We start from the raw sequence: 110,918 nt of genomic DNA, 5'->3' as shown, positions 1-110,918 counted from the left end.
GGTGGAATCCGAGAACGAATGCTTCTTCCTGCGGATCCTGCAACCGGGCGACTACCGTTACGAAGGGGCCGATATCGGCATCCTGGTGACGCGCGGCCGGTCGATGACGAAGAACTTCCAGCTCAACGACCGGGCCAAGAAGTGGATCCACGGCATCAAGAAGGAGGTCGCGGGCAAGGCCCTGCCGGTCGCCGGTGCCGGTCCCGTTACGGCCGATCCGCCCTTCAAGATCATGTAGATGCTTTGGCGCGCGCTTTCAGAAGATCAGCCCGGCCCGCAATGGGCCAGGCTGTTCGCCGAATATTGGCCGGCCTACGACGACTGGTGGAGCCGCGAGGGCCTGCACGCGCGTGCGACCTACACTGAATCCCGTCGCGCCCTGACCCGGCACATGCCCGAACTGGTGCCGCTCTACGACCGGTTGTGCGACCTTGCGGGCGGCGGCGACCGGGCGGCGCGCTTCCTGTCGTTCTGGAACCCGCCTGCCTATCTCTCGGGCTGCAGCCAGGCGATCTGGCCAGGGCCGGAACCGGTCATGGTGCGCAACTACGACTACGACAGCCGCTACTTCGACAGCCTGATCCTGCGCACCGCCTGGGACGGGCGGGTGGTCATGGGAGTCTCCGACGGATTGTGGGGGCTGGTCGACGGGATCAACGACGCAGGGCTCGCCGTGTCGCTCACCTTCGGCGGGCGCAACGTGGTGGGCCGCGGCTTCGGCGTGCCGCTCATCCTGCGCTACGTTCTGCAGACCTGCACCACCACGGCAGAGGCCGCCGCGGCCTTGGCGCGGATCCCCAGCCACATGAGCTACAACGTCACCGTGCTCGATGCGGGGCGCCATTACGTGACCGCGATGATGGGTCCCGGACGCGAGACGGTCATCACCAACAACGCGGTCGCGACCAACCACCAGGAAAACGTCGAATGGATCTCTCATGCGAGGTTCACCGCGACGGTCGAACGCGAACGGTTCCTGCTGCAACGCCTGACCCTGCACCGCGAACCGCAGGACGCCTTCATCCAGGCGTTCCTGAAGCCGCCGCTCTACTCGACGTCCTTCTCGAAAGGGTTCGGCACGCTCTACACGGCCGTCTACCGCCCCCGCCTGCGCGAGATGGAGATCCGCTGGCCCGGGACGGTCTGGCCCATGTCGATGGACGCCTTCGTGAACGCGGGCCGCCGGATCACGATCCCCGAAGCTTCGTAAGGCCCCCCGTCCGGCATCCACCCGGATTTCGACCGGACGCGCGCGCGGCTCCTCTTCATCTGGCAAGTTAAACTCTGGGGAGCCGACGCATGGCGTCGGCGGGGCGAAGCCCCGACCGGCGGCACGCCGGTTCCGCCATGATTGCAAATCTGTATAGCGCCCGACAGGTTCCCGACAGGCGGCCCGCCTATCTACGCTTCAGAACAGATCACTGGAGCATCCCATGACACGCACGAAATTCCTCGCCGGCACCACCGCCATCGCGCTTCTGCCCGCCACGGCCTTCGCCGTGCCCGAAGGCGGTTACGGCGACCTCGTCGAGCGGCTGAATCCCGCCGTCGTCTTCATCGAGGTGAGCGGCACCACCGGCGGCCCCTCGCTGGAAGAGAGCCTGCCCGAAGGTTTCCCGCGCGAGGAACTCGAACGCCGGTTCGGCCCGCTCTTCCCCGAACGGGGGCAGGAGCGCGCACGGCAAGGCCTCGGCTCGGGGTTCATCATCGAAGAGGACGGCCTGATCGTCACCAACAACCACGTGGTCGAGAACGCCGACACCGTCACGGTCAAGCTTGCCGACGGTACCGAGTACGAGGCCGAGGTGCTGGGCACCGACCCGTTGACCGACCTGGCCGTCCTGGACATCGAGGCCGAAGATCTGACCACGGTGGAATGGGGTACCAGCGCCGACGTGCGTCCTGGTGACGAGGCCCTGGCCATCGGCAATCCCTTCGGGCTGGGCGGGACCGTGACCTCCGGCATCGTCTCGGCGGTGTCGCGCGACATCCGCTCGGGGCCCTACGACGACTACATCCAGACCGACGCCGCGATCAACCGGGGCAACTCGGGCGGTCCGCTCTTCAACGCGGATGGCGAGGTGATCGGCGTGAACACGATGATCTTCAGCTCCGGCGGCGGATCGGTGGGCATCGGTTTCGCTGTCCCGTCGGACCTGGCGCAGGACGTGGTGGCGGACCTTGTGGACGATGGCAGCATCGCGCGTGGCTGGCTGGGCGTGCAGATCCGCCCGATGACCGAGGAGATCGCCAACGTGCTGGGCTATGACGGCCCGACAGGCGCGGTGATCGAGATGGTCTCGAACGACAGCCCCGCCGCCGAGGCCGGGTTGCGGGAAGGGGACATCATCCTCGACTTCGCGGACACCGAGATCATCGACGTGCGCGACCTGACCCGCGCCGTGGCCGATGTCGCACCCGACACCACGGTCGAGGCGGTGGTCCTGCGCCGCGGCGACGAGGAAACCATCGAGGTGACCGTCGGCGACATGACCGACCGCACCATGTAAGCCATTCGCGGCGGCTCCTGCGCCGCCGCGTCCTCGGCCCGCCCCCCAGATGCACTGACGCGGGCCGAACTGGCCCCGGCGCGCCCTCGCGGGCCTGCGCCGGGGCCTTTTTCTTGGCTTTTCGCCCAGGCTCCCCCATCTAGACGTGACGGACATGCACGGGACGGACATGAAAATTCTGGTGGTCGAAGACGATCCCACGACAGGATCCTACATCGCGCGCGGTCTGCGCGAAGAGGGGCACAGCGTCGATCACGTGGACAACGGACGCGACGGGCTGGTGCAGGCCACCGGGTCGGACCACGACGTGTTGATCGTCGACTGGATGCTGCCCGAAATCGACGGTCTGACGCTGGTGCAGACCCTGCGCGGCGCGGGCAACCGGACGCCGGTCCTGTTCCTGACGGCGATGGGCCAGGTCGAGGACCGGATCGCGGGCCTGAACGCGGGCGCCGACGATTACCTCGTGAAACCTTTCGCCTTCGGCGAGCTTTCCGCACGTATCAACGCGCTGGCCCGCCGCCCGCGCACGCTGGCGCAGGAGACCGTGCTGACTGCCGGCGATCTTTCGATGGATCTGGTCACGCGCGAGGTCACGCGCGCGGGCCAGCGGATCGACCTTCTGCCCCGCGAATTTGCGCTGCTCGAACACCTGTTGCGCCGCAAGGGTCGGGTGCAGACGCGAACCATGCTGCTGGAGGCCGTCTGGGACATCAGCTTCGATCCGCAGACGAACGTGGTGGAAACCCACGTCAGCCGGTTGCGTGCCAAGGTCGATCGGCCTTTCGAGACCGAGCTGATCAAGACCGTCCGCGGCGCGGGCTACCGGATCGAGGCGTGAGGCAGCGCATCGCGAGCCTTCTGCGCGCCTCTCCGGTGAGGTTGGCGCTGGGACTGGTCGCCCTCTTCGCGCTGATCAGCGCGGCCTCGCTCGCGGCCAGCTACACCGCCACCGCGCGGGCACTCGACCAGCAGATGCGGCAACAGTTGCGGCAGGACCTCGCCGGTTTCCGGGCCGCGCCCTCGGCGCCCGCACTGGCGGCGCTCGTCGCGGGCGAGGCGCGGGCCACGGATCCTGCCCGGGTCGTGCTGTCCTACGTCGCGCCGAGCGGCCGGCATTTCGGCAACGGGCGGCTCGACCGCGACGAGGAAGGCTACGTTCTGACCACGCTGGAGGACCCGGTCACGCCCATCGACGGCAACTACCTCGCGCTCACGACGCGCGAACACCGCGGCCTGCTGACCGTCGCGCGCAGCCGGGCCGAAATCGACCAGCTTTTCGGCACTTATCGCACCATTGCCCTGCTGTCGCTTCTGCCGACGCTGGTGGTAGCGCTTGGCGCGGGGCTGGTCATGGCCCGCCGATCGGCGCGCCAGGTGGACCGGGTGGGGCGGACGCTGGACCGGCTGACCTCCGGCGATCTGTCCGCGCGGGTGCGCCCGACACCGGCCTGGGTCGAGGACCTTCGCCGGGTGGGTCACGGCATCGACCGCATGGCCGCCGCCCAGCAGACCGCGCACGAAAGCCTGCGGCAGGTGTCCTCCGACGTGGCGCACGATCTCAAGACGCCGATCCAGCGGATCTCGGTCCGGCTCGACGAGCTGGGGCAGACCGACCTGGACCCCCAAGGGCAGGCGCTGGTCGAACTGGCGCAGGCGGATGTCGCCGGGGTGGTCTCGGTCTTCCAGTCGCTTTTGCAGATCGCGCAGATCGAGGCGGGCACGCCCCGGTCCCGATTCCGCACGGTTGATCTGGTGCCCTTGGTCGAGACCTTCGCGGATCTCTATGAACCCGCCGCCGCGGAGAGCGGTCAGACGCTCGAAACCGATATCTCCATCGACGACGCGAAGGTGACCGGGGACCCCGACCTGATCGGCCAGATCCTTGCGAACCTGATCGAGAATGCGCTCAGACACACGCCGCCGGGGTCCCGTATCGTGCTGGGTCTGCACCGAAGGGACGGCCGCACGGTTCTTGGCGTCTCGGACGATGGGCCGGGCATCCCGGACGACGAACGCGAGAAGGTCCTTCGCCGCCTCTACCGCCTGGACCGCAGTCGCAACAAGCCGGGCAGCGGGCTGGGGTTGAGCCTCGTCTCGGTCATCGCGGACCTGCACGACGCCCCGCTGCGCCTCGAAGATGCCAACCCGGGATTGCGGGTCACGGTGTCGTTTCCCCCGCAAAGGAAGGGCGAGGAAACAACCCGGTAGATCGGGAATGAGGCCGTGGTCGATCTTCGGTTGAGCCCGGAGCGTTTCGCAGGGGTTCCATAGGTAGTCCGTGCTGACGGACTGCGCCCAAGACCGATACGGGGGGCGATCGGACGTCGTCGCGTTATCGGCGTCGGCAAAGTGCTATAACATCAAAAGAATGAGTGGTGGGCGACCCTGGAATCGAACCAGGCGTGCGTCTCCGCGAGGGAGTTACAGTCCCCTGCCACACCTTGCGGCCTGTCGCCCACTGGCGGCGGGAATAGCTGCCCGGTTTTGGGGCGTCAATACCCGAATGGCGGGAAAGCGACCCGGGCTTGTGAAGGCGGGTCCGAAGCGCCAGATAGGGCGCAAAGAGGGGTCCGGACATGAAGAAACCGAAGTGGGTAATTGCCAAGGAACAGGACAAGCGGGCGGCAGCGGCCGAGACCGTCTGGCTGTTCGGCCTGCATGCCGTGCGCGATGCCCTCGCCAATCCGCGACGCGTGAAGTTGCGGCTCGTGGTGACGCGCAATGCGGCCGCCCGGCTGGAGGAGGCGATCGCGCAAAGCGGGATGGAGCCCGAGATTTCCGACCCGCGCAAATTCGCGGCGCCGATCGATCCGGGCTCGGTCCACCAGGGGGCCGCGCTGGAGGTGAAGGCGCTCGATTGGGGAAGCCTGGCCGACATCGCGCTGGGGGAGGGGCCTTTGCCCGCGCGGATCGTCCTTCTGGACCGCGTGACCGATCCGCATAACGTGGGGGCCATCCTGCGCTCGGCCGAGGTCTTCGGCGCGCGCGCCGTGGTCGCGGTGCAGCGGCACGCCGCCCCCGAAACCGGGGCGCTGGCCAAGACCGCCTCCGGCGCGCTGGAGCGGCAACCTTACCTGCGGGTGCGTAACCTGGCCGATGCGATGGTCGAACTGCGGGACATGGGGTTCCTGGTTCTGGGGCTGGACGGAGAGGCCGAGACCGACATCGAGACGGCGGTCGAGGGCAAGCGGGACCGGCCCATCGCGCTGGTGATGGGCGCGGAAGGCCCCGGACTGCGCGAGAAGAGCCGCGAGACCTGCGATGCGCTGGTGCGGCTTCCCGCGGCGGGGGGATTCGGATCGCTCAACGTGTCGAACGCGGCGGCGGTGGCGCTCTACGCGGTGCGCGGATGAGCGGAACGAAGATCGCGACCTGCTGCTATTGCGGCACGCGGGCGGCCTTGGTGCTGCGCGGAGAAACCCGGCACGAGTTGGCCTGCGCACAATGCGGCGCGCCCTTGCATGATCTGAAGATGATGCCCAGCGGGGCCGGGGGGACTCCTGCGCGCACCGCAAGCCCCGCCCACCCCGCGCGCACCGCAAGCCCCGCCCACCCCGCGCGGACCTTGCGCGCGACCCACCAGAAGCCGCGCAAGACCAAGCGTAAGAAAGGCCTTGGCTGGTACGTGATGAAGGGCCTCAGCGAGGTGATCGACGAGGTCTTCGACTGAGGCCGTTTCACCTCTTTGCGAGGGGGGTGGCGCAATCGCCCGCTCTGCGGCAGGATGTCGCGATCTGGATGGGGGACGATGCATGCTGAACCGGCGCAAGGCCTTGGGACTAGGCGTGGCGGCCTGCCTTCTCCCCGCGCGGGTCCTTGCCGCGACGGACGTCGTGATGGCGGTCGACGGGGTGGCGCTGGGCGGTATCGACCCCTTGTCCTACTGGCTCGACGGGGAACCGCGGCTTGGCGATCCCACCCATCGTATCCTGTGGCGGGACGCCATGTGGCATTTTGCCGACAGCGACCGGCTTGCGGCCTTCGAGCGCAACCCGAGGGGACTTTCCCCGGCCTACGGCGGATATTGCGCCTACGCCTTGTCGCAAGGTATCGTCGTCGCGTCAGATCCGGAGGTCTTCAGCATGGTCGAAAATCGCCTGTTCCTGAACCAGACCCATCTGATTCGCCAGGCCTGGCTGTCGGACGTGCCCGGACATGTCGCCTCCGCCGATGCCAACTGGCCGCAGATCCTTGGTTGATTTGACCGACACCGCGCTGCGCGACCTGCTCACGTCGGTGAAGACCATCGCGGTCGTCGGGGTCTCGGCCAATCCGGTGCGGCCCAGCTATTTCGTCGCGCGCTATCTGCAACTGCGCGGCTACCGGGTCATTCCGGTCAACCCCGGTCTCGCAGGGCAGGAGCTGTTCGGGGAAAAGGTGCGGGCCACGCTGTCCGATTGCCCGGACGAAGTGGACATGGTCGACATCTTCCGCAAGCCGGAGGCGGTGCCGGCCCTCGTGGACGAGGCGCTGGCCCGCTGGCCCGACCTGTCGGTGATCTGGATGCAGATCGGCGTCACCCACGAGGCGGCGGCCGAGACCGCCCGCGCCCGCGGCGTCACCGTGGTGCAGAACCGCTGCCCGAAGATCGAGTACCAGCGCCTGTTCCAAGAGTTGCGGATGGGCGGCTTCAACACCGGACGCATCTCGTCGAAGCTGTCATGAAAAAGGGCGACCCGACGGCCGCCCCCTGATCCGTTCACAGGTCCGCTTTACTGAACGCGGACCCAGTTCTGGCTGGCGCAGATCAGACCGCCCGCGACGCAACCCTGAAGCCGCAGCGCATTGCCGGACACCTGCATCTTGCCGGTATAGGTCTTGCCGTTCGACGGCCGGAAGACCTGTCCCGCGTAGGTGCCGTCACCGTTTGGCGCCATGTTGCGGACGATCTGGAGGCCGATGTTCGGCGATTCGTAGGGCGTGCCGTCGGCCTGGTAGCTGCGCACGATGGTGCCGCAGACGGCGCCGCCGCAGGGGACCACGTCGACATGGGCGAAGGCGCCATCGTCGACTTCGGTCTGCCAGGTGCCGAGGGCGGCGTCCTGGGCCTGGGCGGCGGTGGCGATCAGAAGGGCCGCGGTGGCGGCGATCAGGCGGTGCATGGTGGGTCTCCTCCCCGGTGTTGCCGGTCAAGCAAAGGCCAACCCCGCGAGTCGATCAAGCGTAACGTGGGGTCGGTTGCATTTCCGCCTTGCGCGGGCCAGAAGCAGCGCGACTGGACAAGGGCCTCAGCTATGATCCTCTACCCCGCCATCGACCTCAAGGACGGGCAGGCCGTGCGGCTTGTCCACGGCGAGATGGACCGCTCGACCGTGTTCAACGACGACCCCGCGGCCCAGGCCCGCAGCTTCGTCGAGGCGGGTTGCGAATGGCTGCATCTCGTGGACCTCAACGGCGCCTTCGCGGGCACCCCGGTGAACGCCGCCCCGGTGGAGGCGATCCTGGCGGCCTGCAAGGTGCCGACCCAGCTTGGCGGTGGCATCCGCGACATGGCCACGATCGAACGCTGGCTGGACCGCGGCCTGACCCGCGTGATCCTGGGCACCGTCGCGGTGGAGGACCCGGACCTCGTCCGCGAAGCCGCGCGCACCTTCCCGGGCCAGGTGGCGGTGGGGCTCGACGCGCGCAACGGTCTCGTCGCCACCCGCGGCTGGGCAGAGGAGACGGACGTGCGCGTGACCGATCTTGCCCGGTCGTTCGAGGACGCGGGCATCGCCGCGATCATCTACACCGACATCCTGCGGGACGGCGCGATGAAGGGCCCGAACGTCACCGCGACGGCGGACCTGGCCCGGGCCGTGGATATCCCGGTCATCGCCTCGGGCGGCGTGTCGTCGCTGGCGGATCTGCAGGCCCTGCGCGACACCGGCGTCATCGCAGGCGCGATTTCCGGCCGCGCGCTCTACGACGGGGCGCTCGACCTTGGCGACGCCCTGTCGGCCCTTCGCGCCGCTCAATAATTCGGCAGCTGCCGGCCCTCGGCGGCCGCCTCCGCGATAAGAGCGATGCGCTTCTTCCGGGTTCGTTCGGTCTTCGCGGCCTTGAGAAACCGCAGGACATTGCGGCGGTAGGACGGGGCGGCGGCGGCGAACCACGCGGCGGCGTCTCGCGCCTCCAGATCGGATTGCAGGTCCGCCGGAATGACGAGGGCATCGACGTCCGCATCGGCCATCCATGTAGAGGCGTCTTATGCAGCCTTGACCGCGGCAGGCCCTGCGGGACGCATCCTGCCCGCCTCCGTCAGACGTGCGACGCGCTTCCGGTAGGTCCGGGTCCAGCGCTGGTGACGACGTGGAGAGATAAGCTGCATGGTGCGCCCGTCGTCGCGCGCCGCGCGACGCCCGTCGATCCAGCCATAGGCGAGAAGGGCGTCCAGGACAGCATCACGGCTGAGATGGGGGCCAGCACCCTTCTTCCAGGTGACCAGCCAGACGCTGTCGTCCTGCCCATGATGACGGTCGAGCCAGTCGTGCAATTGCGCCTCTGTCTCGAGCGGGACCTGCGCGAAGCGATCGGGGTCCACGGCTATTCGAAGGCCTGGTCCGTCAACGAAAGCAATGCGCTTTCCATGGTATTGACGTAGTCCGCCAGGGGGTCGATCCCGAAACCTTCGAACATGTCCGAGACGTCCTCGTAGGCCACATGGACGTCACCGTCGGGGCCCTCGTAGACCAGTACGCGCAGCGGCAGGACGAGGCCTGCCTGAATATCGTCCTGCATCGCCTGCGTGCCAAGCTGGGGATTGCCGAAGATCAGCAGCTGCGACGGGACCAGTTCCATGTCCACGGCCTCTGCGCCGGCGGTATGATCGACACGGGCGAACACGGTTGCGCCGGCCTCTTCGACGGCGGTCTCCAGCGCGTCCATCGTGTCGGGCACCGATTTCAGCGACTGGACCGTCCGGATTTCCGCGGCGGCGGGGCTGGCGAGGGCGAGAAGCAGGGCGGTTGCACGAAACATGGCGTATCCTTTTCAATCTTACGGCGGACCAACCCCGGGGGAGATGCGGGGTTCCTCTCGGGCGGGGTGCGCGCTATGACGCACCCATGCTGAAGACACGCATCATTCCCTGCCTCGATGTCGCGAAGGGCCGCGTGGTCAAGGGCGTGAACTTCGTCGGCTTGCGCGACGCGGGCGACCCGGTGGACGCCGCCATCGCCTACAACGCCGCCGGCGCGGACGAGCTGTGTTTCCTCGACATCATGGCCACGGAAGAGAACCGCGGAACCATGTTCGACCTCGCCACCCGCACGGCGGAGGCCTGCTTCATGCCGCTGACCATCGGCGGGGGGGTGCGGACCCATGTTGACGTGCGCAACCTGCTGCTGGCGGGGGCCGACAAGGTCAGCTTCAACTCCGCCGCCGTGGCCAATCCCGACGCCGTGACGGAGGCCGCCTTGCGTTTCGGCAGCCAATGCATCGTGGTCGCGATCGACGCCAAGACGGTGGAACCCGGCCGCTGGGAAATCTTTACCCACGGCGGCAGGCGGGCCACCGGCATCGACGCGGTGGAGTTCGCGCGCAACATGGCCGAGAAAGGTGCCGGGGAGATCCTGCTGACGGCGATGGACAACGACGGTGTGCGCGACGGCTACAACCTGCCGCTCACCCGCGCGGTCTCGAGCGCGGTGGACATTCCGGTCATCGCAAGCGGCGGGGCCGGGACGCTCGACCACCTCGTCGAAGGCGTGACCATGGGCGGGGCCAGCGCCGTGCTCGCCGCCTCCATCTTCCACTTCGGCACCTACACGATCCAGGCCGCGAAGGACCACATGGCCGCCGCCGGTATCCCCATGAGGCTGCAATGACGCTGGACGACCTTTACGCCACCATCCTGTCCCGCAAGGGAGCCGACCCCGAGGGGAGCTGGACCGCCAAGCTCCTGTCGAAAGGCCCCGCGAAGACGGCCGAGAAATTCGGCGAGGAGGCCATCGAGGCGATCATCGAGGCCGCCCGCGGCGACCGCGCCGCCCTCACGACCGAGGCCGCCGATGTGCTCTACCATTTCCTCGTGATGCTCGCCGCCAGCGACGTGGCGCTCGAGGACGTCATGGCCGAGCTCGACCGCCGCCAAGGCACCTCCGGACTTGCCGAAAAGGCCGCGCGCCCGAAAGTTTGACGCGCGCCCCGGATCGCGGATCCCCGGCTTCTTCTGGCCAGAAATATCCCGGGGGAGCCGTCGCGCAGCGGCGGCGGGGGCAGAGCCCCCGATCCGGCCGCAGGCCGGACCCGGTCCTCCCGCTCAGCCCTTGCGCAGCCCGGTTTCGACCAGCATGCCGCGCCGCTTGGCCTCGTAGTAGTAGCCGCGCGAATACCATTTCACCGCTTCGGCTTCGGAGCCGTCGGACAGCAGCCACGCGCCGCGCAGGTACTTGCCTGCGTAGGTCAGGTTGGTCTCGGCATCCAGAAGGTCGGTGGGCGCGCCGGAAAAACCCATGGCCCGTGCGGTGGCGGGCAGGATCTGCATCAACCCGTAGTAGGGGCCGTTGCGGGCGCCGGGGCGGTGGGTGCTTTCGCGGATGATGACGCGGTGCAGCAGGCTGCGGGGGATCTCGTAGCGCTCCGCCGTCGCGTTGATGAGCGCCCGCAGTTGCGGTGTCTCGTTGGGGTGAAGCGGGATCGTCGAGGCGGGCACCGACGTGGCGGGGGATTCGGCGAATTGCATCGCGGCTTCGGGGGCGGGGGCGGCACAGGCCCCCAGGGCCGTCAGTCCAAGGCCGATCAGGGCCGCTGTGGTCACGCGCATCTGGGCACTCCGGTTGTTGCGCGTTCACTTAGCCGCCGGTGTGCCACGGCGGCAACAGGCGGGGTTCCGCTCGGCAAGATTCGGCACAAGCCGCGAACTCGGGGGGAACAGGTCGTTCCAAGGTCGGATCGCACGCGGCGGACGGGGCCGTCCCGCGCGCCTCACCCGAAGACCGACCACCCCGTGAGGGTGGCGAACATGTCCAGCGCCTCGGTCCCCAGCTTGGAGTTGCCCTGGGCGTTCAGCCCCGGCGACCAGACGGCGATGCCCGCCCGGCCCGGGGCCGCCACGAGGATACCGCCGCCGACGCCGGACTTGCCCGGCAGGCCGACGCGGAACGCGAAATCCCCCGAGGCGTCGTAGTGCCCGCACAGCATCATCAGCGAGTTGATCCGCTTGCGCCGCGCCTCCGAGACGAGGTTCGGAACGCCGGGGCCACCCGCGAAGGCCAGCGCCGCCCGCGCCAGTTGCCGGCAGTTCATGTGGATCGCGCATTGGTGGAAGTAGGTGCCGAGAACCTTTTCGACCGGGTTCGACAACCGGTCGTGCGAGGCCATAAAGAACGCCAGCGCCCGGTTGAGATCGCCGGTCGCCTTCTCCGAATCCGCGACGGCCTGATCGATGTGGATGTCCTCGTCCTCGGCCGCGGCGCGCACGAAGCTGAGCAGTTCGGCAAGGAACACCTTGGGTTCGTGGTTCGCCATGGCCGCATCCGTGGTGGCGATGGCGCCCGCGTTGATGAAGGGATTGCGCGGCAGGCCCGCCTCGTGTTCGAGCTGCAGGATGGAATTGAAGGCCTGCCCCGACGGCTCGCGGCCCACGTGGCTCCAGAAGCCTTCGCCCAGGCGGCCCAGGGCCAGCGACAGCGTGAACACCTTCGAGATGCTCTGGATCGAGAAGCCGGTCGCGGCATTGCCGGTGGTCAGGGTCCGTCCGTCGGGCAAGGCCACGGCCATGCCGAACTGCATCGGATCGACGCGGGCCAGCGGCGGGATGTAGGACGCCACGCGCCCCCGGTCGGTGCGCTCGGCCATGGTCAGCCCGATCCGGTCGAGGACGCCCTGCAGATCGCTCACGGGGTCCAGCGCAGGAAATTGGCGATCATCCGAAGACCGGCCGCCTGGCTCTTTTCGGGGTGAAACTGCGCGCCGATGACCGTGTCGCGGCCCACCACCGCGGTGACGGCGCCGCCGTAATCGACGTGTGCCAGCAGGTCGTTGGGATTTGCCGGCTGCATCGCGTAGGAATGCACGAAGTAGGCATGCTCGCCGGTCGCGATCCCTTCAAGCACCGGGTGCGGGCGATCGATCACCAGGTCGTTCCAGCCCATGTGCGGGATCTTGAGCGCGCCGTCAGAGGGCCGGATACGGCTGACGTCGCCCGGGATCCAGCCGAAGCCCGGGGTAGCTGCATATTCATGGCCCGTCGTGGCCAGAAGCTGCATGCCGACGCAGATACCCAGGAAGGGCACGGCGCGCCGTTCCACCGCCTCCACGATGGCCTGCGCGAGTGCTGTCCGTCCGAATAGCTGGTCGCGGCAATGCGGAAAGGCCCCGTCGCCGGGCAGCACAAGCCGGTCTGCCCGGGCCACGTCCTCGGCCCGGTCCGAAACCAGCACCTCGCCCGCATCCACCTCGCGCGCCATGCGCTCGAAGGCTTTCTGCGCGGAATGTAGATTGCCGCTGTCGTAGTCGATCAGAACGGTGGTCACAGTCGGCCCTTGGTAGAGGGGATGGCGTCCGACCGGCGGGGGTCGGGTTCGATCGCGGCCCGCAGGGCGCGGGCGACGGCCTTGAAGGCCGCCTCCGTCACATGGTGGCTGTTGAAGCCGTGCAGCCGGTCGATGTGCAGCGTGATCCCGCCATGCGTGGCGAGCGCCTGGAAAAATTCGCGCACCAGTTCGGTGTCGAAGGTGCCGATCTTGCCGTGCGGCAGGTCGAGGTTGCAGATCAGGTAGGGCCGTCCCGACAGATCGAGCGCGGCGCGCACCTGTGCGTCGTCCATCGCCAGGTGGCAATCGCCGTAGCGGCGGATCCCGGTCTTGTCGCCCAGCGCCTGGGTGAGGGCCTGCCCGATGGCGATGCCCACGTCCTCGACCGTGTGGTGGTCGTCGATATGCAGATCGCCGGTCGCCTTCACGTGCAGGTCGATCAGCGCATGCCGCGCCAGCTGGTCGAGCATGTGATCGAAGAAGCCGACGCCGGTGCGGTTGTCGTAGGACCCCGTGCCGTCGAGGTCGATCATGACGGTGATGTCGGTCTCTGCGGTCTTGCGGGTGATCGTGGCGTGGCGCATCGCGGGCTCCTGTCGTTTGGGCGCTTCTATAGGCCCGGTGCGCGGCTGGGCCAAGGTGGCGATTGCGCAAGCCCGCGCCCTGGTGCAGGTTTGCCCCGACCCGCGAACAGGAGCCTTCTTCCATGACGACCTGCGTCTTCGTCCAGATCCGCTGCCGCCCCGGCACAACCTACGACGTGGCCGAGGCGATCGCCCTGCGCGAGCTACACTCGGAACTCTACTCGACGAGCGGGGAGTTCGATCTGCTGATGAAGGCCTACGTGCCCGAAGATCAGGACGTCGGCCATTTCATCAACGACGGCGTCGCGGGCATCGACGGGATCGAGCGGACGTTGACGACGCTCACGTTCAAGGCGTTCTGACCGAAAAGCGGTCGGCCGTCCCGGCCGGAGACAGGCGCGCACCTTTCCGGATCGGTGCAAGACGCTGCTGGAGCACGATAAATCAGGAAGAGCCAAGGGCCATATGTACGATCTGGAGCGGGCGATGAGATTCGAACTCACGACCCTAACCTTGGCAAGGTTATGCTCTACCCCTGAGCTACGCCCGCGCGCCAGATCTGTCTCACTTGATGGAGCGGGCGATGAGATTCGAACTCACGACCCTAACCTTGGCAAGGTTATGCTCTACCCCTGAGCTACGCCCGCATCATCAAGTGAGGGAGGCTTTACCGTCCCCGCCTTGGGGCTGCAAGGAGATTTTTCGCGAAATGCGACGGCGCGCGGCACCCTGTGCGGCAGGCCCCGAAGGGACCCCGCCTGACGCCCCCCGCAGATTGGTGGCGGGTCCATCGGGAATTGCTGTTGCCCGGTGGGCGTCCGCGTCGTGTGACGCGGCGCATGGCTTTGCGAGATCGCATCTCGAACAATATCGCAGGGGTTGCTAGCCTCTCCGCGACGTCGCGACCGAAGGATCCGTCATGCACATTCCGTTGCCCCTCATCCCGTTGCCGTGCGCCCTTTCGAAAGCGCCGTGCTGATGGATCGCTGCGAGATCGTGCACGCGGCGGTCCTTGCGCGCGCGGCGGCGGGGGATCTGCCTCCGGGCCGGGCGCCGGACGGCCCGCTTTCGCCTGAACTGGCCGAGGCTGCCTTCCGGGCGGGCTGCCTCACCCGGGCGCTGGACCGGCAGAGCCGGGCGATGCAGCGGGCGGGGCAGGGGTTCTACACCATCGGCTCCTCCGGGCACGAGGGGATGGCGGCCGTCGCCCTCGCATTGCGGCCCGACGACATGGCGTTCCTGCATTACCGGGATGCCGCGTTCCAGATCGCGCGCGCGGGGCAGGTGCCGGGGCAGACGCCGGCCTGGGATATGCTCCTGTCCTTCGCGCTGTCGTCGGAGGATCCGATCTCGGGCGGGCGACACAAGGTGCTGGGCAGCCGCGATCTGATGATCCCGCCGCAGACTTCGACCATCGCCAGTCACCTGCCCAAGGCCGTGGGCGCCGCCTATTCCATCGGGGCCGCGCGCCGCCGTCGACCCGAACACGCGATCCTGGCCCCCGACGGGATCGTGGTCGCGAGCTTCGGCGATGCCTCGGCCAACCATTCGACGGCGCAGGGCGCCTTCAACGCAGCCCAATGGGCCGCCTACCAATCGGTGCCGATGCCGCTTCTGTTCGTTTGCGAGGACAACGGGATCGGCATTTCCACCAAGACCCCAAGGGGCTGGATCGAGGCGACCTTCGCCCAGCGACCGGGGCTTGCCTACTTCAAGGCGGACGGTCTGGACATCTACGACACCTTTCGCGCGGCGGCGGAGGCTGCGGCCTACACCCGCAGGACCCGAAAGCCCGCCTTCCTGCATCTGCGCACCATCCGCCTTTACGGTCACGCGGGCGCGGACGTGCCGACGAGTTACCTCACGAAGGCCGAGGTCGAGGCGGAAGAGGCGCAGGACCCGCTTTTGCACAGCATGCGTCTGATGGATGCGGCCGGGGTAATGACACCTGACGCGGCGCTGGGCCTCTACACCGACACCTGTGCGGAGGTGGCCACCCTGGCCGAACGCGCCGTGACGCGGCCCCGTCTGGTGACGGCGCGGGACGTGATGGCAAGCCTCATCCCGCACGCGCGCGCGAACCGTGCCGCGAACGGGCCGGTGCCTGCCGATCGCGCGGCCACCTTCGGGACGGACCTTCGCGCGATGGACGCGCCGCAGCCGATGTCGCGGCTGATCAACTGGGCACTGACCGACCTCATGCTGGCCCACCCCGAAATCGTGCTCATGGGCGAGGACGTGGGCCGCAAGGGTGGCGTCTACGGCGTCACCCAGAAACTGCAGGCGCGCTTAGGCGCGGACCGGACGATCGACACGCTGCTGGACGAGCAGTCGATCCTGGGGCTGGCCATCGGCATGGCGCACAACGGTTTTGTCCCCATGCCCGAGATCCAGTTCCTCGCCTATCTCCACAACGCCGAGGACCAGATCCGGGGGGAGGCCGCGACGCTGCCGTTCTTTTCCAACAAGCAGTTCGCCAACCCGATGGTGCTGCGGATCGCGGGGCTGGGCTACCAGAAGGGCTTCGGCGGGCATTTCCACAACGACAACGCGTTGGCGGTGCTGCGCGACATCCCGGGCGTGATCCTGGGCGTGCCCTCGGACGGGGCGGAGGCCGCGATGATGCTGCGCGAAGCGGTGCGCCTCGCGCGCGAGGAGCAGCGCGTGGTGGTCGTGGTCGAGCCCATCGCGCTCTACCCGATGCGCGACCTCGCCCAGGAGGGGGACGGCGGCTGGATGCGCCGCTATCCCGATCCCACGCGACGGCTCAGCATGGGCGAGGTCGGGGTGAGCGGAGACGGCACGGACCTTGCCATCGTCACCTTCGGCAACGGCGTCTACCTGTCCCACAAGGCGCGCGCGGCGCTCGAGGCGGCGGGGATCGGCTTGCGGATCGTCGATCTGCGTTGGCTCTCGCCCCTGCCGAAAGAGGCTTTGACCGCCGCCGTGGCGGATTGCAAGCATGTGCTGATCGTGGACGAGACCCGACATTCGGGCGGGGTGGCCGAGGCGGTGATGGCGCATCTGTCGGAAACCGGCACGGCGCGGCTCGCACGGCTGACGGCGCATGACAGCTTCATCGCGACGGGTCCGGCCTATGCCGCGACCATGCCCTCGGTGCCGGATATCGTGCAGGCCGCGCGCGCGCTGACGGGGCGCTGAGGGTCAGCCCAGAAGCGTGCCCACGAGCACCATCATCAGCCCCAGCATCGCGGCGAAGAACGAGGCGAGGTTCACCGGCATCATCCTCGCGATCCGCGCGCGCAGCTCCGCGTCGGGAAGCTTCGCCTTCTTCGCGCGGCTGACGCCGACGATGGAATAGACGACGCCGCTCAAGCCGATCAGCGACAGCACGATTCCGGCCCAGATCAGTATCGTCATGGATGCACCTTCCAAGTTGCCGGTCCTTCCGCTACCCGCTTGGCCTGCACCTTGCAAGGGTCGGAGCGGCCCGCTAGGACCCTGTCCCGAACCCAAGCCCGGAGAGTCCCCGATGTCCGATACCTCGACCAACCCGACCGAAAACGTCGCCGGCGAAGAACTGCGCCAGTTCATCGAGCGCTACGAGCGCCTCGAGGCCGAGAAGAAGGACATCGCCGACGGCCAGAAGGAGATCATGGCCGAGGCCAAGGGCCGCGGCTACGACGTGAAGGTCCTGCGCAAGATCATCAGCCTGCGCAAGCGCGACAAGGACGACATCGCCGAGGAAGAGGCCGTGCTCGAGATGTATATGGCCGCCCTGGGGATGTCCTGAACGACGCGCGCTCTAGGTGCCCTTCCGATTGATCCTTTCGGAAGACACGACATGACCGCCACCTCCTCTTCGGGCCGCCAGTTGATCGGTGCCGATCTCGCCCTCGCGGGCATCGGCAAGATCGCCCGCGACCAGCACGTCCCCGCCATCGAGACCAGCGAGGCGTTCACCCTCGCGGCGACCGTCAGCCATTCCGGCGGGCTGGACGGGATGGAGAATCACGCGGAAATCGAAGACCTGATCGCCGATCGACCCGACATCGGGATCGTCAGCCTGACCATGCCGCCCCTGCCGCGTTTCGACTACGCGATGAAGGCGCTGGCGGCGGGCAAGCACGTCATGCTGGAAAAGCCTCCCGGGGCGACCCTGTCCGAGGTGCACAAGCTGCAGCGGCTGGCACAGGCCAAGGGCGTGACGCTCTACGCCTCCTGGCACGTCAAGCATGCGCCGGGGGTGGCCGCGGCGCGGGCCTGGCTGCGCGATCGCACCGTGACGGGAATGCGCATCACCTGGCACGAGGACGTGCGCGTGCATCACCCCGGCCAGGACTGGATCTGGGAGCCCGCGGGCCTCGGCGTCTTCGACACAGGCGTGAACGCGCTGTCGATCATGGTCGAGATCCTGCCGGTGGAGGTGCACCTGCGCGAAGCGGACCTGAAGGTGCCCGGCAACCGCCAGATGCCCATCGCAGCCAAGCTCGACTTCGCGGGGCCGGGCGACATGAAGGTCACCGCAGATTTCGATTTCCGCCACGAGGATCCGCCCACCTGGGACATGGAGATCGACACCACCGACGGGCCGCTCAAGCTTCTGGATGCCGCGACGAAGATGATCGTAAACGGCCAGGAACAGGCGCTGCCCGACCAGACCGAATATGGTGGCGTCTACCACCGCTTCGCCGAGCTGATCGAGACCGGCCAGTCCGACGTCGACCTGCGTCCCTTCCGGCACGTCGCCGACGCGATGCTGCTGGGAACCCGAGAGACGGTCGCGGATTTTCACCACGAGGACTAGGTCACGGCGTTTGACATTTCCGCCCCGCCGCGTTGACTGACCCCAACGGGAAAGGGCGGACATGGCGGACGGCATACGGTTGGGCGTGGACATCGGCGGCACCTTCACCGACGTGGTGCTGGAAGGGGCCGGGCCCCGGCAGTCGACCAAGGTTCTGACGACCTACGCCGCACCCGAGGATGCCATCGTCGAAGGGATGCACCGGGTCTGTGCCGCGGCGGGGATCACCGTCTCCGCCATCGGTCAGATCATCCACGGTACGACGCTCGCCACGAATGCGCTGATCGAGCGGCGGGGCGCGCGCACGGCGCTTATCACCACCGAAGGCTTCCGCGACGTGATCGAGATGCGCACCGAGTCGCGTTTCGAGCAATACGACCTGAACCTGACGCTGCCGGAACCGCTGGTGGCGCGTCATCGCCGTTATACGCTGCGCGAGCGGATGGACGCGGACGGCGGCGTGCTGATCCCGCTCGCGCGCGCCGATATAGAAGCCCTGGCCGACGATCTGGCGCATGGGGGGTACGACAGCATCGCCGTGGGCTTCCTGCATTCCTACGTGAACGCCGCCCACGAACGGCTGGTCCGCGATGTGCTGGCCGAGCGGCTGCCGGGGGTCATGGTCTCGCTCTCCTGCGAGGTCAGCCCGCAGATGCGCGAATACGAGCGGTTCAACACCACGGTGGCGAACGCCTACATCAAGCCCCTGATGAAATCCTACCTCGACCGGCTGAAGACGCGCCTGCGCGACGAGGGGGCCGATTGCCCGGTCTTCCTGGTGCACTCCGGCGGCGGGATCATGGACCTTCGGACGGCGGCGGACTTTCCCGTCCGGCTGGTGGAATCGGGCCCGGCGGGGGGCGCCGTCTTCGCCGCCGACATCGCGGCCCGGCACGGGCTCGACCGGGTGCTGTCCTTCGACATGGGCGGGACCACGGCCAAGATCTGCCTGATCCGCGACCAAAGCCCCAAGACCGCGCGCGTCTTCGAGGTCGCGCGCACCTACCGGTTCAAGAAGGGCTCAGGCATGCCGATCTCGATCCCGGTGATCGACATGGTGGAAATTGGCGCGGGCGGCGGGTCGCTGGCGCAGGTCGACGCGCTGCGCCAGATCCGCGTTGGACCGGAAAGTGCGGGATCCGAGCCGGGACCGGCCTGCTACGGGCGCGGTGGCGACCGGCCCGCGGTGACGGACGCGGACCTCGCACTGGGCAAGCTGGACCCGGAGGGGTTCGCGGGCGGACGCATCCCGCTCGATCCTGCGGCCGCCGCCGCAGCGCTGGACCGCGACCTTGGCGCGCCGCTGGGTCTGGATACGCTGGAGGCCGCCCATGGTCTCGCGGAAGTGGTGGACGAGAACATGGCCAACGCCGCCCGCGTCCACGCGGTCGAGAACGGCGAGGACCTGACGGTCTACACGATGATCGCCTTCGGCGGCGCCGCCCCGCTGCACGCCGCGCGCCTGTGCGAGAAGCTCGGCATCGACCGCTGCCTCGTGCCTCCCGGCGCCGGCGTGGGCTCGGCCATCGGGTTCCTGCGTGCGCCCTTCAGCTTCGAGGCGACGCGCTCGGTCTTCATGCGAATGGGCGATTTCGACCCTGCGGCGGTAGCGGCCCTGTTCGCGGAGATGGCGGCTGAGGCGCGGGCCTTCGTCCGATCCTGCGACGCCGACGCCCCCATCGGATCCGAGCACAAGGTCTACATGCGCTACAGCGGGCAGGGGTGGGAGATTCCGGTCACGCTGGACGAGGCGGAGGCGCGTGCCCCCGACGCCGCCACCTACCTCGCACGGTTCGAGGCGGCCTACGCGGCGCTCTTCGGGCGGACCGTGCAGGGGATGGAGGTCGAGATCACCGTCTGGTCCGTAAACGCCGCGACGCCCGGGCCGCCCGTCGCCCCGTTGGACCCGTTGCCGGACGGAGCGGACATGCAAGCCTCTCTACAGCGCGACCTCTTCGACGCGGGATCAGGCAGGGTGGTCTCGGCCGGTGTCCACCGCCGCGCCGATCTGGCGGCGGGAGCGACAGCCCTGGGACCTGCCTTGGTGACCGAGGAGGAGACCACCCTCGTCGTGCCTGCGAGCCGCGGCTTGCGCGTGCTGGCCGACGGCTGCATCGACATTCACGCGAGGGCCACACCATGACCACCACCGTCGCCCACCAGATCATGTGGAACCGCCTGATCTCGATCGTCGAGGAGCAGGCCCAGGCGCTCGTGCGCACCGCCTTCAGCACATCCGTACGGGAAGCGGGCGACCTGTCCGCTGGGGTCTACGACGCAAGTGGCCGAATGCTGGCGCAGGCGGTCACCGGCACGCCCGGGCACGTGAACGCCATGGCCGACGCCGTGCCGCATTTCATCGCCGACATCGGCATCGAGACGATGCGCCCCGGCGACATCTACCTGACCAACGACCCCTGGAAGGGGACCGGGCACCTTCATGACATCACCGTCTGCACGCCCACGTTCCACCAAGGCGCGCTCGTGGGGTTCTTCGCCTGCACCGCGCATGTGACCGACATCGGCGGGCGCGGGTTCGGGGCGGATGCGGATTCGGTCTACGAGGAAGGCCTGCACCTGCCGATCATGCGTTTCGCCAGCGAAGGAGAGGTCGACCGGACGCTTTTGCAGATCCTGCGGGCCAACGTGCGTGCGCCGGACCAGCTGGTCGGGGACCTCTTTGCGCTGGCCAGCTGCAACGAGATCGGCCAGCGGCGGCTCGTCGCGATGCTGGACGAGTTCGGTTTGGCGAACCTGGAAAGCGTCGCGGCCTTCATCCTCGACAATTCGCGCCGCGCCACGCTGGAGCGGATCGCGGCCCTGCCCCAGGGCCGGGCGAAGGGACAGATGCGCGTGGACGGCTACTCGGCCCCCGTGGACCTGGTGGTGACCGTGGACTTCGAAGGCGACCGCGTCACCTGCGACTGGACGGGCACCAGTGCGCCCGATCCCAAGGGGATCAACGTGCCGCTGGTCTATACCAAAGCTTACGCCTGCTACGCGCTCAAATGCGCCATCGCACCGGATATCCCGAACAATGCCGCCAGCCTCGCTCCGTTCGTGGTCACGGCGCCAGAGGATACCATCGTCAACGCGGTCCACCCCGCGCCGGTGGCGCTGCGCCACGTCATCGGGCACCTGGTCCCGGACACGATCTTCGCCGCCCTCGACCAGCTTCTGCCCGGCACCGTCCCGGCGGAAGGTGCGGGTTGCCTGTGCAATTTCCAGATGTCGGTCCGGCCCGTGGCGGGCGCGGGGCCAAAGGGCCGCCGTGCCGAGGTGCTGGTCTTCAACTCTGGCGGGACGGGCGCGCGGCCCGGACTCGACGGGATGAACGCGACGGCTTTTCCGTCAGGCGTGATGACCATGCCGGTGGAAGCGACCGAGCAGACGGGCCCGGTGGTGATCTGGCGCAAGGAGTTGCGTGCCGATTCGGGCGGCGCGGGACGCCGTCGCGGCGGCCTGGGCCAGTGGATGGACGTGGGCCCGCGAGCGGGGCACGAGATGACGCTCTCGGCCATGTTCGACCGGGTGGATCACCCCGCGCGGGGCCGTCGCGGCGGGGCTTGCGGCGGGGCCACGGTGGTGGCGCTCGACGACGGGACCGCGTTGCGCGGCAAGGGTCGCCAGGCGGTGCCCGAAGGACGGCGCGCGCTGATGGGCTTTCCGGGCGGCGGTGGCTACGGACCGGCGGCAGAGCGCGATCCCGCACAGGTGCGCCGCGATCTGGCGCTGGGCTACATCACCGCAGGCACCGCCGCCGAGGTCTACGGTCTGACCGAGGACGAGATCACCCGGATCGAAGCCGCGGCAAGACGCGGCGAGCTGGACTGACTCACCGCAAGCTGCGGGCCTATCCCTGCCTTGAAAAAGCCCGCGCGGTCAGGCCTCTGCCGACTTCGCACGAGCCTTGCACGGTCGTCTGAGAGGTCACGCGCGCAGGCGCTTGGCGTACCTCATTTCGCCCGCGCCCTCCGCCGTCGGCGACCGTCCTCGCCCATGGACCCGCCGCCGCCGGTGTTGAAGCTGACATCGGGCAAGGTCACGATCTGCGCAAGCTCGGTAAACTTGTCGGTGGCATGCGGGATCGCGTTGGCGTTGACGAAATGCTCCTGGAACTTCGGCGCGACGGCGGTTTCCACCTTGGTGATCTGCCGCACGATCCGCGCGATATCGCGGCGCGCGGTGACGGAGCACAGCGCGATGCGCGCGCCCGTGCCCGCCGCGTTCCCGGCAGACCGGACGCGGTCCAGCGGTGCGTCGGGGATCATGCCCAGCACCATCGCGTGCTTGGGACTGATATGTGCGCCAAAGGCCCCGGCGAGCGTGATCCGGTCCACGCGGTCGACGCCCATCTCGTCCATCAGCAGGCGCGCGCCGGCGTAAAGCGCGGACTTGGCCAGCTGGATCGCGCGGATGTCGCCCTGCGTCACCGTGATGAGCGGCCCGCCGAAACGCGCGCCGTCGTAAAGCACGTAGGCATGGGTCCGCCCGGTCGCCACGCAGCGCGGCGTGCCGGTCTGTTCCGCCGATCCGATCAACCCCTTGTCGTCTAGGATGCCAGCCATGCGCATTTCCGCCACCGCCTCGATGATGCCGGAGCCGCAGATGCCGGTGATCCGGGGATGACCGAAGCCTTCGTCGGTGGACCAATGCTCGTTGCCGATGATGCGGAAGCGCGGTTCCTTGGTCTCGGGGTCGATCTCGACCCGCTCAATGGCGCCGGGGGCCGCACGCTGGCCCGAACTGATCTGCGCCCCCTCGAAGGCGGGCCCGGTGGGGGAGGAGCAGGCCAGCACGCGGGTCGTGTTGCCCAAAAGCAGCTCCGCGTTGGTGCCCACGTCCACGATCAGCACGAGGTCCTCGGACTTGCCCGGCTCCTCCGACAGGGCCACGGCGGCGGCATCCGCGCCTACGTGGCCCGCGATGCAGGGCAGGACGAAAACCTGCGCCGCGTCGTTCATGCGCGTAAGGTCCAGATCGCGCGCCTGAAGCTCCATCGCGTCCGAGGTCGCGAGCGCGAAGGGGGCCTGGCCCAGCTCCACCGGGTCCACGCCCAGAAGAAGGTGATGCATCACCGGGTTGCAGACAAAGACCGCCTCCAGGATCTGGTCGGCCTCGATGCCGGCCTCGGTCGCGATCTGGTCGGTCAGATCGTCGATGGCGGCCCGGACGGACGCCGTCATCTCGACCTCTCCGCCGGGGTTCATCATCGCGTAGCTCACGCGGCTCATCAGGTCCTCGCCGAAGCGGATCTGCGGGTTCATGACGCCCGCGCTGGCGGCGACCTCTCCGGTGCGCAGATCGCATAGGTGCGCGGCGATCGTGGTGGAGCCCAGGTCGATGGCGAGGCCGAAGATCCGCGCCTCGTGAAAGCCCGGGAAGACATCGACGATCCGGTGACGGGTGTCGAGCGATCCGCGGTGGACCGCGACCGTGACCTCCCAGTTGCCCTTGCGCAGGGCCTTCTGCAGCTTGGCGAGGACGGGCAGGGGGGCGTGGATATCCTCGATTCCCCACTCGTCCTTCAGGGCGACCGCCAGCCGTTCCAGATCGCCGGAGGGTTCGTGCATGTCGGGTTCCGTCACATGCACGAAGTAGAGCTTCGTGGCGGGGTCCATGACGATCTGGCGCAGGCTCGCAGCCTTGCGCACGACCTGGCGGTGCACCTGGCTTTCAGGGGGGACGTCGACCACGATGTCGCCCTGCACCGTGGCCTGGCAGCCCAGCCGCCGGCCCTTGGGCAGGCCGCGGATGTCGTCGTAGCGCTGCTCGACGCTGTTCCACTCCGACAGCGCGCCTTCGCGCACCGTGACCCCGTGTTTCGGGAACTCGCCGTAGGAGGGCGCCACCTGGCATTTCGAGCAGATTCCCCGACCGCCGCAGACGCTGTCGAGGTCCACGCCAAGCTGGCGCGCCGCGGTCAGCACCGGCGTGCCCTTGGCGAAGCGCCCGCGCTTGCCGGACGGCGTGAAGATGACGAGGGGATCGGTGCTCATGACAGGCGTCCTTGCGGTCGTTTGGGCGCACCCTAGTCATTTTCCGCGCCTGTGAAAGACCGCCCGCGACACCGAAGGGCCAGCCCGCGTCGCGCGGCACGCTTTGCGCTTTCGCGGATGCGGCAATCGTGCGATAGGGCACTGCCAAACGACCCAGACTGGAGAGACCGTGATGGAGATTCGTGAGGCCCTCACCTTCGACGACGTATTGCTGGTGCCGGCCGCATCCAGCGTCCTGCCCTCGACCGCGGATGTGCGTACCCACGTCACCCGGTCGATCCGGCTGAACATTCCGCTGCTGTCCTCGGCGATGGATACCGTGACCGAAGGGCGCATGGCGATCACCATGGCGCAGGCGGGCGGCATCGGGGTCGTTCACAAGAACCTCGATGTCGATGCGCAGGCCCGCGAGATCCGAAAGGTGAAGCGTTTCGTCTCGGGCACGGTCTACAACCCCGTCACCTTGCGGCCCGAACAGACGCTGGGCGATGCCCGCGCGCTGATGGACCGCTACAACGTGACGGGCTTTCCGGTCGTGGGCGAGGGCGGGCGCGTGGTCGGCATCGTCACCAACCGCGACATGCGCTTCGCGAGCGACGACGCGACCCCGGTGCGGGTGATGATGACCTCGGACAATCTTGCCATGATGCGAGAGCCCGCCGATCTCGACGAAGCCCGCTCGCTGATGCAGGAGCGGCGGATCGAGAAGCTGCTGATCACCGACGGCAACGGCAAGCTCACGGGTCTGCTCACGCTGAAGGACAGCGAGCAGGCGGTGCTGAACCCCTCGGCCTGCAAGGACGACCTGGGCCGCCTGCGCGTCGGCGCCGCGACCGGCGTGGGGGATGCGGGCTTCGCGCGGTCCGAGGCGCTGATCGACGCGGGCGTCGACATGATCGTCGTCGACACCGCCCACGGCCATTCCGAGGGCGTGTCCCAGGCGGTGGCGCGGATCAAGGCCCTGTCGAACGAGGTGCAGGTGGTCGCCGGCAACATCGCCACGGCGGAAGCCGCGAAGGCGCTGATCGACGCAGGCGCCGACGGTGTGAAGGTGGGAATCGGCCCAGGCTCGATCTGCACGACGCGGATGGTCGCGGGCGTGGGCGTGCCGCAGCTGACCGCGATCATGGATTGCGCCCAGGCCGCCGGCGACACGCCGGTGATCGCGGACGGTGGCATCAAGTTCTCGGGCGATTTCGCCAAGGCGATCGCCGCGGGCGCCTCCTGCGCGATGGTCGGCAGCATGATCGCGGGGACGGACGAATCTCCGGGCGAAGTCATCCTGTACCAGGGGCGCAGCTTCAAATCCTACCGCGGGATGGGAAGCCTTGCGGCGATGGCGCGCGGCTCGGCCGACCGGTATTTCCAGAAGGACGCGGCCAGCGACAAGCTGGTGCCGGAGGGGATCGAAGGGCAGGTCCCCTACAAGGGATCGGCCAACGCGGTGATCCACCAGCTCGTGGGCGGTCTGCGCGCGGCGATGGGCTACACCGGCAATGCCACGGTGGCCGAAATGCGCACCAACGCTGCCTTCGTGAAGATCACCAATGCAGGCCTGCGCGAAAGTCACGTGCACGACGTGCAGATCACCCGCGAAAGCCCGAACTACCGCGCCAGCACGTGACCCCGGCCGCGCGCTACGCCGCGGCGATCGACGTGCTGGACGCGATCTTCGCGGGTGCCCCCGCCGAGCGGGTCCTGACCGGTTGGGCGCGTGCCAACCGCTACGCGGGGTCCAAGGACCGCGCCGCCGTGCGCGACCATGTCTACGATGTGCTGCGTGCCCGCCGAACGCTGGCCGCGACGGGCGGCGGCGCAGACGGCCGCGCCGCGATCCTGGGCCTTCTGCGCCGCGACGGACCCCCGCCGGAGGCGGTCTTCGGCGCCGGCGGCTACGCCCCTTCCGCCCTGACGCCCGAGGAACGTGCAAGCGGCACCGTTCCCGACAATCCGGCCGAGGCCGCGGACCTGCCCGACTGGCTCTGGCCCGCGTGGCAAGAGAGCCTCGGCGACCGGGCCGCCGAAATCGCGGCACTGATGCGAGAACGCGCGCCCATCACCCTGCGGGTCGCGCTGCGCAATGGCAGCCGGGCCAAGGCGCAGGCCGCGCTGGCCGCGGACGGGATCGAAACCGAAGCCCTGGACGCGGTCGAGACCGCGTTGCGCGTGACCGCCAACCCCCGCCGCGTCGCGACGTCCACGGCTTATCGCGAGGGCCTGGTGGAGCTTCAGGACGCGGCGTCCCAGCAGGCGATGGTCCGGCTTGCGCCTTTCGCCGGGCCGCGGGTTCTGGATTACTGCGCGGGCGGTGGTGGCAAATCCCTGGCGCTTGCGGACCTGTTGGGTCAACCGATCCAGGCCCATGACGCCGATGCGGATCGGATGGCGGACCTTCCCGCGCGCGCCGCCCGGGCGGGCGTGCAGATCGAGCGGCTTGCGACCGCGGACCTGCCGGGTGCTGCGCCGTTCGATCTCGTGCTTTGCGATGCGCCCTGCAGCGGCAGCGGAACCTGGCGGCGCACGCCGGATGCCAAGTGGCGGCAAACGTCGGAGCGATTGGCCGAACTCCGCACCGTTCAGGGCGACATCCTCGACGCCGCCGCAACCCTCGTACGCCCCGGCGGGAACCTGGCCTATGCCACCTGCTCGGTTCTGAAAGACGAGAATGACGGCACCGTGGCAGATTTCCTGGCCCGCCATCACGACATGGCGGAGATCGCGCGATTCGTCTTGACCCCGGGGCCGACGCAGGATGGGTTCTTTATGGTCGTGTTTCGCCGCGGCTGAACCCTCGGCCACAGTCGCGCTGGCGGAATTAACCAGTTCTTAACCTTTTCGAGGCTACCGTCGGGAGATGACATCGCTCGAGGTACGCGTGGACGGCAAGGGGGGATCAAACACAGGATCCGACCCCGGTTCACATCGGATGCGCGGATGGATCGCGCTGGCCGGTGCGGCTCCCTGCGGCGCGCTCGCGATGATGGTTCCGGGCAGCACGCTGCAGATGGCGGCGCTGGCGGGGGGAATGATCTGCGTCCTCGTAGGGCTGGCGCTTTTGACGTTTCAACGCGGCGACGAAGACACCTCCGCCAAGCTAGGCGTGGCCAGCGAAGGGGGATCGGTCGATGTGAAGGTCCAGACGGTCCTGAACCTCGATGCCACCATCGCCTATGTCACCGATCCGGACGGGTCGATCAGTTTCGCCAACCGCGCGGCACTTGAACGCTTCGGGAAGGTCGCCGACCGGCACCTGGCAACGGCGCTCGGCCAGATCCTCGCCGCGCCGGAGGACGTGATGGTCCGCCTGCAGGAGCAGTTGGAGCAGGATCAGCCGGGGCGGGAGGACATCGTCACCCGATCGGGGCAGTACCGCTTGTCGGTGGTCGGCCTGGACGCCGCTCACCTGCTCTGGCGGCTCGAGGATATCGGGCGCACCAGCCGCAATATCGGCCGCGCCGCCGATCATTTGACCTTGCCGATGATGACCGCCGGCTCGTCGGATTCGATCCTGTTCCTCAACGAGGCATTCCGAAAGCTTCTGGGGGCGCGCCCGAAGACGGTGGCCGAGGTTTTCGGCGACCGACCTCTCGTTTCCGGCCAGCGCTACACGCTGAATACCACCGGCGGCGACCGGACCTTCGTGCTGGGCGTGGTCCAGGGCCCCGCCGGCCGCCGGGAGATCTTTCTTCTGTCGCCCGGTGCCGAAGGAACGGTGGGCCCCGATCAGCCGGTACCGCTTTCCGGCGGGTGGAACGCGATCGAGGATCTTCCGGTCCCGCTTCTGAAGATCGACAAGGAGGGGCGCGTCGCGGCCTCCAACCGGGAGGCGCGGGGATTGCTCGGCCTCGACACGACGGAAGACACGCGGGTCGCGGACGTGCTGGACGGTCTGGGGCGCCCGATCGGCGACTGGATCAAGGAAGCGTTGGCCGGGAAGGGTGGGCATGTCTCGCAGTTCCTGCGCGGCCGCGGCGGTCGGCAGGAGACGTTCGTGCAGGTCACCCTGAACACCGCCGAGGGACCCGAGGGGCGTCACCTGATCGCCGTGCTCAACGACGTGACCGAACTCAAGACGCTGGAGGCGCAGTTTGTCCAAAGCCAGAAGATGCAGGCGATCGGGCAGCTCGCCGGCGGCGTCGCGCATGATTTCAACAACCTGCTGACGGCGATCTCGGGGCATTGCGACCTGCTTCTGCTGCGGCACGACCAAGGCGATCACGACTACGGGGACCTTATCCAGATCCACCAGAACGCGAACCGCGCGGCAAGCCTCGTGGGCCAGCTTCTGGCCTTTTCGCGCAAGCAGAACCTGCAGCCCGAACGGATCGACCTGCGCGACATCCTCTCCGATCTCGCACACCTTCTGAACCGGCTCGTCGGCGAGAAGGTCACGCTTACGGTCGAGCATGAAATGGATCTCGCGGCGATCAAGGCCGACCGGCGTCAGTTGGAACAGGTGATCATGAACCTCGTCGTCAACGCGCGCGATGCCATGGCCCAGGGCGGAGAGATCCGCATCAAGACGGAAAGCGTGAAGCTCGCCGAGCCGGAGCAGAGAGAGCGCGTCACGGTTCCGGCGGGGGATTACGTCGTGATCCGCGTGATGGACGAAGGCTGCGGAATCCCGCCCGACCGGCTGCCGAAGATTTTCGAACCCTTCTATACGACCAAGCGCACGGGGGAGGGCACCGGCCTTGGCCTGTCGACGGTCTACGGCATCGTGAAGCAATCGGGGGGCTATATCTTCGCCCATAGCGAGCCGGACAACGGCACCGAGTTCGAGGTGTTCTTTCCCAGCCAGTCCCTTCCCGTGGCCGACACCCGACAGCCCCCCGTCCAGTCCCGCAACACCTCGCTGGAACAAAGCGACGGCGTGGTCCTGCTGGTCGAGGACGAGGCGCCGGTCCGTGCCTTCGCCTCGCGCGCGCTGCGCCTGCGCGGTTACACCGTCCTTGAAGCCGATTGCGCGGAAGTGGCGCTTGAACTGCTGTCCGACAAGGATCTGGTCGTGGACATCTTCGTCACGGACGTGATCATGCCGGGCAAGGACGGTCCCTCCTGGGTGCGGGAGGCTCTGGTGGACCGTCCCGAGACGCCCGTCGTATTCGTCTCGGGATATTCGGAAGATGCGTTCAACGATGGCCAGGCGCCCGTTCCGAACGCGGTATTTTTGGCCAAGCCTTTCTCCCTCAACGCCTTGACCGACACGGTGAACGATCAGCTTGCCAGCAAGGTCGCCGCCGCGCCGATCTGAACTTAGAAAAATCGCCTGCACCAAGTCCCTGCGCGTCGAGACAACAAGGGCAGGGGGGTGAAGAACCGCTCAAGCGACGCGCGATCCAATGTGGGCGCGCCGGTCATGACGATTGGCGCGAATTTCGCATCTCTCGTTCGTTCGGTTGATCGTTCTGTCGAAGGCGATCGCGCCTGGCCGGGTGTAGCGGATGCGGTTCAACAAGTTTCGATCAGGGAGCGCCGTCCCCTTCGCGCAGGAAATTGGCGCAGCCGGTCAGGGCGGCATAATCGTCCTCGATGATCGAAACCGCGAAGTTGCCCATGAAGCCGCCGAACCGCCCCTTGTCGCGAAACGCCTCGGCAAAGCCGAACTGCGACAGGTAGGGCCCGAAGGCGCGCGCCACACCGCCCACGAGGTAGATGCCGCCGAACGGCAGCTGGATCAGCGACAGGTTGCCCGCGACGGTCCCCAGCAGTCGGGTAAAAAGTCGCGCGGCATCGGTCGCGCGCGGATCGCTCCCGTCTTCGAGGGCCGCCATCAGGTCGTGAGCGGTCTTGTCGCGGGGATCATTCGCCTCGTCCCCCAGGAAGGCATAGACCCGTTCCAGGCCGCGGCCCGACAGCACGTCCTCGACGGCCGGGAAACCATGCGCGGTGGAGACATATTGGCACAGGCGCAACTCCTGCTCTGTGCGGATCGGCAGGTTGGCGTGCCCGCTTTCGGAAGGGGTAACGATCCGCCCGCGCGGCGTGGTGAAGACGGGGGCCGCGTTGAAACCGGTGCCGACGCCGATCACCAGGCGGGTCGCCTCGGGAGAGGCGGGCTGGCCTCTCAGCACCTCTCGCAGGTGATCGGGGGCGATGTGACCCAGCGCGTGGCCCTGCGCCTGCAGATCGTTCAGGATCGCCACCCGCTCGGACAGGGTGGCGCGCGCGAGGGTCGCGGTGTCGATGGTCCAGTCGAGATTGGTCATCGCCGCACGCCCGTCCCGCACGGGGCCCGCGACGGCGATGCAGGCGGCGGCGGGATCGACGTTGCCCTCGTCGCTCATGTAGCGGCGGATCACGCTTTCCAGACCCGCGAAATCGGCGTTGCGGTAGCGGCGCACGGTGGCGGGCAGCACGCGTTCGCCCGAGGCCAGCGCGATCCGCGTGTTGGTCCCGCCGATGTCGGCCACGAGGTTGTAGGTATTCGCCTCTTTCACGGTCATGCGCCGTCCTTTCGCGCGATGGCATCTGCGAGCGCATGGTAGGAGGCTTTGGGTGTACGTTCCAGCGTGTCGAAGTCGACGTGGACCAGCCCGAAGCGTTTTTCGTAGCCGAAGGCCCATTCGTAATTGTCGAGCAGCGACCAGTAGAAGAACCCCTGCAGGTTGGTGCCGTCAGCGATTGCGGCGTGCATCGCCTGAAGGTGACGTTCGATGAAATCGATGCGGACGCCGTCGGCGTGGTCCGGCTCTTCCGGCCAGGCCATGCCGTTTTCGGTGACGAAGATCGGCAGGTCGCCCACGTAGTCCCGCGACATCCGCGTGAGGGTGCCGTGAAGGCCCTCGGGGAAGATCTCCCATCCCATCTGGGTCTTGTCGCGCGGGCCGTCCACGACCGTCGAGGAGGGCCAGGGGACGCCTTCGACGGCCTGGACGTGGTTGCGCGTGTAGTAGTTCACGCCCAGAAAATCGATGGGCTGGCTGATCTCGGCCATGTCGTCCTGCCAGCCCCGGGGCAGGTGCGGCTCCAGACCCTCCAGCGCTTCGGCGGGGTAGCTGCCCTTGGCGATGGCTTCGATGAACCAGCGGTTGTTGATGGCGTCCTGCGTCGCGGCGGCGCGGATGTCGGCGGCGGCGTCGCTGGCGGGGGCCGTCGCCTCGAAGTTCAGGACGATCCCGCAAGTGTCGTGACCCATATCGCGCAGGCGCGTCATGGTGCGGCCGTGGGCCTTGTTCACGTGGTGCATGGCGCGGGCCGCGGCGCGAATGTCGCGCAGGCCGGGCGCGTGGTGACCGATGAAATGCGACAGCCAGGCCACGCACCACGGTTCGTTGATTGTGGCGATGGAGTGCACCCGGTCGCCGATGCGCCCGCAGATGACTTCCGCGAAATCCGCCAGCCAGTCGGCCACGTCCGGGTTGGTCCAGCCGCCCAGGTCCGACAGCGCCGAGGGCAGTTCCCAGTGATAGATCGTCTGGTAGGGCTTCAGACCCCGTTCGAGGCAACCGTCGACGAGCCGGTCGTAGAAGTCGAGTCCTTCGGCGTTGGGCGTGCCACGCCCTTCGGGCAGGACACGCGCCCAGCTGGTCGAGAAGCGATAGGCATCCATGCCTGCATCGCGCAGCAGGTCGAGGTCTGCCTCCATCCGGTGATAGTGATCGCAGGCCAGCGCCCCGTCCTCTGCCCGGATGACGTTGCCGGGGGTGGCGGCGAAACTGTCCCAGTGGCACGGCCCCGCGCCGCCGAACCTGTGCCCTTCGATCTGGTAGGCGGCGGTGGCGGCCCCGAACTGGAAGCCTTGGGGGAAATCCGCGCGGGACAGTTTCATGAGGGTCGCTCCATCGGCCATGTTACCGCTCGCAATTTGCATTCTTCCGCCAGGCTGGCAAGTCCGCCCCGTTGCCAAGAGAGGTCCGCGCGGCTAGGGCGATGCGCAGTTTTGCGATACCGAAAGCGATCCGCATGAGCCTTGATACCGTGTCCTACATGGACAACCTCACGAACCCGGACTGGTGGCGCGGCGCGGTGATCTACCAGATCTACCCGCGCAGCTACCAAGACAGCAACGCCGACGGGGTGGGGGACCTGCTGGGGATCGTGAACCGGATCCCCTATATCGCCTCGCTCGGGGTGGACGCGATCTGGATCTCTCCGTTCTTCACCTCGCCGATGAAGGACTTCGGCTACGACGTCAGCGATTACTGCGACGTCGATCCGATGTTCGGCTCGATCGCGGATTTCGACGCGGTGGTGGAGACCGCGCATCGCTTCGGGATCCGGGTGATGATCGACCTGGTGCTCAGCCATACCTCGGACCAGCATCCGTGGTTCAAGGAAGGCGCATCCAGCCGGGACAACGCGAAGGCCGATTGGCACGTCTGGTCCGATCCGAAGCCCGACGGAACGCCGCCCAACAACTGGCTGTCGATCTTCGGCGGCTCCGCCTGGCAATGGTCCTCGCGGCGCGAGCAGTATTACCTGCACAACTTCCTGACCAGCCAGCCGGACCTGAACTTCCACAACCCGGACGTGCAGCAGGCGTTGCTGGACGTGGCGCTGTTCTGGCTGCATCGCGGGGTGGACGGCTTCCGGCTGGACACGATCAACTTCTACACCCACGACCAGGAGCTGCGCGACAACCCGGCCCTGCCGAAGGAGCAGCGCAACGCCGTGATCGCGCCGTCGGTGAACCCCTACAATCACCAGGAGCATCTTTACGACAAGAACCGCCCGGAGAACCTTGAATTCCTGCGCAAGTTGCGCGCCGTGATGGCGCCCTTCGGCGCCGCCGCGGTGGGCGAGGTCGGCGACGCGCAGCGCGGGCTCGAGATCATGGGCGAATACACCCGCGGCGACGATCTGATGCAGATGTGCTATGCCTTCGAGTTTTTGTCCGCCGAGCAGCCTACTGCCGCGCGCATCGTCGAGGTGATGGAGCATGTGGACGCGGTCGCGGGCGAAGGCTGGGCGTGCTGGGCGTTCTCGAACCACGACGTGCAGCGCCACGCGAGCCGCTGGACCCTGTCGCCCGCCGCGCTGCGGATGTTCACCACGCTGATCATGTGCCTGCGCGGGTCGGTCTGCATCTACCAGGGCGAGGAGCTGGGCCTGCCGGAGGCTGAGGTGCCCTACGACCAGCTCAAGGACCCCTACGGCATCGAATTCTGGCCCGAGTTCAAGGGCCGCGACGGCTGCCGGACGCCGATGGTCTGGGACGACAACGAACACAACGCCGGCTTTTCCTCGCGACCGGTCACCTGGTTGCCGGTCGCCTCGGAGCATCGGACGATGTGCGTCGCGGGGCAGGAGCGCGATCCCGGATCATTGCTGCATCATTACCGCAAGGCGATTTCCTTCCGACACAACCACGCGGCGCTGCGCACCGGGTCGCACGACGGGATGAAGGCCAGCGGGAACGTGATCTATTTCAGCCGCACCAGCGGGGCGCAGACGATCTTCTGCATCTTCAACGTCTCGGATCAGCCCAGCAATTTCGACATGCCGGAAGGCGAATGGCGCACGATCGGGCCGGAACTGGGCAGCGCGCATGTTTCCGGCGACGGCAAGCTGCACCTTGGCCCCTGGCAGGTCTGCCTGACGCTGGAACGCAGCGACCGGCCCTGAACACGAAAGGGCGGCACCGGTCGGGTGCCGCCCTCGCATTTTCGCCCAAGGGGCGCGGGGTCAGCCGCGCTTGCGGCGGCCGGTGCGGGCGCGGCCTTCGCCTTCTTTCGCAGGGGCGCGGTTGAAGCGGATCCAGTCCGACCCGGCGGGGTCGTTGTCGGTCAGGAAGTTCGCGGCCCGGATGGCCGCCATCTCGGAGCCCGCGCGCGGCTTGGTCGAGCCCATGCCCATCAGCGTCACGAAGGCCTCGTCGTCCATGTCCTCGGGGATGATGATGCCCGCGGCGGCAAGTTCGGCCTTCTTCTCGGCGATCTTCTTGGGACCGATGGGCAGGGCGACGGGGTTCATGATGGCGCTGGTCATGCCGGCGGCCATGGCCATCGGCAGGAAGGCGTTGTTGATCCCGTGGCGGTTCGGCAGGCCGAAGCTGATGTTGGACGCCCCGCAGGTGGTGTTCACGCCAAGCTCTTCGCGCAGGCGCCGGACGAGGGTGAAGACCTGCAGACCGGCGGTCGACATGGCCCCGATCGGCATGACCAGCGGGTCGACCACGATGTCGTGGGCGGGGATGCCGAAGTCGGCGGCGCGCTCCACGATCTTCTTGGCGACGGCGAAGCGGACCTCGGGATCCTCGGAGATGCCGGTGTCGTCGTTGGAGATCGCCACGACCGGCACGTTGTATTTCTTGACCAGTGGCAGGACGAGCTCCAACCGCTCTTCTTCCCCGGTGACGGAGTTCAGCAGCGGGCGGCCTTCGGCGGCGGCGAGGCCGTTCTCCAGCGCGCCGGGGACCGAGCTGTCGATGCACAGCGGCGTGTCGACGACGTTCTGCACGATCTTGATGAGCTCCGGCATCAACGTCGGCTCGACGAAATTGTTGTCGGCGTAACGCGGGTCCTCGGCCATCTTGTTGGAGAAGACGGCGCCCGAGTTCACGTCCAGCACGGTCGCCCCCGCGGCGGTCTGGGCGATGGCGTCGGCCTCCACCCGGCTGAAATCGCCGCGTTCGAGTTCTTCGGAGAGGATCTTGCGCCCCGTGGGATTGATCCGCTCGCCGATCACGCAGAACGGCTGGTCAAAGCCGATGATGGCGGTCTTGGTCTTGGATTCGACGACGGTGCGGGTCATTGGGCCTCTTTCTGCGGGTTTGCGGGAACGGTCGAGGCGCCACCGTGGGTCATGGCCCACTGTGCGTTCGTCTTGATGCCGCCCAGCGGGAAGAAATGAACGTGAGTCACGTTGAACTCCGGGTTCTGTGACTTGTGGATCGCGAGGTCGTGGATAACCTCGTCGGGTTCGTGCGGCAAGAGCAGCTTGGTGACGTCCGCCGCGCGCTTTTGCAGGACCTTCAGCGAGGGTCCCACACCGCAGGCCATGGCGAACTTGATCATCGTCTGCAGCTTGGCGGGGCCCGCGATGCCGATGTGGATGGGCAGGGTGATGCCCGCGTGCCGCAGGCTGTCAGCCCATTCGATGATCGGCTGCGCCTCGAAGCAGAACTGGGTGGCGATGGCCATCTCGGCGTCGGTGCGGGACTGGAAGTCGTTCTTCCACGCCAGCGCTGCGTCGACCTTCAGCCGCGCGCCGTCGGTGTCGATGTCGCGGTTGCCCTCCGGGTGGCCCGCGACGTGCAGCCGGGTGAAGCCGGCCTCGTCGAAGAGCCCGGTTTCCATCAGTTGCATGGAATCGCTGAACTCGCCGTGCGGCTGCGCCACGCCGCCGGCCAGCAGCAGGCCCTGCTTCACGTCCGCCTCGCCCTGGTAGCGGGCGATCCAGTCGGCCAGCGTCGCGCGATCCTTGATAATGCGGGCGGGAAAATGCGGCATGACCGGATAGCCCTGCGCGTTCAGGCGCGCGGCGGTGGCGACCATGTCCTCGATCGGCGTGCCGTCGATATGGGCGATGTAGACCCGTGTGCCGGCGGGTAGCAGGTGGGTGAAATCCTCGACCTTGGCCGCCGTGCGGGGCATCACCTCGATCGAGTAGTCCTTGAGGAACCGGTCGACGCGCGGATCGACCCGACCGTCGGTTTCGACCGGCTTTTTCTTGAGGAATGGCAGAAGGGACACGACGGACTCCTTGAGACGAGAGGGCAGGGAAGGCGGTTCGCTCACGCGTGCCCGTCCGCGGCGATGAGCGCGCGCAGGCGATCGGGGGTGTATTCGGCATCCAGGCGGTCGGCCTCGGCCTGCGCCACCGTGGCGTCGTCGGGGCCGTCGACCGGGTAGGGCGTGCCGCGGCGCATGCCGGACAGGTAATCGTCGCTTTCGGCGGCCCCCGATTTCATCGCCGCGCGGTCGATGGCCTGTTCGAACCGCTCGGGAAGCTGGACCTTCACCGCCTTGCGGCCGCGGCCGACCATGACCTGCGCGGGCATGTCGCGCCAGTAGATGATGGTGACGTCCGGCATGGTGGTTCCTCGCTTGTATTCGCGCTTGATAACAGTCCGCAGGCCTGGGCATCGCCCGTTTTCGACATTCCGCCGCGTGACCGCGACGGGTATCGCCCGCGCGGCCTGTCCATGACCAGCCCCCGGGCGGCCCGAAGTTCACATGATCTTGGTGAAGACCCTTCATGTCGCTTGCGCGGATCGCCGCTTGTCCCTAGGTTGAAGCCAACTCGAAATCGGAGGGCGTTCAGATGACGCCCATGCGTCCCCATGGTGCGGGCGCGTTCCCCAAGGCGGTCGATACCCCCGCGCCAAATTCGCCCGATCCGGCGCAGCTTTATGCCGCGCTGGACCTGGGCACCAACTCGTGCCGGATGCTGATTGCCCAGCCCAAGGGCAGCCAGTTTCACGTGGTCGACAGCTTTTCCAAGTCCGTCCAGTTGGGACAGGGCCTGGAAGGCACCGGCAAGCTCAGCCGCGCCTCGATGCAGCGGACGATCCAGGCCATTCGGATCTGCAAGCAGAAGCTGGACCGCCACGGCGTGACGCGCATGCGCCTCGTCGCGACGGAGGCCTGCCGCCGCGCGCGCAATGGGGCGAACTTCGTGTCGCAGGTGCGGCGCGAAACCGGCCTGCAACTCGAGATCATCAAGCCCGAGGAGGAGGCCCGGTTGGCCGTGATCTCCTGCGCGCCGCTGGTCAGCACCAAGACCGAGCAGTTGCTGGTCGTCGACATCGGCGGCGGCTCGACAGAGCTTGTGTGGATCGACATCTCCCACGTGCCGGCCCGCGAACGGCCACGGGCGATCATGCGGCTGCACGCGGGCTTCAAGGCCGATCCCGGCCCCTTCGCGGCGGCCAAGGTTGTGGACTGGATCTCTGTCCCGCTCGGCGTCGCCACCTTGCGCGACCAGTTCGCGGACGTGGACGACGACGCGGCACGCTTCGCGCTGATGAGCTGGTTCTTCGAGGAGAACCTGTCCGACTTCGCGCCTTACGAATCCGAACAGGCGCGCGAGGGCTTCCAGATCGTGGGCACCAGCGGCACGGTAACGACCGTGGCGGCCTCGCACCTCGGGCTGAAGCGCTACGACCGGACCAAGGTCGACGGTCTGCGCATGACCACCGACCAGATCGACACGGTGATCCGCCGCTACCTTGCGATGGGGCCCGTGGGCCGCAGGCAGGATCCGCGCATCGGGCGCGACCGGCAGGCGCTTATCATGTCGGGCTCTGCGATCCTGCAGGCGCTGATGCGGCTGTGGCCCACCGACCGCTTGTCCGTGGCGGACCGGGGCCTGCGCGAAGGGCTGCTTTACGCACAGATGTCCGCGGACGGGGTGCTGGAAGACGCGCCCTATTAGGTCTAAGGGGGGCCTCATGGCGAAGAAACCCACCAAGAACACTTCCGGCCGCGGCCAGCGCGATCTGACCGTGAAGGTCAAGACCGCGCGGGGCCGCTCGACCTCGTCGACGCGCTGGCTGCAGCGGCAGCTCAACGATCCTTACGTCAAGAAGGCCAAGGCAGACGGCTATCGCGGGCGCGCCGCCTACAAGATCCTCGAGTTGGACGACAAGTTCCGCTTTCTCGTCCCCGGTGCCCGCGTGGTCGACCTGGGCTGTGCCCCCGGCGGCTGGTGCCAGGTCGCGGTGAAACGCGTGAACGCCTTGGGGGAGCGCACCTCCAAGGCGCAGGGCACCGTGCTGGGCATCGACCTGCAGGAGGTCGAGGCGATCCCGGGGGCGGAGATCCACCAGCTTGATTTTCTCGACGATGGCGCGGACGATTTGGTGAAGGACTGGCTGGGCGGACAGGCCGACGTGGTCATGTCCGACATGGCCGCCAGCGCCTCGGGTCACAAGCAGACGGACCACTTGCGCATCATCGCCCTTTGCGAGGCCGCCGCCTACTTCGCCTTCGACGTGCTGGAGGAAGGCGGCACCTTCGTCGCCAAGGTCCTCGCCGGCGGGGCGGAGGGGGAATTGCAGAAACTGCTGAAGACCCGATTTGCCAAGGTCGCCAACGTGAAGCCGCCCGCATCCCGCGCCGACAGCTCCGAGAAGTTCGTCGTCGCGACGGGGTTCAAGGGCGCGGCCTAGCTTCCCGCCATCTCCCAGACCGCGAATTCCTCGGCCCGCTTGTCGCGCAATTTCTCCTCGACCTTCGGGCTGAGCGGCGTGTCCCGCGCGGGCGAGACGTTGAGCTGCTTGAGGTCGATCGTGCAGTCCAGCCGATCCTCCAGGAAGGCGATCAGGCGAGGCTGATCCTCGTAGCGGAACAGGTGTTCCACGGCTCGATTGCCGTCGCCATCGAGGACGAATTTCGACTGCGCGCCGACATTGGCGAACGGCGCAGGCTTGCCTTTGCAATATTCGTCGACGAAATCGTCGAAACTGACACTCCGGGTGCTGTTGGGGTGCCCGACCAGATCCTCGCGCGAGCGGTAGCGGTACCAGCTTCCCAGCCAGTCCACGGGGTGGCGCAGGACCGCCATCAACTCCGGCTCTTTCCCGCCAGCCTGCACGAAGAGCGGTTTGAGAAACCGCCGGTAGCGGTAGATCGGCGCATGCTTGATCTGCGGCGGATCGCGCAGGACCATCGCGGCCTGCGGGGCCAACGCCCCCTCCAAAGCGGTCGTGCCGGTCTTTGGCACCGCGAGAAAGACCAGGTTTTGCTTCCAGAACACCAGCATGGCAGCCTCCTCGTGATCGTTTCGAAGCGACACTAGGTCATCAACGAATTCTTAACCACTCCCGCGTCAGGGTAGAGTGGTTAACAAAACTCTTGCAATGTTCTTGTTTCGGTCCCATATCTGAGTTCAAGAACACAACAAGAACGCAGGCGGCGTTGCCGCCTAGACAGCGACGTGACATAAGGACGGCAGACATGGCAACCGCAGAGCTTCTCAAAATGGCCGACAAGAAAACCGCCGACAAGCAAAAGGCGCTCGACAGCGCGCTGGCGCAGATCGAACGCCAGTTCGGCAAGGGGTCGATCATGACCCTCGGCAAGGGCGGTGCTATGCCCGATATCGAGGCGACGAGCACCGGCTCGCTGGGGCTGGACATCGCCCTTGGCATCGGCGGCCTGCCCAAGGGGCGCGTGATCGAGATTTACGGCCCCGAATCCTCGGGCAAGACGACCCTGACGCTGCACGCCATCGCCGAAGAGCAGAAGAAAGGCGGCGTCTGCGCTTTCGTCGATGCCGAACATGCGCTCGATCCGCAGTATGCCAAGAAGCTTGGCGTGAACCTGGACGAGTTGCTGATCTCGCAGCCCGACACGGGCGAGCAGGCGCTTGAGATCGTGGACACGCTGGTTCGCTCTGGCGCTGTCAGCATGGTCATCGTCGATTCGGTCGCGGCGCTCACGCCGAAGTCCGAGCTCGAGGGCGACATGGGCGACAGTTCCGTCGGCGTGCATGCGCGCCTGATGAGCCAGGCGATGCGCAAGCTGACCGGCTCGATCAATCGTTCGGGCTGCATGGTGATCTTCATCAACCAGATCCGCATGAAGATCGGCGTCATGTTCGGCAGCCCCGAGACGACGACGGGCGGCAACGCACTGAAGTTCTACGCCTCCGTCCGGCTGGACATCCGTCGGATCGGCGCGATCAAGGACCGCGACGAGGTCGTCGGCAACTCCACCCGCGTGAAGGTCGTGAAGAACAAGGTCGCGCCTCCATTCAAGCAGGTCGAATTCGACATCATGTATGGCGAAGGGATCTCCAAGACCGGTGAACTTCTGGACCTGGGCGTGAAGGCCGGCGTGGTCGAGAAGTCGGGCGCCTGGTTCTCCTACGGGGACGAGCGGATCGGGCAGGGGCGCGAAAACTCCAAGACGTTTCTCAAGGAAAATCCCCAGATCGCGATGGAGATCGAGGACAAGATCCGCGCGTCCCACGGGCTCGACTTCGACGCGGCCCCCGGTGACGAGGATGATCTGGTCGAGATGTAATCCGACGGAATCCGGCGTTGCAGTCCGCGCGGGGCGTCCGCGATAAACGCCTGACCTGTGCGATGTGCAGGGACAATATCTGGGACAGGGCGCAGGTGCCAAGCCTGCGCCTTGTTTCGTTCTGGACCCTGAGGGGCGGGGCGGCTATTTCTCCGCCGACCTTCCGATCCGAAAGCGCGCGCCATGACTTCTCTCTCCGACATCCGTTCGACGTTCTTGAATTACTACGGGCGCAATGGGCACGAGGTTGTGGCCTCCAGTCCGCTGGTGCCGCGCAACGATCCGACGCTGATGTTCACCAACTCGGGCATGGTGCAGTTCAAGAACCTCTTCACCGGGGTCGAGACACGCGACTACCAGCGCGCGACCACCAGCCAGAAATGCGTCCGCGCCGGCGGCAAGCACAATGATCTGGACAACGTGGGCTATACCGCGCGCCATCACACCTTCTTCGAGATGCTGGGGAACTTCAGCTTCGGCGACTATTTCAAGGACGAGGCCATCGCCTTCGCCTGGGAGCTTCTGACCAAGGATTTCGACCTGCCCAAGGACAAGCTTCTGGTCACGGTCTACCACACCGACGACGAGGCGGCGGACATCTGGAAGAAGGTCGCGGGTCTCTCCGACGACCGGATCATCCGCATTCCCACCGACGACAACTTCTGGCGGATGGGCCCGACCGGCCCCTGCGGCCCCTGCACCGAGATCTTCTACGACCACGGCGACAAGATCTGGGGCGGCCCTCCGGGCTCGGCTGAGGAAGACGGCGACCGGTTCATCGAGATCTGGAACCTCGTCTTCATGCAAAACGAGCAGTTCGAGGACGGCACCATGCGCCCGCTCGACATGCAGTCGATCGACACCGGCATGGGGCTGGAGCGGATCGGCGCGCTCTTGCAGGGCAAGCACGACAACTACGACACCGACCTCATGCGCGCGCTGATCGAGGCCTCGGCCCATGCGACCTCCTCCGATCCGGACGGTCCGGGCAAGGTGCATCACCGGGTCATCGCGGATCATTTGCGCGCGACCTCCTTCCTGATCGCCGAAGGCGTCCTGCCCAGCAACGAGGGGCGTGGTTACGTCTTGCGGCGGATCATGCGGCGCGCGATGCGCCATGCCCACCAGTTGGGCGCCGCCGATCCGCTGATGCATCGCCTCGTGCCGGCGCTGGTGCAGGAAATGGGCGCGGCCTACCCCGAGCTGGGGCAGGGCAAGAGCCTGATCGAAGAGACGCTGAAGAACGAGGAGGTGCGCTTCCGCCAGACCCTAGATCGCGGTCTGAAGCTCTTGGACGATGAACTCGCGGCCTTGGCCGAAGGCGTCGATCTGCCGGGCGAAACGGCCTTCAAGCTTTACGACACCTACGGTTTCCCGCTGGACCTCACGCAGGATGCGCTGCGTGAGAAGGGCCGGGGCGTGAACACCGAAGGGTTCGACACCGCCATGGCCGCGCAGAAGGCCAAGGCCCGCGCCGCCTGGTCGGGCAGTGGCGAGCAGGCCGACGCGAGCGTCTGGTTCGACATCGCCGAAACGAAGGGGCTGACGGATTTCCTGGGCTACGAGACCCTGACCGCCGAAGGCCAGATCGTCAGCATCGTCGTGGATGGCAGCCCCGCCGACGCGGGCACCGGCGCCGTGCAGGTGGTGCTGAACCAGACCCCGTTCTATGCCGAAAGCGGCGGCCAGGTGGGCGATGCGGGCACGCTGAAGACCGACACCGGGCTGGTCCAGATCGCCGACACGAAAAAGGTCGCGGGCGTTTTCATCCACATCGGCGAGGTCACGATGGGGGAGGTCCGCACGGGCCAGGGCGCCGTGTTGTCCGTCGACGAAGACCGCCGCGCCGCGATCGAGGCGAACCATTCGGCCACGCACCTGCTGAACGAAGCCCTGCGCGAGACCTTGGGCGATCACATCGCGCAGCGCGGCTCGCTCAACGCGCCTGACCGGCTCCGCTTCGATTTCAGCCACCAGAACGGGCTTAGTGATGCGGAGATGGCCCAGGTCGAACGCGACGTGAACCGGCTCATCCGCCAGAATACCCGGGTCGAGACGCGGATCATGACCCCCGACGATGCGCGTGCCCTTGGGGCGCAGGCGCTCTTCGGCGAAAAATACGGCGAGGAGGTGCGCGTCGTCTCGATGGGAACCAAGGCCGACTCCGGCAAGGGGGTCGACGGACAGACCTACTCGCTGGAACTGTGCGGCGGCACCCATGTCGACCGGCTGGGCCGGATCGGGGCCTTCGTACTTCTGGGCGACAGTGCCTCCAGCGCCGGGGTGCGTCGGATCGAGGCGCTGACAGGGCAGGCGGCGCTTGACCACCTGACGGAGCAGGGGGCGTTGCTGGGCCAGGCCGCCGCGGCGCTCAAGGTGCCCGCGGGTGAGGTCGCAACCCGGGTGAAGGCGCTGATGGAGGAACGCAAGGCGCTCGCAAACGAGGTCGCGCAGTTGCGGCGTGACGCGGCCATGGGCGGCGGCGGCTCCGCAGCCCCCGATGGCGAGGACGTGGGCGGGGTGAGCTTTCTCGGCCGGGTGATGGACGGCGTGTCCGGCAAGGATCTGCCCGCGCTCATCGACCAGTTCAAGGACCGGCTGGGGTCGGGTGTGGTGCTGCTGATCGCGGATGCGGGTGGCAAGGCGGCGGTGGCCTGCGGCGTGACGCAGGACCTGACGGACCGCGTCTCCGCCGTCGACGTGCTGCGCGCTGCTGTGGCGGAGCTCGGCGGCAAGGGCGGCGGCGGCCGGCCCGACATGGCCCAGGGCGGCGGCGCCTCGACCGAGAATGCCGACGCGGCCCTCGCCGCCGCACGGACCGTGATCGGGGGTGTGGCATGAGCGCGCTTTGGATCGCCCACGTCCTGGTCACGGATGAAGAGGCCTACGGCCGCTACGCGAAGCTCGCGACCGGGGCCATTGCCGATCACGGCGGGGTCTTTCTTGCGCGGGCCACGGCTTACGTGCAGTTGGAAGGCCCCGACCGGCCGCGCAATGTCGTCGCGCGGTTCCCGTCCCTCGAAGCGGCAGAGGCCTGCTACCGCTCCGACGCCTACCAGGAGGCGCTGTCCCACGCCAAGGGTGCCGCCCAGCGCGAATTGGTCATCGTCGAAGAATCGTGAGCCCGGCATCGCTGGCCCAGATGATGGCGCGGCATGCGAGACCGGGGCGGCTCGACTGGATCGGCCTGCGGGCCGAACGGCGCGCCGGTGTCGAGAGTGCCGAACGGGTGCAGGTGGAGGACGCAGGTCTCGCGGGCGATCACGGACGCCCGGGCAAGCGCGCCGTCACCCTGATCCAGGCCGAGCATCTGCCGGTGATCGCGGAACTGCTAGGCCGCCCCGTTGCGCCGGAAGACCTTCGCCGAAACCTCGTGGTGTCGGGCATCAACCTGGCGGGCCTGCGCAAGGACCGCGTTCAGATCGGCGCCGTCGTCCTGCAGATCGAAGGCCCGTGCCCGCCCTGTTCGCGCATGGAAGAGACCTTCGGCCCGGGCGGTTACAATGCGGTGCGGGGGCATGGCGGCTGGTATGCTTCCGTCGTCACGCCGGGAGAGATTGCGGTGGGGGATACGGTTCTGCTGGATGCGTCCAGATAGGACGTGTCGCTCTCGGGTCTCCCTCGCCCTGCGGGATCGCGGGGGGTTCCGTTTCGCCGCACTGCAATCTCAGCCCTTGGATGGCGTTTGCCGACTGGTTCAGGATTGTATCGATCCGCCCTGCGTGCTTGCCTGACGGCAAAACGGGAGGGACTGGGATGGACAGGGAACTGAAGATGGACGCGAGCACGCTCGAGGCGTTCCTGGCGCGTGAGTTCCCGCAAGTGGGCGCGGACTTCGCGATAGAAAGTCTGTCGGCGGATCTGCTCGAGGTGCGTCTGAAGGTGGCGGATAGGCACCTACGCCCGGGTGGTACCGTCTCCGGCCCGTCGATGTTCGCTCTGGCGGACGTCTCGGTCTATCTCGCGGTGCTGGCGCGCTTGGGGCCGGTGGCGCTGGCGGTGACCACGAATTGCTCCATCGACTTCATGCGAAAGCCTGCGGCGGGGGTGGACCTGATCTGCCGCTGCCGCCTGCTGAAGCTGGGAAAGCTGCTGGCCGTGGGGGATGCGTTGATCTTCTCGGACGGGGGCGACGAGGCGCTTGCGCGGGCGACGCTGACCTACGCCATCCCGCCCACCCGGTGAGCGTCGGGTCAGGCCCGGTAGAACGGCTTGGCCGCTTCTGCCCGTGCCTCGACCGCGGTCAATCCGACGTCCGCGAGAGCCTGGCCCTCGCAGGTCGCCAGATGCTTGCGCGTGCGGCGGCGCAAGTCCCATACCGTCAGGGTCACGGCAAGCGCGAGACACAGTTGCGCAGGCTTGGGCAGATGCGCTGGCGCGTCCAGCAGCGAGATACGGTCGGGTGTGAAGATCTGTGCCACGGTTCGATCCTTTGTATTGACACAATATTGGTTTGTCAGCCATGTTATTGCTACAAGTTCGCTGACCGAGAGGCCATTCTTTTATTGTGACCGATACAATTTGGACCGAAAGCACGGTCGCCGCAGCCGTCGGGCGCGCGAAGTACGACCGGCTCGCTCAAGCGATCCGCGACCGGATCGCCAGCGGCTCCCTGGCGCCGGGGCAGAAGTTGCCGCCGGTCCGCGATCTGGCGTGGAAAGTCGGTGTGACGCCGGGCACCGTGTCGCGGGCCTATCGCCTGCTGACCGATGCCGGGGTTCTGACGGCCGGCGTCGGACGTGGCACCTTCGTGGCCGAGGCGGAGGAGGTGTCCCGGCAGGTCCTCAGCGCCGAAGCGGGCCCGGACAACGATTCCGTCCTGAACCTGACCGGTCCGCGCATGCCCGACCTTGGCCAGACTGCGCTGATCGCCCGAGTCATGCAGACGACCCTGGCGCAGATGCCCTCCGACGTGCTCACCCGCTACCCCAGCCGCATTACCGACCGCCCCGCGCGCGAGATCGTGCTGGCAGGCCTCGATCCGCTGGTCGGCCCCGCGACGCTGGAGGACGTGGTGCTGGCCTACGGCGGGCAGAACGCGATCGTGATGATCCTGCAGACCGTCCTGAACGGTCCGCGGCCGACCATCCTGACCGACGCAATCAGCTACAACGGGTTCCGCAACGCGGCGGAGGTCAGTCGCGCTGACCTCGTGACGGTGCCCTGGGACGACGCGGGCCCGGTGCCGGATGTCTTCGTAAGCCTCGTGCGCAAGCACGGGGCGCAGGCCTATTGTACCGCCTCGGAGGTGAACAATCCCACCGCGCGACCGATCGCCCCGTCCCGCAGGCAGGAGATCGCGGCCATCGCCGCGCGTCACGGCGTGCATGTGATCGACGACGATTGCTACACGCGCCCGACCCGGGTCGGTGCCTCCTTCCGGTCCTTGCTGCCGGACCTGGGCTGGCACGTGGGCAGCCCGTCCAAGACGTTCTCTCCCGCTTTGCGGCTGGGCTATGCGGTGGCACCGGAAGGCTGGTCCGGTGCACTCGTTCGAACGGCGGCGGGCCATGCCTTCGGTGTCTCGCCGCTCGTGACCGATCTATACGCCCGGCTCTATCGCCATCCGGACCAGGCCGCGGTCCTTCGGGCCGTGCGGGACCGGATCGACCGGGACGTGGCGGTGGCGACCGAGATTTTCGCCGATTGCGGGCCGGGGGCCGCTCCCGGCGTGCCGTTCGTCTGGCTGCCCTTGCCGGCGCCGTGGCGGTCTGGTGATTTCGTGGAGGCCGCAAAGTCACGCGGCGTGATCCTGCGGGCCTCGGAAAGTTTCCTGACCCGCGACAGCCCTCCGGTTCACGCGGTGCGCATCGCCGTGAACGGAACCGTCCCGCACGCACGCTTCGCCGCCGGAATGGCAGATCTGCGCGCGGTCATGGATCAGCCTTCGGCGCGAATCTCCGTCTGAGGACCGGTGAAGTCGAACCGGGCCGCCCGCTCCCACGGGCCTTGCCGGTAGTGCCACAAAAGCAGGCCGGTCGCCGTCACCTCGAACGGCTCGAACGCGGCGTCGAGCTCGGCCCAGACGCTGTCCTTGGCCGCGACCTTGTTCTGGACGGTGACATGGCTGTGGAAATGCTGATCCTGCGGCGTCAGCCAGTCCGACCACGATTTCGCCAGGTCCTTGCGCAGACGCTTGAGCTGATCGCTTTCGACCCGGATCGCGGCGCCGGGGTTGAAATCCATGACCTTGACGGCCTGCATCCCGAAGGGGGCGGTCTTGTCGCAAAGCGCCTCGAGCCGCGCATCGATATCCGCGCGCGCGTCGCCGGGAAGATGATGAAACAGCGTCAGGTGGGCCGGCAGGCGATAGCCGCGGTCGGGGAAATGGGCCTGCCGCAAACCGTCGAGCCAGGCAAAGCTCTCCTCGTCCATCGCGAGGGTCAGGATCAGCGGGTCAGACACGGAAGGTCATCCGGCCGAATGTTTTGGGGTAAAATAATACCATAATTTCAGTCCATTGTAATTACGTGTAAATTTGGTGCCACGCGCGCTTGACCTGCGCTTCGGCACCCGTATAACCCGGCCATCCTGATGACGGGTCCGCAAGGGGCCCCCGAAACCTCTGGTGGAACAATGAAAACATTTACCGCTACTCCGGCGGATATCGAGAAGAAATGGATCCTCGTCGACGCCGAAGGCCTCGTCCTGGGCCGTCTTGCCTCGGTCGTCGCCATGCGCCTGCGTGGCAAGCACAAGCCGTCCTTCACGCCCCACATGGACATGGGTGACAATGTCATCGTGATCAATGCGGACAAGGTCCAGCTGACCGGCAAGAAGCGCGACGAGAAATTCTACTGGCACACCGGCCACCCCGGCGGCATCAAGTCCAAGACCAAGGACGAGATCCTGACCGGCGCCCACCCCGAGCGGGTGGTCTTCCAGGCCGTCAAGCGCATGCTGCCCGGCAACAAGCTGCGCAACAAGCAGCTGACCAACCTGCGCATCTTCGCCGGTGCCGAGCACGGCATGGAAGCCCAGAAGCCCGAGATCCTGGACGTCGCGTCCATGAACAAGAAGAACACGAGGACTGCATGATGGCCGACCAGATCAACTCCCTCGAAGACCTCGGCGATGCCGTCACGGCCGAAATCGGCGGCGTGCAGGGCACCGACCCCGACAACATGCCCCAGGCCGAACCGCGCGAGCCTGTCCGCGACGAGCAGGGCCGCTCCTACGCCACCGGCAAGCGCAAGGACGCGGTCGCCCGCGTCTGGATCAAGCCCGGCTCCGGCAAGGTCACCGTCAACGGCAAGGAGATGAACGCCTATTTCGCGCGTCCCGTGCTGCAGATGATCCTGGCGCAGCCGTTCTCGGTCGCCGGTGTGACCGGTCAGTTCGACGTGGTCGCGACCGTCAAGGGCGGCGGCCTCTCCGGCCAGGCCGGCGCGGTCAAGCACGGTGTCTCCAAGGCGCTGCAGCTTTACGATCCGTCGCTGCGTCCCGCGCTGAAGGCCGCCGGCTTCCTGACCCGCGACAGCCGCGTGGTCGAGCGCAAGAAGTACGGCCGTGCGAAGGCCCGCAAGAGCTTCCAGTTCTCGAAGCGCTGATCTTCCAGACCTTCGAACCTTGCGAAAAGGCGCGGCTTCGGTCGCGCCTTTTTTCATGCCGTGGGGGGGGCGCCGCGGGTGCTGCCGCGCGTTCAGCGATCCGGCGTATCTCAGTCCGTCGGGGCCGCGATGCGGTAGCCTGCGTCAGTCAGGGCCTGGGCCAGGCGCGTGGCGATGGCCAGCGCTTCGGCGCCGTCGCCATGTACGCAGATCGTGTCGATGGGCGTGGGTAGAAGCGTGCCGCCGGTGGTGCGGATTCCGCCATCTCGCAACATGGCAAGGATGCGGGTGGCGGCCTCCTCGGGGTCGTGAACCATCGCGTCGGGCTGACCGCGGTCGGTGAGTAGCCCGGTCTCGGCATAGGTGCGGTCGGCGAAGATCTCGCGCGAGACCTTGGCGCCCAAGTCGACCGCGGCCTGTTCGAGCGCCGTACAGGGCAGGGCGAGTAGCCGCAGGTCGGGCTGGACGGCCAGGGCCGCGCGAAAGCAGGTGGTCGCCATCTCCAGATCCTCGCAGGCCATGTTCGACAGCGCGCCGTGCAGCTTGAAGTGCTTGATCCGCGCCCCCCGGGCCGCGGCCAGGGCCTGGGCCGCGCCCAATTGGTACTGGATCATGTGGGTCAGCTCGTCGCCCGACAGCGGGATGCGGCGACGTCCGAAGCCTTGCAGGTCCGCGAAGCCCGGATGCGCGCCGAGCGACACCCCCGATCGGGCCGCGAGCGTCATCGTCCGGGCCATCGTGTCGGGATCGCCCGCGTGAAAGCCGCAGGCGATATTGGCGGAACTCACGATCTTCAGAAGCGCGGCGTCGCTGCCCATGGGCCAGGGCCCGAAGCTTTCGCCCATGTCGGCATTGAGATCGATGGTCCGGGTCATGAGGAGGGCTCCAGCTCGCGGCCGGCGGTGACGCCGCCGATCAGTTGATAGGACAGAAGATCGCGCATCCGGGCGGGGTCACGGATCAGCGGTCGAACCTTGGCCGAAAGGTCGTCCAGCATCCGCGCGGGAGGGACGTGAAGGGCGTCGGCCTCCTCGGTCGTGATCCAGGCAAACTGCAGCGGTGCGGTGACCGGCGCCTGCGCCGCCCGGGCCAGGTCCGTCGCGATGACGGAGCCGATCCGGGGATAGCCTCCGACCGTCTGGCACTCGGCCAGCATCAGGAAAGGAGAGCCGTCGCCCGTGATCTGCAGATCCCCGCTCAGGATGAAGTCCGAAATGGGGGCCGCGGGGTCGATCATGGCGAACGGATCGCCCTCGTGCCGCAAGGGCAGGCCGGTGCGGCTGGCCCGCGGGCTGCGGTGAAAGCGTGTGGCGGCCAGCCGGGCCCGCGTCTGCTCGTCGAAGCGGTCAGTCTGCGGGCCGGGCATCAGGCGCAGCAGACCGCCCCCCATCCGGTCGTCCTGGGGCAAGGTCATCTGCGGCCGGTCGGGGGAGGGATCGGGACCGATGGGCAAGGTCTCGCCGTCTTTGAGGGCCGCGCCCAACCCGATCGAGAGATGCGCGGCGACGCTGCCCAGCACGGGTTCACCCGTGATGCCGCCCGCCGGGGTAAGATAGCCGTAGGTGCCGTCCCGCGCGCCGCCGATGGTCAGGACCTGGCCGGGGTGGAGCGTGTGGGTCGCGTTCCAGCGCAGCGGGGCGTCGTCGATCAGCGCCTGCATCCGCGCGCCGGTCAATGCGAACCGGATCGGTGCGTCGGTCACGAACTGCCCGCCGAGGCCCGCCATCTCGATCGCGGCGGCCGGGGTGTCGAGGCCCAGCAAGGCGGCGGCCTCGATCAGCGCCACACGGTCCATGGCGCCGCCCGGCGAAAGCCCTTCCGCCAGGTGCCCCGGTCGGCCGAGGTCCTGCACCGTCATCAAGGGGCCGGCCTGCCGGATGGTCAGCACCGCCGTCATGCTTCGCCCTCACAAATGGCGCCGCCCAGCCCGTCGGGCGCCTGCCCGAGATCCCGCAGCGTCCGGGCATCGACCGGTGAAAAGCGGATCCGGTCCCCGGCGCGCAGGGCGAAGGGCTCGGCGCGGTCCGGACGAAAGGGGCGAAAGGCGGTCCGTCCGACCTGTCGCCATCCGGTCGGGCTGGGGTTCGCGAAGAGCACGATCTGCCGCAAGGCCACGACCAGCGCGCCTTCCGGCACCCGTGGCGTCAGGTCGGTCTGCCGCGGCAGGTCCCAACGCTCGGGCAAGTGGCCAAGGTAGGGCTGCCCGGGCGCGAAACCGATGGTCAGGACCGACAGCTCCGTCTCGGCGATCTCGGCGATGGCCGCCTCGGGGGAGAGGTCCGCGAGCCCCGCGGCATCGGCCAGTTGTGGGCCGTCGTCCCCGCCGAAACTGGCAGGGATCGTCCATAGCCGGCTTTCGGTCGCCGCGATTTCTCGCGGGGTGGCGAGCAGGGCGCGCAAGTGGACCTCCACCGTCGCGCGGGAGACGGCACGGGGGTCGAATCGCACGAGGGTAGAAGCAAGCGAGGTCGCCACTTCACCGATGCCGTCCAGGCCCGCGCCGCGCACCGTGGCACCGAAACTGCGCGCCTTCGCCGGATGCGCCGTGGCCCCGTCGCCGAACCGCACGAGTACGCCGTCCTGTCCCAAGGGGGCGATCTGCGTATCGTTCGGGACGTCGGGGTCGGGCATCTGGACCTCAATTCGGAAGGACTTGACTGATGTTGCAAAACGCTTACAAATTGTCAACGTAACATCAATGATAAGGTTGCCGACAAACGGCGACCCCCAACGGGAGACGACCATGTACAGATTTGCGACCCTCGTAGCCGCCACCGGCGTTCTGGCCACACCGGCGCTGGCCCAAAGCTGGGATATGCCAACGCCATACGGCGACAGTACGTTCCACACCCAGAACATCCGGCAGTTCGCCGAGGACGTCAGCGCCGCCACCGACGGCGCGCTCGAAATCACCGTCCATTCCGCCGGTTCGCTCTTTCCGGGGGGCGAGATCAAGAACGCCGTCCGTTCGCGCCAGGTCCCGATCGGGGAATTCTTCCTGTCGTCCATCGTGAACGAAGACGCGGCCTACGGCATGGACAGCCTGCCGTTCCTCGCGACCTCCTACGAGGAGGCCGAGGCGCTTTGGACGGCGCAGGAGCCCGTCATCACCGAACTGCTGGCCGAGCAGGACCTGGTCCCGCTCTTCTCCGTGCCCTGGCCCGCACAGGGGCTCTATACCAACGGCGAGATCGAGACGATCGACGGCATGACCGGCCTGCGGATGCGGGCCTACAATGCCGCGCTGGAGGAATTCGCCACGCTGGCCGGGGCTGCCCCGGTGCAGGTCGAAGCCGCGGACATCCCGCAGGCCTTCGCCACGGGGCAGGTGCAGGCGATGATCACGTCGCCTTCGACCGGGGCCAACTCCTCTGCCTGGGACTTCGTCGACACCTACACGGCGATCGACGCCTGGCTGCCCAAGAACATCGTGGTGGTGAACGCGCGAGTCTTCGACGGCCTGTCGGAGGAGATGCAGCAAGCGGTGATGGAGGCCGCCGAGGCCGCCGAAGCCCGGGGCATCGAGATGTCGCGCGAGGAGACCGCGGCCCAGACCGCCGTTCTGGAAGAGAACGGCATGACCCTGGCCGCGCCCACGGACGAGTTGACGAGCGGTCTGCAGGACATTGGCGACACCATGCTGGAGAACTGGGAAAGCAGTGCCTCCGAACCGGCGCTGGAGATCCTGAACGCCTACCAGTCCGAGTAAGCGAAGCGGCCCTCGTCCCACCGGCGGGGGCCTTTCTCGATCCTTCCCTGACAGGAGGCGCGCCATGCGCACGCTGCTCGACCGGCTTTACTTCGCGGGGGTCTGCCTGGCGGGCGCCTGCATCGTGGCGATCTGCCTCGTGATCACGGCGCAGATCGGCTTCAACATCGCGGCGCGCCTGGGCGGGGCGGCGTGGTCCTACACGATCCCGTCCTACGCCGATTTCTGCGGCTACTTCTTGTCCACCGCAAGCTTCATGGCCCTGGCCTACACCTTGCGCAGCGGGGCGCACATCCGGGTGGGGCTTGTCGTCCAGCGGTTGCCCGACGCCCTGCGATGGGGGGCGGAACTGGCCGCGCTGGCCGTTGGCGCGGCCTTCGCCGTCTACGGCACCTTCTGGGGCGCGCGCCTGCTGGAGGAAAGCTGGCGCTACAACGACAAGTCCACGGGGATCGTCGCGATCCCGATCTGGATGCCGCAAAGCTTCATGGTGGCGGGGCTTGCACTGCTGGCACTGGCCTTCGTGGACACGCTGCTCGAGAGCCTGCGCGCGCGCGGCCCGATCCTGACCGACGAAGGGATCGAATGAGCATGTCCGATCCGATGACGTTCCTGGTGCTGCTGATCCTGCTGCTGACGCTGCTGGCGGGCGGCTTGTGGGTCGCGGTGTCGCTGGCGGTCATGGCGCTTGCGGCGCTGACCTTCTTTTCCGGCGCGCCCGCGGGGCAGGTGCTGGCGACGACCTTCTGGGCGCATAGCCACAGCTGGCCGCTTGCCGCGCTGCCGCTTTTTATCTTCATGGGAGAGATCCTGCTGCGATCGCGGTTGAGCGAGGACATGTTCAGCGGCCTCGCCCCCTGGCTGGGGCGGCTTCCGGGACGGCTCTTGCACGTCAACGTGCTGGGCTGCGCGATCTTCGCCGCCGTGTCGGGATCCTCTGCGGCGACGGCGGCGACGGTGGGACGGATGTCGATGCCGGAGCTCACCGGTCGCGGCTACCCCGAAGGGTTGATCCTGGGCACTCTGGCGGGCTCGGCCACTCTTGGTTTGCTGATCCCGCCGTCGATCATAATGATCGTCTACGGTGTCGCGACAGAGCAATCCATCGCCCGCCTCTTCATCGCGGGCATCCTGCCAGGTCTGCTGCTCGTGGGTCTCTTCACCGGTTACGTCATGCTGCAGGCCTGGCGCTTTCCCGACGCGATCCCTGCCGAGGTGCGCCAGTTTTCGCTGCGCGAGAAGCTCGTGGCCTCGCGCCGGCTGATCCCCGTGATGCTGCTGATCCTGGGCGTGATCGGGACCATCTACACCGGCGTCGCCTCGCCGACCGACGCGGCGGCCGTCGGGGTGGTCCTGTCGGTCCTGCTGGCGTGGCTGTCGGGGAAATTCGGTCTGCGTGAATTCGGGCAGGCGCTGATCTCGGCCACGCGGACCAGCTGCATGATCGCATTCATCCTGTTCGGCGCCGCCGTCCTGTCCATCGCCATGGGCTTCACCGGCATTCCGCGCAACCTCGCCGTCTGGATCGCGGGGTTCGAGTTGTCGCCCTACGCCCTGCTGGCCGCCCTGACGGTGTTCTTCGTGGTGCTGGGCTGTTTCCTAGACGGAATTTCGGTCGTGGTGCTGACCACCTCCATCATCCTGCCGATGGTCGAGGCGGTGGGAATCGACCCGCTCTGGTTCGGCATCTACCTTGTGATCGTGGTCGAGATGAGCCAGATCACGCCGCCCGTGGGCTTCAACCTATTCGTGATCCAGGGGCTGACGGGCATCGACATCCTGCGCATCGCGCGGGCGGCTTTGCCGTTCTTCTGCCTGCTCTTGCTGGGGGCCGTCCTGATCACCGTCTTTCCGCAGATCGTGACGATCCTGCCGCAGCTGATGCTGCGCTAGAGAGAGGCCGCCGTCCGGCTCGCCTGATCGTAGACGCCGGAGAGGGCGCGCAGGGCGCTGGCGATCCGGCGCAGGTCGTCGCCGTCGAGGCCGGTGTTGGGCAGCACGTCCAGCAGGCATTGCTCGCGGATCTTGCGGTACTCGGCGCAAAGGGCGCGACCCGCCTCGGACGTGCGGTAGAACACCTCCTTGCCGCGTTTCTCTGAGGTCAGAAGCTCCAGCTTCAGCAGCTTGCGCAGGGCGTAGTTGACCGTATGCGTGTCCTCTATGTTCAGCAAGAAGGCGATGTCGGTCAGCCGCTTCTCGCGGTCGCGGTGGTTGGTGTTGTGCAGGACCAGGATTTCCAGGGGCGACATCTCGGGCATGCCGGCAGCGGTCATGCAGCGGCCCATCCAGCGGCTGAACCCGTTGAAGGCGATGATCATGCCGTATTCGACTTCCGAGGATTCCCATCCCTCGCCTTCGGCCAGGTGACGGGAGGAGACGATGCGTCGCTCACCGGGTTCTTGCATGAATCAGGCCCCTTTTTCGTCGGTGTGACGCGCGGGTTTCGACACCGAAACGCGGGCGTTTCGTGATCCTACCGGCAAGGGGACGGCCGCGCAAATACCCGGTCGGACGCGCGCCTCAGCGCGGCGAAAGGGCGGCCATCGCCCCGCGCAACTCGGCCAGACCGCGCAGGCGTCCGATCAGCGGATAGCCCGGCATCATCGGCCGGTCGAAATCCGACAGGAGCGCGTGACCGTGATCGGGGCGCATGGGAATTTGCGCGTCGACCCGTCCCTCGGCACGGCGGCGTGCTTCCTCGTCCAGCAGCGCCGCGATGGTGGCGATCATGTCGGTGTCGCCGGCCAGATGCTCTGATTCGTGGAAACTGGTGCGCAGGCCGTCGTCGGGAGCGGTGCGCGTCGTGTTGCGCAGGTGGACGAAGTGGATGCGGGGCCCATGCCTGCGGACGAAGGCCACCGGGTCGAAGGCGGCGTCCACGCCCAGCGACCCCGTGCACAGCGTCGCCCCGTTGGAGGGCAAATCCACTGCGTCCAGCACGGCGGCGTAGTCGTCGATCGTCGACATGACCCGTGGCAGGCCAAGCAGCGGGAACGGCGGGTCGTCGGGATGGCAGCACAGTCGCAGCCCCAGGTCCTGGGCTGTGGGGGCGACCTCGGCCAGGAAATCGATCAGGTTCTGCCGCAGCCGGTCGGGCGAGATGCGATCGTAGGTCGCCAGATGCGCGCGCACGTCGTCCAGCGTCCAGCGGTCGTTGGCGCCGGGCAGGCCCGCCACGATGTTGGAGGTCAGCGCCACCCGGACCGCATCGTCCATTTCGGCGGCACGGCGTTCGGCGGCGGCCTTTATCTGTGCGCCGTAATCCTCGCCCGCGTCGGCGCGCCCCAGCAGATGCAGATCGAAGACCGCGAAATCCACGAGGTCAAAGGCCATGGCCGTCCCGCCGTTCGGCTGGCGCGCGGCAAGATCGGTGCGGGTCCAGTCGAGGACCGGCATGAAGTTGTAACAGATGACCTGCAGCCCCGCCTGGGCCAGATGCGCGAGGCTTTCGCGGTAGGCCTGCAGATGCGTACGCCAGTCGCCGGTCTGGGTCTTGATTGCCTCCGACACCGGCAGGCTTTCCACCACGTCCCAGCTCAGCCCGCTGGGGGCCTCGGCAGGGCCTTCGATCTGGGCTTTGCGGGTGGCGATTTCCTCGGGCGACCAGACCGCCCCGGGGGCGATGTGATGCAGGGCCGATACGATTCCGGTCGCCCCCGTTTGCACGATCTCGGGGATCGCGATTTCGTCGGCGGGGCCGAACCAGCGCCAGGTTTCCTTCATGGCAGGCTCCTCAATCGCGGCGCAGGGACAGGCCGGTGTCGCTGTCGAACAGGTGGATCTCGTCGCCCCGGGGGGCGATGTGCAGGGTCTCGCCGACCTCGGCGCCGACCTGCCCGGAGAGGTGCAGCGTCAGATCCGTGCCGTCCGACAGCGCACCGTAGACGTAGGATTCGCCGCCCAGCTGCTCGACGCTGCTGACGGTCAGCGGCAGCGGGCCGCCTTCGGCGATGTCGAGGTGGTTGGGGCGGACGCCGAGGGTGACGGCGCGGCCCTCCGACAGATCGAAACCGGTGGCAGGCAGCGACAGCGTCTCGCCGCTGTCCAACCGCAGGGCCGCGTCTTCGATCCGGCCCGAGAGGAAGTTCATCTTGGGCGATCCGATGAACCCCGCCACGAAGAGGTTGCGCGGCCGGTTGTAAAGATCGAGCGGCCGACCGAACTGCTCCAGCTCGCCCTGGCGCAGGACGGCGATCTTGTCGGCCATGGTCATCGCCTCGACCTGATCGTGGGTGACGTAGATCATCGTGTTCTGAAGGCGCCGGTGCAGCGCGGTGATCTCCTTGCGCATGTCGACGCGCAACTCCGCGTCGAGGTTCGACAGGGGCTCGTCGAAGAGGAACACGCGCGGTTCGCGCACCACGGCGCGGCCGATCGCGACCCGCTGGCGCTGGCCGCCCGACAGGTCCTTGGGCCTTCGGTCGAGCAGCATGTCGATCTGCAGCATCCTCGCCACGCGATCGACCGTCTCGCGGATCTCCGCCTTCGGCGTCTGGGTGTTCTCCAACCCGAAGGACAGGTTCTGGCGCACGGTCATGTGCGGGTAGAGCGCGTAGCTCTGGAACACCATCGCAAGGCCGCGATCGGCGGCGGGGATGCGGTTGACCACCTCGTCGCCGATGACGATGTCGCCGCCCGAAATCGGCTCCAGCCCCGAGATCATGCGCAATAGCGTTGACTTGCCGCAGCCGGAGGGGCCCACGAAGACGCAGAATTCCCCGTGCTGGACGTCGAGATCGATGCCCTTGATCACCTCGACGTCGCCGAAGGACTTGCGGACCCTGTTCAGTTCAACCCGTGCCATGACACCTCTCTCATTTGCCGCCCGTCGAGGCGATGCCGGTTGCGATGTAGCGTTGCAGGAACATGAAGACCGAGGCGATCGGCAGCAAGGTCAACACGGTCATCGCAAGCAGGCTGGGCCAATCGGTCTGCAACTCGCCCTGGAACGAATTGAGCGCCAGTTGAAGGGTGAAGTTCTCGGTCCGGGTCAGCACGATCAGCGGCCAGAGGAAGTCGTTCCAGCGCCACATGATCGCGAGGATCGCGAGCACCGCGATGGCGGGGGCCGAGAGCGGCACGATGATGCGCCAGAAGATCTTCCATTCGCTGGCCTTGTCCATCCGGGCCGCGTCCAGGATCTCGTCGGGGATGGTGATCATGTACTGGCGCAGCAGGAAGACGCCGGTGGGCGTGGCGGCGCCGGGGATGATGACGCCCCAGAGCGAATTGAACATCCCCATCTCGGTCACGATCAGGAAGAGCGGCACCAGAACGACCGTCTGCGGGATCATCAGCGTGCCGATCACGATCAGCAGCACCGAGGTGCGCCCCCGGAACTGGTACTTCGACAGCGCGAAGGCGGCCATGGAGTTCACCAGCAGCATGATCGCGGTCGACATCAGCGTGATGAAGGTCGAGTTCCAGAAGAACTGCATGAAGTTGAACCGCTCGAAGAGCTGGGTGTAGTTCTCCGTCGCGAAGGCCACCCCTTCGACCGGCGTGATCTGGTCGGTGGTCAGGCGGATGCGATTGTCGGGATCGTCCTGCGTGACGACCTCGGCCCGGCCGGCGGCGCGACGGGTCTGGCCCACGCGCTGCCCTTCGAGCTCTCCTTCGGTCACCACGAAGATGGGCAGGGGGTCGTCGAAGCCGTCGACGACCATGGTTTCCTGGGCATAAGGCAGGAACCGCGGCGGAAAGCGGTCGAGTTCGTTCTGGTCCTTGAAGCTGGACAGCACCAGCCAGACCACGGGGCCGAACATCAAAAAGATGCCGAAGGTCAGGTAAGCGTAGGACACCCAGTCGGTCCAGTCCATCCGGCCCCGCCCGCGCGTGGCGGTCAGGAAGCCCAGGATGCCGGACCGGGTCGCGGTCGCGGCGGAGGCCGGCGCACCTTCCGCGCGGTCCCGGCCTTCGTGAGCCTTGCGGGGGGCCTCCGCGCGTTCGGGGGCCGCGGTCGCGCCTGCGGGACCGCGGGGGGCGGTTTCGGACCGGGTTTCATCCAGAACGCCCGAAGCTCCGCCCGTTCGACCCTGGGTGGCTCCGCTGGCCCCCCCGCCGATTTCATCGGACCGGTTCTGGTCCGGGGCTCCGCCCGTTCGCGTCCTGGAGGCTCCGCCGGAGCCTCCATCGGGCTTGCCGAACAGCCGCTCACCCATCGACGTTCCTCCGGTTGGCCCACAGTTGCGCCAGCGTCAGCAGCACCAGCACGCCCGCGACCAGGAGCGACGCGGCGGCGGCAAGGCCGAAGAGGCGGGGCGCGCCCGCGAAGCCGCGTTCATAGATGTACTGGATGATGAAGGTCGTGGCCGTGCCCGGCCCGCCGCCGGTGAAGGCGTAGATCTCGTCGAAGGTCTGCACGCCCTTGATGAGCGCTAGCACCAGCACCACTAGCATGGTGGGCGACAAAAGCGGCAACGTGATCCGGCGGAACGTCCGCCAGGCCGAGGCGCCGTCCATTTCCGCCGCCTCGTAGACGTCGCGCGGGATCGCCTGCAGGCCTGCCAGCAGGATCAGTGTGTAAAAGCCCATGTGTGCCCAGACGGAGATGAAGACCGACCAGCCGAAGGCCCAGCCGGCATCGACCAGCCAGTTGATGCCGCCCGCACCGGTCCAGTCGAGAAAGGCGTTCAGCACGCCCTCGCGTTGCAGGATCCATTTCCAGATCAGCGCCACGACGACCGGCGACAGCAGCACGGGAAAGAAGAAGACCGAGCGGAAGAATCCGCGCGCCCGGATGTCGCGGTTCAGGATCACCGCCGTCAGCAGGGCGAAGCCCACCATGATGCCGACCTGCAGGGTCACGAACCAGATCGTGTTGAAGACCGCGCGCCAGAACTTGTCCTCTCGGCAGGTGTTGGCGTCGAGGTAGTTGCCGCAGTCGGTCAGGCTCTCGAAGTTGCGCGCACCGATGTAGGGGCGGGCCTCCAGCAGGACGTTGTCGCTGCCGGTGGTCGCGTAGAAGACGTTCAGGATGACCGGCAGGAAGGCGAAAAGTCCAAAGAGCACGAGGTTCGGCAACAAGAACGCCCAAGCCAGCCGGTTGATGCCCAGCAGCCGTTGCAGCGCCAGCATGGGGATCTCGACGATCCGCATGAGGGGATTGAGGATGGTCAGCATGGGGGAATCCCGCAAAAAGGGGCCCCCGCCGCGCGGTGCGGCGAGGGCGAGCGCCGTCTTACTGCGCTTCTTCCGTCGCGGTGGCGAGGTCCTCGGACATGCGCGTCATCGCCTCGTCGACCGAAAGCTCGCCCACGATCGCTTGGCTCAGGCGCTCGACCGTGATGCCGAACATCGCGCGGTTGCCGGCGTAGCCCTGGTAGGCGAAGGCCACGGGCGAGACGTTCTCGAGGTCGGACCCGAAGGCGTTGAGTGCGGCCTGCGCGGCCTCGGAACTGTCTTCGAATTCCACGCCCTGAGACGCGACACCGGCGTGCGCGGGCAGGTTGCGGGTGCGGGCGGCCGCCTCGGCATAGATGTCCTGCTGGGCCAGGAAGTCGATCACCGACGCCACGATCTCGGGGTGCTCGGTCTGCTCGAAACCGACGATGCCGGCGCCGCCGGGCATGGCGGAACAGACCCCGGTCGGACCGCAGGGCGAGCCGATGACCTGCCAGTCGAAGAAGTCGCCAATCTGCTCGTCCATTCGGGCGACCTGCCAGGAGCCGGAGTAGTAGAGCACGACTTCACCGTTGATGAACTCCTGCGCCGCGTCGGCGTAGGTCGCGCCGCCCTGGCTGGCCCAGACGTCGCGCGCCATGGTGCCGTCCTCGTTCCAGGCGACGAATTGCTCGGCGAAGGGGGCGAAACCGTCGAAGCTGCCGTTGCCCTCGTCATCGAAGTATTCCGCACCGTAGGAGATCGCGGGGCCCGCGACCCGGTGGCCCGAGCGGTCGATCGCCATTGGATAGGTGGCATCCGTCGCCTCCGCCACGGCGGTCGTGGCCTCCGCCCAGTCGTCCCAGGTCGCCCCTTCGCCCGGCATCTCGACGCCGGCCTGCTCGAAGAGCGTGGCGTTCACGAAGGCCCCCGTGATGGTCAGCTGGGTGTGCAGACCGTAAAGACCCTGGCGGTCGCCGGCGCGGTACCAGTCCAGCGTATTGCCGAAATTATCCTCGTAGTAGGCCGTGTCGACGTAATCCGTGAGGTCGAGGTAGTATTCGTTCAGACCGCCGAGGTCGGTGATCTTCGCCATGTCGGGGCCGTTGCCGGAGGCCAGCTGCACCGGCAGGTTCTCGAGGATGGCTTGGTAGGGCACCACGTCGACCACGACGTCGACGCCTTCGTTCTGCTCTTCGAACTGGGTCAGCAGGTCGTCGTAGACCTCGCATTCGTTGCCGTCGGAATAGCACTGGAAGCGGATTTCCTGCGCCGAGGCGGCACCCGCGGCCAGCCCGGTCAGGATCGCGGTGGTTGTCAGAAGTTTCATAAGGTTGTTCCTCCCATTGGTCGTGACCTTGTGCGGCTACCCTAGGCCGGGTGTCCATCCGTTGTATAGCGCTGACCGGGGCCCGAGGGGCAGTTCCACGGGCCCGCCCGAGCGGACCGAGTGATAGAGCGCCGTGACCAGCTCGATCGAGCGGCGGCCCTGCGCCAGCGTGACCGATTTGGAAGGCCCTCCTTCGAGCGTGTCGGCCACGGCGTCGAGGTAGCCCGCGAATCCCGCATGGCCTGCCTCCACCCCCGCCAGAACGGCGTCGATCTTCGTCTGCAGGTCCTTGGTGCGGGCGGTGAACCGCCAGTCGCCCTGCGCGGGAGCATAAGGCAGCGTGCCGCTTTCCGCGGTGAACCCCTCGAAGCAGAAACGCAGCCGAGAGGTGTCGTCGCCCGCGCCCAGCGTGACGGAGGAGGTCGCCAGCGCGCCGCTTTGCATGCGGTAGGCGATGGCGGCGCAATCCTCGGTCTCGATGGCGTTCACGCGGGTGTCGGCGAAGCCCGTCACTTCGGCCACGGGGCCAAGCACGTGGCACAGAAGGTCATGCGCGTGGATCGCATGACCCAGCAAGGCGCCCCCCGACTCTCCGGCCCAGGTGCCGCGCCAGGGCACCGCGTAGTAAGCCGCGTCGCGCGACCAATGGGTTTCGAGGCTGGCCACGAAGGCCTTGCCTGCAAGGTCCGCCGCGATCAGCGCGTCGAGCTGTGCCATCGCGCGCCCGTAACGGTACTGGAACACCGGGAAGACCTGCCGCCCGGCGGCATCGGCGGCGGTCTGCATCCGGTCGACCTCCGCCAGGGAGCGGCCGATGGGCTTTTCGCAGATGACGTGCTTGCCCGCCTCCAGCGCCTTGATCGTAACGTCGGCGTGTAGCAGGGGCGGCAGGCAGACGTCGACGAGGTCGATGTCGGGATCCTCCAGCACCGCGTCGAGGCTGCCGGTGATCGCGATCCCGGGATCGCCGCCGGTGACGGAACGCGCGCGGGCGGTGTCGAGGTCGCAGAAGGTCTTCACAGCGAAGCGGGCGGGCAGGGCGCGGTAGCCCGCCAGGTGCTCGGCCCCGATGCCCGCGCCGACGATGGCCGCGCGGATCACGCGCGCGCCTCCGCCATGGCCTGCGCCCGAAGTGCGAGGTCGCAGACGAGGAAGGCGTGGTCCTGGGTCATCGCCGTCTCGGTCCGGTTCTCGATATCCGCGATGAGGCGCGCGAAGAACGGCAGGCCCGCGTCGGCGGCGGTCGTGTGTTCGCAGACCTCGCCATTCACCAGGATCACGTGATCGGTCCCTTCCAGCCCGACGTCGACGTATTTGCGCAGTTCGATGTAGCCGTCGGTGCCGAGGATCGTCAGCCGCCCGTCGCCCCAGTTCGGCAGCGCATCGGGCGTGTACCAGTCGACGCGGATGTAGCCGTGCCCCTGGGGCGAGCGCAGGGCGATCTCGCCGAAATCCTGCAGACCGGGGTCGTCCGGGTTGGCGTAGTTCGCCACGGTCGCCAGCGTGATCTCGGCCTCGGTGGAGCCGGTGAAGTACAGGAACTGGTCGATCTGGTGGCTGGCGATGTCCGTCAGGATCCCGCCGTAGGCCTCCCGGTCGAAGAACCAGTCGGGCCGGGTTCCCCGGTTCAGCCGATGCGGGCCGATGCCGAGCGTCTGCACGACGCGCCCGATCGCACCCTCGGCCACAAGCTCGGCGGCGCGGGTGACGGCGGGAACCTCGAAGCGTTCGGAGAAATCGATCGACCAGATCCGCCCCGTTTCGGCCACGCAGGCGCGCACCGCGTCGAGCTGGTCGCGCGTGGTGCAGCCGGGCTTGTCGGACAGCACGTCCTTGCCCGCCTGCATCGCGCGGATCGCCCATTCGGCCCGGTCGCGCGGGATGCCGGACAGGACGATTAGGTCGATCCCGGGGTCGTCCAGCAGCGCCTGGGCATCGGCCACGCGCGGGACATCGGGGAAACGCTCGACGAAGCCGTCCTCGGTGTTGGGGTGGCCTTCGGTCCACCAGCCGGCGAACTGCGCACCGGCGTCGATGAGGTTGGCGGCCATGCCGTAGACATGGCGGTGGTCGATGCCGATGGCGGCGAAACGCAAACTCATTGCGGGATCTCCTGTGGGGTGCCGGTGCGGGCGGAGGAAAGGCAGGCGTCGATGAGGTCGTGGGCGCGCAGGGCGGCCTCTCCGGTGACGATCGGCGGGCGACCCTCGGCGAGCGCCGCGGCGAAATCCTCGATCACCGATTGATGCCATTCGTGGGTGAAGGCCATCGGGTCCGCGCCACCACCGGTGCCGCCCGCGGCGCCGTCGGTCTCGACCCGGCCGTCGCGCCAGCTCGTGGTAAGCACGCCGGAAGCCAGATGCAGGCTCGCCCGCTCGAAATGGAGCGTGATGGTTTCCGCGGCCCCCGGGAAGCTCGCGGTGCTCGCGACCATGGACCCCACGGCGCCGTTGGCGAACCGCAGGCCGGCGGTCACGAAATCCTCCGCCTCGAGCGTGTGGAACCGGGTCGTCGCCGCCATGGCGCTGACGGACGTGACGGGACCCGCAAGGCTGAGCGCGAGGTCGATGGTGTGGATCGCCTGGCTGATCAGGACGCCGCCGCCGTCACGGGCGTAGCTGCCGCGTCCGGGTTCATCATAATAGGCCTGCTCCCGCCACCAGGGCACGGTGATCTCCACCAGTCCCAGCGCGCCGAGATCGTCGTTGCGGATCCGTGCGGCGGCGGCCTGCGAGGCCGCGCGCATCCGGTGCTGGAACACGACCCCCAGCGTGACACCGGCGTCGCGGCACAGGTCCACGACCTCGCGTGCTTCTTCGGAGGTGCGGGCGACGGGCTTTTCCAGCAGGATGTGTTTGCCCGCGCGCGCCAGCGGTCCGATGATCTCGGCCCGCGCGTTGGGCGGGGTCAGGACGATGGCGAAGTCGATGTCCGGATCGGCCGCGACGGCGCCCAGGTCGGCGGAGAATGCCACGGGTGCACCGGTCTTCTGGGTGGCCTCTTCGGACAGGGCCTGCGCCCGGTCAGGGCTGCGGGCACAGATCGTGGCGAGCCGCACGATCTTGCTGTCGGCAATGGCGGCGACGTGCGTCCGCGCGACCATGCCGGCCCCGATCAGCGCGGCGGTTTTCTGGTGGGTCATGCGATCGGGCCTCCCTTTCGTGCGCGCCGAATAGCGCAGGGGTCGGATCGGTTGTCAAGCGCTCTGCATGCCGGTATACCGGCGTCGTTACAAGACCGTGTCCGGGGATGACAGATGACCGACATGCCGGAGCCTGCGAGGTTGCCCGAGGTCCCGGCGCTCGATCTGTCCCGCCCTGCCCACGACCAGATCGCGGGGGCGCTCAGGACCTTGATCCTGTCGATGCAGTTGGCCCCGGGACAGCGCATCTCCGAGGCGGAGGTCGGACAGATGTTCGGCGCAAGCCGCACGCCGGTGCGCGAGGCCTTCGCCCAGTTGCGCGACGACGGCCTGATCGAGACCTTTCCCAGCCGCGGCACGGTCGTCACGCGCCTGTCGGTGCCCCGGATCCGCGGCGCGCAGTTCCTGCGCGAAACCCTCGAGGTCGGGATCGTGGAACGGCTTTGTGCAGACGGGCTGCCAGAGGCGTCGCGGGTCGCGCTCGAGGAGGCCATGTCGGAGCAGCGAGAGGCCCTGGACCGCGATGAGCCGACGCATTTCCAGGCGCAGGACGATCGCTTTCACGCGATCCTGGCCGAGGCGACGGGCTTCGATCGCATCGGCGCCGTCCTGATCCGCGAGAAGGCTCTCCTTGACCGGCTGCGGGTTCTCTCCTTGGCGGATGTCGACCACCGTGCGCGGCTGCTGGATGAGCACGAAAGCCTTGCCCGCGACATCGCCGAGGGACGAACGGACAGTGCCGTGGCGCGGATACGGGACCACTTGCGGCACGTGCTGGGGACGCTGTCGAACCTCGCGCAGGCCAATCGGGACTATTTCGACCCGACGGAGTGAAAGGAACCAGGCGGCCCGTGACGGCAGGACGGGCGGCCCGGGGACGGCGGGGCGACATCGACGCGCCTTGGGTTTGTGCAGGCTTTCGTTCCGGCCTAGAACGACGCGCACGAATACGTTGCGGGATGACAGGCATCCTCGCGCCAAAGGGGAGGGGGAGATTCGTGAAGACATTGATCTGCATCGGCGAATGCATGGTGGAACTGGCCGAAACCGGTCCGGGCCGCTACGCGCGTGGCTTCGCTGGCGATACGTTCAACGCGGCCTGGTATGCCCGCCGGGCGCTGCCGGACGATTGGCAGGTCGGTTACGCCAGTTGCATCGGCGAGGATGCGATCTCCGAGGAGATGACCGCCTTCATCGAAGGCGAGGGGATCTCGACCCGGATGCTGCGGCGGGTGCCCGGGCGGACCGTCGGGCTATACATGATCTCCCTCGCGGAGGGCGAACGCAGCTTTGCCTACTGGCGCGGGCAATCGGCGGCCCGGCTGTTGGCCGATGACGCGGATTGGCTCGAGGGCGTGTTGAGCCAGGCGGATCACGTCCATGTCTCGGGCATCACACTGGCAATCCTCGCCCCCGACGCCCGCGCGCGCTTCCTGGACGCCCTCGGTGCGGCGCGGCGGCAAGGTCTCGGCGTTTCCTTCGACACCAACGTCCGCCCGCGGCTTTGGGAAAGCGAGGCGGCGACTCGCGCGGCCATGACGGCGGCGGCGGGCGTCTCCGATATCGTCCTGCCCAGCTTCGACGAGGAAGAGGCGCTCTTCGGTGACGCGGACCCCGCGGCCACGATTGCCCGCTACGCAGGCGCCGGGGCGCGGACCGTGGTGGTCAAGAACGGGCCTTCGCCGATGCTGGGCTGGGACGGCGGCGACCCGGTCGAGATCCCGGTCGCGCCGGTGGAGGCGGTCGTCGATACGACCGCTGCGGGTGATTCCTTCGCGGGCGCCTTTCTTGCCGCGCGACTGACCGGCGCGGACCTGGGCCAGGCGATGGCGCAGGCCGCCACGGTCGCAGGGCGCGTGATCGGCGCACCGGGCGCCTTGGTGCGCTAGCCACGCCACCGGACAATGCAACCTGATCCACTGCGGCGGTCTGGGGTCAGCCCGCAGCCCGGTTCGGTGGTGCATCGGCAATGGTATCCCCTTGCAATTCCTGCACCGAAACCGAGGCATTGCATCGCTTACAGCAAGTCGCATCCCGGCGCAGATTCCCAAGCAAAGGTTTCGACGCGGCGAGACTTGAATACTAGTATGTTACATGCAAAGTTGCTTCAGAGGACGGGTGCGCCGGGCGCCCCCGGATCGTGCGGAGGGGGCAATGTCATGACCGACTACCTGCGGACTTATCCCGTGGCGCATCCCGATGCGGGTGTGACGCGGCGGGTTTTGAGCGAGGCGGCGGATCTAATGGTGGTCTCCTTTGCCTTCGAGCGCGGTGCGGAAGGCAAGTTGCACGATCATCCGCACGTCCAGTCGACCTACGTCCGCGAGGGCCGCTTTCGCTTCACCATTGCGGGCGAGGCGTTCGAGGTGGGCCCCGGCGACAGCTTCGTCATCCCCTCGGGCGCGCGGCACGGCTGTGTCTGCCTCGAGCCGGGGGAGCTGATCGACACCTTCACCCCGCGCCGCGACGATTTTCTTTAAACAAAGGCCCGATCCCATGAGCATTTCCGCCCAGACCCGCTACGCCATCGATCCCGCGACGACCAAAACGCTCGACACCCAAGGGCTGCGCGACCATTTTCACGTCGCGGGCCTCTTCGCGGAAGGCGAGATCAAACTGGTCTATTCGCACTACGACCGCCTGATCCTGGGCTCCGCCGTGCCCGGCACGGGCCGGCTGACGCTGGACACCGTGGCCGAGACCGGCACGCCGGGCTTTCTCGACCGGCGCGAGGCGGGGATCCTGAACATCGGCGAGACCGGCACGGTCGAGGTCGGCGGCGAGAGCTACACGCTGGAGCGGGGCGAGGTGCTCTACGTCGGGATGGGATCGGGGCCGATCACCTTTTCCGGGGCGGGGCGGTTCTACGTCCTCTCGGCGCCCGCGCACCGCGCCTGTCCGACCCGGCTCATCAAGCTCTCGGAGGCGCGCCGGGTCGAGATGGGCAGCCGCGAGCAGGCCAACGAGCGCACGATCATCCAGTTCCTGCACCCGGAGGTCTGCGAGTCCTGCCAGCTTCTGATGGGCTACACGCAGTTCGCCGACGGCTCGATCTGGAACACGATGCCGGCCCACCGGCACGACCGCCGGATGGAGGCCTACCTCTACTTCGAGCTGCCCGAGGCGGCGCGGGTCTTCCACTTCATGGGGGAGCCGGACCAGACGCGGCACATCGTGATGGCCAACGAGGAGGCGGTGATCTCTCCGCCCTGGTCGATCCACTCGGGCGCCGGCACGGCGAGCTACACCTTCTGCTGGGCCATGGCGGGCGACAACGTCGATTTCACCGACATGGACATGATCGCGATGGAAGACCTCGCATGAGCGGCCCGTTCAGCCTGCGCGGCAAGCGCGCGCTGGTCACGGGGGCCAACACGGGCATCGGTCAGGCGATCGCCGTGGGGCTGGCCGAGGCGGGCGCGCATGTCGTCGCCGCCGGCCGCCGGTCCTGCGCGCAGACGATTGAGATGATAGGCGACAGCGCAGAGGAGCTGATCCTCGACCTCGCCGATCCGGTCGCCGCGGCGGGGGCCCTGCCGGGCGATCTCGACATCCTCGTGAACAACGCGGGCCTCATCCGCCGCGCCGACAGCGTGGAATATTCCGAAGCCGACTGGGACGACGTGATGGACGTCAACCTCAAGGCGGTGTTCCTCTTGTGCCAGGCCTTCGGGCGGGCGGCGATCGCGCAGGGCCGGTCCGGGCGGATCGTGAACATCGCCTCGCTCCTGTCGTTCCAGGGCGGCATCCGGGTGCCGGCCTATACCGCCTCCAAGCACGGGGTGGCGGGGCTGACGAAGATCCTCGCCAACGAATGGGCGGGGCAGGGGATCAACGTGAACGCGGTGGCCCCGGGCTACATCGCCACCGCCAACACCGCGGCGCTGCGCGACGACCCCGAGCGGTCGCGCGCGATCCTCGAGCGGATCCCGGCGGGCCGCTGGGGCGATCCGGCCGACATCGCGGGGGCGGTGACCTTCCTGTGCACCCCGGCGGCGAACTACGTCACCGGCGCGGTCCTGAACGTCGACGGCGGCTGGCTAGCCCGCTGACCCCTCCTCCCCGACCGCCGCCCCCGCGCGGGGGTGATAACTCGATGGCGGGGCACCGATGTGGCGCTTGAAGATCCGGCTGAAGAAATAGGGGTCGGAATAGCCCAGCTCCGCCGCGACCTGCTTGACCGACAGCCCCGCATCCAGACGCGAGATCGCGAATTCCATCCGCTTGAGGTCGCGGAACTTCTGCGGCGTCATGCCGATCTTCTCCGAGAATGCGCGGCGGAAGTAGTCGGGGTTGTAGGGCACGCTTTCCAGGGCTTCCTCGATGCCCCGGCCCAGGGGATCCGCGGAGAGGCGCGAGGTCACGAACATGATGTGCAGCGACAGCTGGTCCTGTTTCGGCACCGCCGCGTCCATGCTGCCCCAGTCGAGGAAGGCATCCTGCAGGAAGGCCAGGAGGATGACCATGAACTGATGGTGCTGTGGCAGGGTGGTCGCGCCTTGCGGTGCGGTTTCGCGATAAAGGCGGACGAGCGGTTCAAGCAGGTCCCACCGCGACAGCGTCACCTTTTGCCGCAGACGCATCTGGCTGATCAGGTCCCCCTTGCCGAACAGATCGAGCGAGAAATGCTGCGCGATACCGGTGTAGGTCTCGTCCCCGCCGCCGTGTCGTCCGTGAAACCTCTGGAAGGCGGGGATCAGCATCGCCTCCCCCGGGGCGAGGGTGATCTGCGTCTCACCGATCCGGTAGTGGCCGCATCCCGAAAGCGGAATGACCAGATCGTGCACCGGGTTCAGTTTGTCGATCCGCCAGCTTTTGCCATGCACCATCTGGATCGCGGCACGCGCAAGCCGGAGTTGTAGGGCCGAGGGCGGCAGCAAGTTCAGCGGGAAATGTTCGATTTCGTCCATCAGATTGTGTCATAGGCGTCATTCCGGCCCGCGTCCACGGCTATTAATGTCATCAACAGGAGGATTTCGCCCTGGATTTCAGGTCCGGGTGTCAAAAAAGGGGAGGAGTGATCCGTGAAATCGCGCCGAAGTTGCCGGTGCGTGGGAACGGACACCGTTTAGCATGACGAAATCGGACTATCGACCCGTTCGGATCGCCTACATCGGCGGCGGCTCCTTGAACTGGGCGCCGGGACTGATGGCGGATCTGGCCGCGGACGACCGCCTGGCCGCCGAGGTCCGGCTCTTTGATCTCGACGTGGAGGCCGCGCGCCGCAATGCCGCCATGGGGGCCCGCTTTGCCGACGTCTCCAAGGGGCGTCCTGCCAGCTACACCGTGGCCGAGACCCTGGGCCAGGCGCTGGAGGGCGCGGATATCGTCGTGGTCTCGATCCTGCCCGGCGGGTTCGGGGACATGGGCCAGGACATCGGCATCCCGGCCCGGTACGGGATCCCCCAGGCCGTGGGCGACACGGTCGGGCCGGGCGGGTTCGTGCGTGCGATGCGCGCGGTCCCGATGCTGGCCGAGATCGGCACCGCCATCGCAGAGCATGCGCCGAAGGCCTACGTCTGCAATCTGACCAACCCCATGAGCGTGTTGACGGGCGCTCTTCATGCGGCGTTTCCTGGCATCCGCGCCTGGGGCGAATGTCACGAGGTGACCAAGCTGCGCAAGCAGGTCGCCTGGATCGCCAACCGCGCCGCGGGCGAGAACGTGGCCTCGCACCGAAACGTTTCGGTGAACGTGCTCGGGATCAACCATTTCACCTTCGTCGACCGGATCGCCCTGGACGGTAAGGACATGATGCCCGCATACCGGGCCTTCGTCGAAGAGTTCCGCGAAACGGGCTGGGCCGCGACGCCCTCTGACCCCGCCGACGAACACGCGCGCTACTTCGAGGACCGCAGCCGCGTGAAGTTCGACCTGACCCGCCGCTTCGGCATCGCCGCGGCGGCGGGCGACCGGCACCTCGTGGAATTCTTGCCCGCAGGCCTTTACCTGCACGATCCCGAAGCCTGGGACTTCGCGCTGACCCCGGTGGAGTACCGTGTCCGCGACCGCGCGGCCAAGGCCGCGAAGGCGGATGCGCTGGCGAGCGGGAGCGCGGAACCTTTCGCCAGACGCTCCGACGAGGCCTTGATCGACCAGATCGCGGCACTGATGGGCGACGAGGCGCATCTGTCCAATGTCAATCTTCCGAACACGGGCCAGGTGGAGAACCTGCCGTTGGGGGCCGTGGTCGAGACCAATGCGATCTTCTCGGAGCTTGGCGTGCAGGCGGTGCAGGCGGGGCGCTTGCCGGACGAACTGGCCACGATCACCGCCGCCCACGCCACGCGCCAGACCGATCTGCTGCACGCGATCCTGGCCGGGGACCGCGCCGCACTCTTTCCGCTGTTTCACGCCGACCCGCTGGTGGCGGATCTGGACCGGGACCGCGCCCGTACGATGTTCGACGAGATGGTCGCCGCGACCGCCACCTGGCTGCCCGAGACGCTCAAGGGAGCCGCGTAATGGGAGGCGACAGCAAATACCTCGGCCTGTGGTACGTCACCCCCTACATCCTGGGCTTCGCGCTGTTCACCGCGTTTCCCTTCGTGACCAGCTTCTATCTCAGCTTTACGGACTACGACCTTCTGTCGACGCCCGAATGGGTCGGGCTCGAGAACTACGAGAAGCTCTTCACCCGCGACCGGACCTTCTCCAAGTCGCTGAGCGTGACGCTGACCTATGTCGCGCTGACGGTGCCGCTGAAGCTGGCCTTCGCGCTCTTCATCGCGGTGGTGCTGAACTACCGCCTGCGCGGGATCGGCCTGTTCCGCACGGCCTACTACGTGCCCTCGATCCTTGGCGGTTCGGTCGCGATCGCGGTCCTGTGGCGGTACATCTTCGCGCAGGAAGGTCTGGTGAACATGATCATCACCGGGCTGGGTGGCGAGCCGGTCAACTGGTTCGGCGATCCGGGCAACGCGCTCTTCACCATCACGCTGCTGCGCTGCTGGCAGTTCGGATCGGCCATGGTGATCTTCCTCGCGGCCCTCCAGTCGGTGGACAAGACGCTCTACGAAGCCGCCTCCATCGACGGCGCGGGGCCCTGGCAGATCTTTCGCAACATCACGCTGCCGCTGATCACGCCGGTCATCTTCTTCAACCTGATCATGCAGACCGTGCAGGCCTTCCAGGAGTTCAACGGCCCTTACATCATCACCCAGGGCGGGCCGCTCAAGTCCACCTACCTGTTGCCGCTCTACATCTACGACGAGGCCTTCAAGAGCTTCGACATGGGCTATGCCTCGGCGATCGCCTGGGTGCTTTTCGTGATCATCATGGCGCTGACCCTCGTGGCCTTCTGGTCCTCGAAGAAGTGGGTCTACTACGCCGGCGACAAGAGGAGCTGAGCGCATGGTGACGCTGTCCGACCTTCCCGATCAATCCCGGGCCGAGCGCACGCCGCCGACGCCGCTGGAACTGAAGCTGCGCCGTCGCAACCGGATCAACGCCTTCGTGCGCTACTCGCTGCTGATCCTGGTGGGCTTCATCATGATCTATCCGCTGCTCTGGCTTGTGGGGGCGGCGTTCAAAACCAACTCCGAGATCTTCTCCTCGGCCTGGTTCTGGCCCGCGCGGCCGACGCTGGACGGGTTCCGCGAAGGGTGGGAGACCTCGACCCCCTACAACTTCGGGCATTTCTTCCTCAACTCGATGTATATCGTGATCCCGAAGGTGATCGGCACGGCGATCTCCTGCACGCTGGTCGCCTACGGCTTCGCGCGCTTCGAATTTCCGGGCAAGAAGATCCTTTTCTCGATCCTGATCGCGACGCTTCTGCTTCCGGACGTGGTCACGCGCATTCCGCAATACCTGCTGTTTCGCGAACTGGGATGGCTCGACACCTACCTGCCGCTCTTCGTGCCAAGCTGGGTGGCGGGGGATGCCTTCTTCGTCTTCATGGTGATCCAGTTCCTGCGTGCCATCCCGCGCGAGATGGAGGAAGCCGCGCGCGTCGACGGGGCCAATACGGCACAGACGCTGATCTTCATCGTGGTGCCGATCCTGATGCCCGCGATCATCTCGGTCTGCCTGTTCCAGTTCATGTGGACGATGAACGACTTCCTGGGCCCGCTGATCTACATCTCGTCGGTCGAGAAATACCCGGTCTCGATCGCGCTGAAGCTGTCGATCGACGCGACCGAAGCCTTTAACTGGAACGCGATCCTGTCGATGACGGTGCTGGCGCTGATCCCGTCCCTCGTCGTGTTCTTCCTCGCCCAGAAATCGTTCATCGAGGGCATTTCCACCGGAGGGGTCAAAGGCTGATGGCCGAACTTCAACTCAAATCGCTCGAAAAGAAATACGGCAACGGCTTCAAGGCGGTCCACGGGATCGACCTGAAGGTGAAGGAAGGCGAGTTCATGGTGCTCGTGGGCCCGTCGGGCTGTGCCAAGTCGACCACCTTGCGCATGATCGCGGGGCTCGAGACGATCACCGGCGGCGAAGTCCGCATCGGCGAGAACGTCGTGAACGACCTCGTGCCCGGCAAGCGCGGCATCGCGATGGTGTTCCAGAACTACGCGCTCTACCCGCACATGAAGGTGCGCCGGAACCTGTCCTTCGGGCTGAAGCTGAAGCGCCAGCCCAAGGAGCAGATCGAAAGCGCGACGAGCGACGTCTCGGGGATCCTGGAGATCGACGAGTTGCTCGAACGGCTGCCCAAGCAGCTTTCGGGCGGTCAGGCACAGCGGGTGGCGCTGGGGCGCGCGCTCATCAAGCAGCCCGAGGTGTTCCTCTTCGACGAGCCGCTGTCGAACCTCGACGCCAAGCTGCGCGCCTCGATGCGGGTGCGGATCACCGACCTGCACAAGCGCCTGCGCGACGAGGGGCGGCCCGCCACGGTCGTCTACGTCACCCACGACCAGGTCGAGGCGATGACCATGGGCGACCGGATCTGCGTGATGAAGGACGGGCACATCATGCAGGTCGCCGATCCGCGCACGCTCTACGACCGGCCCGCCAACGCCTTCGTCGGCGGCTTCATCGGCATGCCCGAGATGAACCTCGTGCCGGCGGTTTTGACCCGCGACGCGGGCCTGCGCCTCACGGCCGGCGGCCAGACGGTGGAGGTCCCGGAGGGCCTTGCGCACCGCCTGAACGTCGAGGATGGCGCCGTCACCCTGGGCATCCGGCCACAGCACATGAGCCTCGTCGATGCGGGCAGCCCCGGGGCCTTCGACGCCGAGGTCGTGAACGTGGAGTTCATGGGCCACGAGATCAACGTCCATGCGCGCCTGGGGGAGGCGGTGCTCGTCGCCGTGGTGCAGACGACCGACCTCACGCGCCGGATCGCGCGCGGGGACCTGATCGGGCTGCGGCCCTACGCGGCGCGGATCCATCTTTTCGACGCCGACACCGGCGAGAACGTCTCGCTTGCCAAAGATCACTGATCGTCAAAGGAGGAACAAGACGATGACCAAACGTATCCTGAGCCTCGCGCTCGCAACGACCGCCCTTGCAGGCACCGCCAATGCCGCGGATTTGCGGATGTCGTGGTGGGGTGGCGACAGCCGCCACGAGGCCACGCAGGCCGCGCTGACCGCCTGCGGCGAAAAGCACGGTCACACGATCCAGCCCGAGTTCACCGGCTGGTCGGGCCACTTCGAGAAGGTCGCCACCCAGATCGCGGGCGGGACCGAAGCCGACATCATGCAGATCAATTGGCCCTGGCTGCCGATCTTCTCGCAGAACGGTGACGGCTTCGCGGACCTGTCGCAGATGTCCGACATCATCGATCTGAGCCAGTGGTCCGAGGACCAGATCGTGTCGGGCACGGTCAACGGCGCGCTGAACGGGCTGCCGGTTTCGACCACCGGACGGCTCTTCGTCTTCAACACAACCACCTGGGCCGACGCTGGGCTGGACCTGCCGCAGACCTGGGACGACCTGATCGCCGCCGGTCCCGTCTTCGCCGAGACCCTGGGCGAGGAATACTACCCGATGGAAGCGATCGGCCTCGACGCTGCGATGATCGTGACACTCTACGGCACGCAGAAAACCGGCAAGCCGTTGATCGACGCGCAGACGAACGAGGTCAACTGGACCGTCGAGGAGATGACCGACGCGATTTCGTTCTACCAGACCCTCGTGGACAACCACGTGATCCTGCCCTGGCGCGACCAGCTCGCCTCGGGTGTGCAGGCGCTGCACGAGAACCCCAAGTGGACGAACGGCGAGATCGCGGGAACCTACCAGTGGGATTCCACCTACTTCAAGATCTCCGATCCCCTGGGCGAGGGCGAAGAGATCGAATACGTGGGCCTGCTCGAACTCGACGGCCAGCAGACCCCGGGGGTCTATCGCAAGGCTTCCATGGTGTTCTCGATCTCGAAGAACTCCGACAACCCCGAAGCTGCGGCCGAGGTGCTGAACTGCCTGCTGAACGAGCCCGAAGGGGTCGAAGCGATGGGCTCCGCCCGGGGCGTCCCGGCCTCTCAGGCCGCCCTGTCGCTCCTGCAGGACGCTGACGCCATCGCGCCCGAGCAGGCCGATGCCCAGTCCAAGGTGATGGCCGCCGAAGGGCCCGCGATCCACCCCTTCATGGAGCATCCGGACGTGCGCTCGGCCATGGAGGACAACCTCGAAGCCTTCGCTTACGGGCAGATCGACGCGGCCCAGGCAGCCGACGAGATCCTCTACGGCATCGAGGACGTGCTGGCCGACAACTTCGACAGCTGATCGAACCGGGGCCGGCCTGACCGGTCGGCCCCCCTCATGGGGTATTGCCATGTCCGACCTTTCGCTCGTCGCGGTCTCCGCGATTTCGGCCACCTTCCTGCTGACGCCTGGCGACACGCGGTTCGCCCTTTCGCGATCCTTGCCCTGGCGGATCGAGGATGCGCATGGCCGGTCGCTTCAGTCGGGCCTGGCCGAGGTCGCCCCACTTTTCGTCGAGGGGCTGGACCCTGATACGGATCATGTCCTGATTACCGGGATCGGCGAAATCCGTTTCCGTACGGCACCTTGCACGGCGTTTTTATCTGCCGCGGATCACGGCGTGGACCCCGACCGCGCGGACAATACCGCGGCCTTGGACGCGGCTATCGCCGCCGTCCCGAATGGCGGCGTGCTGGCCTTGCCCGTGGGACGCATCGCCTTCGGATCGGTCAGGCTGCGTCCGCAGATCACGGTTTGGCTGCCCGAAGGGTGCACCCTCGCGGCCCATGGCCGGCAGGAGGGCTGGCCGATCCTGCCCGCGCGCGACGCGGAGGGCCGGGTGCTGGGAACCTGGGAGGGTCTGCCGGAGCGGTGTTTTGCCTCTCCTCTGACCGGCGTGGACTGCCACGGGCTCACGTTGACCGGACGCGGCACGCTGGACGCGGGCGGCGACCGGGGCGACTGGTGGAGCTGGCCAAAGGGCACGCGCGAGGGGGCCCGTCGCCCGCGCGCCCTGTTCCTGGCGCATAGCGACGACGTGCAGATCACCGGGCTTACGATCTGCAACGCGCCGTCCTGGACCGTCCATCCCTATCGCTGCGACCGGCTGGTGGCGGCGGCCCTGACGATCCGCAATCCCCCCGACAGCCCAAATACCGACGGGCTGAATCCCGAATGCTGTATCGGCGCGCGTCTGGTGGGACTCGATTTCTCGGTGGGGGACGACTGCATCGCGGTGAAATCCGGCAAGCGTGGCCAGGACGGCGCGGAGGACCACCTGTCCCCGACGCGCGAGCTGACGATCGCGCATTGCCGCATGGCGCGTGGCCACGGCGCCGTGGTGCTGGGCTCGGAAATGTCCGGCGACATCACCGACGTCCATATCCGCGATTGCGACTTTGTCGGCACCGACCGGGGCCTGCGGATCAAGACGCGACGCGGGCGCGGCGGACAGATCGCGCGGATCCGGGTGGAGCGCGTCCGGATGACCGACGTCGCGACCCCCGTCGCCCTGAACGCCTTCTATTTCTGCGACCCCGACGGCAAATCCGACGCGGTCCAGTCTCGCGCCCCTGCACCGCTGGACACGGGCACGCCACGGCTGTCAGACATCACGCTCGGCGATATCGTGGCGACCGGGGCGATCTCCGCCGGTGTGGCCGCACTCGGTCTGCCCGAGGCGCCTATCACCGGGGTGACGCTGGATCGCGTCGAGATCGCCTTCGCGGCGGATGCGGTGGCCGAGGTGCCGCTGATGGCACTCGGCGTCGCGCCGATGGCCGCCGTGCCGCTCTTCGCCGAACACGCGCAGATCGCCGGGCGGATCCAAACCCATTCAGACGAACCGACGGAGCCCGCATGGACCTGACCGCCTATTTCGACGCCTACGCCCGCGACCACCGTGCCTACAAGGGCGGGGCGTGGTGCTACGAGGACGGCTGCATCTACCGCGGTCTCGAATGTCTGCACGATGCAACCGGCGACGACCGCTGGCGCGCGCATCTCGAACGGCTCGTCCGGGCACAGGTGAGCGCCGATGGCCGCCTGGCGGAGTTCGATCCCAGCGCCTACAACATCGACAACATCCTGTCGGGTCGCGCGCTCTTGTACCTCGACCGGATCGACGGGGATCCGCTGTGGTTGAACGCCGCGCACAGGTTGGCCGATCAGCTCGAGACGCATCCGCGTACCAGAAGCGGCGTCTACTGGCACAAGCTGCGCTATCCTTGGCAGGTGTGGCTGGACGGGCTCTACATGGGGGCGCCTTTCCAGATCGGGTACGGTCTGCGCACGGGGCAGGAGGCGCTAATTGCGGACGCGCTGACACAGGTCGCCACCGCGCTCGAGATGACATACGTGCCCGGAACCGGTCTGCATGCTCATGCCGTCGACGAGGCGCGCAAGCAGCCCTGGGCCGATCCCCATACGGGACATTCGCCGGCGCATTGGTCGCGCGCGTTGGGATGGCTCGCCATGGCCCTTGTCGATATCGCCGAATTGGTGGGGCCCGTCCGGTTCGCGCCCTTGCAAGCCGACACGCGGGCGCTTCTTGCGCGGCTCGACAGCTTGCGTGCCCCCGGGGGGCTGTGGCTGCAGGTCATCGACCGCCCCGATCTGGAGGGGAACTACGTGGAATCCTCTGCCTCCGCGATGATCGTCTACGCCCTTTGCAAGGCCACGCGACTGGACTTGTGGCAGGGGGAAACGGCCTCGCTTCTGGACACGCTGACCGCGACCGTACTGCAGGGCGAAGGCGCGGGCACCCGCATGGTCGAGATCTGCGAGGTGGCGGGCCTCGGTCCTTTCGAGGGCCGGTTCCGGGACGGCAGCGCGGAGTATTACCTGACCGAAGCGCGCGTCGCCGACGACGCCAAGGGCGTGGGTCCGCTGATGATGGCGGTCGCGGAAGGGCACCGCGCCGCCGCCGTGCCGCTGGGCCGGGTGGCCGCGGGGGAATGACGGCGGCGCCGCGTCCGGAATTGGTCGACCGGGCCACGGTCCTGTGCCGGACCGGACCCGCGGGGGCCGAACGGATGGATCCATGGGCGCCGTGGGACGCGGCCCCCCCGCCACCGCCGGACAAGGTGCTGCATCCCGAGCGCCTTCAGGACGCCATCGACCGGGCGATCGCCGCGGGCAAGACACGACATCTGCACCTGACCGCCGGGGAAGGCGAGGGGCCTGTCATCCTGCCGCGAGAGGCGGCGAACCTGACCATCACGGCGGATAAAGGCGTGCGGATCACGGCGAACATCGACGCCGAGATGCCGGGGGAGGAGTATCGACGTCGCTTTGCCCACCGCTTCGCGACCTCCCCGGAGTGCGTGCGCAAGATCTTCGAGGCGATCTGCGCGCGCCGGACCATCACCACCCACAACTCCGGCGTGGTGCGGATCGAGGCCGACGGCGTCACCCTGCGTGGCCTCGAGATCGAGAACACCTATCCCTGCGATCGTGCCAGCGCTGCCCCGCCGGGGGCCCCGCGCGATGCAGCGGGGCGGTTCGCCCGAGGACAGCACCAGGCCGTGGCGCTTCATGGGGCGGGGGCGGACCGGCTGCACCTCGACCGGGTCGGCCTGATCTCGTTCCAGGATACGCTTTACCTTCAGCACCCCGCACCGTTTTCGACCGCGCGGAGCTACCTGTCGGACTGCCGGATCGCGGGGGATGTGGATTTCATCTTCGGACAGGCCACCGCGGTCTTCGACGGATGCACCATCGTCTCGCGCGGGGCGCGCGGCGCCTCGACCTGGGTCGCGGCCCCGGCCACAAATATCGCGACGCCCTTCGGGTTCGTCTTCGACGGCTGTCGCTTCGTGCAGGACGGCCGGCTTGGCACCGGGCAGGCCCACCTGGCACGGCAGTGGTTCGAGGGGGTGCGGACTTCCCCTTACAGACGCGACCTAGACTGCGTGCCGGCAGAGGTGTCGGGTCAGGGCACGATCAGTCGTGCGACGCTGGAATCCGTGGGCAAGTGCCGCGTGCAGCGCTGTGTCATCGGGGATCATGTCGCGACCGATCCATGGGCGCCGTGGAACGATACGTCCTCGGCGCGTCATCGCCCCGTCCAGCGCGACCGCGCCGCGATGCGCGCAGTCCTCGGCCAGTGGCTGGACCGGCACGATGTGAACCTGCCCCGAAGTGCCGACCCCTGGTTGGTGGAACTGTCCTGCGACCGGGTTGGACGCCTTACATGACCGCCCCGATCTGCCAGGGCAGGAATTCGTGATCGCCCAGCCCCAGTGCCTCGCTCTTGGAGGCGCGGCCCGAGGCGGTCCGGACGATCAGGTCCAGGATCTCGGCCCCCTTGTCCTGCAGCGACACGCCCTGCGAGACGATGTCGCCGCAGTTGAGGTCCATGTCCCCTTCCATCTGCGCGAACAGCCGGTCGTTCGTGGCGAGCTTCAGGGTGGGCGCGGGTTTCGATCCGAAGGCCGAACCGCGCCCGGTGGTGAAGACGATCAGTTGCGCGCCCCCCGCGATCTGGCCCGTGGCCGAGACCGGGTCGAAGCCGGGCGTATCCATGAAAACCAGCCCCCGGTCGGTCACCTGCTGGCCGTAGGCCAAGACACCGTTGAGCGGGGTGGAGCCCGCCTTCGCCACCGCGCCCAGCGATTTCTCGAGGATCGTCGTGAGCCCGCCGGCCTTGTTCCCGGGCGAGGGGTTGTTGTCCATCGTGCCGCCGTGCATCTCGGCGTAGGCCGTCCACCAATCGAGCCGCGCGATGAGCGCCTCGGCCACCTGCGGAGAGGCGGCCCGGCGCAGAAGCAATTGCTCGGCGCCGTAGATCTCGGGCGTCTCCGAGAGGATCACGGTGCCGCCCTGGCCCACGATCAGGTCGGAGGCTACGCCCAGCGCGGGGTTGGCGGTGATGCCGGAGTAGCCGTCCGATCCCCCGCATTGCAGCCCCACGGTCAGGGCCGAGAGCGGTTGCGGCGTGCGCTGCACCCGGGCAAGATCCGGCAGCATCTCCGCCACGCGGGCGGTGATCGCGGCGACGGTCGCGGCCGTCCCGCCGCTGTCCTGGATCGTCAAGCCGTGGATCCGGTCGGAGCCGTCGCCCCCGAAGGCCGCACGCAGGCGCGCGATCTGCATGACCTCGCAGCCCAGGCCCACGAAGATCGCCGCGGCGACGTTGGGATGGGTGGCGGTCCCCCAGAGCGTGCGCTGCAGGTTCTCCCAACCCGGTCCTTCGGCGGCCATGCCGCAGCCGGTGCCATGGGTGACGCCCACGATACCGTCGACGGTCGGGTAATCGTCGAGTAACCCGGCGCGTTCGATCGCGCGCACGGCTTGCCGGATCACCGTGGCCGAGCAGTTCACGGTCGAGACGAGCGCGATCATGTTGCGCGTGCCGACCCGCCCATCGGGGCGCAGGTAGCCCTCGAAGGTGCGCGGCGGGGAGTCCGGGATCGCGGCGCGGGCGGCGCTTAGGTCCGCGCCGATGCTGTAGCTGTCGTCGTGCCCGCCCATGCCGCAGTTGTGGGTGTGGACATGCGCCCCGGCCGCGATGTCGGCGGTGGCGAGGCCGATGACCTGGCCGAACTTGCGGATCGGCTGGCCTTTTGAGATTGCGTGCCGTGCCAGCTTGTGGCCCGCCTGAAGGCGGCGGGCCAAGGGCTCTCCCACCGCGAGCGGCCTGTCGCCTTCCTGCGCCTGCGCGGTCAGCATCGCCACATCGTCGTCGGGATGCAGGACGACGCAGGTCATCGGACGTAGGCTTGCACCGTGCGCGCGGCACCGTCGCGCATCAGCCTGTCGTGGGCTGACGCCACCGCATCGCGGAACCGGGCATCACGTGCGAGTTTCACCGGAAAGACCGCGTCCAGCGCCAGCACCGCGTCCACCGGATCGGCGGAGGTCGCCGCCACGCGCAGACGGTCGGCCATCGGGTCGCGCACGTCGATGGGCGTCCCAGCCTCGTCCGTGCCGGAGACGTAGCGGATCCAGCCGGCCACGGCGAGGCACAGCCCTTCGGGCACCGTGCCTCGGTCAAGGCAGTCGGCCACGGTGCCCAGCATCCGCTGCGGCAGCTTCTGGCTGCCGTCCATGGCGATCTGCCAGGTCCGGTGCCGAATGCCGGGGTTGCGGTAGCGCTCCAGCAGCGCCGCGGTGTACCGCGCGAGGTCCTCGCCTTCCGGGCGGGGCAGGGTGGGAATGATCTCCTCATCCCACATCTTTCGGCAAAGTGCTGCGAAATCGGGATCGGCCACGGTCTCGGCGATGGTCTCGTACCCTGCGAGGTATCCCAGGTAGGCCAGCGTCGAATGGGTACCGTTCAGGCAGCGCAGCTTCATCAGCTCGTGCGCTTCCACGTCCGCGACCATCTGGACGCCGACCTCGTCCCAGGCGGGGCGACCTTGGGCGAAGCTGTCCTCGATGACCCATTGGCGAAACGGCTCGGCGGCGACCATGGCGGGATCGCTGTAGCCTGCCGCCTTTTCGAGGGCGGCGATGTCGGCTTCGGTTGTGGCGGGCGTGATACGGTCGACCATGGTCGCGGGGAAGCGGACCTCGTTAGCGATCCACTCGGCCAGGTCCTCGTCGCGCGCCCGGGCGAAATCGAGCACGACCTGCTTGGCCAGCGCGCCGTTCGAAGGCAGGTTGTCGCAGCTCAGCACCGTGAAGGGCGGGTGGCCCGCGGCACGGCGACGGGCCAGGGCGGCGGTCAGGAAGCCGGGGGCGGATCGTGGCGCCTCCGGATGTTCGAGGTCGTGCACGATGTCGGGGTGATCGCGCATCAGCTTGCCCGTGGCGGGGTTGTGGCAATAGCCCTTCTCGGTGATCGTCAGGGACACGATGCGGATCGCGGGGTCGGCCATCGCCTCCAGCACGGCGCCGGGGTCTTCGGGGGCGACGAGGCACCCCGTGATCGATCCCACGACCTGCGCCTCGCGCCCCTCGGGGCCCAGTGTGACGGCGGTGTAGGCACCGTCCTGGGGGGCCAGCTGGTCGCGGGCGTCCGGGCTGCGCAGGCTGACGGCCAGGATGCCCCAGTCGCCGCCTGCCTTTGCCATCGCCTCGTCGGTGTAAACGGCGTTGAAGGCGCGAAAGAAGGCACCCGGTCCCAAATGGACGATGCCGGCCTTCGGTTTCGGGGTGGTTCGGGTCAGTCGGTCGGTCATGGCGTCTTTCAGCGGAACAGGGCGGGCAGCCACAGGGACAGCGCCGGGATATAGGTGACGAGCATCAGCGTCATGAAGGCCGCGATGTAGAAAGGCCAGATCGAACGCAGGACGTCGCCGATCTGGATCTTGCCCACCGCACAGCCCACGAAGAGCACGGCCCCCACGGGCGGTGTGCACAGCCCGATGCCGAGGTTCAGGATCAGGATGATGCCGAAGTGCACCGGGTCCACGCCGTAGGCCTGCGCCACGGGCAAAAAGATCGGCGTCGTGATCACGATCAACGGCGACATGTCCATGAAGGTGCCCAGAAGCAGCAGGATCAGGTTCAGCAGCAGCAGGATCACGATCGGGTTGTCGGACACCCCCTGCAGCCAGTTCACCAGATCCGCGGGCACCCGCAGGTAGGCCAGCAGCCAGCCGAAGGCCGCGGCCGAGCCGATCACCAGAAGCACCATCGACGAGGTCCGCACCGCGTGCATGGTGGCCGAGACGAACTCGGTCCAGGGCAGTGACCGGTAGACGAGCAGCGTCACCGCGATGGCGTAGATCACGGCGATGCACGAGGATTCCGACGCGGTGAACACGCCAGAGCGCACCCCACCGAAGATGATCGCCACCAGCAGCAGGCCCGGGAAGGCATTGACCAGCAGCCACAGCGCCGCACGGGCACCGGGGAAGGGTTCGGTCGGGTAATCGCGGCGGCGGGCCACGATCCAGGCCGCCACCATCAGCGACCCGGCCAGGATGATCCCCGGCAGGATCCCGGCGGTGAAGAGATCCGCGATCGAAATCCGGCCCCCCGCCGAGAGGGAATAGATGATGAGGTTGTGCGACGGCGGCAGCATCAGCGCGATGATGGAGGAGGTCACGGTGATGTTGACCGCGTAGTCCCGCCCGTAGCCCCGTTCGGCCATCTGGGGGATCATCAGCCCGCCGATGGCAGAGGTGTCGGCCGCCGCCGAGCCAGAGATGCCGCCGAAGAGGACGGAGGCGGTGATGTTCACCTGACCCAATCCGCCGCGCAGATGGCCCACCGCCGCCCCGGCCAGGGCCACCAGCCGCCGGGCGATATCGCCGCGGACCATCAGCTCGCCCGCGTAAATGAAGAAGGGGATCGCCATGAGCGCGAAGACGGAGATGCCGGAATTGAGCCGCTGGAAGACGACGACCGGCGGCAGGCCGATGTAGAGGACGGTGGCGAAGCTCGACGCGCCGAGGCAGAAGGCGACGGGCGTTCCGATCAGCAAGAGCAGGCTGAAGGTGCCGAAGAGAATCCAAAGTTCCATGGTCTAATCCTCGAGCTCTTCGCCGAACCGGGCGGTACGTTCGCCGACCGCCCGGCGCAGCAGGCGTTCGACGGATAAAAGCACCATCAAGCCGCCTCCGAAGATCAGCGACATGAAGGCGGTCGCACCGGTGATGCCGAGGTTGGGGATCGTGGAACTCCAGGTCGTCTGCGCCAGCGTCCAGCCGTACCAGAGCATGCCCGCCCCGAAGGCGATCACCACCAGATCCGAGATCGTGTGACAGACCTGCTTGGCGCGATCCGGCATGAAGAACAGCGCCACGTCGAAGCTGAGGTGGTTGCCCTCGCGGATGCCGATCGCGGCGCCGAGGAAGATGAACCAACCCATCAGCAGGACCGAGGTCGTCTCGGTCCAGGTGGGGGTGTTGTTCATCACGAAACGGCCCCAGACCTGGTAGCCGATCAGCGCGGTCATCAGGACAAGCCCGAAGGCCGCGCCCCAAAGGATGAAGGTGCACAGCCGGGAAATCACGGCCGAGAGGCGAAGGATGCCGTCGCGCATGGCGGTCCAGTCAGGAATGAGGGGGAGGAGGGCGCCGCCCCGGGATGGGGGCGGCGCGGGAGGCGATTACTCGGTCGCCTGGATACGGTCGACCAGAGACTGCAGCTCTTCGGTGGTCACGTGCTTTTCGTAGACCGGGCCCATCGCGTCGATGAACGGCTGCTTGTCGATATCGGTGACGATCTCGACACCCGCGGCACGGATCGCCTCTTCGGACTCCTGCTCGCGCGCGGTCCAGAGTTCGCGCATGTAGGGCGTGGATTCCCGGGCGGCCTCGCGGATCAGCTGCTGGTCCTCTTCCGACAGGTTGTTCCAGGACTGCTGGCTCATCACCAGCACCTCCGGCACGATCAGATGCTGGTCGAGAGTGTAGTAGGGCGCGACCTCGTAATGACCGGAGGAATCGAAGGACGGCCAGTTGTTCTCGGCCCCGTCGATGACGCCGGTCTGGATCGAGGAATAGACCTCGCCGTAGGGCAGGGGTGTCGCGTTTCCGCCAAGCGCGTCGACCATGTCCACGAAGACGTCCGACTGCATCACGCGGAACTTCATGCCCGCGATGTCGTCGATGGATTCGATGGGCTTCTGGCTGTTGTAGAAACTGCGCGAGCCGGAATCGTAGTAGGTCAGCCCGACCAGCTGGTGGTTCTCGAACTCGTCCAGGATCTCCTGGCCGATCTCGCCGTCGACGATCTGGTGCATGTGCTCGGTCGAGCGGAAGATGTAGGGCAGCGTGAAGACCTTGGTGGCCTCGATGATGTTGTTGAACGGCCCGAGCGAGACGCGGTTGAGGTCGATCACGCCCAGCTGGGTCTGCTCGATCGTGTCCTTTTCCTCGCCCAGCTGGGCGGAGTGGAACATCTCGACGCAGATGCGCCCGTCGGAGCGTTCGGTGAGCATCTCGCCCATGTGCTCCACCGCGGCGACCGTGGGGTAGCCTTCGGGGTGGGTGTCGGACGCGCGCAGCGTGATCTCGCACGATTGGGCCATCGCGGCGCCCGAAAAGGCGACGGTGGCGAGCAAGGTTGCGGTAAGGGTCTTCATGGTTCTCCTCCCTGAGATACCGGGCTGCGGATCACAGCCCGTATGCGGTCTTGGCCAAGTCGTAGGTCAGGTCCCTGGCGACGTGATGCGCGTCCTCCTTGCGCAGCCGTCCGGTGGCGACCAACCGGGCCAGATAGGCGCAGTCCGACCGCCGCGCGACGTCGTGCCGTGCGGGGATCGAGCAGAACGCCCGTGTGTCGTCGTTGAAACCGGCGGTGTTGTAGAAACCGGCGGTTTCGGTCGTGGCTTCGCGGAACCGGGTGATGCCTTCGAAGCTGTCGAAGAACCACCACGGCGGTCCCAGCTTCAGCACCGGATAGGCCCCGGCCATGGGCGCCAGTTCGCGCCCGTAGGTCGTCTCGTCCAGCGTGAAGGGGATCACGGTCAGGTCGGGTTCCATCCCGACGGCGTCTAGAAGCGGCTTCAGCCCGCCCACCCAGTCGGTGCGGCCGGGAATGTCGAACCCCTTGTCGCGCCCGTGCTGCGCGAAGACGGTCGCGTTGTGGTTGCGGCGAGAGCCTGCGTGGATCTGCAGCGTCAGCCCGTCGTCCAGGCTCATGCGGGCCATTTCGGTCAGCATCTGCCCGCGGAAGGCGTCGGCCTGCTCCGGCGTCGCATCACCGCTGCGGACAATGTCGAAGAGGGTCCCGGCGTCCGCGGGATCGAGGTTTTCCGTCCGGGCCGTCGGATGCCCGTGATCGGACGCCGTGGCGCCGCCGACCTCCTTGAAATAGGCCCGCCGCGCGCGGTGGGCGGCCAAATAGCCTTTCCAGGTGCCGCAATCCTCGCCCGTCAGATCGCCCAGTGTGTCGAGGTTGTCTGCGAAACCTCCGAACTCGGGATCGACCACCGCGTCGGGGCGGTAGGTCGTGATGACCCGGCCCTTCCAGCCGCTCTCGCGGATCTGGCGGTGCCACTTGAGGTCGTCCAGCGCGCTTTCGGTGGTCGAGAGGACCTCGATCTTGAACCGTTCGAACAGGGCACGGGGGCGGAAATCCTCTTCGGCCAGCTTGGCGTCGATATGATCGTAATAGTCATCCGCCGTCTCGGCAGAGAGCACCTCGGTCAGGCCGAAGACGTGCTCGAACGAGTGATCCAGCCACATCGACGAAGGCGTGCCGCGGAACAGGTGATAACGTTCCGCGAAGCGCCGCCAGATGAGCCGCGGATCGGACTCGGTCTCTCCGCCGTCTATGCGGGGCACGCCAAGGTCCACAGGCTTCACGCCTTGACTGATCAGCATCCGGAAGACGTAATGATCGGGAACGACGAAGAGTTCGGCCGGGTTCGGAAACCGCGCATCCTCGGCGAACCAGCGCGGATCGCAGTGACCATGGGGCGAAAGGATCGGCAGATCGGCGATCCCGTCGTAAAGATCCCGCGCCACAGCACGCACCGATGCCTCCACGGGGAACAGGCGATCCGGATCGTTCAATGGCATCTGCAATTTCCCCCTCACTCTTGACATTCTAGTATGCTAGTTCATCCAGCACGTCAATCGAAGCTTGCCGAATTGCGCGGGCCCGGGGCAGAAGGATCGACATGATGTTTGAAGAACCTGCCGTGCCGATGCCTGTCGCCACCTCGACGGATGGCGTCTTTTCGTCGCTCTACAACGCGATCATCACGATGGAGCTGCCGCCGGGCACCAAGCTGTCCGAGGCAGAGGTCGCGCGCCAGTTCGATCTGTCGCGTCAGCCGGTGCGCGATGCCTTCTTTAGGCTCTCGCAACTCGACTTCCTGACGGTGCGGCCACAGCGCGCGACGCGTGTGACGCAGATCTCGGAACAGGCGGTGGTGGATGCGACCTTCGTGCGCACAGCGCTGGAGGCGGAATGCCTCGCCCGTGTCTGCGAGCGCGTCGAGGCGGCCGACCTGGCCCGCCTGGACGCCAATCTCGCCGCCCAGGCCGAAGCGTCGGGAGAGGACGCGATCTCGCGGTTTCATGCACTGGACGAGGAGTTCCATGAACTGCTCTGCACGATCGCCGGTCATGCCCACGTCTGGGACGTGATCCGGCGTCAGAAGGCCCAGACCGACCGGGTGCGCTGGCTGTCGCTGTCCAAGACCCGGCGAAGCGAAGTGCTGGCGGATCACCGCGCCATCCGCGACGCGGTCGCGGCCTCCGACCGCGCAAGCGCCGACGCACGTCTGCGCGATCACCTGGGCCACATCCTGCGCGTCCTTCCCGGCATCCGCGAGGCGCACCGTCACTGTTTCTAAGGGCACGGGGCAACCGCCGAGGGGTCGCGCGCACCCAATTCTGGATTATCGAGGTGCCATCCTCTACATGCCGGGCATGACAAAACTTACGCAGACCCAGCTTGACCAAGCCGCCCGCCTGTCCGTCGCCCCGATGATGGACTGGACCGACCGGCACTGTCGCTATCTTCATCGGCTCATGTCGCGCGAGGCCTTGCTTTATACCGAGATGGTCACCGCCGCGGCACTGGTCCACGGCGACGCGCCGCGCCTGCTGGCCCACGATCCGGTCGAGCACCCGGTTGCGGTGCAACTGGGCGGGTCCGACGCTGGGCTTCTGGCCGAGGCGAGCGCCATCGCGGCACAGGCGGGCTACGACGAGGTGAACCTCAACTGCGGCTGCCCGTCCGACCGGGTGCAATCGGGCGCCTTCGGAGCGATCCTGATGACGCGAGCGTCCCAGGTGGCGAATTGCGTCCGCGCGATGCAGGACGCCGTAGAGGTGCCCGTGACGGTGAAATGCCGGATCGGCGTCGACGAACAGGATCCGCACGCGGTCCTGCCGGATTTCCTGGACCACTTGGCGGGGGCCGGCGTCAGGCGGGTGACGATCCACGCGCGCAAGGCTTGGCTGCAAGGGCTTTCGCCGAAGGAGAACCGGGACGTGCCGCCGCTGGACTACGACCTCGTGATGGCGATGAAGGACAGGTTCCCCGACATGCATATCTCGGTCAACGGCGGGATCGGTTCGCTGGAACAGGCGCAGGCGTTCCTGGACGCCGGGCTGGATGGCGTGATGATCGGTCGGGCGGCCTACCATACGCCGACCGCGATCCTGCTGGATGCCGACGCCAGGATCTTCGGCACCGACCACGCGACCACGGCGGAGGCGGTCGTGCAGGCGATGGTACCCTACATCGATGCGCATCTGGCGGCCGGTGGACGGCTGCACCAGATCACCCGACACATGCTGGGGATGTTCCAGGGCCGCCCCGGCGCCCGCGCCTGGCGGCGGCATCTGTCGGTCGAGGCGCCCAAGGACGGGGCAGGGTCGCAAACGGTGCTGGACGCGCTCTCGCACTTGGGTCAGGTTGCCGCCTGAAGGAGACCCCCGATGGATATGACGTTGCTATTGACGATGGGTGCCGTGCTGTTGGCGATCGGTGCCTTCGCCGGCGTGCTGGCCGGCCTTCTGGGGGTCGGCGGCGGGATCATCCTGGTGCCAGGGTTCTACTACACATTCGCGGCGCTGGGCTTCGACAGCCCCGAGTTGATGCGCCTGTGCCTTGCCACGTCACTCGCGACGATCATCGTGACCTCGATCCGGTCGGTCATGGCGCACAACAAGCGCGGCGCCGTCGCCTGGGACGTGCTCAAGGGCTGGGCGCCGGGCATCGCGATCGGCGCGATCCTGGGGGTCCTGCTGGTGGCGCAACTGCGCACCGCGGTCCTGCAGATCATCTTCGGCGGGCTCGCGATCTTCGTGGGCACCTACATGACCTTCGGTCGGGCGCACTGGTCGCTGGGAGACCGGATGCCCACGGGCCCCTTGCGCTGGATGCTGTCGCCGCTGGTGGGGTTCCTGTCGGTCCTGATGGGGATCGGCGGGGGATCCTTCGGCGTGCCGGTGATGACGCTCTACGGTATGGCGATCCATCGCGCGGTGGCCACGGCGGCGGGCTTCGGCGTTCTCATCGCGGTGCCGTCGGTCGCGGGCTTCTTGCTGACACCGATGGAATTCGCGCCCCCGTTCACGGTAGGATCGGTCAACCTCGTGGCCTTCGGGTTGGTGATCGCCATGACGCTGATCACGGCACCGCTTGGCGCATCGCTGGCCCACCGGACCGATCCGGCACGCCTGAAGCGGGTCTTCGGCGTGTTCCTGATCCTTGTCGCTCTCAACATGCTGCGCAAGGCGATCATCTGAAGCCCGGTCCGCGCAGCCCCCGCAAACGAGAAACGCCCGGTCCACGAGGACCGGGCGTTTTTTCGTAACCGAGACTGCGCCTCAGGAGGCCGCGCGGGAGGCGCGCTTGCGCTCGTGCGGGTCGAGGTGCCGCTTGCGCAACCGGATCGCGTTCGGCGTGACCTCGACCAGCTCGTCGTCGTCGATATAGGCGATAGCCTGCTCCAGCGACATGGTGACGGGGGTGGTCAGGCGCACGGCCTCGTCGGTGCCGGAGGCGCGGACGTTGGTCAGCTTCTTGCCCTTCAGCGGGTTCACTTCCAGGTCGTTGTCGCGGGAGTGCTCGCCGATGATCATGCCGGTGTAGACCGGCTCCTGCGCGCCGATGAACATCTTGCCGCGGTCTTCGAGGTTCCACAGCGCGAAGGCCACCGAGGTGCCGTTCTCCATCGAGATCAGCACGCCCTGACGGCGCCCCTGGATCGGACCCTTGTATTCGGTCCAGCCGTGGAACAGGCGGTTCAGCACGCCCGAGCCGCGCGTGTCGGTCAGGAACTCGCCGTGATAGCCGATCAACCCGCGCGAGGGGACCTGCGCGATGATGCGGGTCTTGCCGGCCCCGGCGGGCTTCATCTCGATCAGGTCGCCCTTGCGGGGGCCGGTCAGTTTCTCGACCACGGCGCCGGTGTATTCGTCGTCGACATCGATGGTGACTTCCTCGACCGGCTCCATGCGCTTGCCGTCTTCCTCGCGGAAGATGACCTGCGGGCGGGAGATGCTCAGCTCGAAGCCCTCGCGGCGCATGTTCTCGATCAACACACCCATCTGCAATTCGCCGCGGCCGGAGACCTCGAAGGCGTCGCCGCCGGGGGTGTCGGCGATCTTGATGGCGACGTTGACCTCGGCCTCCTTCATCAGGCGCTCGCGGATGACGCGGGATTGCACCTTCTTGCCGTCCTTGCCGGCGAGGGGTGAATCGTTGATGCCGAAGGCCACGGTGATGGTCGGCGGGTCGATGGGCTGCGCGGGGATCGGGATGTCCAGGGACAGATCGCAGAGCGTATCGGCCACGGTCGCCTTGGTCATGCCGGCCACGGTGACGATGTCGCCCGCCTCGGCCACGTCGATGGGCTGCTGGCCCAGTCCGCGGAACGCAAGGATCTTGGAAACGCGGAACTGCTCGATCTTGTCGCCCTTGCGGCTGAGCGCCTTGATCGTGTCGCCCGCGCGCAGGGTGCCCGCCTCGACCCGGCCCGTCAGGATGCGCCCGATGAACGGATCGGCCGACAGCGTCGTCGCCAGCATCTGGAACGGCTCGTCCTTGCGGGTGATCTGCTTGGGCTCCTTCACGTGATCCACGATCAGATCGAAGAGCGCGTCGAGATTCTCGCGCGGGCCGTCCAGCGTCATGTCCGCCCAGCCGGCCCGGCCGGAGGCATACATGACCGGGAAGTCCAGCTGCTCGTCGTCGGCGTCGAGTGCGGCGAAGAGGTCGAAGACATTGTCCACCGCCTGGTCGGGCTCGCCGTCCGGTTTGTCGACCTTGTTGACGACAACGATGGGCTTCAGCCCCAGCGCCAGCGCCTTGGAGGTCACGAACTTCGTCTGCGGCATCGGGCCTTCGGCGGCGTCCACCAGCAGGACCACGCCGTCGACCATCGACAAAATCCGCTCGACCTCGCCGCCGAAGTCGGCGTGGCCGGGGGTGTCGACGATGTTGATGCGCGTGCCTTTCCACTCGACACTCGTGCACTTGGCCAGGATCGTGATCCCGCGCTCGCGCTCGATGTCGTTGCTGTCCATTGCGCGTTCGGTCGTCGCCTCGTTCTCGCGGTAGATGCCGGATTGCTTGAGAAGCTCGTCCACGAGCGTGGTCTTGCCGTGGTCGACGTGCGCGATGATCGCGATGTTGCGAATGTCCATTGGGTCAGCCTTTGTGCGGGTTGCGCGCGCCATACAGCGCCGCAGGCCGATTGGCTAGGCCCTAGTGTGGCGAGGCGTCCGAGAAGAGCTGGATCACCACGATCCCCGCCATGATCAAGGAGATGCCAGCCACCGCCGGTCCGTCCAGCTTCTGTCCGAAGACGACCCAGGAGAAGCCCGCGATCAGTACAATACCCAAGCCCGACCAGATCGCGTAGACGATTCCCACCGGCATGACCTTCAGCGCCAGCGCCATGAAGTAGAAGGACGCGGCGTAGGTGACGACACACAGTGCCGACGGGCCTATGCGCGAGAATTGCTGACTGGCCTGCAAGGCCATCGTGCCAATGGTCTCGAAGGCGATCGCGATGATGAGCCAGAGGTAGTGCATGCCCGGGAGGTAGCGCGGGCCGCGGCCCGTGTCACGTGGCGATGTAGCGGTCGCGTCGGTGGTTGAAGGTGATGATCAGGTTCAGCACCACGGCCCCCAGCAGGGACCACGCGACGATGGTGGCGGGAAACAGGAGCAAGGCTATCGCGAAGATCACCGCATCGACGCCAAGTTGCACGTATCCCGCCTTGAACCCGGTGCTGTCCTGCACGAGCAGCGCCACCACCCCGAGGCCGCCGAGACTGCCGTTGTGGCGAAAGAGGGCGAGCAGCCCCAGGCCCACCAGCGCGCCGAAGGCCACGGCGCCCAGGGGATAGGACAGCTCCGCGAAAACAAGGTGCTGGGGGAGGATCTCGGTCAGGACCGACAGCGCCGTGACCGAGATCAGCGACTTGACGGTGAAGGCGGACCCCAGCCGATACCAGGCCAGAACGTAGAAGGGGATGTTGATGACGAAGAAGACCGGCCCGAAGGACCAGCCCGTCAGGTAGCTGATGATGACCGCGATGCCCGCGGTCTGTCCGGTGACCAGCCCGAGCGCCGTTAGGAACGACAGGCCGAGGGCGCAGAAGAAGACGCCAAGCGACATGCCTTGCAGGTCTTCGAGGAAGGAATGGCGGTTGGTCGGGGTCATGCCTGCCCGATACGTCATGCTTTCTGACCTGTCCACGCAAAAGGGCCGCACCTTGCGGCGCGGCCCCATGACTGCCCGATCTTTAGGCTACAGAGCGGCCTGAAGGTTCCGGTCGATCGCTTCCAGGAAACCTTCGGTCGTCAGCCAGCCTTTGTCGGGACCGACCAGCAGCGCGAGGTCCTTGGTCATCTCGCCGCCTTCGACGGTGTCGACGACGACCTTCTCCAGCGTTTCGGCGAAGGTCTTGAGCTCGGCGTTGCCGTCGAGTTTGGCGCGGTGCTTCAGCCCCCCGGTCCAGGCGAAGATCGACGCGATGGAGTTGGTCGAGGTCGCCTTGCCCTGCTGGTGGTTGCGGTAATGACGGGTGACGGTGCCGTGGGCAGCTTCCGATTCGACAATCTTGCCGTCGGGGGTCATCAGAATCGAGGTCATAAGGCCAAGCGAGCCGAACCCTTGCGCCACGGTATCCGACTGCACGTCGCCGTCGTAGTTCTTGCAGGCCCAGACGTAGCCGCCGGACCACTTCATGGCACTGGCCACCATGTCGTCGATCAGGCGATGCTCGTACCAGAGCTTCGCCTCTTCGAACTGGTCCTTGAACTCTGCATCGTAGATCCGCTGGAAGGTCTGCATGAACTGACCGTCGTAGGTCTTGAGGATCGTGTTCTTGGTCGACAGGTAGACCGGGTAGCCGCGCTTGAGGCCGTAGTTGAACGACGCACGGGCGAAATCCTCGATGCTGCCGTCGAGGTTGTACATCCCCATGTAGACACCGGAGGCGGGGGCGTCATAGACCTCCTCCTCCATCACGGTGCCGTCCTCGCCCACGAACTTCATCGACAGCTTGCCGGGGCCGGGGAACTTCATGTCCGTGGCCTTGTACTGGTCGCCGAAGGCGTGGCGGCCGATGATGATCGGCTGCGTCCAGCCGGGGACGAGACGGGGGACGTTGCGACAGATGATCGGCTCGCGGAAGACCACGCCGCCCAGGATGTTGCGGATCGTGCCGTTGGGCGACTTCCACATCTTCTTGAGCCCGAACTCCTCCACCCGGCCTTCGTCGGGGGTGATCGTGGCGCATTTCACGCCGACGCCGACCTCCTTGATCTTGTTGGCCGCGTCGATCGTGATCTGGTCGTCCGTCGCGTCGCGCGACTCCATCCCCAGGTCGTAGTAGAGCAGGTCCACGTCCAGGTAGGGCAGGATCAGTTTCGTCTTGATGAAATCCCACATGATGCGGGTCATCTCATCCCCGTCGAGTTCGACGATGGGGTTCTCTACCTTGATCTTGGACATGGGAGGGGGCTCCGGCTGGGTCTGGATATGACCCAACCGTTAGCGCATCCCGCCCCGGGGGGGAAGCGCGCCTAGTCGGAGACCGCGCCCACCCGGACGTGATTGCCCGCAGTATAGGCCTCCTCGGCGCTGAGCGGCGTGGTCGTGGTGAGCACGACATTGGCGATCACGGTGATGGCGACACAGGCCACGACGGCGGCGATGAAGCTTTTCACGCGCGGTACTCCTTGATCTTCTCGGGCTTTTCGGCGGCGACCTTCTGAAGCCACAGGTTGTGATGCTCGCGGGCCCATTCCTCGTCCACGTCGCCCTTGCCCATGGCGTCGAAAGCACCCTCCATCCCGACGGTGCCGAGGTAGATGTGGAAGAAGATGATCGCGGTCAGGATGATCGACATGGTCGCGTGCCAGATCTGCGAGAGCGCCATCTCGGCCTGCGGCGACAGATCGCCGGGCAGTGCGGGCAGGTTCAGCGCTTGCAGGATGCCGGTGTCGTTGATGAAACCGAAGGTCTTGCCGAAGAGGTTCAGCTCGAACGGGAACAGGAGCGACAGACCCGAAAGCGAGATCGTGGTGCCGAAGACGATGACCGCCCAGAAGATCAGCTTCTGGCCTGCGTTGAACTTCTTGGCGGGCGGGTGGCCGCCGCCGAACATGCCGCCCGCGCGCTTGAGCCAGGTCAGGTCGGTGCGGTCGGGCAGGTTGTTGCGGACCCAGAAGACGAAGATCAGCACCAGAGAAATCATGAAGGCCCAGCTGATGTTGTCATGGGTCCATTTCGCGGCCCCGGCGACCGGCGCGAAGGCCTGCTTGCCGAAGAGCGGGATGAAGAACAGCCGGCCGAAGAGCGACAGCAAGCCGGTCACGGCAAGGATGATGAAGCTTGTCGCCAGAAGCCAGTGACCGAAGCGTTCGAAGGCTTCGAACCGGACGATCCGGCGCCCGGTCGGCGGGTGATCGAGCCGCATGCGCCCGCGGAACAGGTAGAACGCGATCAGCAGGGCCAGCGAGCCAAGCAGGGCGATACCCGCGAAGATCCGCAAGGGACCGCTGCGCCAGTTCAGCCAGGTCATGCCGCCGTCCTGGATCACGGTCGTGGCGGCAGGCCCGTTGTTCACGGTGGTGATGTCGGCGCTATCGTAGCGCAAGGCACGCCACATCTGCGCGTCAGAGAAATTGCCCTGCGGTCCCATCGCACCCGTGGCAAGGTCATCGTCCTGGAACGCGGTATCCGCTCGGCGGTCGCTGTCGTCGACGGGCAGGCCCTTCTGTCGGCGCAGGATGTCGGTCAGCGTCGGGGCCCCGCCGGTGCTGGCGCGGGTGGACTCCTGGTCCGGCGTCAGCGCCGGGGCGCGCTCGGTCTCCGGCACGGCGGGCACGCTGCCCATGGGGGCTGCGGTAACGTCCGGATCGACGTATTGGGCAGCGGCGGGCCCGGTCAGGGCAAGCGCCAGCAAGGCGGCGGCGATCGGTCTCAGCATGGTCTTCCCCCCTGACGGCGCGGGGCCTGCAGCCCCGCCACCGGCTCAGCCTTCTCTTTGTTCGTAGGCCGTACCCCAGCCCCAGGCGCCAGACCCGAACCCGCGGGCCACGACACGCTCGCGGTAGATCTCGGAGACGACGTTGCCGTCGCCCGCCAGCAGCGCCTTGGTCGAGCACATCTCGGCGCAGATCGGCAGCTTGCCTTCCGCGATCCGGTTGCGGCCGTATTTCGAGAACTCGGCCTGGCTGCCGTTCTCCTCGGGGCCGCCGGCGCAGAAGGTGCATTTGTCCATCTTGCCGCGGCTGCCGAAGTTCCCGGCCTGCGGGTACTGCGGCGCGCCGAAGGGGCAGGCATAGAAGCAGTAGCCGCAGCCGATGCACAGGTCCTTGGAGTGCAGCACCACGCCGTCGTCGGTCTGGTAGAAGCAATCCACCGGGCAGACGGCCATGCAGGGCGCATCAGAGCAATGCATGCAGGCGACCGAGATCGACCGCTCCCCGGGTTCGCCGTCACCGATGGTGATGACCTTGCGCCGGTTGATGCCCCAGGGCACCTCGTGCTCGTTCTTGCAGGCGGTGACGCAGGCGTTGCACTCGATGCAGCGTTCGGCGTCGCAAAGGAATTTAGCGCGTCCCATAGTCTTGTCTCCTTACGCTACGCTGATTCGGCAAAGGGTGGCCTTGGTTTCCTGCATCTGCGTGACGCTGTCGTATCCATAGGTCTGTGCGGTGTTGGTCGATTCACCCAGCACGATCGGGTCCGCCCCCTCGGGGTAGCGCGATCGCAGATCCTCGCCTTCGAGGACCCCGCCGAAGTGGAAGGGCATGAAGGCCACCCCCGGTCCGACCCGTTCGGTCACCATGGCGGAGACGCGCACGCGCCCCTGCTCGGGCCCTTCGACCCAGACCTGCTGGCCGTCCTGGATACCCAGATTGTTGGCATCGCGCGGGTTCACCTCGACGAACATCTCCTGCTGCAATTCGGCCAGCCACTTGTTCGACCGGGTCTCGTCGCCGCCGCCCTCGTATTCCACGAGACGCCCCGAGGTGAGCACGATCGGGAAGCCTTCGGAGTAATCCTCCTGCTGGATCGAGCTGTACATCGTGGGCACGCGCCAGAACTTCTTGTCGTCGTAGGTCGGGAACTCGGCGACGAGGTCGCGGCGCGGCGTGTAGAGCGGTTCGCGGTGGATCGGCACCGGGTCGGGAAAGGTCCAGACCACGGCGCGGGCCTTGGCGTTGCCGAAGGGGGCGCAGCCGTGCGCGATGGCCACGCGCTGGATACCGCCCGACAGGTCGGTCTTCCAGTTCACCGACCCCGTCCGTCCTTGGAAGTCCGAGGGGATCTCTCCGGTGAAGGTGGTCTCCCCGACCTCGCCATCGGTGCGCTCGCGGAAGCCCGCGACCCATTCGATGACCTTCATCTCGTCCTCGGTCAGGTCGCTGTCCCAGCCCAGTTCGCGCAGCATCTGCATGGTGAACTCGGGGTAGCCGTCCTCGATGTCCGAACCCGGGGTGAAGACACCGTCGGCCAGCAGGCTTTCGCCGTCGCGCTCCACGCCGAAGCGGGCACGGAAGGTCAGTCCGCCTTCGGCCACCGGCATCGAGACATCGTAGAGGTTCGCGGTGCCGGGGTGGTTCATCTCGGGCGTGCCCCAGGCGGGCCAGGGCATGCCGTAGAAGTCACCGTCCGCCGGGCCGCCGTTGGCGCGCAGGGTCTTGCGGTCGAAGGTGGCCTGGTTGGCCATGTGCATCTTCAGCCGCTCCGGGCTTTGCGCGGTGTAGCCGACGGTCCACATGCCGCGATTGAACTCGCGGGTGATGTCCTCGATGTTGGGCTCGTCGCCTTCGACGGCGATGTTGCGGAACAGCCGGTCGGAGAAACCGAACTTGTCCGCGAAGAGCTTCATGATGACGTGGTCGGGCAGGCTTTCGAAGATCGGCTCGACCACCTGGTCGCGCCATTGCAGCGACCGGTTCGACGCGGTGACGGAACCGCGGGTTTCGAACTGGGTCGTCGCGGGCAGCAGCCAGACGCCGTCCTGGCGGTTCTGCATCACCGCCGTGACGGTGGGATGCGGGTCGACGACGACCAGCATGTCGAGCTGCTCCATCGCCGTCACCATTTCCTTCTGGCGGGTCTGGCTGTTGGGCGCGTGACCCCAGAGCACCATGGCCCGGGTGTTGGCGGGCTGGTCGATGTTCTCGGGCGCTTCGAGCACGCCGTCGATCCAGCGGCTGACCGGGATGCCGGTCAGGTTCATCATCGAGGTGTCGTCGAAGGTCGCCTCGCTGAAGCGGGACTTAAGCCAGTCCAGATCCTCGCCCCAGACGCGGGCCCAGTGGGCCCATGCGCCCTCGGCCAGGCCGTAGTAGCCGGGCAGGGTGTCGGCCAGCACACCGAGGTCGGTCGCCCCCTGCACGTTGTCATGGCCGCGGAAGATGTTGGTGCCGCCACCGGCGACGCCCATGTTGCCCAGGGCCAGCTGCAGGATGCAGTACGCACGGGTGTTGTTGTTGCCGTTGGTGTGCTGGGTGCCGCCCATGCACCAGATCACGGTGCCGGGACGGTTCTCGGCCAGGGTGCGGGCGATGCGCGCGACCTGGGCGCCGGGGGCGCCGGTGACGCGCTCGACTTCCTCGGGCGTCCAGTTGGCGACTTCAGTGCGGATCTCGTCCATGCCCCAGACGCGGGTGCGGATGAACTCCTCGTCCTCCCAGCCGTTCTCGAAGATGTGCCACAGGATGCCCCAGACCAGCGCCACGTCGGTTCCGGGACGGAACCGCAGGTATTCGTCGGCGTGCGCCGCGGTGCGGGTGAAGCGCGGATCGCAGACGATCAGCGGGGCGTTGTTCTGCTCCTTGGCCTTGAGCACGTGCAGAAGCGAGACGGGGTGGGCCTCGGCCGGGTTGCCGCCGATGATGAAGATCGCGCGGGAATTCGCGATGTCGTTGTAGCTGTTGGTCATGGCGCCGTAGCCCCAGGTGTTCGCGACACCCGCCACGGTGGTGGAGTGGCAGATCCGCGCCTGGTGGTCGACGTTGTTGGTGCCCCAGTAAGCCGCGAACTTGCGGAAGAGGTAGGCCTGTTCGTTGTTGTGCTTGGCGGACCCCAGCCAGTAGACCGAATCCGGGCCGGATTCCTCGCGGATCCGCATCATGCCGTCGCCGATCTCGTTGATGGCGTCGGCCCAGCTCATCCGCTGCCATTCGCCGCCGACCTTCTTCATCGGATACTTCAGACGCCGGTCGCCGTGGCTGCTTTCGCGCACGGCAGCACCCTTGGCGCAGTGGGCGCCCATGTTGAAGGGGCTGTCGAAGCCGGGCTCCTGGCCGATCCAGACACCGTTCTGGACCTCTGCCATGACGGTGCAGCCGACCGAGCAGTGGGTGCAGACCGTCTTGACCGTCTGAATGTCGTCGTTGGCCACCGTCTGGGCCTTGGCCTGCGTCACGGCCCCGCCGGTCGCGGCGATGGCGGAAAGCCCGCCGATGGCCAGGCCCGAGCCGCGCAGGAACCCGCGCCGGTCAAGCGTGCCGCCCTGCCGCGGGGTCTGGATGCCGGGACGGCGGGTCTGTGTCTTTTTGCGAAGCATGATGTCCTCCCTCGCCCCACTGCCGGGGCCGTCCGTGAATTCGTTAAAAGCGCGCGCTGTCGAGGTAGGCGCGGGTATGTTCGGTATCCTGCATCGTGGTCGAGGACGGATCCACCGGCTGGGCCTCCGCCTGGTCCGGCACGCCCATCGCCACGCTGGCGAGCGCCGCCGGTGCAGCCGTGCCCGCGAGTTTCAGAAAGTCCCTGCGGCCCCTGGCCTTTTTGTCGGTGCTGTCGGTCATATCGCGTCCTCCCGTGCTGGGCTCAGGCGGCGAGCCTGAAAGCCTCTCGTTCGATGTCCATGAAGGCCGCCCCGACGGCGCCGACATGGGTGTAGAGTTTCGCCGTCTTGGCCTTCGACAGGTCGTCGAAGAAATGTCCCATCCAGGGCCCGAGATGCTTGGCGAAGAAATCCTTCTGCGCCGCGAGCGGCACCGCCTCTCCGAAGCGTCCGACGATCATGCCACCCATCATCTCCAAAAGCGAGGCCGCATTGTCCTCCGGTTCGAAGGTATTCGGGGTGCGGGCGATTCGAAGCCGCGCCATATCGCCGCGGAGCCGCGCGAGGGGCTTTTCGTTGAGAAAACCAGTCAGGTAATAACTGGCGTAGGGCAGCAGTTCACCGCGCCCCAGACCCACGAAGAGCGCGTTGTATTCGCGCGCCACGTCCCGCGGCTTCGTGCCCCGCGCGGCCTTCGCCAGATCGTCGATCGCGCGTCCCAACGCGGTGTCGTCGCCGGACAGCTGGGCCGTCTGGTCCAGCAGCATCTGGTCCGGTGGCGCGGCCAGCAGGACGCCCAGGTAATTGTAGAGATCGGCGCGCAGCCGGTCTTCGGGGGCCAGGGCGCTCATGTCGAAGCACTTTCACTGCGGAACCGCATGCGACGGGGGGCGGGGGGAACCTCCCCCTCGTCCTCGGGTTCGGGGGGGGCGGCGTAGGCGATCGGCTCTGTCGGGAGGGCTTCGATCGGCTCCGGCGCACAGTCCGCCTCGACCTCTTCCGGCGTGTCCGCCTCGACCCGATCGCGCGTGATGTAGTCCAGGTGGCGTTTGAGGCCCTTGCCCACCTCGTAGGTGGTCTTGAGCGGCCCCTGTCCCTTCGACATCGCGAGGTAGTCGTCGTCGTAGTCGTTCAGCCCGTCGAGGCAGGCCAGCACCGGGTTCGACCGCCAAAGCTGCCGCAGGGCGCGGTTTCGCAGATGGCTGGGCACGGCTTTCGCCATGAAGGCCGTGAAATCGTCGCCCGCGGTCATCGTGTCGGGGTCCGGCAGATCGGGCAGGGGGACCGCTTCGACCTGCGCGTCGGTCGCGGCCGCGGCAAGCTCTTCTTCCGCATGCGCATCGGCGGCACGGGCGTCCGCCTCGCGCTCGGCGCGCAGGCCGGCCCGCCGGCGGGCGAAGAAGGAGGCGGCCTCGCTCATGTCGCGTCCTCGTGCCGGGTGGGTGCGCGAAAGACGTCGCTGGCCTTCGCGATCCGGGCATCGCCCAGCCCGCTGGATCCGTCGTCGCGATGCTTGTCGCGACGGCGTTTGACGAAAGGTGTCTCCACGTGGTGGCGGGCGACGAAGCTTTCGACCCAGGTCTGCACGGCTTGCGGCATGACGACCCGCTCGACGATATCCTCGCCGTTGTCGGCGTAATCCTGCGCCTCGTAGGGGGAGGCGGTCACGGCGATCACCTTGGGGGCCGCGGCGGTGTCCGTGCCCGTGCGGCGCATGATGACGTAAAGCGACGGTGTCCGCGTCTGCAACTCGTGGACATAGGCTTCGGTGTCCGAGACGTGCAACGCGACCTGGCAGGTGGCGGCGTGGATATAGGTGACGCCATCGACCTCGCGCAGGACGGCGTCGGTCGCGGGGGCGGCCCCCGGCAGCACGTCGGATGCCGTCCAGACCCACGCGGCCCAACGCGTCACCCCCGGCGCGCGGCGCAGGACGACACCCATCGGGGTGGTCTCCTGGTCGGGCGTCACGTGGCGCATGGTGGGCGTGGCTGACATCGGATCCTGCAACTTTGAATGATTCTATCATTGTCAGGCTTGTGGGGGGGCAGGCAAGGGAAAAGCTTCGCATGATGAACGACTTGTGACAGGGGGCTGCGCTGCACCGCAGCATCACGACGGGGCGATCGGTGTCCCGATCGCGGTTGTGAAGACCCGCCATTCGTTGCTATTCACAGCCGACTTGCCGGGGAGGCCCCAATGCCCAATCACGTCCTGATCTGCGACTGCCTCGGCAGCCAGCGCGTCGACGGCGACAGCCTGTCGGAGGTGACGGGCCTGTCCTGTTCGGCGTGTCACACGAGCCTGTGCGACCGGGAAATCGGCGCGGTCGAGGCGGCCCTGGCGCAGGGCGACATTCTGGTCGCGTGTCAGCAGGAGGCCGCGCGTTTCTCGGAACTGGCCGAGGACCTGGGCGCCGATCAGCCGGGCTTCGTCGATCTGCGCGACCGGGCGGGCTGGACGGAGGACGCCGCCGCCTTCGCGAAACAGGCCGCACTGCTGGCCGAGGGCGCCCGCGCGCAGCCGCAGGCCCGCGCGATGGAAATCACGAGTGCCGGCACCTGCCTGGTCCTCGGGGCGGGCGAGGTCGCGGTGCAGGCAGCGCAGGACCTCGCCCCGATACTGGGCGTGACGCTTCTGATGCCGGAGGGGTGGGAGGTCGACCGGCCGCCCCGCGGTTTCGACGTGGTCACTGGCCGGTTGACCCATGCGACGGGATCCCTGGGCAGCTTCGAGACGCGGTTCGACGCCTTGCGGCAGGTGATCCCCGGTGGACGCGGCGCGCCCGACATGACGTCGCCGCAAAACGGTGCGCTGTCGTCCTGCGACATCATCCTGGACCTGCGCGGGGCCGGGCCGCTCTTTGCCGCCGACGCCAAGCGCGACGGCTACCTGCGCGCCGATCCCGGCAGCGTTCGGGCCGTGGCCGAAGCGGTCCTTGCCGCCTCGCACCTCGTCGGCAGCTTCGAGAAACCGCTCTACGTCCGTCTCGACACCACGCTCTGCGCCCATTCGCGGGCCGAGCAGGTGGCCTGCACCAACTGCCTGGACCTGTGTCCCACCGGGGCGATCACCCCGAACGGAGAGCATGTCGCCGTCGACCCGGCGATCTGCGCGGGCTGCGGGGCCTGTTCGGCGGTCTGCCCGTCGGGGGCGATCAGCTTCGATGCGCCACCGCCCGAGGACACCTTCGCCCGCCTCAACCTGCTGGCCGCCACCTACCGCAAGGCCGGCGGCACGGCCCCGCGCCTGCTGGTCCATGACGCCGACCACGGGGCGGAGATGATCCGTCTTTCCGCGCGCTTCGGGCGGGGCCTGCCCGCCGATACGATCCCGCTGGAGGTCGCGGCCCTGGCCGCCTTCGGTCATGCCGAGGCGCTCGCGGCGCTCGGCGCGGGGTTTTCGGACGTGGACATCCTGCTGTCGCCCAGGACCGAACGCGAGGCGCCCATCGCCCAGACCGCGCTTGCCAATGCGCTGGCGGGACGCGAGGCGGTGCGCCTTCTGGACCTGAACGATCCGGATGCACTGTCGGACGCGCTCTACGATGCCACGCGCGGTCCGGTCGTGGCGACGCCCGCCTTGCAGATGGGTCGCAGGCGGCAGGTCGCGCGGCTCGCCGCCAAGACGTTGAACCCCGGCGCGGAGGTCATCGACCTGCCGACCGGCGCGCCCTACGGGGCGGTGCTGGTGGACACGGACGCCTGCACGCTGTGCCTGTCCTGCGTCTCGCTCTGCCCGTCGGGCGCGCTCGGCGACAATCCCGACCTGCCGCAGCTGCGCTTCCAGGAGGACGCCTGCCTGCAATGCGGGTTGTGCGCGAACATCTGCCCCGAGGACGCGATCACGCTGAAGCCTCGCATGGATCTGACGGATGCGGCGCTCACACAGAAGGTCGTCAACGAGGAAGAACCCTTCGCCTGCATTTCCTGCGGGACGCTCTTCGGCACGAAGTCCACGATCGAGGCGATCACCCGGAAACTCGAGGGGCATTCGATGTTTCCGAACCCCGATGCCTTGCGGATGATCCAGATGTGCGACACCTGCCGCGTGGGGGCGCAGTACCACAGCCAGAACAACCCCTTCGCGGGGGGCGAACGGCCGAAGCCGCGCACCAGCGAAGACTATTTCTCGAACCGGAAGGATCACTGATTATGACCGACGACAGCTTCAACATGTCGATGCGCAAGTTCCTCAAGCAGGTGGGCGTGACCAGCCAGCAGGCCATCGAGGAGGCGATGCGCGGACAGGACACCGCCGGCAAGACGTTCCAGGCCAAGGTCGTGCTGACCATCGACGGGCTGGACCTCGAACACGTCGTCACCGGCAAGATCGAAGGACAGCAATGACCGCGACCCGCGACGACGTCCTTGCCGCGCTGGCCGGGATCACCGACCCCGCGACCGGCGGCCCCCTGACCGAAAGCGGGGCGGTGAAGGCGCTGACGCTCGACGCAGGCGCCGTCCGTTTCGTGCTGGAGATCGCGCCGTCCCGCGCCAGGGACTACGAGGCGGTGAAGGCCGAGGCCGAAGCCAGGCTGGACGCCCTCGACGGGGTGAGCCGGGTCAGCGTCGTCATGACTGCCCATTCGACGCCCGAGGCGCCGCCCGACCTCAAGCCCGGCAAGCCGGCGGGTCCGAAAGGGCCGCAGAAGGTGCCGGGCGTGGACCGGATCGTGGCGATCGCCTCCGGAAAGGGGGGCGTGGGCAAGTCGACGCTGACCGCGAACCTCGCCTGTGCGCTGGCCGCAGAGGGGCGTCGCGTCGGGCTTATGGACGCCGATGTCTACGGGCCGAGCCAGCCGCGGATGCTGGGCGTCTCGGGTCGACCCGCAAGCCCCGACGGCCAGACCATCCTGCCGCTCAGGAACTACGGCGTGACGATGATGTCGATCGGCCTGATGACCAACGAGGATCAAGCCGTGGTCTGGCGCGGTCCAATGCTGATGGGCGCGCTCCAGCAGATGCTGAACCAGGTCCAATGGGGCGCGCTCGACGTGCTGCTGGTGGACCTGCCGCCGGGCACCGGGGACGTGCAGATGACGCTGGCCCAGAAGGCGCAGGTCGACGGGGCCATCGTCGTGTCGACCCCGCAGGACATCGCCCTTCTGGACGCGCGCAAGGGGATCGACATGTTCAAGCAGTTGAACGTCCCGATCCTCGGCATGGTCGAGAACATGTCGACGCATATCTGTTCGAACTGCGGGCACGAGGAACACGTCTTCGGCCATGGCGGCGTTGCGGCGGAATCGGCCAAGCTGGGCGTGCCACTGCTGGCGGAGGTGCCGCTGCACATGGCGATCCGCACCGCCTCTGACGGGGGGGCGCCGATCGTGGTGTCCGACCCCGAAAGCGCGCAGGCGCAGGCCTTCCGCGACATCGCGCGCGGCATGATCGACAGGGGCGAGGCCTGATGGACCTGCCGCCACTGTTTCGCGACCGGTCCAGCACCGACCCGGTCGGCGAAGCTGCGGCGGCGGGCCGCGCCGGGGAGGCGCCTGGCCTCGTCCTGCACGATCTGGCTCAGACCCGGATGCGCGCGGCGATCCTCTTCGCGCCGGAGATCCCGCCGGAAGACGCCGCCGTCATGCTGCCGCTCTGCGCGGTGGGGTTTCAGAACGCGCTGGGCGTGCTGGCCCCGCCGGAGGTCGCGGTGCACCTCGGCTGGGATGGTGCGATCCGGCTCAACGGCGGGACCTGCGGAGCGCTGAGCCTCTACGCCGGGGTCGACTGGCTGGTGATCGGTCTTGCGCTCGACTTGTGGCCGTCCGAGGGCGACGGCGGCCATACGCCCGACCGCACGGCGCTCTACGCCGAAGGGTGCGGCGATGTCACGCCGCCCGAGCTTCTGTCGGCCTGGGTGCGCCACACGCTGTCCTGGCTCGACACTTGGGAACACGACGGTGCGGCCCCCTTGCTGCGCGACTGGAGCGGGCTGTCGGACGAGATCGGGCAGACCGTTACCGTGGCCGGACACACCGGCACCGCGCTGGGTCTGGACGACACCTTCGCGCTGGTGCTGAAATCGGGCGAGGACACCACGCTGGTCCCGCTCACCGCCCTGAGAAAGGACGTCCCATGAAACTGGCCCGTGCGATCCACTTCGACGAAAGCGATACGCGGATCTTCCACAATCCCGCCCGCACCGGGGAATGGTGCATCCCCGGCGGGTTCGAGTTCTCGAACTGGGGGGAGGGCGATCTGACGGGCAAGGCGCGTCAGGCGTTCTCCAACGGTTGGCTGGGGCTTGAGACCTGGGGGCGCGTCACATTCGTTGCCGTGACCGCGATCGAGGAGGCGGAGCTTGCGCGCCTCGCGGACATGCTCGCCGCCCATTTCGTCACGATCTACGGGGCGCCGGACGCCGCCGCCGCGCGTCCCGTCGCGGTGGAGGAACTCGCGCAGATGACCGACCTGTGCGAGGATCACGCGCCCAACACCTTGCTGGCCGTGGCGCGCGAACTGACCGAAGGCGGCGTCCGGGAGACCTACCGCGCCATCGAGGCGCAGGAGGCCGGGTTGGAGCAATTCGCCCTGCACGTCACCGAGGATTGATCACTCGATGGGGGCCGGTGCCGGGGGCGTCGGGCTGGCCGCTTCGGGGTCATCGGCGTTGAAGACGAACAGGGCCTCACCCGCGATCGTGTAGTTGTCGATCAGCTCTTGCGCGGCGGGGGAGGTCAGCCAGTCCTGCAATTCCATCGCAAGGTCGGCCTGCACGTTCGGGTGCCGTTCGGGGTTCACGGGAATATAGGTGTACTGGTTGTAGAGCGCAGGATCGCCTTCGAACAGCACCGCGAGATCGCCCTTGTTGCCGAAATTCAGCCAGCTTGCGCGATCGGCCAGGATATAGGCATTCAAGCCCGCCGCGGTATTCAGCGCAGAGCCCATGCCGGCGCCCACGGCGTTGTACCACGGCCCGAAGGTTTCGGGGTCCAGCAGGGCCTCGCTCCACAAGGCCAGTTCCGCCTTGTGGGTGCCGCTGTCGTCGCCGCGGCTCACGAAGGGGGCCTCGGTCATCTCGACGGCGGTCACGGCCGCGACGGCGGAGCTGAGGTCCGCAAGTCCTGCGGGATCCTCTGACGGGCCCACGATCACGAAGTCGTTGTACATGATGGGCTGGCGCGCCGTGCCGAAGCCGGCGGAGACGAATTCCTCCTCGGCGGCCTGCGCGTGCACGAGGATCGCGTCGACGTCGCCCGCCTCGCCGAGGCGGATGGCCTGGCCGGTGCCGACCACGAGAAGCTGGACCTCGATGCCGGTGTCTTCCGCGATGGCGGGCAGAAGAACATCGGCCAGGCCGGAGTTCTCGAACGAGGTGGTCACGGCCATGCGCATTTCCTGTGCCTGGACGGGCAGGGCGGCGAGAAGGAAGGTTCCGGCGAGCAGGGGGCGGGGGGTCATGTGACGATGTCTCCGTTCAGGAAAGCGGACAGGGCCGCCGATGTTGGTCTGTCGAAAACGTCCCCGGCGGGGCCGTGTTCCTCGATTTGGCCCGCCCGCATGAAAATCGCGCGGTCGGACAGGCGGCGGGCCTGCCCAAGGTCGTGGGTCGCCATGAGGATCGTGACGCCGGCGTCGCGCGCTTTGCGCAGAAGGTCCTCGATCGCCTGCGTAGCAGCCCCGTCGAGACTGGCACAAGGTTCGTCCAGGAACAGCATCTGGGGTTGGCGGATCAGCGCTCGGGCCAAGGCCAGCTTCTGCCGTTCCCCGCCCGAGAGACGCGGTGCCTGCGTGTCGAGCCGGTCCGACAGGCCGATGCGCCCGGCCCAGTCGCGGGCCGCCGCCAGGCGTGTCGCGCGCGGCACGCCCGCCAGTTTCAGCGGATAGACGAGGTTGGCCGCGACCGAGCGGCGCAGCATGATCGGCGTCTGGAAGACGAAGGCCTGGGCGGCCTCGGGCGGGGCGGCCCAGTCGATGCGCCCTGCGGACAGCCGCTCGACCCCGTGCAGGGCGCGCAAAAGCGTGGTCTTGCCCGATCCGTTGGGACCCATCACCGTCGTCAAACCGCCCGGTTCCAGCGTCAGATCCACCGGCCCAAGCAGGCGCTTGCCGCGGCGCCGCACCTCGAGGCCGCGGGCGTGCAGGGGCAGAATGCGGCTCACCACCGGCCCTCGCGTTCGGTGCGGCTGAGGGCATGGATCGCGAAGTTCACCGCGATCGCAAGCCCGATCAGCACGAAGCCCAGCCCCAGCGCCAGCGCGAAGTTGCCCTTGCCGGTCTCGAGCGCGATGGCCGTGGTCAGCACCCGGGTCGCGTTGTCGATGTTGCCGCCCACGATCATGATGGCGCCGACCTCACCGATCGCGCGACCGAAGCCCGCGAGCGCCGCCGTGAGAAGCGTTCGCCTCCCGTCCCACATCAAGGTGGCGATGCGCTGCGCCTTCGAGGTGTTCAGCGAGATCAGCAGGTCGTGGTAGTCCGACCACAGATCGCGCATCGCCTGATGCGTGACGGAGGCGATGAGCGGCGTGATGATGATGACCTGTGCTGCAATCATCGCCGTCGGCGTGAATAGCAGCCCCAGCACGCCCAAGGGGCCCGAACGCGACAGCAGCACGTAGACCACCAGTCCCACGACGACCGGCGGCAGCCCCATCAGCGCGTTGAGTAGCGCGATCGCCGTGCGGCGGAAGCGGAACCGCTGGATGGCAAGCAAGGTGCCCAGCGGGATCGCGATGAGGCTGGCGAAGACGAGCGCCGACAAGGTCACGCGCAAGGACAGCAGGCTGATCGCGACCAGTTCCGGGTCGAGCGTCATGACCAGCCGTGCCGCCTCGAGCAGGCCCAGGGTGATGTCGTTCATCGGTTCGAACGCCGCGGATCGCGCCGGTCCGGGATATCCGGCACGGGATCAGGGAAAAGCTCGGCACTTGAGACACGTCGCGGCCCGTTGCGGCGCGTCGGGCCCCACGGTATCAGGCGCGCGGGATATCGAACCCCGGTTCCGCTATTTCCAGGGTCTCGTAAAGAAAGCCGGGCGCGCAGATGCAGCTGCACAAGGTCCAGTCGCCCGTCGTCCGGGCCGATTGCCAGTGGAAGGGTTCGACCTCCACCTGTGGCAGTTGCGGCGTCCCCAGTTCCGAGCCCAGCAAGACATCCCGCGCCGGACCCGCTTCGGTGGGCGAGATCGAAATCTCCAAGGGCGCGCCCGCGTGGAACATCCAGATTTCCGAGCAGTCGATCCTGTGCCAACGGCTGCGATCGTTCCCGGCAAGAAGGTAATAGATCCCCGTGGCGGCCGGACGATGACCGGTCTGAGCCGCGACCATCCAGGTTTCGCGGAACCAGCCGCCCTCGGGATGCGGGGCGAGGTCCAGGTAGCTGATGAGTTGCGCCGTGCCCATGTGCGCGATGCGCCCAAGCGAATTCGTCATGCGGTAGCTTCCTCATCGCTTTACCGTCGGCGCCGATACACCCCTTGCGAACCTTTCGAACCGTGCAATCCGGCGTCCGGTGCAGAATTTCATGCGGCACCGGTCGAGTAAACAAAAATGTTAACAGCGTAAACGTTACCATGGGCGCAGAGGGCACGATCCGCGGCGCAAGACCGCGTGGTCCGGACCGCAAGACGCCCCGGACCACATCGCATCACCCGCGCAGGATGCCGCGGCCCGCGTAGAGCGCGGTATCGCCCAGCATCTCCTCGATCCGGATCAGCTGGTTGTATTTCGCCAACCGGTCCGAACGCGACAGGGATCCGGTCTTGATCTGGCCGCAGTTCGTCGCCACCGCCAGATCCGCGATGGTCGCGTCCTCGGTCTCGCCGGAGCGGTGGGACATCACGTTGGTGAAACCCGCGCGGTGGGCCATCTCGACGGCCTGCAAGGTCTCGGTCAGGGTGCCGATCTGATTGACCTTGACCAGCATGGAATTGGCGCTGCCCTTCTTGATGCCCTCGGCCAGCCGCGCGGGGTTGGTGACGAACAGATCGTCGCCCACCAGCTGCACGCGGTTGCCCAGGCGGTCGGTCAGCATCTTCCAGCCGTCCCAGTCGTCCTCGGCCATGCCGTCCTCGATGCTGATGATCGGATAGTCCGACACCAGCTGTTCGAGGTAATCGACGTTCTGCTCGGACGTCAGCGACTTGCCTTCGCCCTTCATCTCGTAGGAGCCGTCCTTGAAGTACTCGGTCGAGGCGCAGTCGAGCGCGAGGTAGATGTCCTCGCCCGGCTTGAAGCCCGCCGTCTCGACCGAGCGCAGGATGAAGTCCAGCGCCTCGCGCGTGCTCGACAGGCCGGGCGCGAAACCGCCCTCGTCGCCGATGCCGGTGTTGTGGCCGGCCTTGGAGAGTTCCTTCTTGAGCGTGTGGAACACCTCGGCGCCCATGCGGACGGCTTCGCGGATGTTGTCCGCGGCCACCGGCATAATCATGAATTCCTGGATGTCGATCGGGTTGTCGGCGTGCTCTCCACCGTTGATGATGTTCATCATCGGCACCGGCAAGGTCCGCGCGGAGGTGCCGCCGATGTAGCGAAAGAGCGGCTGGGAGGTCACGTCGGCGGCCGCCTTCGCCACGGCGAGCGACACGCCGAGGATCGCGTTGGCGCCCAGGCGGCCCTTGTTGTCGGTGCCGTCGAGTTCGATCATCGTCATGTCGATGCCGACCTGGTCGGTGGCGTCGAAGTCAAGCAGTTCCCCGGCAATCTCTCCGTTCACGGCCTCGACCGCTTCCAGCACGCCCTTGCCCATGTAGCGGCCGGTGTCGCCGTCGCGCCGTTCGTGCGCTTCGTGCACGCCCGTCGAGGCGCCCGACGGCACTGCGGCCCGGCCCATGGTGCCGTCCTCCAGCGTGACGTCGACCTCGACCGTGGGGTTGCCGCGGCTGTCGAGGATCTCTCGGGCGTGGATGTCGATGATCGCGCTCATGGGGCTGGCTCCTGAAGCAAGGGGGTTGGATCGCGTTTAGCAAGCGACCCTAGGGAAGGGAAGCGCGGCGACGGGATTCGCGCAGGAAGGAATAGAGGCCCGAGGCCACGACGATGGCGGAGCCCGCCAGCACGAAGACATCGGGCCGTTCGCCGAAGACGAAGACACCGACGATCAGCGCGAAGACCAGTCGGCTGTAGCGGAAGGGCGACACGAAGGAGACCTCTCCGACCCGGGTTGCCGCAACGATCGTGTAATAGGCCAGGACGCCGGTCAGAACGCAGAGCCCCGCCAGCACCAGCGCCCCTCCGTGGGGCACGTCGAAGGTCTGGTCGGTGAACGCGACGACGGCGGCGCCCGTCGGCACGATCACCAGAAAGGCATAGGTCGACAACTGCAGGCTCGTGACCGACGGCGGTACGCCGCGCGTGGCAAGGTCGCGTCCGGCCAGGAACACCGCGCCCTGCAGGGCAAAGAGCGAGGCCGGCTCGAAGGCGTCAAGCCCCGGGCGCAGGATCAGAAGCACCCCCAAAAAGCCGACCGCCACCGCGACCCAGCGCCGCCAGCCGACCGTCTCGCCCAGAAACAGGGCCGCGCCGGCGGTCACGAACAGCGGGATCGCCTGAAGGATCGCACTGGCAGAGGAAATCGGCGTCAGGGCGATGGCGGTTACGAAGCCCACCGTGCCCAGGACCTCGCACCCGTTGCGCAAGAGCACCATCGGATGAAGCAGATCCCGCGACCACAGCCGGTCCCCGCGGGCGAGGCCGAGCGCGCCGAAAACCACGCCGCCGCCCAGGCCCAGCACCACCAGGATCGCCCCCACAGAAAGTGAGCCCGCCAGCAGCTTGATGAACATGTCCTCGATGGCGAACCCCAGCATCGCCAGGACCATCAGCAGGCCGCCCTTGAGATTGTCCATGCCGGTCCCCGCTGGTTCACCTCCGCAGCGATACGCAGCGCCGTCCCGAAGCGCCACCCCACCTCTTCTTCTGGCTCCAAATATCCCGGGGGAGCCCGGCACGGGCGGGGGCAGAGCCCCCTCCATCATCACAACCCTCGCAGACGCTCGGATCGCTCGAACGCCCCGTCCGGATGACGCGAAATCCCGGCCCGACCTCTTGCGCTGTCCCGGGCGCCCGCAGCGCCCTGCGGCAGGGGCGCGCCCGGACCTGTCCTGCGCGTCCGCAGCCGAAGGTCCCGATCAGTCCCTCTTGACCGGCACCCCGTAAAGTTCCAGCCGGTGGCCCTTGAGCCGGTAGCCCAGTCGGGCGGCGATGCGTTCCTGCAGGGCCTCGATCTCCGGGTCGACGAACTCGATGACGCGGCCGGTGGTCATGTCGATCAGGTGGTCGTGGTGCGCGCCGTCGGCGGGTTCGTAGCGTGCCCGCCCGTAGCCGAAGTCGTGCTTTTCGAGGATTCCCTTCTCCTCGAAGAGCTTCACCGTCCGGTAAACCGTCGCCAGCGAGATCCGGGCATCCTGCGCCATGGCGCGGCGGTGCAATTCCTCCACGTCGGGGTGATCGGTGGCGCGGTCCAGCACGCCCGCGATGACCCGGCGCGGGGCGGTCATGCGCAGGCCCGCCTCGGCCACACGGCGTTCGATCCAGCCCACCACGTCAGAACCACCGCAGCAGGCGCATCACGACGTAGGACGCCACGGCGACCACGCCCATCCCGACACACAGGATCGCGAAGGCATGGGGGCTGTCGATCCCCGGCATTCCGCCCACGTTCACGCCGAACAGGCCCGTCAGGAAACTGATCGGCAGGAAGATCGCGGCCACCACCGACAGACGGTAGCTGTTGCGCTCCAGGCGGGCGTCGTGGATGGCGTCGAGGTGATCGGCCATCGCCTCCAGCCGCTCGTGGACCTCCAGCAGTTCCTCCAGCGCCCAGCGCGCGCGGCTGGCGGTGTCGCGCATCCGGGCGCGCAGATCGGGCTTGATCAGCGGCGTGTCCGACTTGGCCAGTTGCATTAGGGCCTCGGACAGGGGGGCCACGTGTCGGCGCAACTTGATGACCTCGCGCCGCAGCGGGGCCAGGTCGCTGCCGGGGGCGCGGTCCTCGTCGTAGACGGCGTCCTCCATGTCGTCGGCGAGATCCTCGCGCTCGAAGGCGATCTGCTCGAGCCGTTTGACCAGGCCTTCGGTGATCCGCGCGAGCATGTGGCCCGGGCTGTGGGGGGCGTCGTCCGCACCGACCTGCGCGCGCAATTCCTCGACCGCGAAGACGCGCTGGCGGCGCACGGTGACGATCAGCGCCTCCGCGATCCAGATCCGCAGCGACACCATGTCCGCGGTCTCTTCCCCGTCGTTGAGGTTCACGCCACGCAGCGTCACCGAAAGACCGCCTTCGCCCATGTCCATGCGCGGGCGGGTCTTGTCCGCAAGCAGCGTGCGCCGGGCGAGGGGGGGCAGGTTCCGCGTCGTCCACCCTGCAAGCCCCGGGTCGGCCAGATCCAGGTGCAACCAGCGATAGGCCGCGCCGTCCGCCGGTGCGGTGCGCAGGTCGGTCGCCGGCTGCGCGGTGCCGTCGGCGTGGATGTCGAAGGCACACAGCGGCGAGAGGGTATGATCGTCAGAGGACAAGGCGTCCCTCCATCGTCTGGACGGCCGTGCCGGTGATCGTCACGCCCGCGGCGCCGGCCCGCGCCTTTATCCGCGAGGGACGGCCCATGTCCTCTCCCTGGTGGATCACGACGGACTGGTCGGCCCCGTCGAGCTCGCGCAGAAGGGCCGCGAGGGCGGCGCTCGCGCTACCGGTGGCGGGATCCTCGGGGATGTTGTCGAGCGGTGCGAACATGCGCGCGTGAACGGTGTCGCCGTCGCGCACGTAGGCAAAGCAGGCGAAATCCATCGCCGCGGGGTAGCGATCGCGCCCCTCGCGCATCGCGGCGACATCCGCGCAGGCACGCGACAGGGCCGCTCGGTCGGTCAGCCGGACGAAGGTGAAGGGCAATCCGACGTCGGCCTGCACCGGGGGATGACCCAGTTGATCGAGGTCCCCTTCCGCAAGCCCCAGCGCGCGGGCGACCAGTGCCGGGTCCGGTTCCGCATGGCGGGTCAGGGGGGTGGCCACGGTGAAGGAGGCGGTCCGGCCTTCGACCGTGCAGGGGATGGGTCCCGACCCGGTCTCTAGGATCATGTCCGTGGGGAAGCCCATCGCCGCGAGCGCCACGGCGGTACCGATGAG

General features: G+C 67.4%; 114 protein-coding genes and 3 tRNA genes (2 of these 117 cut by a window edge). 56 read left to right on the top strand and 61 right to left on the bottom strand.

Annotated elements, in window-relative coordinates; genetic code table 11:
- The 5 genes from EU805_RS07615 to EU805_RS07595 all read left to right on the top strand — a co-directional run.
- Positions 1-238, top strand: the 3' end of a protein-coding gene (locus tag EU805_RS07615; protein WP_129763338.1) for a biotin carboxylase. The gene continues 1,223 nt to the left of window position 1, outside the view; 238 of the gene's 1,461 nt are visible here — the last part of the coding sequence; its start codon lies off the left edge, out of view; the stop codon is at positions 236-238.
- Complete coding sequence (locus tag EU805_RS07610) at positions 239-1,210, top strand: C45 family autoproteolytic acyltransferase/hydolase (RefSeq protein ID WP_129763337.1); 972 nt, start codon at positions 239-241, stop codon at positions 1,208-1,210. It abuts the gene before it with no gap.
- A gap of 223 nt (positions 1,211-1,433) precedes the next feature.
- Positions 1,434-2,510 carry a S1C family serine protease gene (locus tag EU805_RS07605; RefSeq protein WP_129763336.1) on the top strand — a complete coding sequence of 359 codons (1,077 nt, stop codon included), beginning with the start codon at positions 1,434-1,436 and terminating at the stop codon, positions 2,508-2,510.
- 169 nt (positions 2,511-2,679) lie between these two features.
- Positions 2,680-3,351: a response regulator transcription factor gene (locus EU805_RS07600; protein WP_129763335.1), complete on the top strand. Its 672-nt coding sequence runs from the start codon at positions 2,680-2,682 to the stop codon at positions 3,349-3,351.
- Positions 3,348-4,721: a HAMP domain-containing sensor histidine kinase gene (locus tag EU805_RS07595; RefSeq protein ID WP_129763334.1), complete on the top strand. Its 1,374-nt coding sequence runs from the start codon at positions 3,348-3,350 to the stop codon at positions 4,719-4,721. Before EU805_RS07600 ends, EU805_RS07595 begins: the two co-directional genes overlap by 4 nt.
- A 165-nt stretch (positions 4,722-4,886) precedes the next feature.
- On the opposite strand, the gene EU805_RS17410 is transcribed toward EU805_RS07595, so the two are convergent.
- Positions 4,887-4,970: transfer RNA gene (locus EU805_RS17410), tRNA-Tyr, on the bottom strand.
- Positions 4,971-5,089: 119 nt separating this feature from the next.
- Here EU805_RS17410 and rlmB point away from each other — a divergent pair.
- The 4 genes from rlmB (at position 5,090) to EU805_RS07575 (ending at position 7,178) form a co-directional block, all read left to right on the top strand.
- Positions 5,090-5,866, top strand: a complete 777-nt coding sequence (gene rlmB / locus EU805_RS07590; protein WP_129763333.1) for a 23S rRNA (guanosine(2251)-2'-O)-methyltransferase RlmB — start codon at positions 5,090-5,092, stop codon at positions 5,864-5,866.
- Positions 5,863-6,183, top strand: coding sequence for a hypothetical protein (locus EU805_RS07585; RefSeq protein ID WP_129763332.1), 321 nt, complete (start codon positions 5,863-5,865; stop codon positions 6,181-6,183). The genes rlmB and EU805_RS07585 overlap by 4 nt, the downstream gene beginning before the upstream one ends.
- Positions 6,184-6,265: 82 nt before the next feature.
- Entirely contained in the window at positions 6,266-6,712 is a 447-nt protein-coding gene (locus tag EU805_RS07580) for a YHS domain-containing (seleno)protein (protein WP_129763331.1), read from the top strand.
- Positions 6,705-7,178 (top strand): CoA-binding protein, encoded by a 474-nt coding sequence (locus EU805_RS07575; RefSeq protein WP_242494086.1) that lies wholly within the window; start codon positions 6,705-6,707, stop codon positions 7,176-7,178. The genes EU805_RS07580 and EU805_RS07575 overlap by 8 nt, the downstream gene beginning before the upstream one ends.
- Before the next feature lie 47 nt (positions 7,179-7,225).
- Here the strand turns inward: EU805_RS07575 and EU805_RS07570 are convergent, their stop codons facing one another.
- Complete coding sequence (locus EU805_RS07570) at positions 7,226-7,615, bottom strand: DUF2147 domain-containing protein (protein ID WP_129763329.1); 390 nt, start codon at positions 7,613-7,615, stop codon at positions 7,226-7,228.
- Between the two features lie 132 nt (positions 7,616-7,747).
- Here EU805_RS07570 and hisA point away from each other — a divergent pair, with 132 nt between their 5' ends.
- Positions 7,748-8,473, top strand: a complete 726-nt coding sequence (gene hisA, locus EU805_RS07565; protein WP_129763328.1) for a 1-(5-phosphoribosyl)-5-[(5-phosphoribosylamino)methylideneamino]imidazole-4-carboxamide isomerase — start codon at positions 7,748-7,750, stop codon at positions 8,471-8,473.
- Here the strand turns inward: hisA and EU805_RS07560 are convergent.
- Genes EU805_RS07560 through EU805_RS07550 form a run of 3 tightly spaced genes read right to left on the bottom strand, consistent with a single transcriptional unit; the run spans position 8,467 to position 9,473 of the window.
- On the bottom strand, positions 8,467-8,685 hold the full coding sequence (locus EU805_RS07560; protein ID WP_129763327.1) for a YdeI/OmpD-associated family protein: 219 nt from the start codon (positions 8,683-8,685) through the stop codon (positions 8,467-8,469). The genes hisA and EU805_RS07560 overlap by 7 nt on opposite strands.
- Positions 8,686-8,700: 15 nt before the next feature.
- Positions 8,701-9,036 carry a YdeI family protein gene (locus tag EU805_RS07555; protein ID WP_129763326.1) on the bottom strand — a complete coding sequence of 112 codons (336 nt, stop codon included), beginning with the start codon at positions 9,034-9,036 and terminating at the stop codon, positions 8,701-8,703.
- A gap of 2 nt (positions 9,037-9,038) precedes the next feature.
- On the bottom strand, positions 9,039-9,473 hold the full coding sequence (locus EU805_RS07550; RefSeq protein WP_129763325.1) for a DUF302 domain-containing protein: 435 nt from the start codon (positions 9,471-9,473) through the stop codon (positions 9,039-9,041).
- 86 nt (positions 9,474-9,559) lie between these two features.
- Between EU805_RS07550 and hisF the strand changes: the two genes are divergently transcribed.
- Together hisF and EU805_RS07540 are read left to right on the top strand one after the other, a co-directional pair.
- Positions 9,560-10,321 carry an imidazole glycerol phosphate synthase subunit HisF gene (gene hisF / locus EU805_RS07545; RefSeq protein ID WP_129763324.1) on the top strand — a complete coding sequence of 254 codons (762 nt, stop codon included), beginning with the start codon at positions 9,560-9,562 and terminating at the stop codon, positions 10,319-10,321.
- Positions 10,318-10,632 carry a phosphoribosyl-ATP diphosphatase gene (locus tag EU805_RS07540; protein ID WP_129763323.1) on the top strand — a complete coding sequence of 105 codons (315 nt, stop codon included), beginning with the start codon at positions 10,318-10,320 and terminating at the stop codon, positions 10,630-10,632. Before hisF ends, EU805_RS07540 begins: the two co-directional genes overlap by 4 nt.
- 123 nt (positions 10,633-10,755) lie before the next feature.
- Here the strand turns inward: EU805_RS07540 and EU805_RS07535 are convergent, their stop codons facing one another.
- The 4 genes from EU805_RS07535 to hisB all read right to left on the bottom strand — a co-directional run bounded on the left by EU805_RS07535 (position 10,756) and on the right by hisB (position 13,554).
- Positions 10,756-11,259 (bottom strand): transglycosylase SLT domain-containing protein, encoded by a 504-nt coding sequence (locus EU805_RS07535; RefSeq protein ID WP_370318181.1) that lies wholly within the window; start codon positions 11,257-11,259, stop codon positions 10,756-10,758.
- A 161-nt stretch (positions 11,260-11,420) separates the two neighbouring features.
- Positions 11,421-12,335, bottom strand: a complete 915-nt coding sequence (locus EU805_RS07530; protein ID WP_255465870.1) for a glutaminase — start codon at positions 12,333-12,335, stop codon at positions 11,421-11,423.
- Positions 12,332-12,970 (bottom strand): imidazole glycerol phosphate synthase subunit HisH, encoded by a 639-nt coding sequence (gene hisH / locus EU805_RS07525; RefSeq protein WP_129763322.1) that lies wholly within the window; start codon positions 12,968-12,970, stop codon positions 12,332-12,334. The genes EU805_RS07530 and hisH overlap by 4 nt, the downstream gene beginning before the upstream one ends.
- On the bottom strand, positions 12,967-13,554 hold the full coding sequence (gene hisB / locus EU805_RS07520) for an imidazoleglycerol-phosphate dehydratase HisB (RefSeq protein ID WP_129763321.1): 588 nt from the start codon (positions 13,552-13,554) through the stop codon (positions 12,967-12,969). The genes hisH and hisB overlap by 4 nt, the downstream gene beginning before the upstream one ends.
- A gap of 122 nt (positions 13,555-13,676) precedes the next feature.
- Between hisB and EU805_RS07515 the strand changes: the two genes are divergently transcribed.
- Positions 13,677-13,916 carry an Lrp/AsnC ligand binding domain-containing protein gene (locus EU805_RS07515; RefSeq protein ID WP_129763320.1) on the top strand — a complete coding sequence of 80 codons (240 nt, stop codon included), beginning with the start codon at positions 13,677-13,679 and terminating at the stop codon, positions 13,914-13,916.
- Positions 13,917-14,029: 113 nt separating this feature from the next.
- On the opposite strand, the gene EU805_RS07510 is transcribed toward EU805_RS07515, so the two are convergent.
- Positions 14,030-14,104: transfer RNA gene (locus EU805_RS07510), tRNA-Gly, on the bottom strand.
- 22 nt (positions 14,105-14,126) lie between these two features.
- A tRNA-Gly gene (locus tag EU805_RS07505) sits at positions 14,127-14,201 on the bottom strand.
- Between the two features lie 331 nt (positions 14,202-14,532).
- Here EU805_RS07505 and EU805_RS07500 point away from each other — a divergent pair.
- Entirely contained in the window at positions 14,533-16,716 is a 2,184-nt protein-coding gene (locus EU805_RS07500) for a thiamine pyrophosphate-dependent enzyme (RefSeq protein WP_129763319.1), read from the top strand.
- A 3-nt stretch (positions 16,717-16,719) separates the two neighbouring features.
- Here EU805_RS07500 and EU805_RS07495 read toward each other — a convergent pair whose 3' ends face one another.
- Entirely contained in the window at positions 16,720-16,935 is a 216-nt protein-coding gene (locus EU805_RS07495) for a hypothetical protein (protein WP_129763318.1), read from the bottom strand.
- A gap of 112 nt (positions 16,936-17,047) precedes the next feature.
- On the opposite strand from EU805_RS07495, the gene EU805_RS07490 reads away from it, so the two are divergent.
- From EU805_RS07490 to EU805_RS07475, 4 genes are all read left to right on the top strand, one after another.
- On the top strand, positions 17,048-17,308 hold the full coding sequence (locus tag EU805_RS07490; RefSeq protein WP_129763317.1) for a DUF2312 domain-containing protein: 261 nt from the start codon (positions 17,048-17,050) through the stop codon (positions 17,306-17,308).
- Positions 17,309-17,359: 51 nt separating this feature from the next.
- Positions 17,360-18,322: a Gfo/Idh/MocA family protein gene (locus EU805_RS07485; RefSeq protein WP_129763316.1), complete on the top strand. Its 963-nt coding sequence runs from the start codon at positions 17,360-17,362 to the stop codon at positions 18,320-18,322.
- 61 nt (positions 18,323-18,383) lie between these two features.
- The gene (locus tag EU805_RS07480; RefSeq protein ID WP_129763315.1) at positions 18,384-20,465 is read left to right on the top strand and encodes a hydantoinase/oxoprolinase family protein; all 2,082 of its coding nucleotides are present in this window, start codon (positions 18,384-18,386) and stop codon (positions 20,463-20,465) included.
- Complete coding sequence (locus tag EU805_RS07475) at positions 20,462-22,156, top strand: hydantoinase B/oxoprolinase family protein (RefSeq protein WP_129763314.1); 1,695 nt, start codon at positions 20,462-20,464, stop codon at positions 22,154-22,156. The genes EU805_RS07480 and EU805_RS07475 overlap by 4 nt, the downstream gene beginning before the upstream one ends.
- A gap of 122 nt (positions 22,157-22,278) precedes the next feature.
- On the opposite strand, the gene EU805_RS07470 is transcribed toward EU805_RS07475, so the two are convergent.
- Positions 22,279-24,321 carry an ASKHA domain-containing protein gene (locus tag EU805_RS07470; RefSeq protein WP_129763313.1) on the bottom strand — a complete coding sequence of 681 codons (2,043 nt, stop codon included), beginning with the start codon at positions 24,319-24,321 and terminating at the stop codon, positions 22,279-22,281.
- 172 nt (positions 24,322-24,493) lie between these two features.
- Here EU805_RS07470 and guaB point away from each other — a divergent pair, with 172 nt between their 5' ends.
- From guaB to EU805_RS07455, 3 genes are all read left to right on the top strand, one after another.
- On the top strand, positions 24,494-25,945 hold the full coding sequence (gene guaB / locus EU805_RS07465) for an IMP dehydrogenase (RefSeq protein ID WP_129763400.1): 1,452 nt from the start codon (positions 24,494-24,496) through the stop codon (positions 25,943-25,945).
- Positions 25,942-27,108 (top strand): RsmB/NOP family class I SAM-dependent RNA methyltransferase, encoded by a 1,167-nt coding sequence (locus EU805_RS07460; protein WP_129763312.1) that lies wholly within the window; start codon positions 25,942-25,944, stop codon positions 27,106-27,108. Before guaB ends, EU805_RS07460 begins: the two co-directional genes overlap by 4 nt.
- A gap of 139 nt (positions 27,109-27,247) precedes the next feature.
- The gene (locus EU805_RS07455) at positions 27,248-29,575 is read left to right on the top strand and encodes an ATP-binding protein (RefSeq protein ID WP_242494085.1); all 2,328 of its coding nucleotides are present in this window, start codon (positions 27,248-27,250) and stop codon (positions 29,573-29,575) included.
- A gap of 211 nt (positions 29,576-29,786) precedes the next feature.
- Here the strand turns inward: EU805_RS07455 and EU805_RS07450 are convergent, their stop codons facing one another.
- A complete protein-coding gene (locus EU805_RS07450) occupies positions 29,787-30,767 on the bottom strand; it encodes a glucokinase (RefSeq protein WP_129763311.1) in 981 nt (326 codons plus the stop codon).
- Positions 30,764-32,092: a GH1 family beta-glucosidase gene (locus EU805_RS07445; protein ID WP_129763310.1), complete on the bottom strand. Its 1,329-nt coding sequence runs from the start codon at positions 32,090-32,092 to the stop codon at positions 30,764-30,766. Before EU805_RS07445 ends, EU805_RS07450 begins: the two co-directional genes overlap by 4 nt.
- Before the next feature lie 134 nt (positions 32,093-32,226).
- On the opposite strand from EU805_RS07445, the gene EU805_RS07440 reads away from it, so the two are divergent.
- The gene (locus tag EU805_RS07440; protein ID WP_165351905.1) at positions 32,227-33,888 is read left to right on the top strand and encodes an alpha-glucosidase; all 1,662 of its coding nucleotides are present in this window, start codon (positions 32,227-32,229) and stop codon (positions 33,886-33,888) included.
- A 60-nt stretch (positions 33,889-33,948) separates the two neighbouring features.
- On the opposite strand, the gene EU805_RS07435 is transcribed toward EU805_RS07440, so the two are convergent.
- From EU805_RS07435 to EU805_RS07425, 3 genes are read right to left on the bottom strand one after another with little or no spacing between them, the layout of a single operon-like run.
- Positions 33,949-35,016 (bottom strand): methyltetrahydrofolate cobalamin methyltransferase, encoded by a 1,068-nt coding sequence (locus tag EU805_RS07435; RefSeq protein ID WP_129763309.1) that lies wholly within the window; start codon positions 35,014-35,016, stop codon positions 33,949-33,951.
- Entirely contained in the window at positions 35,013-35,957 is a 945-nt protein-coding gene (locus EU805_RS07430) for a methylenetetrahydrofolate reductase (protein ID WP_129763308.1), read from the bottom strand. The genes EU805_RS07435 and EU805_RS07430 overlap by 4 nt, the downstream gene beginning before the upstream one ends.
- A gap of 41 nt (positions 35,958-35,998) precedes the next feature.
- Complete coding sequence (locus EU805_RS07425; protein ID WP_129763307.1) at positions 35,999-36,298, bottom strand: virulence factor; 300 nt, start codon at positions 36,296-36,298, stop codon at positions 35,999-36,001.
- Positions 36,299-36,528: 230 nt separating this feature from the next.
- On the opposite strand from EU805_RS07425, the gene EU805_RS07420 reads away from it, so the two are divergent.
- Both EU805_RS07420 and EU805_RS07415 read left to right on the top strand, forming a co-directional pair.
- Positions 36,529-37,641 carry a Ppx/GppA phosphatase family protein gene (locus tag EU805_RS07420; protein WP_129763306.1) on the top strand — a complete coding sequence of 371 codons (1,113 nt, stop codon included), beginning with the start codon at positions 36,529-36,531 and terminating at the stop codon, positions 37,639-37,641.
- A 16-nt stretch (positions 37,642-37,657) separates the two neighbouring features.
- Complete coding sequence (locus tag EU805_RS07415) at positions 37,658-38,377, top strand: RlmE family RNA methyltransferase (protein ID WP_129763305.1); 720 nt, start codon at positions 37,658-37,660, stop codon at positions 38,375-38,377.
- Here EU805_RS07415 and EU805_RS07410 read toward each other — a convergent pair.
- Positions 38,374-38,970 carry a gamma-glutamyl kinase gene (locus tag EU805_RS07410; RefSeq protein WP_129763304.1) on the bottom strand — a complete coding sequence of 199 codons (597 nt, stop codon included), beginning with the start codon at positions 38,968-38,970 and terminating at the stop codon, positions 38,374-38,376. The genes EU805_RS07415 and EU805_RS07410 overlap by 4 nt on opposite strands.
- A gap of 194 nt (positions 38,971-39,164) precedes the next feature.
- Between EU805_RS07410 and recA the strand changes: the two genes are divergently transcribed.
- The 5 genes from recA (at position 39,165) to EU805_RS07385 (ending at position 44,420) form a co-directional block, all read left to right on the top strand.
- Positions 39,165-40,235: a recombinase RecA gene (recA, locus tag EU805_RS07405; protein ID WP_129763303.1), complete on the top strand. Its 1,071-nt coding sequence runs from the start codon at positions 39,165-39,167 to the stop codon at positions 40,233-40,235.
- Between the two features lie 183 nt (positions 40,236-40,418).
- Positions 40,419-43,076: an alanine--tRNA ligase gene (gene alaS / locus EU805_RS07400; protein WP_129763302.1), complete on the top strand. Its 2,658-nt coding sequence runs from the start codon at positions 40,419-40,421 to the stop codon at positions 43,074-43,076.
- Positions 43,073-43,357: a DUF1330 domain-containing protein gene (locus EU805_RS07395; RefSeq protein WP_129763301.1), complete on the top strand. Its 285-nt coding sequence runs from the start codon at positions 43,073-43,075 to the stop codon at positions 43,355-43,357. Before alaS ends, EU805_RS07395 begins: the two co-directional genes overlap by 4 nt.
- A gap of 20 nt (positions 43,358-43,377) precedes the next feature.
- A complete protein-coding gene (locus EU805_RS07390; RefSeq protein WP_129763397.1) occupies positions 43,378-43,833 on the top strand; it encodes an MOSC domain-containing protein in 456 nt (151 codons plus the stop codon).
- A gap of 158 nt (positions 43,834-43,991) precedes the next feature.
- Positions 43,992-44,420 (top strand): PaaI family thioesterase, encoded by a 429-nt coding sequence (locus EU805_RS07385; RefSeq protein ID WP_242494084.1) that lies wholly within the window; start codon positions 43,992-43,994, stop codon positions 44,418-44,420.
- A gap of 8 nt (positions 44,421-44,428) precedes the next feature.
- On the opposite strand, the gene EU805_RS07380 is transcribed toward EU805_RS07385, so the two are convergent.
- Positions 44,429-44,656: a DUF1127 domain-containing protein gene (locus EU805_RS07380; protein ID WP_165351904.1), complete on the bottom strand. Its 228-nt coding sequence runs from the start codon at positions 44,654-44,656 to the stop codon at positions 44,429-44,431.
- Positions 44,657-44,742: 86 nt separating this feature from the next.
- On the opposite strand from EU805_RS07380, the gene EU805_RS07375 reads away from it, so the two are divergent.
- Positions 44,743-46,143 (top strand): PLP-dependent aminotransferase family protein, encoded by a 1,401-nt coding sequence (locus EU805_RS07375; protein ID WP_242494083.1) that lies wholly within the window; start codon positions 44,743-44,745, stop codon positions 46,141-46,143.
- Here EU805_RS07375 and EU805_RS07370 read toward each other — a convergent pair.
- Positions 46,116-46,640: a 2'-5' RNA ligase family protein gene (locus tag EU805_RS07370; RefSeq protein ID WP_129763298.1), complete on the bottom strand. Its 525-nt coding sequence runs from the start codon at positions 46,638-46,640 to the stop codon at positions 46,116-46,118. The two genes, EU805_RS07375 and EU805_RS07370, sit on opposite strands and share 28 nt — an antisense overlap.
- A gap of 171 nt (positions 46,641-46,811) precedes the next feature.
- Between EU805_RS07370 and rplM the strand changes: the two genes are divergently transcribed.
- Together rplM and rpsI are read left to right on the top strand one after the other, a co-directional pair.
- Positions 46,812-47,273 (top strand): 50S ribosomal protein L13, encoded by a 462-nt coding sequence (gene rplM / locus EU805_RS07365; RefSeq protein WP_129763297.1) that lies wholly within the window; start codon positions 46,812-46,814, stop codon positions 47,271-47,273.
- Positions 47,273-47,785: a 30S ribosomal protein S9 gene (gene rpsI, locus EU805_RS07360; protein ID WP_129763296.1), complete on the top strand. Its 513-nt coding sequence runs from the start codon at positions 47,273-47,275 to the stop codon at positions 47,783-47,785. The genes rplM and rpsI overlap by 1 nt, the downstream gene beginning before the upstream one ends.
- Positions 47,786-47,895: 110 nt before the next feature.
- On the opposite strand, the gene EU805_RS07355 is transcribed toward rpsI, so the two are convergent.
- Genes EU805_RS07355 through EU805_RS07345 form a run of 3 tightly spaced genes read right to left on the bottom strand, consistent with a single transcriptional unit; the run spans position 47,896 to position 50,416 of the window.
- On the bottom strand, positions 47,896-48,660 hold the full coding sequence (locus EU805_RS07355) for a LamB/YcsF family protein (protein ID WP_129763295.1): 765 nt from the start codon (positions 48,658-48,660) through the stop codon (positions 47,896-47,898).
- Entirely contained in the window at positions 48,657-49,682 is a 1,026-nt protein-coding gene (locus EU805_RS07350) for a biotin-dependent carboxyltransferase family protein (protein ID WP_129763294.1), read from the bottom strand. The genes EU805_RS07355 and EU805_RS07350 overlap by 4 nt, the downstream gene beginning before the upstream one ends.
- The gene (locus EU805_RS07345) at positions 49,679-50,416 is read right to left on the bottom strand and encodes an allophanate hydrolase subunit 1 (protein WP_129763293.1); all 738 of its coding nucleotides are present in this window, start codon (positions 50,414-50,416) and stop codon (positions 49,679-49,681) included. Before EU805_RS07345 ends, EU805_RS07350 begins: the two co-directional genes overlap by 4 nt.
- A gap of 112 nt (positions 50,417-50,528) precedes the next feature.
- Between EU805_RS07345 and EU805_RS07340 the strand changes: the two genes are divergently transcribed.
- The 3 genes from EU805_RS07340 to EU805_RS07330 all read left to right on the top strand — a co-directional run bounded on the left by EU805_RS07340 (position 50,529) and on the right by EU805_RS07330 (position 53,387).
- Entirely contained in the window at positions 50,529-51,494 is a 966-nt protein-coding gene (locus EU805_RS07340) for a TRAP transporter substrate-binding protein (RefSeq protein ID WP_129763292.1), read from the top strand.
- A 64-nt stretch (positions 51,495-51,558) separates the two neighbouring features.
- Positions 51,559-52,083: a TRAP transporter small permease gene (locus EU805_RS07335; RefSeq protein WP_129763291.1), complete on the top strand. Its 525-nt coding sequence runs from the start codon at positions 51,559-51,561 to the stop codon at positions 52,081-52,083.
- A 2-nt stretch (positions 52,084-52,085) separates the two neighbouring features.
- The gene (locus tag EU805_RS07330) at positions 52,086-53,387 is read left to right on the top strand and encodes a TRAP transporter large permease (RefSeq protein WP_129763395.1); all 1,302 of its coding nucleotides are present in this window, start codon (positions 52,086-52,088) and stop codon (positions 53,385-53,387) included.
- Here EU805_RS07330 and EU805_RS07325 read toward each other — a convergent pair.
- The 9 genes from EU805_RS07325 to EU805_RS07285 form a co-directional block, all read right to left on the bottom strand.
- Positions 53,384-53,899, bottom strand: a complete 516-nt coding sequence (locus EU805_RS07325; protein ID WP_129763290.1) for a winged helix DNA-binding protein — start codon at positions 53,897-53,899, stop codon at positions 53,384-53,386. The genes EU805_RS07330 and EU805_RS07325 overlap by 4 nt on opposite strands.
- Positions 53,900-54,014: 115 nt before the next feature.
- Positions 54,015-55,217 carry a mannonate dehydratase gene (gene uxuA, locus EU805_RS07320; RefSeq protein WP_129763289.1) on the bottom strand — a complete coding sequence of 401 codons (1,203 nt, stop codon included), beginning with the start codon at positions 55,215-55,217 and terminating at the stop codon, positions 54,015-54,017.
- 10 nt (positions 55,218-55,227) lie between these two features.
- Positions 55,228-56,298 carry an ABC transporter ATP-binding protein gene (locus tag EU805_RS07315; RefSeq protein ID WP_129763288.1) on the bottom strand — a complete coding sequence of 357 codons (1,071 nt, stop codon included), beginning with the start codon at positions 56,296-56,298 and terminating at the stop codon, positions 55,228-55,230.
- 10 nt (positions 56,299-56,308) lie between these two features.
- Positions 56,309-57,655, bottom strand: a complete 1,347-nt coding sequence (locus EU805_RS07310; RefSeq protein ID WP_242494082.1) for a carbohydrate ABC transporter permease — start codon at positions 57,653-57,655, stop codon at positions 56,309-56,311.
- A complete protein-coding gene (locus EU805_RS07305; RefSeq protein ID WP_129763287.1) occupies positions 57,648-58,616 on the bottom strand; it encodes a carbohydrate ABC transporter permease in 969 nt (322 codons plus the stop codon). The genes EU805_RS07310 and EU805_RS07305 overlap by 8 nt, the downstream gene beginning before the upstream one ends.
- Positions 58,617-58,674: 58 nt before the next feature.
- Entirely contained in the window at positions 58,675-59,925 is a 1,251-nt protein-coding gene (locus EU805_RS07300) for an ABC transporter substrate-binding protein (RefSeq protein ID WP_129763286.1), read from the bottom strand.
- Between the two features lie 36 nt (positions 59,926-59,961).
- Complete coding sequence (locus EU805_RS07295; RefSeq protein ID WP_129763285.1) at positions 59,962-61,026, bottom strand: Gfo/Idh/MocA family protein; 1,065 nt, start codon at positions 61,024-61,026, stop codon at positions 59,962-59,964.
- Positions 61,023-62,027, bottom strand: a complete 1,005-nt coding sequence (locus EU805_RS07290; protein ID WP_129763284.1) for a Gfo/Idh/MocA family protein — start codon at positions 62,025-62,027, stop codon at positions 61,023-61,025. Before EU805_RS07290 ends, EU805_RS07295 begins: the two co-directional genes overlap by 4 nt.
- Entirely contained in the window at positions 62,024-63,067 is a 1,044-nt protein-coding gene (locus EU805_RS07285) for a Gfo/Idh/MocA family protein (RefSeq protein WP_129763283.1), read from the bottom strand. Before EU805_RS07285 ends, EU805_RS07290 begins: the two co-directional genes overlap by 4 nt.
- A 114-nt stretch (positions 63,068-63,181) precedes the next feature.
- On the opposite strand from EU805_RS07285, the gene EU805_RS07280 reads away from it, so the two are divergent.
- The 5 genes from EU805_RS07280 to kduD all read left to right on the top strand — a co-directional run bounded on the left by EU805_RS07280 (position 63,182) and on the right by kduD (position 67,119).
- On the top strand, positions 63,182-63,901 hold the full coding sequence (locus EU805_RS07280) for a GntR family transcriptional regulator (RefSeq protein ID WP_129763282.1): 720 nt from the start codon (positions 63,182-63,184) through the stop codon (positions 63,899-63,901).
- Between the two features lie 164 nt (positions 63,902-64,065).
- Entirely contained in the window at positions 64,066-64,956 is an 891-nt protein-coding gene (locus tag EU805_RS07275; RefSeq protein WP_129763281.1) for a sugar kinase, read from the top strand.
- 270 nt (positions 64,957-65,226) lie between these two features.
- Entirely contained in the window at positions 65,227-65,547 is a 321-nt protein-coding gene (locus EU805_RS07270) for a cupin domain-containing protein (protein ID WP_129763280.1), read from the top strand.
- A 16-nt stretch (positions 65,548-65,563) separates the two neighbouring features.
- On the top strand, positions 65,564-66,391 hold the full coding sequence (gene kduI, locus EU805_RS07265) for a 5-dehydro-4-deoxy-D-glucuronate isomerase (RefSeq protein WP_129763279.1): 828 nt from the start codon (positions 65,564-65,566) through the stop codon (positions 66,389-66,391).
- Positions 66,388-67,119 (top strand): 2-dehydro-3-deoxy-D-gluconate 5-dehydrogenase KduD, encoded by a 732-nt coding sequence (kduD, locus tag EU805_RS07260; protein ID WP_129763278.1) that lies wholly within the window; start codon positions 66,388-66,390, stop codon positions 67,117-67,119. The genes kduI and kduD overlap by 4 nt, the downstream gene beginning before the upstream one ends.
- Here kduD and EU805_RS07255 read toward each other — a convergent pair.
- On the bottom strand, positions 67,108-67,977 hold the full coding sequence (locus EU805_RS07255; protein WP_129763277.1) for an AraC family transcriptional regulator: 870 nt from the start codon (positions 67,975-67,977) through the stop codon (positions 67,108-67,110). The two genes, kduD and EU805_RS07255, sit on opposite strands and share 12 nt — an antisense overlap.
- A gap of 163 nt (positions 67,978-68,140) precedes the next feature.
- Between EU805_RS07255 and EU805_RS07250 the strand changes: the two genes are divergently transcribed.
- The 8 genes from EU805_RS07250 to EU805_RS07215 all read left to right on the top strand — a co-directional run bounded on the left by EU805_RS07250 (position 68,141) and on the right by EU805_RS07215 (position 77,643).
- Positions 68,141-69,532: an alpha-galactosidase gene (locus EU805_RS07250; RefSeq protein WP_129763276.1), complete on the top strand. Its 1,392-nt coding sequence runs from the start codon at positions 68,141-68,143 to the stop codon at positions 69,530-69,532.
- Positions 69,532-70,416, top strand: coding sequence for a carbohydrate ABC transporter permease (locus EU805_RS07245; protein WP_129763275.1), 885 nt, complete (start codon positions 69,532-69,534; stop codon positions 70,414-70,416). The genes EU805_RS07250 and EU805_RS07245 overlap by 1 nt, the downstream gene beginning before the upstream one ends.
- Before the next feature lie 70 nt (positions 70,417-70,486).
- A complete protein-coding gene (locus tag EU805_RS07240; protein ID WP_370318184.1) occupies positions 70,487-71,335 on the top strand; it encodes a carbohydrate ABC transporter permease in 849 nt (282 codons plus the stop codon).
- The gene (locus tag EU805_RS07235) at positions 71,335-72,459 is read left to right on the top strand and encodes an ABC transporter ATP-binding protein (RefSeq protein WP_129763273.1); all 1,125 of its coding nucleotides are present in this window, start codon (positions 71,335-71,337) and stop codon (positions 72,457-72,459) included. The genes EU805_RS07240 and EU805_RS07235 overlap by 1 nt, the downstream gene beginning before the upstream one ends.
- A gap of 22 nt (positions 72,460-72,481) precedes the next feature.
- On the top strand, positions 72,482-73,747 hold the full coding sequence (locus EU805_RS07230; protein ID WP_129763272.1) for an ABC transporter substrate-binding protein: 1,266 nt from the start codon (positions 72,482-72,484) through the stop codon (positions 73,745-73,747).
- A gap of 49 nt (positions 73,748-73,796) precedes the next feature.
- Positions 73,797-75,314 (top strand): glycoside hydrolase family 28 protein, encoded by a 1,518-nt coding sequence (locus tag EU805_RS07225; RefSeq protein ID WP_129763271.1) that lies wholly within the window; start codon positions 73,797-73,799, stop codon positions 75,312-75,314.
- Entirely contained in the window at positions 75,305-76,405 is a 1,101-nt protein-coding gene (locus EU805_RS07220) for a glycoside hydrolase family 105 protein (RefSeq protein ID WP_129763270.1), read from the top strand. Before EU805_RS07225 ends, EU805_RS07220 begins: the two co-directional genes overlap by 10 nt.
- Positions 76,402-77,643, top strand: coding sequence for a pectinesterase family protein (locus EU805_RS07215; protein WP_129763269.1), 1,242 nt, complete (start codon positions 76,402-76,404; stop codon positions 77,641-77,643). The genes EU805_RS07220 and EU805_RS07215 overlap by 4 nt, the downstream gene beginning before the upstream one ends.
- Here EU805_RS07215 and EU805_RS07210 read toward each other — a convergent pair.
- The 6 genes from EU805_RS07210 to uxaC form a co-directional block, all read right to left on the bottom strand.
- Positions 77,636-79,156: a UxaA family hydrolase gene (locus tag EU805_RS07210; protein ID WP_129763268.1), complete on the bottom strand. Its 1,521-nt coding sequence runs from the start codon at positions 79,154-79,156 to the stop codon at positions 77,636-77,638. The genes EU805_RS07215 and EU805_RS07210 overlap by 8 nt on opposite strands.
- Positions 79,153-80,571 (bottom strand): mannitol dehydrogenase family protein, encoded by a 1,419-nt coding sequence (locus tag EU805_RS07205; RefSeq protein WP_129763267.1) that lies wholly within the window; start codon positions 80,569-80,571, stop codon positions 79,153-79,155. The genes EU805_RS07210 and EU805_RS07205 overlap by 4 nt, the downstream gene beginning before the upstream one ends.
- 8 nt (positions 80,572-80,579) lie before the next feature.
- Positions 80,580-81,860 carry a TRAP transporter large permease gene (locus EU805_RS07200; RefSeq protein WP_129763266.1) on the bottom strand — a complete coding sequence of 427 codons (1,281 nt, stop codon included), beginning with the start codon at positions 81,858-81,860 and terminating at the stop codon, positions 80,580-80,582.
- A 3-nt stretch (positions 81,861-81,863) separates the two neighbouring features.
- Positions 81,864-82,382 (bottom strand): TRAP transporter small permease, encoded by a 519-nt coding sequence (locus EU805_RS07195; protein WP_129763265.1) that lies wholly within the window; start codon positions 82,380-82,382, stop codon positions 81,864-81,866.
- A 66-nt stretch (positions 82,383-82,448) separates the two neighbouring features.
- Positions 82,449-83,426, bottom strand: a complete 978-nt coding sequence (locus EU805_RS07190; protein WP_129763264.1) for a TRAP transporter substrate-binding protein — start codon at positions 83,424-83,426, stop codon at positions 82,449-82,451.
- 31 nt (positions 83,427-83,457) lie between these two features.
- Positions 83,458-84,867 (bottom strand): glucuronate isomerase, encoded by a 1,410-nt coding sequence (gene uxaC, locus EU805_RS07185; protein ID WP_129763263.1) that lies wholly within the window; start codon positions 84,865-84,867, stop codon positions 83,458-83,460.
- A 104-nt stretch (positions 84,868-84,971) separates the two neighbouring features.
- Here uxaC and EU805_RS07180 point away from each other — a divergent pair, with 104 nt between their 5' ends.
- The 3 genes from EU805_RS07180 (at position 84,972) to EU805_RS07170 (ending at position 87,555) form a co-directional block, all read left to right on the top strand.
- Positions 84,972-85,649 (top strand): GntR family transcriptional regulator, encoded by a 678-nt coding sequence (locus tag EU805_RS07180; RefSeq protein WP_165351903.1) that lies wholly within the window; start codon positions 84,972-84,974, stop codon positions 85,647-85,649.
- 76 nt (positions 85,650-85,725) lie between these two features.
- A complete protein-coding gene (dusA, locus tag EU805_RS07175) occupies positions 85,726-86,730 on the top strand; it encodes a tRNA dihydrouridine(20/20a) synthase DusA (RefSeq protein ID WP_129763261.1) in 1,005 nt (334 codons plus the stop codon).
- A gap of 12 nt (positions 86,731-86,742) precedes the next feature.
- Positions 86,743-87,555: a sulfite exporter TauE/SafE family protein gene (locus tag EU805_RS07170; RefSeq protein WP_129763260.1), complete on the top strand. Its 813-nt coding sequence runs from the start codon at positions 86,743-86,745 to the stop codon at positions 87,553-87,555.
- An 81-nt stretch (positions 87,556-87,636) separates the two neighbouring features.
- Here the strand turns inward: EU805_RS07170 and typA are convergent, their stop codons facing one another.
- The 12 genes from typA to EU805_RS07115 form a co-directional block, all read right to left on the bottom strand.
- The gene (typA, locus tag EU805_RS07165) at positions 87,637-89,457 is read right to left on the bottom strand and encodes a translational GTPase TypA (protein ID WP_129763259.1); all 1,821 of its coding nucleotides are present in this window, start codon (positions 89,455-89,457) and stop codon (positions 87,637-87,639) included.
- A 61-nt stretch (positions 89,458-89,518) separates the two neighbouring features.
- Positions 89,519-89,848: a multidrug efflux SMR transporter gene (locus tag EU805_RS07160; RefSeq protein WP_129763258.1), complete on the bottom strand. Its 330-nt coding sequence runs from the start codon at positions 89,846-89,848 to the stop codon at positions 89,519-89,521.
- A gap of 31 nt (positions 89,849-89,879) precedes the next feature.
- Positions 89,880-90,482 carry a YitT family protein gene (locus EU805_RS07155; RefSeq protein ID WP_129763393.1) on the bottom strand — a complete coding sequence of 201 codons (603 nt, stop codon included), beginning with the start codon at positions 90,480-90,482 and terminating at the stop codon, positions 89,880-89,882.
- Between the two features lie 87 nt (positions 90,483-90,569).
- The gene (locus tag EU805_RS07150) at positions 90,570-91,778 is read right to left on the bottom strand and encodes an NADP-dependent isocitrate dehydrogenase (protein ID WP_129763257.1); all 1,209 of its coding nucleotides are present in this window, start codon (positions 91,776-91,778) and stop codon (positions 90,570-90,572) included.
- 71 nt (positions 91,779-91,849) lie between these two features.
- Positions 91,850-91,993 (bottom strand): hypothetical protein, encoded by a 144-nt coding sequence (locus tag EU805_RS17405; protein ID WP_165351902.1) that lies wholly within the window; start codon positions 91,991-91,993, stop codon positions 91,850-91,852.
- The gene (locus EU805_RS07145) at positions 91,990-93,258 is read right to left on the bottom strand and encodes a formate dehydrogenase subunit gamma (protein WP_129763256.1); all 1,269 of its coding nucleotides are present in this window, start codon (positions 93,256-93,258) and stop codon (positions 91,990-91,992) included. Before EU805_RS07145 ends, EU805_RS17405 begins: the two co-directional genes overlap by 4 nt.
- Before the next feature lie 45 nt (positions 93,259-93,303).
- Complete coding sequence (gene fdh3B, locus EU805_RS07140) at positions 93,304-93,897, bottom strand: formate dehydrogenase FDH3 subunit beta (RefSeq protein WP_129763255.1); 594 nt, start codon at positions 93,895-93,897, stop codon at positions 93,304-93,306.
- Positions 93,898-93,909: 12 nt separating this feature from the next.
- Entirely contained in the window at positions 93,910-96,855 is a 2,946-nt protein-coding gene (locus tag EU805_RS07135; protein ID WP_129763254.1) for a formate dehydrogenase subunit alpha, read from the bottom strand.
- Between the two features lie 43 nt (positions 96,856-96,898).
- Positions 96,899-97,096, bottom strand: a complete 198-nt coding sequence (locus EU805_RS07130) for a twin-arginine translocation signal domain-containing protein (protein WP_129763253.1) — start codon at positions 97,094-97,096, stop codon at positions 96,899-96,901.
- 22 nt (positions 97,097-97,118) lie between these two features.
- A complete protein-coding gene (locus EU805_RS07125) occupies positions 97,119-97,706 on the bottom strand; it encodes a molecular chaperone (protein ID WP_129763252.1) in 588 nt (195 codons plus the stop codon).
- Positions 97,703-98,275: a DUF3306 domain-containing protein gene (locus tag EU805_RS07120; protein ID WP_129763251.1), complete on the bottom strand. Its 573-nt coding sequence runs from the start codon at positions 98,273-98,275 to the stop codon at positions 97,703-97,705. The genes EU805_RS07125 and EU805_RS07120 overlap by 4 nt, the downstream gene beginning before the upstream one ends.
- The gene (locus EU805_RS07115; protein ID WP_242494080.1) at positions 98,272-98,853 is read right to left on the bottom strand and encodes a DUF3305 domain-containing protein; all 582 of its coding nucleotides are present in this window, start codon (positions 98,851-98,853) and stop codon (positions 98,272-98,274) included. The genes EU805_RS07120 and EU805_RS07115 overlap by 4 nt, the downstream gene beginning before the upstream one ends.
- A 201-nt stretch (positions 98,854-99,054) precedes the next feature.
- Between EU805_RS07115 and EU805_RS07110 the strand changes: the two genes are divergently transcribed.
- Genes EU805_RS07110 through EU805_RS07090 form a run of 5 tightly spaced genes read left to right on the top strand, consistent with a single transcriptional unit; the run spans position 99,055 to position 103,409 of the window.
- A complete protein-coding gene (locus EU805_RS07110) occupies positions 99,055-101,007 on the top strand; it encodes a 4Fe-4S binding protein (protein ID WP_129763250.1) in 1,953 nt (650 codons plus the stop codon).
- 2 nt (positions 101,008-101,009) lie between these two features.
- Positions 101,010-101,204 (top strand): DUF6494 family protein, encoded by a 195-nt coding sequence (locus EU805_RS07105; protein WP_129763249.1) that lies wholly within the window; start codon positions 101,010-101,012, stop codon positions 101,202-101,204.
- A complete protein-coding gene (locus tag EU805_RS07100) occupies positions 101,201-102,268 on the top strand; it encodes an Mrp/NBP35 family ATP-binding protein (protein ID WP_129763248.1) in 1,068 nt (355 codons plus the stop codon). The genes EU805_RS07105 and EU805_RS07100 overlap by 4 nt, the downstream gene beginning before the upstream one ends.
- Positions 102,268-102,936 (top strand): biotin/lipoate--protein ligase family protein, encoded by a 669-nt coding sequence (locus EU805_RS07095; RefSeq protein WP_129763247.1) that lies wholly within the window; start codon positions 102,268-102,270, stop codon positions 102,934-102,936. Before EU805_RS07100 ends, EU805_RS07095 begins: the two co-directional genes overlap by 1 nt.
- The gene (locus EU805_RS07090) at positions 102,933-103,409 is read left to right on the top strand and encodes a DUF6505 family protein (RefSeq protein WP_129763246.1); all 477 of its coding nucleotides are present in this window, start codon (positions 102,933-102,935) and stop codon (positions 103,407-103,409) included. The genes EU805_RS07095 and EU805_RS07090 overlap by 4 nt, the downstream gene beginning before the upstream one ends.
- On the opposite strand, the gene EU805_RS07085 is transcribed toward EU805_RS07090, so the two are convergent.
- The 9 genes from EU805_RS07085 to EU805_RS07045 form a co-directional block, all read right to left on the bottom strand.
- The gene (locus EU805_RS07085) at positions 103,410-104,258 is read right to left on the bottom strand and encodes a substrate-binding domain-containing protein (protein ID WP_129763245.1); all 849 of its coding nucleotides are present in this window, start codon (positions 104,256-104,258) and stop codon (positions 103,410-103,412) included.
- The gene (locus EU805_RS07080) at positions 104,255-104,962 is read right to left on the bottom strand and encodes an ATP-binding cassette domain-containing protein (RefSeq protein WP_129763244.1); all 708 of its coding nucleotides are present in this window, start codon (positions 104,960-104,962) and stop codon (positions 104,255-104,257) included. Before EU805_RS07080 ends, EU805_RS07085 begins: the two co-directional genes overlap by 4 nt.
- Positions 104,956-105,660 (bottom strand): ABC transporter permease, encoded by a 705-nt coding sequence (locus EU805_RS07075; RefSeq protein WP_129763243.1) that lies wholly within the window; start codon positions 105,658-105,660, stop codon positions 104,956-104,958. Before EU805_RS07075 ends, EU805_RS07080 begins: the two co-directional genes overlap by 7 nt.
- 112 nt (positions 105,661-105,772) lie before the next feature.
- Positions 105,773-106,201, bottom strand: coding sequence for a cupin domain-containing protein (locus EU805_RS07070; protein ID WP_129763391.1), 429 nt, complete (start codon positions 106,199-106,201; stop codon positions 105,773-105,775).
- 244 nt (positions 106,202-106,445) lie between these two features.
- Positions 106,446-107,723, bottom strand: a complete 1,278-nt coding sequence (gene eno / locus EU805_RS07065; protein ID WP_129763242.1) for a phosphopyruvate hydratase — start codon at positions 107,721-107,723, stop codon at positions 106,446-106,448.
- 49 nt (positions 107,724-107,772) lie between these two features.
- On the bottom strand, positions 107,773-108,645 hold the full coding sequence (locus EU805_RS07060) for a DMT family transporter (protein WP_129763241.1): 873 nt from the start codon (positions 108,643-108,645) through the stop codon (positions 107,773-107,775).
- 282 nt (positions 108,646-108,927) lie between these two features.
- Positions 108,928-109,341 carry a Fur family transcriptional regulator gene (locus EU805_RS07055; protein WP_255465869.1) on the bottom strand — a complete coding sequence of 138 codons (414 nt, stop codon included), beginning with the start codon at positions 109,339-109,341 and terminating at the stop codon, positions 108,928-108,930.
- 1 nt (position 109,342) lies between these two features.
- Entirely contained in the window at positions 109,343-110,314 is a 972-nt protein-coding gene (locus tag EU805_RS07050; protein WP_129763240.1) for a CorA family divalent cation transporter, read from the bottom strand.
- Positions 110,304-110,918 carry the 3' portion of a PhzF family phenazine biosynthesis protein gene (locus tag EU805_RS07045; protein WP_129763239.1) on the bottom strand. 228 nt of this gene lie beyond the right edge of the window, so 615 of the gene's 843 nt are visible here — the last part of the coding sequence; the start codon falls outside the window, past its right edge; it ends in the stop codon at positions 110,304-110,306. The genes EU805_RS07050 and EU805_RS07045 overlap by 11 nt, the downstream gene beginning before the upstream one ends.

Origin of the sequence: Salipiger sp. IMCC34102, from assembly GCF_004145405.1 — a bacterium.
In the GTDB taxonomy this organism is placed as follows: Bacteria; Pseudomonadota; Alphaproteobacteria; order Rhodobacterales; family Rhodobacteraceae; genus Loktanella.
This window is presented reverse-complemented; position numbering and strand designations above follow the sequence as displayed.

Excerpts from the sequence above, each read along its gene's own strand:
- EU805_RS07195 (WP_129763265.1), bottom strand. The coding sequence starts at position 82,382 with ATGCGCGACGGCATCCTTCGCCTCTCGGCCGTGATTTCCCGGCTGTGC.
- dusA (WP_129763261.1), top strand. The coding sequence starts at position 85,726 with ATGACAAAACTTACGCAGACCCAGCTTGACCAAGCCGCCCGCCTGTCC.
- EU805_RS07495 (WP_129763318.1), bottom strand. The coding sequence starts at position 16,935 with ATGACGATACTGATCTGGGCCGGAATCGTGCTGTCGCTGATCGGCTTG.
- EU805_RS07170 (WP_129763260.1), top strand. The coding sequence starts at position 86,743 with ATGGATATGACGTTGCTATTGACGATGGGTGCCGTGCTGTTGGCGATC.
- EU805_RS07350 (WP_129763294.1), bottom strand. The coding sequence starts at position 49,682 with ATGACGGCGGTGCTGACCATCCGGCAGGCCGGCCCCTTGATGACGGTG.
- EU805_RS07150 (WP_129763257.1), bottom strand. The coding sequence starts at position 91,778 with ATGTCCAAGATCAAGGTAGAGAACCCCATCGTCGAACTCGACGGGGAT.
- EU805_RS07160 (WP_129763258.1), bottom strand. The coding sequence starts at position 89,848 with ATGCACTACCTCTGGCTCATCATCGCGATCGCCTTCGAGACCATTGGC.
- EU805_RS07355 (WP_129763295.1), bottom strand. The coding sequence starts at position 48,660 with ATGACCCGGACCATCGATCTCAATGCCGACATGGGCGAAAGCTTCGGG.
- EU805_RS07390 (WP_129763397.1), top strand. The coding sequence starts at position 43,378 with ATGATGGCGCGGCATGCGAGACCGGGGCGGCTCGACTGGATCGGCCTG.
- EU805_RS07550 (WP_129763325.1), bottom strand. The coding sequence starts at position 9,473 with ATGTTTCGTGCAACCGCCCTGCTTCTCGCCCTCGCCAGCCCCGCCGCC.
- EU805_RS07285 (WP_129763283.1), bottom strand. The coding sequence starts at position 63,067 with ATGACCCACCAGAAAACCGCCGCGCTGATCGGGGCCGGCATGGTCGCG.
- EU805_RS07090 (WP_129763246.1), top strand. The coding sequence starts at position 102,933 with ATGAAACTGGCCCGTGCGATCCACTTCGACGAAAGCGATACGCGGATC.
- EU805_RS07100 (WP_129763248.1), top strand. The coding sequence starts at position 101,201 with ATGACCGCGACCCGCGACGACGTCCTTGCCGCGCTGGCCGGGATCACC.
- EU805_RS07330 (WP_129763395.1), top strand. The coding sequence starts at position 52,086 with ATGTCCGATCCGATGACGTTCCTGGTGCTGCTGATCCTGCTGCTGACG.
- EU805_RS07255 (WP_129763277.1), bottom strand. The coding sequence starts at position 67,977 with ATGGACGAAATCGAACATTTCCCGCTGAACTTGCTGCCGCCCTCGGCC.
- EU805_RS07435 (WP_129763309.1), bottom strand. The coding sequence starts at position 35,016 with ATGACCCGCACCGTCGTCGAATCCAAGACCAAGACCGCCATCATCGGC.
- EU805_RS07280 (WP_129763282.1), top strand. The coding sequence starts at position 63,182 with ATGACCGACATGCCGGAGCCTGCGAGGTTGCCCGAGGTCCCGGCGCTC.
- EU805_RS07470 (WP_129763313.1), bottom strand. The coding sequence starts at position 24,321 with ATGAGCACCGATCCCCTCGTCATCTTCACGCCGTCCGGCAAGCGCGGG.
- EU805_RS07395 (WP_129763301.1), top strand. The coding sequence starts at position 43,073 with ATGAGCGCGCTTTGGATCGCCCACGTCCTGGTCACGGATGAAGAGGCC.
- EU805_RS07125 (WP_129763252.1), bottom strand. The coding sequence starts at position 97,706 with ATGAGCGCCCTGGCCCCCGAAGACCGGCTGCGCGCCGATCTCTACAAT.
- EU805_RS07225 (WP_129763271.1), top strand. The coding sequence starts at position 73,797 with ATGTCCGACCTTTCGCTCGTCGCGGTCTCCGCGATTTCGGCCACCTTC.
- EU805_RS07535 (WP_370318181.1), bottom strand. The coding sequence starts at position 11,259 with ATGCGCGTGACCACAGCGGCCCTGATCGGCCTTGGACTGACGGCCCTG.
- eno (WP_129763242.1), bottom strand. The coding sequence starts at position 107,723 with ATGAGCGCGATCATCGACATCCACGCCCGAGAGATCCTCGACAGCCGC.
- EU805_RS07210 (WP_129763268.1), bottom strand. The coding sequence starts at position 79,156 with ATGACCTGCGTCGTCCTGCATCCCGACGACGATGTGGCGATGCTGACC.
- EU805_RS07560 (WP_129763327.1), bottom strand. The coding sequence starts at position 8,685 with ATGGCCGATGCGGACGTCGATGCCCTCGTCATTCCGGCGGACCTGCAA.
- EU805_RS07445 (WP_129763310.1), bottom strand. The coding sequence starts at position 32,092 with ATGAAACTGTCCCGCGCGGATTTCCCCCAAGGCTTCCAGTTCGGGGCC.
- EU805_RS07490 (WP_129763317.1), top strand. The coding sequence starts at position 17,048 with ATGTCCGATACCTCGACCAACCCGACCGAAAACGTCGCCGGCGAAGAA.
- typA (WP_129763259.1), bottom strand. The coding sequence starts at position 89,457 with ATGGACATTCGCAACATCGCGATCATCGCGCACGTCGACCACGGCAAG.
- EU805_RS07115 (WP_242494080.1), bottom strand. The coding sequence starts at position 98,853 with ATGTCAGCCACGCCCACCATGCGCCACGTGACGCCCGACCAGGAGACC.
- EU805_RS07305 (WP_129763287.1), bottom strand. The coding sequence starts at position 58,616 with ATGCTGACCATCCTCAATCCCCTCATGCGGATCGTCGAGATCCCCATG.
- EU805_RS07420 (WP_129763306.1), top strand. The coding sequence starts at position 36,529 with ATGACGCCCATGCGTCCCCATGGTGCGGGCGCGTTCCCCAAGGCGGTC.
- rlmB (WP_129763333.1), top strand. The coding sequence starts at position 5,090 with ATGAAGAAACCGAAGTGGGTAATTGCCAAGGAACAGGACAAGCGGGCG.
- EU805_RS07145 (WP_129763256.1), bottom strand. The coding sequence starts at position 93,258 with ATGCTGAGACCGATCGCCGCCGCCTTGCTGGCGCTTGCCCTGACCGGG.
- EU805_RS07450 (WP_129763311.1), bottom strand. The coding sequence starts at position 30,767 with ATGACCGTGAAAGAGGCGAATACCTACAACCTCGTGGCCGACATCGGC.
- EU805_RS07340 (WP_129763292.1), top strand. The coding sequence starts at position 50,529 with ATGTACAGATTTGCGACCCTCGTAGCCGCCACCGGCGTTCTGGCCACA.
- EU805_RS07250 (WP_129763276.1), top strand. The coding sequence starts at position 68,141 with ATGACGAAATCGGACTATCGACCCGTTCGGATCGCCTACATCGGCGGC.
- EU805_RS07120 (WP_129763251.1), bottom strand. The coding sequence starts at position 98,275 with ATGAGCGAGGCCGCCTCCTTCTTCGCCCGCCGGCGGGCCGGCCTGCGC.
- rpsI (WP_129763296.1), top strand. The coding sequence starts at position 47,273 with ATGGCCGACCAGATCAACTCCCTCGAAGACCTCGGCGATGCCGTCACG.
- EU805_RS07605 (WP_129763336.1), top strand. The coding sequence starts at position 1,434 with ATGACACGCACGAAATTCCTCGCCGGCACCACCGCCATCGCGCTTCTG.
- EU805_RS07220 (WP_129763270.1), top strand. The coding sequence starts at position 75,305 with ATGGACCTGACCGCCTATTTCGACGCCTACGCCCGCGACCACCGTGCC.
- EU805_RS07060 (WP_129763241.1), bottom strand. The coding sequence starts at position 108,645 with ATGGACAATCTCAAGGGCGGCCTGCTGATGGTCCTGGCGATGCTGGGG.
- uxaC (WP_129763263.1), bottom strand. The coding sequence starts at position 84,867 with ATGCCATTGAACGATCCGGATCGCCTGTTCCCCGTGGAGGCATCGGTG.
- EU805_RS07500 (WP_129763319.1), top strand. The coding sequence starts at position 14,533 with ATGGATCGCTGCGAGATCGTGCACGCGGCGGTCCTTGCGCGCGCGGCG.
- EU805_RS07235 (WP_129763273.1), top strand. The coding sequence starts at position 71,335 with ATGGCCGAACTTCAACTCAAATCGCTCGAAAAGAAATACGGCAACGGC.
- EU805_RS07205 (WP_129763267.1), bottom strand. The coding sequence starts at position 80,571 with ATGACCGACCGACTGACCCGAACCACCCCGAAACCGAAGGCCGGCATC.
- EU805_RS07245 (WP_129763275.1), top strand. The coding sequence starts at position 69,532 with ATGGGAGGCGACAGCAAATACCTCGGCCTGTGGTACGTCACCCCCTAC.
- EU805_RS07075 (WP_129763243.1), bottom strand. The coding sequence starts at position 105,660 with ATGAACGACATCACCCTGGGCCTGCTCGAGGCGGCACGGCTGGTCATG.
- EU805_RS07300 (WP_129763286.1), bottom strand. The coding sequence starts at position 59,925 with ATGAAACTTCTGACAACCACCGCGATCCTGACCGGGCTGGCCGCGGGT.
- EU805_RS07190 (WP_129763264.1), bottom strand. The coding sequence starts at position 83,426 with ATGAAGACCCTTACCGCAACCTTGCTCGCCACCGTCGCCTTTTCGGGC.
- EU805_RS07515 (WP_129763320.1), top strand. The coding sequence starts at position 13,677 with ATGACGACCTGCGTCTTCGTCCAGATCCGCTGCCGCCCCGGCACAACC.
- alaS (WP_129763302.1), top strand. The coding sequence starts at position 40,419 with ATGACTTCTCTCTCCGACATCCGTTCGACGTTCTTGAATTACTACGGG.
- recA (WP_129763303.1), top strand. The coding sequence starts at position 39,165 with ATGGCAACCGCAGAGCTTCTCAAAATGGCCGACAAGAAAACCGCCGAC.
- EU805_RS07105 (WP_129763249.1), top strand. The coding sequence starts at position 101,010 with ATGACCGACGACAGCTTCAACATGTCGATGCGCAAGTTCCTCAAGCAG.
- EU805_RS07290 (WP_129763284.1), bottom strand. The coding sequence starts at position 62,027 with ATGAGTTTGCGTTTCGCCGCCATCGGCATCGACCACCGCCATGTCTAC.
- EU805_RS07385 (WP_242494084.1), top strand. The coding sequence starts at position 43,992 with ATGGACAGGGAACTGAAGATGGACGCGAGCACGCTCGAGGCGTTCCTG.
- EU805_RS07335 (WP_129763291.1), top strand. The coding sequence starts at position 51,559 with ATGCGCACGCTGCTCGACCGGCTTTACTTCGCGGGGGTCTGCCTGGCG.
- EU805_RS07315 (WP_129763288.1), bottom strand. The coding sequence starts at position 56,298 with ATGGCACGGGTTGAACTGAACAGGGTCCGCAAGTCCTTCGGCGACGTC.
- EU805_RS07610 (WP_129763337.1), top strand. The coding sequence starts at position 239 with ATGCTTTGGCGCGCGCTTTCAGAAGATCAGCCCGGCCCGCAATGGGCC.
- EU805_RS07215 (WP_129763269.1), top strand. The coding sequence starts at position 76,402 with ATGACGGCGGCGCCGCGTCCGGAATTGGTCGACCGGGCCACGGTCCTG.
- EU805_RS07455 (WP_242494085.1), top strand. The coding sequence starts at position 27,248 with ATGCGCGGATGGATCGCGCTGGCCGGTGCGGCTCCCTGCGGCGCGCTC.
- EU805_RS07570 (WP_129763329.1), bottom strand. The coding sequence starts at position 7,615 with ATGCACCGCCTGATCGCCGCCACCGCGGCCCTTCTGATCGCCACCGCC.
- EU805_RS07155 (WP_129763393.1), bottom strand. The coding sequence starts at position 90,482 with ATGACCCCGACCAACCGCCATTCCTTCCTCGAAGACCTGCAAGGCATG.
- EU805_RS07425 (WP_129763307.1), bottom strand. The coding sequence starts at position 36,298 with ATGCCGGACGTCACCATCATCTACTGGCGCGACATGCCCGCGCAGGTC.
- EU805_RS07270 (WP_129763280.1), top strand. The coding sequence starts at position 65,227 with ATGACCGACTACCTGCGGACTTATCCCGTGGCGCATCCCGATGCGGGT.
- EU805_RS07130 (WP_129763253.1), bottom strand. The coding sequence starts at position 97,096 with ATGACCGACAGCACCGACAAAAAGGCCAGGGGCCGCAGGGACTTTCTG.
- uxuA (WP_129763289.1), bottom strand. The coding sequence starts at position 55,217 with ATGAAGGAAACCTGGCGCTGGTTCGGCCCCGCCGACGAAATCGCGATC.
- guaB (WP_129763400.1), top strand. The coding sequence starts at position 24,494 with ATGGAGATTCGTGAGGCCCTCACCTTCGACGACGTATTGCTGGTGCCG.
- EU805_RS07415 (WP_129763305.1), top strand. The coding sequence starts at position 37,658 with ATGGCGAAGAAACCCACCAAGAACACTTCCGGCCGCGGCCAGCGCGAT.
- EU805_RS07200 (WP_129763266.1), bottom strand. The coding sequence starts at position 81,860 with ATGGAACTTTGGATTCTCTTCGGCACCTTCAGCCTGCTCTTGCTGATC.
- EU805_RS07180 (WP_165351903.1), top strand. The coding sequence starts at position 84,972 with ATGTTTGAAGAACCTGCCGTGCCGATGCCTGTCGCCACCTCGACGGAT.
- EU805_RS07345 (WP_129763293.1), bottom strand. The coding sequence starts at position 50,416 with ATGCCCGACCCCGACGTCCCGAACGATACGCAGATCGCCCCCTTGGGA.
- EU805_RS07475 (WP_129763314.1), top strand. The coding sequence starts at position 20,462 with ATGACCACCACCGTCGCCCACCAGATCATGTGGAACCGCCTGATCTCG.
- hisA (WP_129763328.1), top strand. The coding sequence starts at position 7,748 with ATGATCCTCTACCCCGCCATCGACCTCAAGGACGGGCAGGCCGTGCGG.
- kduD (WP_129763278.1), top strand. The coding sequence starts at position 66,388 with ATGAGCGGCCCGTTCAGCCTGCGCGGCAAGCGCGCGCTGGTCACGGGG.
- EU805_RS07135 (WP_129763254.1), bottom strand. The coding sequence starts at position 96,855 with ATGCTTCGCAAAAAGACACAGACCCGCCGTCCCGGCATCCAGACCCCG.
- EU805_RS07070 (WP_129763391.1), bottom strand. The coding sequence starts at position 106,201 with ATGGGCACGGCGCAACTCATCAGCTACCTGGACCTCGCCCCGCATCCC.
- hisF (WP_129763324.1), top strand. The coding sequence starts at position 9,560 with ATGCTGAAGACACGCATCATTCCCTGCCTCGATGTCGCGAAGGGCCGC.
- EU805_RS07480 (WP_129763315.1), top strand. The coding sequence starts at position 18,384 with ATGGCGGACGGCATACGGTTGGGCGTGGACATCGGCGGCACCTTCACC.
- EU805_RS07585 (WP_129763332.1), top strand. The coding sequence starts at position 5,863 with ATGAGCGGAACGAAGATCGCGACCTGCTGCTATTGCGGCACGCGGGCG.
- fdh3B (WP_129763255.1), bottom strand. The coding sequence starts at position 93,897 with ATGGGACGCGCTAAATTCCTTTGCGACGCCGAACGCTGCATCGAGTGC.
- EU805_RS07600 (WP_129763335.1), top strand. The coding sequence starts at position 2,680 with ATGAAAATTCTGGTGGTCGAAGACGATCCCACGACAGGATCCTACATC.
- EU805_RS07230 (WP_129763272.1), top strand. The coding sequence starts at position 72,482 with ATGACCAAACGTATCCTGAGCCTCGCGCTCGCAACGACCGCCCTTGCA.
- kduI (WP_129763279.1), top strand. The coding sequence starts at position 65,564 with ATGAGCATTTCCGCCCAGACCCGCTACGCCATCGATCCCGCGACGACC.
- rplM (WP_129763297.1), top strand. The coding sequence starts at position 46,812 with ATGAAAACATTTACCGCTACTCCGGCGGATATCGAGAAGAAATGGATC.
- EU805_RS07085 (WP_129763245.1), bottom strand. The coding sequence starts at position 104,258 with ATGACCCCCCGCCCCCTGCTCGCCGGAACCTTCCTTCTCGCCGCCCTG.
- hisB (WP_129763321.1), bottom strand. The coding sequence starts at position 13,554 with ATGCGCCACGCCACGATCACCCGCAAGACCGCAGAGACCGACATCACC.
- EU805_RS07310 (WP_242494082.1), bottom strand. The coding sequence starts at position 57,655 with ATGGGTGAGCGGCTGTTCGGCAAGCCCGATGGAGGCTCCGGCGGAGCC.
- EU805_RS07410 (WP_129763304.1), bottom strand. The coding sequence starts at position 38,970 with ATGCTGGTGTTCTGGAAGCAAAACCTGGTCTTTCTCGCGGTGCCAAAG.
- EU805_RS07110 (WP_129763250.1), top strand. The coding sequence starts at position 99,055 with ATGCCCAATCACGTCCTGATCTGCGACTGCCTCGGCAGCCAGCGCGTC.
- EU805_RS07095 (WP_129763247.1), top strand. The coding sequence starts at position 102,268 with ATGGACCTGCCGCCACTGTTTCGCGACCGGTCCAGCACCGACCCGGTC.
- EU805_RS07580 (WP_129763331.1), top strand. The coding sequence starts at position 6,266 with ATGCTGAACCGGCGCAAGGCCTTGGGACTAGGCGTGGCGGCCTGCCTT.
- EU805_RS07440 (WP_165351905.1), top strand. The coding sequence starts at position 32,227 with ATGAGCCTTGATACCGTGTCCTACATGGACAACCTCACGAACCCGGAC.
- EU805_RS07540 (WP_129763323.1), top strand. The coding sequence starts at position 10,318 with ATGACGCTGGACGACCTTTACGCCACCATCCTGTCCCGCAAGGGAGCC.
- EU805_RS07485 (WP_129763316.1), top strand. The coding sequence starts at position 17,360 with ATGACCGCCACCTCCTCTTCGGGCCGCCAGTTGATCGGTGCCGATCTC.
- EU805_RS07325 (WP_129763290.1), bottom strand. The coding sequence starts at position 53,899 with ATGCAAGAACCCGGTGAGCGACGCATCGTCTCCTCCCGTCACCTGGCC.